General features: G+C 55.2%; 95 protein-coding genes and 7 tRNA genes (2 of these 102 cut by a window edge). 62 read left to right on the top strand and 40 right to left on the bottom strand.

The annotated features are described in order from the left end of the window. Positions 1–864, top strand: partial view of an EmmdR/YeeO family multidrug/toxin efflux MATE transporter gene (locus Q1L34_RS08560; protein WP_064359032.1) — the 3' portion only. 573 nt of this gene lie to the left of the window's left edge; the window shows 864 of its 1,437 coding nt (coding positions 574–1,437); the start codon falls outside the window, past its left edge; it ends in the stop codon at positions 862–864. Between the two features lie 126 nt (positions 865–990). Further along, positions 991–1,066, top strand: a tRNA-Asn gene (locus Q1L34_RS08565). Positions 1,067–1,373: 307 nt separating this feature from the next. Here the strand turns inward: Q1L34_RS08565 and Q1L34_RS08570 are convergent. The 11 genes from Q1L34_RS08570 to ybtA form a co-directional block, all read right to left on the bottom strand. Next, a complete protein-coding gene (locus Q1L34_RS08570) occupies positions 1,374–2,183 on the bottom strand; it encodes an HAD-IIB family hydrolase (protein WP_327204456.1) in 810 nt (269 codons plus the stop codon). A 199-nt stretch (positions 2,184–2,382) separates the two neighbouring features. Next, positions 2,383–3,837: an AMP nucleosidase gene (locus tag Q1L34_RS08575; protein ID WP_004864423.1), complete on the bottom strand. Its 1,455-nt coding sequence runs from the start codon at positions 3,835–3,837 to the stop codon at positions 2,383–2,385. Between the two features lie 134 nt (positions 3,838–3,971). After that, positions 3,972–4,226, bottom strand: a complete 255-nt coding sequence (locus Q1L34_RS08580; protein ID WP_004864420.1) for a histidine kinase — start codon at positions 4,224–4,226, stop codon at positions 3,972–3,974. Positions 4,227–4,331: 105 nt separating this feature from the next. After that, positions 4,332–5,264 carry a nucleoside recognition domain-containing protein gene (locus tag Q1L34_RS08585; protein ID WP_015583967.1) on the bottom strand — a complete coding sequence of 311 codons (933 nt, stop codon included), beginning with the start codon at positions 5,262–5,264 and terminating at the stop codon, positions 4,332–4,334. A gap of 1,162 nt (positions 5,265–6,426) precedes the next feature. Further along, a complete protein-coding gene (locus tag Q1L34_RS08590; protein WP_327204457.1) occupies positions 6,427–8,448 on the bottom strand; it encodes a TonB-dependent receptor in 2,022 nt (673 codons plus the stop codon). 129 nt (positions 8,449–8,577) lie between these two features. Further along, positions 8,578–10,155, bottom strand: a complete 1,578-nt coding sequence (gene ybtE, locus Q1L34_RS08595) for a yersiniabactin biosynthesis salycil-AMP ligase YbtE (protein ID WP_327204458.1) — start codon at positions 10,153–10,155, stop codon at positions 8,578–8,580. A gap of 3 nt (positions 10,156–10,158) precedes the next feature. Next, entirely contained in the window at positions 10,159–10,962 is an 804-nt protein-coding gene (ybtT, locus tag Q1L34_RS08600) for a yersiniabactin biosynthesis thioesterase YbtT (RefSeq protein WP_032724263.1), read from the bottom strand. Continuing rightward, positions 10,959–12,056 (bottom strand): yersiniabactin biosynthesis oxidoreductase YbtU, encoded by a 1,098-nt coding sequence (gene ybtU, locus Q1L34_RS08605; RefSeq protein WP_015583971.1) that lies wholly within the window; start codon positions 12,054–12,056, stop codon positions 10,959–10,961. Before ybtU ends, ybtT begins: the two co-directional genes overlap by 4 nt. After that, positions 12,053–21,544 carry a yersiniabactin polyketide synthase HMWP1 gene (gene irp1, locus Q1L34_RS08610; protein ID WP_327204459.1) on the bottom strand — a complete coding sequence of 3,164 codons (9,492 nt, stop codon included), beginning with the start codon at positions 21,542–21,544 and terminating at the stop codon, positions 12,053–12,055. Before irp1 ends, ybtU begins: the two co-directional genes overlap by 4 nt. Positions 21,545–21,631: 87 nt before the next feature. Beyond that, positions 21,632–27,739, bottom strand: coding sequence for a yersiniabactin non-ribosomal peptide synthetase HMWP2 (irp2, locus tag Q1L34_RS08615; protein ID WP_327204460.1), 6,108 nt, complete (start codon positions 27,737–27,739; stop codon positions 21,632–21,634). 190 nt (positions 27,740–27,929) lie between these two features. Then, the gene (gene ybtA / locus Q1L34_RS08620) at positions 27,930–28,889 is read right to left on the bottom strand and encodes a yersiniabactin transcriptional regulator YbtA (protein ID WP_004864402.1); all 960 of its coding nucleotides are present in this window, start codon (positions 28,887–28,889) and stop codon (positions 27,930–27,932) included. Positions 28,890–29,344: 455 nt separating this feature from the next. Here ybtA and ybtP point away from each other — a divergent pair, with 455 nt between their 5' ends. The 4 genes from ybtP to ybtS are packed head-to-tail and all read left to right on the top strand — an operon-like array spanning position 29,345 to position 35,457. Further along, positions 29,345–31,057 carry a yersiniabactin ABC transporter ATP-binding/permease protein YbtP gene (ybtP, locus tag Q1L34_RS08625; RefSeq protein ID WP_165458774.1) on the top strand — a complete coding sequence of 571 codons (1,713 nt, stop codon included), beginning with the start codon at positions 29,345–29,347 and terminating at the stop codon, positions 31,055–31,057. Beyond that, positions 31,044–32,846: a yersiniabactin ABC transporter ATP-binding/permease protein YbtQ gene (gene ybtQ, locus Q1L34_RS08630; RefSeq protein WP_065906754.1), complete on the top strand. Its 1,803-nt coding sequence runs from the start codon at positions 31,044–31,046 to the stop codon at positions 32,844–32,846. Before ybtP ends, ybtQ begins: the two co-directional genes overlap by 14 nt. Then, positions 32,839–34,119 carry a yersiniabactin-associated zinc MFS transporter YbtX gene (gene ybtX / locus Q1L34_RS08635; protein WP_192226526.1) on the top strand — a complete coding sequence of 427 codons (1,281 nt, stop codon included), beginning with the start codon at positions 32,839–32,841 and terminating at the stop codon, positions 34,117–34,119. Before ybtQ ends, ybtX begins: the two co-directional genes overlap by 8 nt. Before the next feature lie 27 nt (positions 34,120–34,146). Further along, positions 34,147–35,457 (top strand): yersiniabactin biosynthesis salicylate synthase Irp9/YbtS, encoded by a 1,311-nt coding sequence (gene ybtS / locus Q1L34_RS08640; protein ID WP_015583977.1) that lies wholly within the window; start codon positions 34,147–34,149, stop codon positions 35,455–35,457. Positions 35,458–35,852: 395 nt separating this feature from the next. Here the strand turns inward: ybtS and Q1L34_RS08650 are convergent. Together Q1L34_RS08650 and Q1L34_RS08655 are read right to left on the bottom strand one after the other, a co-directional pair. Next, positions 35,853–35,928 (bottom strand) — tRNA-Asn (locus Q1L34_RS08650). A gap of 21 nt (positions 35,929–35,949) precedes the next feature. Continuing rightward, entirely contained in the window at positions 35,950–36,072 is a 123-nt protein-coding gene (locus tag Q1L34_RS08655; protein WP_255555508.1) for a hypothetical protein, read from the bottom strand. A gap of 185 nt (positions 36,073–36,257) precedes the next feature. Here Q1L34_RS08655 and nac point away from each other — a divergent pair, with 185 nt between their 5' ends. The 9 genes from nac (at position 36,258) to Q1L34_RS08700 (ending at position 46,063) form a co-directional block, all read left to right on the top strand. Further along, positions 36,258–37,175, top strand: coding sequence for a nitrogen assimilation transcriptional regulator NAC (gene nac, locus Q1L34_RS08660; RefSeq protein WP_004864391.1), 918 nt, complete (start codon positions 36,258–36,260; stop codon positions 37,173–37,175). Positions 37,176–37,281: 106 nt separating this feature from the next. Continuing rightward, a complete protein-coding gene (gene cbl / locus Q1L34_RS08665) occupies positions 37,282–38,232 on the top strand; it encodes an HTH-type transcriptional regulator Cbl (RefSeq protein ID WP_015583978.1) in 951 nt (316 codons plus the stop codon). Positions 38,233–38,338: 106 nt separating this feature from the next. Then, the gene (gene ldtA, locus Q1L34_RS08670; protein ID WP_004864386.1) at positions 38,339–39,283 is read left to right on the top strand and encodes a L,D-transpeptidase; all 945 of its coding nucleotides are present in this window, start codon (positions 38,339–38,341) and stop codon (positions 39,281–39,283) included. Positions 39,284–39,734: 451 nt separating this feature from the next. Further along, complete coding sequence (locus tag Q1L34_RS08675) at positions 39,735–40,715, top strand: TIM barrel protein (RefSeq protein WP_004864385.1); 981 nt, start codon at positions 39,735–39,737, stop codon at positions 40,713–40,715. Positions 40,716–40,773: 58 nt separating this feature from the next. After that, positions 40,774–41,814, top strand: a complete 1,041-nt coding sequence (locus tag Q1L34_RS08680; RefSeq protein WP_004864381.1) for a sugar ABC transporter substrate-binding protein — start codon at positions 40,774–40,776, stop codon at positions 41,812–41,814. Positions 41,815–41,830: 16 nt separating this feature from the next. After that, entirely contained in the window at positions 41,831–43,333 is a 1,503-nt protein-coding gene (locus tag Q1L34_RS08685; protein WP_004864380.1) for a sugar ABC transporter ATP-binding protein, read from the top strand. 35 nt (positions 43,334–43,368) lie between these two features. Further along, complete coding sequence (locus Q1L34_RS08690; protein ID WP_004864377.1) at positions 43,369–44,340, top strand: ABC transporter permease; 972 nt, start codon at positions 43,369–43,371, stop codon at positions 44,338–44,340. Continuing rightward, complete coding sequence (locus Q1L34_RS08695) at positions 44,340–45,197, top strand: MurR/RpiR family transcriptional regulator (RefSeq protein ID WP_004864376.1); 858 nt, start codon at positions 44,340–44,342, stop codon at positions 45,195–45,197. Before Q1L34_RS08690 ends, Q1L34_RS08695 begins: the two co-directional genes overlap by 1 nt. A gap of 2 nt (positions 45,198–45,199) precedes the next feature. Next, positions 45,200–46,063: a ribokinase gene (locus Q1L34_RS08700; protein WP_004864374.1), complete on the top strand. Its 864-nt coding sequence runs from the start codon at positions 45,200–45,202 to the stop codon at positions 46,061–46,063. Positions 46,064–46,181: 118 nt separating this feature from the next. On the opposite strand, the gene Q1L34_RS08705 is transcribed toward Q1L34_RS08700, so the two are convergent. After that, positions 46,182–46,257 (bottom strand) — tRNA-Asn (locus tag Q1L34_RS08705). A gap of 100 nt (positions 46,258–46,357) precedes the next feature. After that, entirely contained in the window at positions 46,358–47,158 is an 801-nt protein-coding gene (gene mtfA, locus Q1L34_RS08710; protein WP_160873414.1) for a DgsA anti-repressor MtfA, read from the bottom strand. A gap of 87 nt (positions 47,159–47,245) precedes the next feature. Here mtfA and Q1L34_RS08715 point away from each other — a divergent pair. Continuing rightward, positions 47,246–47,335: transfer RNA gene (locus tag Q1L34_RS08715), tRNA-Ser, on the top strand. Between the two features lie 292 nt (positions 47,336–47,627). On the opposite strand, the gene Q1L34_RS08720 is transcribed toward Q1L34_RS08715, so the two are convergent. Then, the gene (locus Q1L34_RS08720) at positions 47,628–48,698 is read right to left on the bottom strand and encodes a porin (RefSeq protein ID WP_004864210.1); all 1,071 of its coding nucleotides are present in this window, start codon (positions 48,696–48,698) and stop codon (positions 47,628–47,630) included. Positions 48,699–49,312: 614 nt separating this feature from the next. Between Q1L34_RS08720 and drpB the strand changes: the two genes are divergently transcribed. From drpB to Q1L34_RS08740, 4 genes are read left to right on the top strand one after another with little or no spacing between them, the layout of a single operon-like run. Next, positions 49,313–49,594 carry a cell division protein DrpB gene (drpB, locus tag Q1L34_RS08725; RefSeq protein WP_004864207.1) on the top strand — a complete coding sequence of 94 codons (282 nt, stop codon included), beginning with the start codon at positions 49,313–49,315 and terminating at the stop codon, positions 49,592–49,594. A 41-nt stretch (positions 49,595–49,635) separates the two neighbouring features. Further along, positions 49,636–50,331, top strand: coding sequence for a phosphohydrolase (locus tag Q1L34_RS08730; RefSeq protein WP_015583983.1), 696 nt, complete (start codon positions 49,636–49,638; stop codon positions 50,329–50,331). 56 nt (positions 50,332–50,387) lie between these two features. Next, the gene (locus Q1L34_RS08735) at positions 50,388–51,821 is read left to right on the top strand and encodes a DNA cytosine methyltransferase (protein ID WP_044349841.1); all 1,434 of its coding nucleotides are present in this window, start codon (positions 50,388–50,390) and stop codon (positions 51,819–51,821) included. Further along, a complete protein-coding gene (locus tag Q1L34_RS08740; RefSeq protein ID WP_032717077.1) occupies positions 51,796–52,296 on the top strand; it encodes a very short patch repair endonuclease in 501 nt (166 codons plus the stop codon). The genes Q1L34_RS08735 and Q1L34_RS08740 overlap by 26 nt, the downstream gene beginning before the upstream one ends. Here the strand turns inward: Q1L34_RS08740 and yedA are convergent. After that, a complete protein-coding gene (yedA, locus tag Q1L34_RS08745; RefSeq protein ID WP_015583985.1) occupies positions 52,271–53,182 on the bottom strand; it encodes a drug/metabolite exporter YedA in 912 nt (303 codons plus the stop codon). The two genes, Q1L34_RS08740 and yedA, sit on opposite strands and share 26 nt — an antisense overlap. Positions 53,183–53,410: 228 nt before the next feature. On the opposite strand from yedA, the gene Q1L34_RS08750 reads away from it, so the two are divergent. The 3 genes from Q1L34_RS08750 to dgcQ all read left to right on the top strand — a co-directional run bounded on the left by Q1L34_RS08750 (position 53,411) and on the right by dgcQ (position 56,380). Continuing rightward, a complete protein-coding gene (locus Q1L34_RS08750; protein WP_064367716.1) occupies positions 53,411–54,322 on the top strand; it encodes a DUF808 domain-containing protein in 912 nt (303 codons plus the stop codon). A 76-nt stretch (positions 54,323–54,398) separates the two neighbouring features. Continuing rightward, positions 54,399–54,578 (top strand): YodC family protein, encoded by a 180-nt coding sequence (locus Q1L34_RS08755; RefSeq protein WP_015583987.1) that lies wholly within the window; start codon positions 54,399–54,401, stop codon positions 54,576–54,578. Positions 54,579–54,685: 107 nt separating this feature from the next. Beyond that, entirely contained in the window at positions 54,686–56,380 is a 1,695-nt protein-coding gene (dgcQ, locus tag Q1L34_RS08760; RefSeq protein ID WP_327204461.1) for a cellulose biosynthesis regulator diguanylate cyclase DgcQ, read from the top strand. Between the two features lie 268 nt (positions 56,381–56,648). Here dgcQ and yodD read toward each other — a convergent pair whose 3' ends face one another. Beyond that, the gene (gene yodD / locus Q1L34_RS08765; protein ID WP_015583989.1) at positions 56,649–56,876 is read right to left on the bottom strand and encodes a YodD family peroxide/acid resistance protein; all 228 of its coding nucleotides are present in this window, start codon (positions 56,874–56,876) and stop codon (positions 56,649–56,651) included. A 183-nt stretch (positions 56,877–57,059) separates the two neighbouring features. Here yodD and dsrB point away from each other — a divergent pair, with 183 nt between their 5' ends. Continuing rightward, on the top strand, positions 57,060–57,248 hold the full coding sequence (dsrB, locus tag Q1L34_RS08770; RefSeq protein WP_004864183.1) for a protein DsrB: 189 nt from the start codon (positions 57,060–57,062) through the stop codon (positions 57,246–57,248). A 54-nt stretch (positions 57,249–57,302) separates the two neighbouring features. Here dsrB and rcsA read toward each other — a convergent pair whose 3' ends face one another. After that, positions 57,303–57,926, bottom strand: coding sequence for a transcriptional regulator RcsA (gene rcsA, locus Q1L34_RS08775; protein WP_004864179.1), 624 nt, complete (start codon positions 57,924–57,926; stop codon positions 57,303–57,305). Positions 57,927–58,398: 472 nt separating this feature from the next. Here rcsA and yedD point away from each other — a divergent pair, with 472 nt between their 5' ends. Next, positions 58,399–58,815 carry a lipoprotein YedD gene (gene yedD, locus Q1L34_RS08780; RefSeq protein WP_160873412.1) on the top strand — a complete coding sequence of 139 codons (417 nt, stop codon included), beginning with the start codon at positions 58,399–58,401 and terminating at the stop codon, positions 58,813–58,815. Positions 58,816–58,861: 46 nt separating this feature from the next. Here the strand turns inward: yedD and amyA are convergent, their stop codons facing one another. Beyond that, a complete protein-coding gene (amyA, locus tag Q1L34_RS08785; RefSeq protein WP_004864174.1) occupies positions 58,862–60,349 on the bottom strand; it encodes an alpha-amylase in 1,488 nt (495 codons plus the stop codon). A 200-nt stretch (positions 60,350–60,549) separates the two neighbouring features. Here amyA and tcyJ point away from each other — a divergent pair, with 200 nt between their 5' ends. From tcyJ to tcyN, 4 genes are all read left to right on the top strand, one after another. After that, entirely contained in the window at positions 60,550–61,350 is an 801-nt protein-coding gene (gene tcyJ, locus Q1L34_RS08790) for a cystine ABC transporter substrate-binding protein (protein WP_004864171.1), read from the top strand. Positions 61,351–61,444: 94 nt separating this feature from the next. Beyond that, on the top strand, positions 61,445–62,431 hold the full coding sequence (gene dcyD / locus Q1L34_RS08795) for a D-cysteine desulfhydrase (RefSeq protein ID WP_160873411.1): 987 nt from the start codon (positions 61,445–61,447) through the stop codon (positions 62,429–62,431). 15 nt (positions 62,432–62,446) lie between these two features. Beyond that, a complete protein-coding gene (gene tcyL / locus Q1L34_RS08800) occupies positions 62,447–63,115 on the top strand; it encodes a cystine ABC transporter permease (protein WP_004864166.1) in 669 nt (222 codons plus the stop codon). Next, positions 63,112–63,864, top strand: coding sequence for an L-cystine ABC transporter ATP-binding protein TcyN (gene tcyN, locus Q1L34_RS08805; protein WP_004864162.1), 753 nt, complete (start codon positions 63,112–63,114; stop codon positions 63,862–63,864). Before tcyL ends, tcyN begins: the two co-directional genes overlap by 4 nt. A 3-nt stretch (positions 63,865–63,867) precedes the next feature. On the opposite strand, the gene Q1L34_RS08810 is transcribed toward tcyN, so the two are convergent. Then, positions 63,868–65,226 (bottom strand): CoA transferase, encoded by a 1,359-nt coding sequence (locus Q1L34_RS08810; protein ID WP_327204462.1) that lies wholly within the window; start codon positions 65,224–65,226, stop codon positions 63,868–63,870. Positions 65,227–65,371: 145 nt separating this feature from the next. Between Q1L34_RS08810 and sdiA the strand changes: the two genes are divergently transcribed. Continuing rightward, positions 65,372–66,094, top strand: coding sequence for a quorum-sensing transcriptional regulator SdiA (sdiA, locus tag Q1L34_RS08815; RefSeq protein WP_004864155.1), 723 nt, complete (start codon positions 65,372–65,374; stop codon positions 66,092–66,094). 66 nt (positions 66,095–66,160) lie between these two features. Here the strand turns inward: sdiA and Q1L34_RS08820 are convergent, their stop codons facing one another. Further along, positions 66,161–66,385, bottom strand: a complete 225-nt coding sequence (locus tag Q1L34_RS08820) for a DUF2594 family protein (RefSeq protein WP_004864152.1) — start codon at positions 66,383–66,385, stop codon at positions 66,161–66,163. A 465-nt stretch (positions 66,386–66,850) separates the two neighbouring features. On the opposite strand from Q1L34_RS08820, the gene uvrY reads away from it, so the two are divergent. The 9 genes from uvrY (at position 66,851) to Q1L34_RS08865 (ending at position 73,097) form a co-directional block, all read left to right on the top strand. Then, positions 66,851–67,507 (top strand): UvrY/SirA/GacA family response regulator transcription factor, encoded by a 657-nt coding sequence (gene uvrY, locus Q1L34_RS08825; RefSeq protein ID WP_004864149.1) that lies wholly within the window; start codon positions 66,851–66,853, stop codon positions 67,505–67,507. Continuing rightward, on the top strand, positions 67,504–69,336 hold the full coding sequence (gene uvrC / locus Q1L34_RS08830; protein ID WP_004864146.1) for an excinuclease ABC subunit UvrC: 1,833 nt from the start codon (positions 67,504–67,506) through the stop codon (positions 69,334–69,336). The genes uvrY and uvrC overlap by 4 nt, the downstream gene beginning before the upstream one ends. A 57-nt stretch (positions 69,337–69,393) precedes the next feature. After that, on the top strand, positions 69,394–69,942 hold the full coding sequence (pgsA, locus tag Q1L34_RS08835; RefSeq protein WP_004864143.1) for a CDP-diacylglycerol--glycerol-3-phosphate 3-phosphatidyltransferase: 549 nt from the start codon (positions 69,394–69,396) through the stop codon (positions 69,940–69,942). A gap of 151 nt (positions 69,943–70,093) precedes the next feature. Beyond that, positions 70,094–70,169: transfer RNA gene (locus Q1L34_RS08840), tRNA-Gly, on the top strand. A gap of 39 nt (positions 70,170–70,208) precedes the next feature. Continuing rightward, positions 70,209–70,282 (top strand) — tRNA-Cys (locus Q1L34_RS08845). Between the two features lie 13 nt (positions 70,283–70,295). Further along, positions 70,296–70,381 (top strand) — tRNA-Leu (locus Q1L34_RS08850). 275 nt (positions 70,382–70,656) lie between these two features. After that, positions 70,657–71,622: a metallophosphoesterase gene (locus Q1L34_RS08855; protein ID WP_327204463.1), complete on the top strand. Its 966-nt coding sequence runs from the start codon at positions 70,657–70,659 to the stop codon at positions 71,620–71,622. Between the two features lie 145 nt (positions 71,623–71,767). Beyond that, entirely contained in the window at positions 71,768–72,343 is a 576-nt protein-coding gene (locus tag Q1L34_RS08860; RefSeq protein WP_004864134.1) for a DUF805 domain-containing protein, read from the top strand. Positions 72,344–72,428: 85 nt separating this feature from the next. After that, positions 72,429–73,097 carry a YecA/YgfB family protein gene (locus tag Q1L34_RS08865; protein WP_015583992.1) on the top strand — a complete coding sequence of 223 codons (669 nt, stop codon included), beginning with the start codon at positions 72,429–72,431 and terminating at the stop codon, positions 73,095–73,097. Between the two features lie 382 nt (positions 73,098–73,479). Here Q1L34_RS08865 and tyrP read toward each other — a convergent pair whose 3' ends face one another. Then, on the bottom strand, positions 73,480–74,691 hold the full coding sequence (gene tyrP / locus Q1L34_RS08870) for a tyrosine transporter TyrP (RefSeq protein ID WP_032717084.1): 1,212 nt from the start codon (positions 74,689–74,691) through the stop codon (positions 73,480–73,482). 194 nt (positions 74,692–74,885) lie between these two features. Here tyrP and Q1L34_RS08875 point away from each other — a divergent pair, with 194 nt between their 5' ends. After that, positions 74,886–75,125 (top strand): YecH family metal-binding protein, encoded by a 240-nt coding sequence (locus Q1L34_RS08875; protein ID WP_032717085.1) that lies wholly within the window; start codon positions 74,886–74,888, stop codon positions 75,123–75,125. Between the two features lie 36 nt (positions 75,126–75,161). Here Q1L34_RS08875 and ftnA read toward each other — a convergent pair whose 3' ends face one another. Beyond that, complete coding sequence (gene ftnA / locus Q1L34_RS08880) at positions 75,162–75,659, bottom strand: non-heme ferritin (RefSeq protein ID WP_004864122.1); 498 nt, start codon at positions 75,657–75,659, stop codon at positions 75,162–75,164. Positions 75,660–76,093: 434 nt separating this feature from the next. On the opposite strand from ftnA, the gene Q1L34_RS08885 reads away from it, so the two are divergent. Continuing rightward, positions 76,094–76,732 (top strand): RpiB/LacA/LacB family sugar-phosphate isomerase, encoded by a 639-nt coding sequence (locus Q1L34_RS08885; RefSeq protein WP_004864120.1) that lies wholly within the window; start codon positions 76,094–76,096, stop codon positions 76,730–76,732. A 52-nt stretch (positions 76,733–76,784) separates the two neighbouring features. On the opposite strand, the gene Q1L34_RS08890 is transcribed toward Q1L34_RS08885, so the two are convergent. Further along, entirely contained in the window at positions 76,785–78,206 is a 1,422-nt protein-coding gene (locus Q1L34_RS08890; RefSeq protein ID WP_015583994.1) for an MFS transporter, read from the bottom strand. 210 nt (positions 78,207–78,416) lie between these two features. Here Q1L34_RS08890 and azuC point away from each other — a divergent pair, with 210 nt between their 5' ends. Further along, on the top strand, positions 78,417–78,500 hold the full coding sequence (azuC, locus tag Q1L34_RS08895; RefSeq protein WP_015583995.1) for a stress response protein AzuC: 84 nt from the start codon (positions 78,417–78,419) through the stop codon (positions 78,498–78,500). Between the two features lie 79 nt (positions 78,501–78,579). Next, complete coding sequence (locus Q1L34_RS08900) at positions 78,580–78,831, top strand: DUF2766 family protein (RefSeq protein WP_004864113.1); 252 nt, start codon at positions 78,580–78,582, stop codon at positions 78,829–78,831. Between the two features lie 48 nt (positions 78,832–78,879). Here Q1L34_RS08900 and Q1L34_RS08905 read toward each other — a convergent pair whose 3' ends face one another. Both Q1L34_RS08905 and Q1L34_RS08910 read right to left on the bottom strand, forming a co-directional pair. Then, complete coding sequence (locus Q1L34_RS08905; protein WP_064359002.1) at positions 78,880–80,442, bottom strand: MFS transporter; 1,563 nt, start codon at positions 80,440–80,442, stop codon at positions 78,880–78,882. 442 nt (positions 80,443–80,884) lie between these two features. Beyond that, a complete protein-coding gene (locus Q1L34_RS08910; protein WP_004864107.1) occupies positions 80,885–81,388 on the bottom strand; it encodes a non-heme ferritin-like protein in 504 nt (167 codons plus the stop codon). A gap of 894 nt (positions 81,389–82,282) precedes the next feature. Here Q1L34_RS08910 and Q1L34_RS08915 point away from each other — a divergent pair. From Q1L34_RS08915 to otsA, 5 genes are all read left to right on the top strand, one after another. Continuing rightward, positions 82,283–83,263, top strand: coding sequence for an arabinose ABC transporter substrate-binding protein (locus Q1L34_RS08915; protein ID WP_004864103.1), 981 nt, complete (start codon positions 82,283–82,285; stop codon positions 83,261–83,263). A 62-nt stretch (positions 83,264–83,325) separates the two neighbouring features. Beyond that, on the top strand, positions 83,326–84,840 hold the full coding sequence (gene araG / locus Q1L34_RS08920; RefSeq protein WP_004864098.1) for an L-arabinose ABC transporter ATP-binding protein AraG: 1,515 nt from the start codon (positions 83,326–83,328) through the stop codon (positions 84,838–84,840). Positions 84,841–84,854: 14 nt separating this feature from the next. Beyond that, complete coding sequence (araH, locus tag Q1L34_RS08925; RefSeq protein ID WP_004864095.1) at positions 84,855–85,835, top strand: L-arabinose ABC transporter permease AraH; 981 nt, start codon at positions 84,855–84,857, stop codon at positions 85,833–85,835. 161 nt (positions 85,836–85,996) lie between these two features. After that, positions 85,997–86,800, top strand: coding sequence for a trehalose-phosphatase (gene otsB / locus Q1L34_RS08930; RefSeq protein WP_015583997.1), 804 nt, complete (start codon positions 85,997–85,999; stop codon positions 86,798–86,800). Then, positions 86,775–88,199 carry an alpha,alpha-trehalose-phosphate synthase gene (otsA, locus tag Q1L34_RS08935; RefSeq protein ID WP_004864090.1) on the top strand — a complete coding sequence of 475 codons (1,425 nt, stop codon included), beginning with the start codon at positions 86,775–86,777 and terminating at the stop codon, positions 88,197–88,199. Before otsB ends, otsA begins: the two co-directional genes overlap by 26 nt. Before the next feature lie 35 nt (positions 88,200–88,234). Here otsA and uspC read toward each other — a convergent pair whose 3' ends face one another. Beyond that, entirely contained in the window at positions 88,235–88,663 is a 429-nt protein-coding gene (gene uspC / locus Q1L34_RS08940) for a universal stress protein UspC (protein WP_004864087.1), read from the bottom strand. A gap of 360 nt (positions 88,664–89,023) precedes the next feature. On the opposite strand from uspC, the gene Q1L34_RS08945 reads away from it, so the two are divergent. After that, complete coding sequence (locus Q1L34_RS08945; protein WP_064367720.1) at positions 89,024–90,607, top strand: MFS transporter; 1,584 nt, start codon at positions 89,024–89,026, stop codon at positions 90,605–90,607. 4 nt (positions 90,608–90,611) lie between these two features. Further along, positions 90,612–91,751: a beta-galactosidase BglB gene (gene bglB / locus Q1L34_RS08950; RefSeq protein ID WP_015583999.1), complete on the top strand. Its 1,140-nt coding sequence runs from the start codon at positions 90,612–90,614 to the stop codon at positions 91,749–91,751. A gap of 101 nt (positions 91,752–91,852) precedes the next feature. Here the strand turns inward: bglB and argS are convergent, their stop codons facing one another. Further along, complete coding sequence (argS, locus tag Q1L34_RS08955) at positions 91,853–93,586, bottom strand: arginine--tRNA ligase (protein WP_004864079.1); 1,734 nt, start codon at positions 93,584–93,586, stop codon at positions 91,853–91,855. A gap of 230 nt (positions 93,587–93,816) precedes the next feature. On the opposite strand from argS, the gene Q1L34_RS08960 reads away from it, so the two are divergent. Together Q1L34_RS08960 and cutC are read left to right on the top strand one after the other, a co-directional pair. Next, a complete protein-coding gene (locus tag Q1L34_RS08960; protein ID WP_032717090.1) occupies positions 93,817–94,386 on the top strand; it encodes a VOC family protein in 570 nt (189 codons plus the stop codon). Positions 94,387–94,461: 75 nt separating this feature from the next. Then, on the top strand, positions 94,462–95,205 hold the full coding sequence (gene cutC, locus Q1L34_RS08965; protein ID WP_004864073.1) for a copper homeostasis protein CutC: 744 nt from the start codon (positions 94,462–94,464) through the stop codon (positions 95,203–95,205). An 88-nt stretch (positions 95,206–95,293) separates the two neighbouring features. On the opposite strand, the gene cmoB is transcribed toward cutC, so the two are convergent. Genes cmoB through Q1L34_RS08990 form a run of 5 tightly spaced genes read right to left on the bottom strand, consistent with a single transcriptional unit; the run spans position 95,294 to position 98,917 of the window. Next, the gene (cmoB, locus tag Q1L34_RS08970) at positions 95,294–96,307 is read right to left on the bottom strand and encodes a tRNA 5-methoxyuridine(34)/uridine 5-oxyacetic acid(34) synthase CmoB (protein ID WP_088402063.1); all 1,014 of its coding nucleotides are present in this window, start codon (positions 96,305–96,307) and stop codon (positions 95,294–95,296) included. Next, positions 96,304–97,047 (bottom strand): carboxy-S-adenosyl-L-methionine synthase CmoA, encoded by a 744-nt coding sequence (gene cmoA, locus Q1L34_RS08975; RefSeq protein WP_004864067.1) that lies wholly within the window; start codon positions 97,045–97,047, stop codon positions 96,304–96,306. Before cmoA ends, cmoB begins: the two co-directional genes overlap by 4 nt. A 39-nt stretch (positions 97,048–97,086) precedes the next feature. Further along, positions 97,087–97,482 carry an MAPEG family protein gene (locus Q1L34_RS08980; RefSeq protein WP_004864064.1) on the bottom strand — a complete coding sequence of 132 codons (396 nt, stop codon included), beginning with the start codon at positions 97,480–97,482 and terminating at the stop codon, positions 97,087–97,089. Between the two features lie 53 nt (positions 97,483–97,535). Then, on the bottom strand, positions 97,536–98,354 hold the full coding sequence (locus tag Q1L34_RS08985; protein ID WP_004864059.1) for a DUF72 domain-containing protein: 819 nt from the start codon (positions 98,352–98,354) through the stop codon (positions 97,536–97,538). Continuing rightward, on the bottom strand, positions 98,351–98,917 hold the full coding sequence (locus Q1L34_RS08990; RefSeq protein ID WP_004864056.1) for a hydrolase: 567 nt from the start codon (positions 98,915–98,917) through the stop codon (positions 98,351–98,353). Before Q1L34_RS08990 ends, Q1L34_RS08985 begins: the two co-directional genes overlap by 4 nt. Positions 98,918–99,185: 268 nt before the next feature. On the opposite strand from Q1L34_RS08990, the gene aspS reads away from it, so the two are divergent. The 6 genes from aspS to ruvB all read left to right on the top strand — a co-directional run bounded on the left by aspS (position 99,186) and on the right by ruvB (position 104,489). After that, entirely contained in the window at positions 99,186–100,973 is a 1,788-nt protein-coding gene (gene aspS, locus Q1L34_RS08995) for an aspartate--tRNA ligase (protein WP_044347114.1), read from the top strand. Position 100,974: 1 nt separating this feature from the next. Continuing rightward, positions 100,975–101,418, top strand: a complete 444-nt coding sequence (gene nudB / locus Q1L34_RS09000; protein ID WP_004864050.1) for a dihydroneopterin triphosphate diphosphatase — start codon at positions 100,975–100,977, stop codon at positions 101,416–101,418. A gap of 61 nt (positions 101,419–101,479) precedes the next feature. Beyond that, positions 101,480–102,220: a YebC/PmpR family DNA-binding transcriptional regulator gene (locus tag Q1L34_RS09005; protein ID WP_004864047.1), complete on the top strand. Its 741-nt coding sequence runs from the start codon at positions 101,480–101,482 to the stop codon at positions 102,218–102,220. Between the two features lie 37 nt (positions 102,221–102,257). After that, positions 102,258–102,779: a crossover junction endodeoxyribonuclease RuvC gene (ruvC, locus tag Q1L34_RS09010; protein WP_004864044.1), complete on the top strand. Its 522-nt coding sequence runs from the start codon at positions 102,258–102,260 to the stop codon at positions 102,777–102,779. Between the two features lie 79 nt (positions 102,780–102,858). Further along, a complete protein-coding gene (gene ruvA, locus Q1L34_RS09015) occupies positions 102,859–103,470 on the top strand; it encodes a Holliday junction branch migration protein RuvA (protein WP_327204464.1) in 612 nt (203 codons plus the stop codon). A gap of 8 nt (positions 103,471–103,478) precedes the next feature. Beyond that, on the top strand, positions 103,479–104,489 hold the full coding sequence (ruvB, locus tag Q1L34_RS09020; protein ID WP_004864035.1) for a Holliday junction branch migration DNA helicase RuvB: 1,011 nt from the start codon (positions 103,479–103,481) through the stop codon (positions 104,487–104,489). A gap of 93 nt (positions 104,490–104,582) precedes the next feature. Here the strand turns inward: ruvB and znuB are convergent, their stop codons facing one another. Continuing rightward, a complete protein-coding gene (gene znuB, locus Q1L34_RS09025) occupies positions 104,583–105,368 on the bottom strand; it encodes a zinc ABC transporter permease subunit ZnuB (protein WP_004864032.1) in 786 nt (261 codons plus the stop codon). Further along, a complete protein-coding gene (znuC, locus tag Q1L34_RS09030; RefSeq protein WP_004864029.1) occupies positions 105,368–106,120 on the bottom strand; it encodes a zinc ABC transporter ATP-binding protein ZnuC in 753 nt (250 codons plus the stop codon). Before znuC ends, znuB begins: the two co-directional genes overlap by 1 nt. A gap of 78 nt (positions 106,121–106,198) precedes the next feature. Between znuC and znuA the strand changes: the two genes are divergently transcribed. The 3 genes from znuA to lpxM all read left to right on the top strand — a co-directional run bounded on the left by znuA (position 106,199) and on the right by lpxM (position 109,629). Beyond that, positions 106,199–107,143, top strand: coding sequence for a zinc ABC transporter substrate-binding protein ZnuA (gene znuA, locus Q1L34_RS09035; protein ID WP_032717095.1), 945 nt, complete (start codon positions 106,199–106,201; stop codon positions 107,141–107,143). Between the two features lie 15 nt (positions 107,144–107,158). Continuing rightward, positions 107,159–108,478, top strand: coding sequence for a murein DD-endopeptidase MepM (gene mepM, locus Q1L34_RS09040; protein ID WP_004864022.1), 1,320 nt, complete (start codon positions 107,159–107,161; stop codon positions 108,476–108,478). A 176-nt stretch (positions 108,479–108,654) separates the two neighbouring features. After that, positions 108,655–109,629 carry a lauroyl-Kdo(2)-lipid IV(A) myristoyltransferase gene (lpxM, locus tag Q1L34_RS09045; RefSeq protein ID WP_004864019.1) on the top strand — a complete coding sequence of 325 codons (975 nt, stop codon included), beginning with the start codon at positions 108,655–108,657 and terminating at the stop codon, positions 109,627–109,629. A gap of 55 nt (positions 109,630–109,684) precedes the next feature. Here the strand turns inward: lpxM and dcuR are convergent, their stop codons facing one another. The 3 genes from dcuR to Q1L34_RS09060 form a co-directional block, all read right to left on the bottom strand. Beyond that, positions 109,685–110,401 (bottom strand): two-component system response regulator DcuR, encoded by a 717-nt coding sequence (gene dcuR / locus Q1L34_RS09050; protein WP_099843842.1) that lies wholly within the window; start codon positions 110,399–110,401, stop codon positions 109,685–109,687. A gap of 79 nt (positions 110,402–110,480) precedes the next feature. Continuing rightward, positions 110,481–112,166: an NAD-dependent malic enzyme gene (locus tag Q1L34_RS09055; protein ID WP_327204465.1), complete on the bottom strand. Its 1,686-nt coding sequence runs from the start codon at positions 112,164–112,166 to the stop codon at positions 110,481–110,483. Between the two features lie 72 nt (positions 112,167–112,238). After that, positions 112,239–113,186 carry an AEC family transporter gene (locus Q1L34_RS09060; RefSeq protein ID WP_004864011.1) on the bottom strand — a complete coding sequence of 316 codons (948 nt, stop codon included), beginning with the start codon at positions 113,184–113,186 and terminating at the stop codon, positions 112,239–112,241. Between the two features lie 427 nt (positions 113,187–113,613). On the opposite strand from Q1L34_RS09060, the gene Q1L34_RS09065 reads away from it, so the two are divergent. Beyond that, a complete protein-coding gene (locus Q1L34_RS09065) occupies positions 113,614–114,948 on the top strand; it encodes a 2-hydroxycarboxylate transporter family protein (RefSeq protein WP_004864007.1) in 1,335 nt (444 codons plus the stop codon). A 64-nt stretch (positions 114,949–115,012) separates the two neighbouring features. On the opposite strand, the gene pyk is transcribed toward Q1L34_RS09065, so the two are convergent. Further along, positions 115,013–115,343 carry the end of a pyruvate kinase gene (gene pyk, locus Q1L34_RS09070; protein WP_004864005.1) on the bottom strand. It continues 1,112 nt past the right edge of the window, so only the last 331 of its 1,443 coding nucleotides appear in the window; the start codon falls outside the window, past its right edge; its stop codon occupies positions 115,013–115,015.

Genomic DNA, 115,343 nt, shown 5'->3' on the forward strand with positions numbered 1-115,343 from the left:
CTCAACATCATTATCAGCAGCATCCTGATCTACGGCATTTTTTCCTGGCCGGGTCTGGGGTTTGTCGGCGCCGGTCTCGGGCTGACCATCGCCCGCTATATTGGCGCCGTGGCGATAGTCTGGGTGCTGGCAATTGGTTTTAACCCGGCGCTGCGCATCTCGCTGAAGAGCTACTTCCAGCCGTTCAATCTGGCGATTATCTGGGAAGTGATGGGCATTGGCATCCCGGCGAGTATTGAGTCGGTCCTGTTCAATGGTGGCAAGCTGCTGACGCAGATGTTTGTTGCGGGGATGGGGACCAACGTTATCGCCGGCAACTTTATTGCTTTTTCCTTCGCCGCGTTGATTAACCTGCCGGGGAACGCGCTGGGTTCCGCTTCGACGATTATTACCGGTAAACGGCTGGGGAAAGGGCAAATCGGACAGGCAGAGCGCCAGGCGTGGCATGTTTTTTGGTTATCCACCATCGTTCTGACGGTGATTGCCTGGGGGACGGCGCCGTTTGCCAATCTTATTGCCTCTTTCTACACCAGCGAAGAAGATGTCAAAGTAGTGGTTAAAGAGCTTCTGTGGCTCAACGCCTTCTTTATGCCTATCTGGGCGACTTCGTGGATCCTGCCCTGCGCCTTTAAAGGCGCGCGCGATGTGCGCTACACCATGTGGGTATCGATGCTGGGAATGTGGGGCTGCCGTGTCGTGGCGGGTTATACCCTGGGCATTGTGCTGGGAATGGGGGTGATTGGCGTCTGGCTGGGAATGGTGCTCGACTGGGCGGTGCGCGGCGTGCTGTTCTATAGTCGAATGGTCAGCGGGCGCTGGCTATGGAAATATCCGCGTAGCAAGATTCAAGTGGACGAAACATAACCATTTTTCGGGCGTAACGGTACTTTTTGCGCAAAGTGGAGAATAAATCGGCAAACGATTTAAATTGTGAAAACAGCCTTTGACAAGGCCCGGCGGCGCCGTTAATATTCGCCCCGTTCACACGATTCCTCTGTAGTTCAGTCGGTAGAACGGCGGACTGTTAATCCGTATGTCACTGGTTCGAGTCCAGTCAGAGGAGCCATATTTAAGAAGCCCGCTTAAGAAAACTTAAGCGGGCTTTTTGCTTTCAACGCTATCCCCGATAGCCGACCACAATCCCGCGTCGTCCTACCCACGCGACTGCTGGGCCCTGAGGGGGGGCGCTGCTATCGCCGTCAGGCATTCGCTTTCATCTACTGACTTCGCCGTTCCCGCAAGATGTGCTCCGGATGCCGGGCGGTGAAAAGAGAGTGCCGATACCCGCCCCCAAAGCGACCGCCCGGGATAAAACGATTTCCGCCTGGCGGGAAGGTCAACTCTCTCTATGCCTGCTGACGGCTACCGGCGGATTAAAGCCCGGCCTTAAGCCGCGATGCCGGCGCTGTTTTGTGCTCCAGTATTTTATCCACCCCTTCGATAAAACCGTCTCCCCCGGGGCCCACGCTTATCCACGCAGGCAGCGCCGGGATGGTCGCCAGGTGATGGCGTAGGGTACTCATACCGAGGGTATGTCTGAATCCGGCAAACATCGGGGCGTCATTTTCAGAGTCTCCGCTATAAAAGACGCTCTCCAGTCCGGCCCGTTCATCCAGGTGGTAAAAGGTCCTGAGGACGTGACGGCTCATGATTAACTTATCGTATTCCCCGGACCAGGCCAGCACCCATAGATTATTCACCGTGGTCTTTAACCCGGCCTCGTGCAACGACTCACGCAGCGTGTCAGTGTGCGCGGTATGAGCGGGCAGGTCAAAGGCCAGGCCGGACAGGCGGAAGGGCTGGTCTGCCGCAAGGGTTGCCCACCGGTATTGTTCGGTGATTTTCCGCGCAATCGCGGCGAATTTTTCCTGCACGTCGGCCTGCTTGTCCGCATGCCAAAAATAGCGGTTTACCCCATGGCCATCGGCGGCACGCTGAAAGAAAAAGCCGCCATTCTCGCCGATGACGCCATCGACAGGCCACATTCTGACCATCTGATCGCACCATCCTGCCGGGGCGCCGGTAACGGGTATCACCCGGATACCGGCAGACTGCAGCCGCTCTAACGCCGCATAGGTGGCGGCGGAAAGCCGTCCGCGAAAGGTGAGCGTTTCATCCATATCGGTCAGAACATATTGCACCGAAGAGAAGAGTCCCTGTGATGCCAGCGCAAGCGGTCGCATATCCACTCCCAATATAAAGAAACGATGTTATCGCGCTTTGGGTCGCAGGCGTTATAACGGAAGGCGATGAGTTATACCGTGGCTGAAGTCCGGCGCTGGGAGAAAGCCCGCCGGTGGGCGGGCCGATGGTGGTCGGTCGCGAGACCGCTTTGTCGCTTTCTTTTTACCCGTAATGGCGTCGGATAAAGAGGGTGAAAGGTTAGCGGAACGGCGGTTCGTTGAAGGTACGCAGCTTGCGCGAATGCATGTGGTCACCCTCGGCGCGCAGCAGATCAATAGCTTTAATACCTATCTGCAGATGCTCGGAGATTGCCCCTTCATAAAAGCGGTTGGCCTGGCCCGGCAGCTTAATTTCGCCGTGCAGCGGTTTATCGGAGACGCATAGCAATGTGCCGTACGGGACGCGGAAGCGGTAGCCCTGGGCCGCGATGGTGGCGCTCTCCATGTCGATGGCCACGGCACGGCTGAGGTTGAAACGCAGCGCCGAGGCGGAATAGCGCAGCTCCCAGTTGCGGTCATCCGTGGTCACCACCGTACCGGTACGCAGCCGCTGTTTAACCTCTTCGCCAGGCATACCGCTGATTTGCTTGGTAGCGTCGTACAGCGCGCGCTGTACTTCGGCAATGCTTGGAATCGGGATATCCGGCGGCAGCACGGCATCCAGAACGTGGTCATCACGCAGGTAGGCGTGGGCCAGCACGTAGTCGCCGATGGTCTGGCTTTCACGCAGACCGCCGCAGTGGCCAATCATCAGCCAGACGTCAGGGCGCAGCACCGCCAGATGATCGCAGATGTTCTTGGCGTTCGCCGGGCCGACGCCAATATTAATGAGCGTAATACCCTGGCCATCTTTGGTGATCAGATGCCAGGCGGGCATCTGATGCTTTTTCCACGCCAGATCGGAAATGGCCTGCTCCGGCGCTTCCGTATCGGCGGTTATCCAGATCCCGCCGGCGCAGGAAAGCGCGATATAAGGGCTGTCAGGATCGAGAATCTGACTGCACCCCCAGCTCACGAACTCATCAACATAACGGGTATAGTTGGTAAACAGAACGTACGGCTGAAAATGATCGACCGGTGTCCCGGTATAGTGCCGCAGGCGCGCGAGAGAGAAATCGACGCGGCGGGCGTCAAAATGAGAAAGCGGGTGGTGTTCGGTGGGATGGAACAGCCCGTCTGCGGTTTCATCGCCAATTTGCGACAGCTCGGTGGTCGGGAAATGGCGGGTCAGGCCCGCGCTCATCGAACGATCGAGCGTTAAGGCGGAGCCGTCGATGACATACGGATAAGGGATTTCATGCTGCGATAGCCCGACGCTGATATGCGCGCCGTAATCCTGATACAACGACGTGAGCTGCTCCAGCAGATAGGCGCGAAACAGCTTAGGATTGGTAATGGTGGTGGTGTAGCAACCGGCATGGGTGAAGCGGCCCCAGGCCCGGGTTTTTAGCGCTTTATGGTCTGCGCCGTCCCACGAAACGGACAGCTGCGGATAGACAAACAAGCCGTTAGCTCGATCGTCGTCATCCGGGAGAACGCTGTGGTTGATATATTCGCCGATGGCTTTACGTAATGCATTGACCGAACGCTCATACTGCAGTTCAAGCTGATTCAGCGCTTGTTCCGGGGTCAGACTGGCGGCCTTGTGGTTCATCTTCGCTCCTTTTTTCAGGTCTGCTGACATGCTTGATAGTATGTCACAGACGGAAAAGAGCGAAGGGGAATTTCAGCCGTTCCACGGTGAAAGTGATTGAATTAAATATTGTTGCTGCAGGGTCGGGTGCTGATTTATTGCCCAGGCTGGGTGATTTCCGCCCAACGTTCGCTGCTGAAGTGCGTGGCTTTTATCACTTTTAATGTCATAGCAGGATTGTCATTGAGGCAATACAGGGCATTTGCCAGCGGCGTGAGTTTATCCCCGCACTGCAAAGCGCATTGCCGGGTGGTGATTTCGGCAATCACCAATAAATGCGCGCTTTGTAATACTGCGTAATAGTCTTGTGCGTTCTTAGATGATTGTACTTTTTTTATCCGCCATTCCATAAGACATTCCCTGATCTGCGCTATTCCTGGCGATAATTGCCCGTTACCTCTTTTCTTACAATAAGAATAGCCTAATGGTTTAGGATGCGTTTAATCTGAAAAGATTCAGAATATCGTCACATGCATAATGGTCCGAATAAGAATACCAATGATCGCGCCAGGGGCGGCAAAGCGGAACAGTCGAACAAAGCGCGAGCTCACGCCAAGGAATATACCAATGCCGGGCAGATCGAAGGTCTGAATTAATAGTCCGGCTGAGGCGTTGAGTTGGCTGACGGTGACTTTGCCTTGCTGCAGCAGTTCAGAGACCACGCCAAAATAGGCGGTACCGCCTGCGATACATTTGACCAGCGCAGGAAGGACAAAGTTGACTGGAATATGCAGCCACTGCAGCAGCGGCATCAGCAGATGCTGAAGCATGCCGATGATGCCGGCCGCTTGCATCACCCCGACGATGGTTAATGACAGGATCAGCATCGGCACCGCGCCGAGCGCAAGACGAATGGCATCTGATCCCGCATTGTTAATGACCGCAATCACCCCCTGGCTGTTTTGTTCGGCGTTGGGTAGCGCCTCCGCCCGGGCATTCTCCATCACTGACAGACGGCGCCCGATGACGTGCCAGGTGACCGCCCCCGCACACAGACCGCCGATAATCGAAATGCAAATCGAGGCCATCCAGTGCAGTCCGAAAGGAGTGAGAGGGTAAAAGACGTTGCCCTGGCCCATGGCAAAGACCATAGCGAGCGTGGCGGCCATCTGGCGATCTGAGACGCCACGCTTATCCATAATGGCCAGCGTCGCCAACGGGGCGGCGAAACTCACGAAGTTAATCTGAATCAACGCGAAGGCGCTCATCCCGCCAAGGCCAAAAGGTTTGAGCAGCGGCGCGACCCAGCGGACGATAACGTCCAGGACTCCGCGGACTTCCAGATATTTCATGATCATCAGCATGACGACCATAATGGGCAATAGCGTATAAAGCGCGACATCAACGGAAGATTTTCCCGCCGACATAATAATGCCGATAAGATCCATTTAACTCTCAATCATCGAATAGCGAAATGATAATGGTCATCATCATAATCCTCGTCAGACGGAAATGATACGGCTACCCGTTATCAGCCGTCCAGCAATGAAATGAAAGAATAAGCTAACGATATGACTTCATAATATGACGGCTTGCGGTTTATATGTCGTGTTTCGGTTTTGAATGAGGAGGGCTGTTGGTGAGATATTTTTTCATTCCCTGTGTTAACACCGGGGGGAGTTCGCGAATCAAAGATGTTAAGCGCTACGGTGATAAACTGGAAATAGTGAGTATGTAAAGGCCGGGGAGGTAATGAGGCTATTACGCGGCGAGGTCTTTCCGAATCAGATGGAAGGCTGTGGCACTCACGATCTGAATCGTTCGCAGAACCAAAGAGTAGGGAACTGGCGTAGTGAGAGAAAGTAAAAAGGCCGCTTAAGTTTCTTTAAGCAACCTTGTTAAATATGGCCCCGGTGACTGGAACCGCCTTTACTAAAGGCTGGCTAATAAATGAGCTAAAACTGACCGCTGTTTCTGTCAAGACCACCATAATGCCCACCAGTTTTTTTCTTTTGTCTTTTAAATTGTAGATAAGGTTGATTTCAACCTCGGGCGAAGGGGCGCAAATTATTTCGGCTGAAGTAGGTCATATTTCATGTGAGTAAATGATTTCATGCCTTCAATATAGTGGGTGGCTTTAACCGCGAGGCCTTCGTGATAGAAATCTATCTGAAGACCCCGGCGCAGCGGGGGCAGAGGACTAGAGAGGAACGTGGCTATCCGCTGAAACTGCGGATGGAATATGACCCGGTGCTGGCCCTGACGCAACAGGTTGAAAGGGATGGTGCCATGTTGGTATTTATCAAACCCGGTCGGACAGCACCGAATACCTTTATCGAACGGTGCAACCGGATGCACCGGACAGAATACTGAATTTTTAACTGGTCAGAACGCTAAATAAGTTAACCGGAGAGGTGACTTTTTACTTCGGGAAATATTGCAGATATTGCGGTGAGAGGTAATTTGGGCATCCAGGTACGGGTTGTTCTACGAGAGGTTTAAATTTCCGCGGCTTCCCGAGGATGGGTAAATAAGGTTTTTAGTCTGTGATGATCACAATACCAATTCAGTTGTGAGAGGGGTGCGGTGACAGCACCCCTTTATACACTTTTAGAAGAAATCAATGCGCGTATTGATACCGACGGTGCGCCCCATATTGACCTGCGCTACGGCGCTGCTGCCGTTCATATAGCCATAGGTACGGTAACGACGATCGAACAGGTTATCGACATAAACGGAAATATTCATCCGTTCAGTCGCCTGCCAGCCCAGGCTGCTGTCCAGAGTGGCGTAAGCGCCTTGCCGCAGCTGGTTGTCGCCATCGAAATAATGCGGCCCGACAAGATTGACCGCCAGTCGGGGCATCAGCGCCCCATAGCGGGTATCGATCAGGCCGTTTACGCTGCTTCCTGCGCCATAACGCGGCACGAACGGCACCCGGTTACCGCGATACAGCTCACTGTCATTGGTGAATTCGGAACGGATCGCGTTGCCATTGATATCCCATGACCAGCCCGGTGCGAACCGCCATTTTGCTTCAAGCTCAACGCCGGTGGCGTCGGCTTTCCCCGCATTGCTTAAAGTTTGCATCCCGACCGGACCAGAGTAGAGCTGCATGTCTTTGGTATGGGTATAAAACGCTGCGGCTTGTAGCGTAACATCGGCGGTTTCGTAGCGAGTGCCAAGCTCATAGTTAATAGATTTCTCTGCCATGAACGGTTTGGCATCAAGACCCGCCGTAGGCACAATATTATATCCGGAAGGTTTATATCCCTGGGCTACGCGGGTATACACTCTCCAGTCGTCGGCCAGCATATAACCTGCGGAGAGTTGCCCGAGCACCCGATCGTCATTGCTCTTACCCTGGTCGCCAAATGGGCTACCGAGCACGCTGCCGTGATATTGCGTGCTGGCCTTATCATGTGAGAAGCGAACGCCGCCACCGATATCAAAACGATCGCTTAAATGCCAGGTCAGGTCACCGTAGGCGGCCAGAGTTTCAGCGCTGGTATAGCCGGTGCTGCTTAAATAAGGCATTGTCGGCATGTCGTAGGTCGAATTTATCTTCTCGCGGGTGTTCTGCCGATACAACCCGAACACCATATCAACAGTACGCGTATCGCCGAGGGTGGCGGCGCGCAGCTCCTGCACATCCTGATTCCAGCGCTGGGGCATATTGACGATTAACGAGCCAGAAGGGAAGGTTCGCGAATAATCCTGCTGCTGCCAGGCGCCGATCAGATTGTAAACCCAGTCAGCGGTGGTGTACTTCGCGCTCAGGGTCTGGCTATCAGTGCAGCGCCGCATGTACGGGTCTGGTGAACCCTCGCCGAGCGACAGCTTACGGCTCTTAATATCATTCCATGCCACATAGGCATCCTGGGTGGCGCGAGTACATTCGCGTGAGGCGGAAAAACCCATCTCCCAGGGCCGATCGTCCGGCGCCAGACGCAGTTTCACATTCCCTATGCTGGCGCGGGTGCCGCCTAGATCATCGCTTCCCGTCGCGGGGTTAATCATCTCACCATCATCAACCTGGCGTAACAGAGTGACGCTACCGTACAGCAGGCCATCCTCAATGGGGCCGCTCAGGTTGAATTTGCTACGATAACTGTCGCGACTGCTGACGCCACCTTCAATATAGCCGCGAAGCGTGCTGTCCGGCTGCTGGGTGACGATGTTGATAATCCCGCCCTGAGCGCTTTTGCCGTATAACGTTCCCTGCGGGCCACGCAGCAACTCTACGCTTTGCACATCGGTTAGCGCCTGGATGGTGTTAGTGGAAAGCTGAGGGACGCCATCGACATACAGGGTGACGGCAGGGTTATAAAAGTCCTGGGCTGAAGAGATGCCGCGTAGCGAGATCGTTGAAAAAAGCATGTTGCCGCTATTTTCAATATTGAGCCCGGGCAAGACTCTGGGGAGTTTGTCGCTGGCGGTCACGCCGGCGTCGCTTAACTCCGGCGCGCTGACAACGATAGAAGAGACATTGTTGGCTGAGGCCGAACGAGAAGATTGTTTACTGGCGGTTACCACCATCGTGCTTTCGTCCGGCTGGGAAGTTTGGGCATGGGCAATGGCAGGAAGCAAAAAACCTCCCAGAACCAGAGGATAAAACCGTGTCATTTTCATTGTTATGAGTCCCTGTAAAACGGCGAAGCGCCAAAATACCGACAATATTGAGTTGAAAATGATAACCATTTCTAATTGCGCTGCTACCCGAAACGGGTTTATTTCAACCTGTTTCGGGTAGGGTTACGCTTATTGGGCAGAAGGGTGATAGCGGTCGATGGCGAGAGCCGTCAGGCGCTTTTTGTCTATCTTGCCGACGGCAGTGAGCGGCCAGTGGTTCAGGAACTCGATTTGGTCAGGGATTTTCCACGCGCTGAGCCCCATACTGGTCAACTGTTGACGTAGCTGCTGATAGTCAGATGGTGTTTGTTGCGCGATGATAAATGCGCAAATCCGCTCGCCAAGTAGCGTGTCCGGCGCGGCGACCACGGCGCAATCCTTCACCTCTTCTAAACGCATCAATGCCGATTCGACTTCCGCCGCGGCGATTTTTTCTCCGGCACGATTGATCTGCTCTTTTAGGCGCCCCTCAACGCACAGGTTTCCCGCCTCATCCAGCCTGACATTGTCACCAGTGCGGTAAAACCCCTGCGCATTAAAGGCGTGCGCGTTGTGAGCAGGAGCGCGGTAATAGCCCGAAATGGTGTAAGGGCCGCGTGTTAACAACTGCCCGATCTCGCCCGGGGCGACGTCGTTCTCGTTTTCATCAACGATTCGGATTTGATCCTCGGGAGACAACGGACGTCCCTGGCTGTGGAGAACGGTGGTTCGCGGATCGTCCAGCCGGGTAAAACAGAGCAGCCCTTCCGCCATACCGAAGACCTGTTGCAAGGTGCAGTCAAAGGTGGCGATAACCTGCTCAGCAAGCGTCGGGTCGAGCCGGGCGCCGCCCACCTGAATGACGCGCAGAGAGGAGAGATCGCTCTCTTCCCACTCTCTGGCCTGGATCCACAATTGCGCCAACGCCGGAACCAGAGCAACGTGGGTGACTCCTTCATTAGCGATTAAGGGCATCACCTCATCGCAACTGGGGCTGTCGGTCAGCACCACTTTTCCGCCGCAGGCCAGCGTTCCCAGAATGCCGGGGCAGGCTAGCGGAAAGTTATGCGCCACGGGGAGGACGGCGAGATACACGCTCTGTTGACTGATGCCGCACAGTTCGGCAGACGCGCTGAAGTTATAGCTATAGTCGGCATGCCGGCGCGGGATAAGCTTTGGCGTCCCGGTTGTGCCGCCTGAGAGCAGCAGCAGCGCGGTGGCGGAAACATCAGGCTGCGGCCACTCCTGCCGTTCACCGCGCAGCGAGAAGAGAGGCGTAAAATCGTCGCCTGCGCGCTCTTCTATAACCAGAACATGACGTAAGCAGGCGTGTTTATGCGCCATCTGGCGGGCCAGCTCTGCGTGGTTTTCCCCGTGAATAACGTAAGCGACGGGTTGCGCCAGCGCCATCAGCGCGTCGATATCCAGCGCCCGTTGGGAGGGCATCGCCAGAACCGGGATAACGCCCAGTCTTAACAAGGCAAACAGCAGGATCACAAACGCGTTGCCGTTAGGAAGCTGCACAATCACCTGCTCCCCCGGGTGCAAACCCAGTGAGGACAGACCTGCGGCAAGTTCGTCGACCCGTGCATCAAGCGCGCTGTAGGTAAGTGAACCCTGTGCATCAACGACGGCAATTCGCGAGGCATAGCGGACCGCCCAGTGGCGCAACTGCTCGGCAATGGGGAAGGGATACGGTTTAATCAGAGATTCAAAAGAAGAATGCATACATCACCTTTCTAAAATGCTGGGCCGTTTTTGCAAAGCGGTCATCGCAGAAAATGCGTGGGGAAAATGGCGGACAATCTGCGTAAAAAAAGACCGGGATTGTTGAAGGGGATAGAAATGGTCGCCGTCAATCACGACCGGGCCTGTAACGTGGCGCAGCCACTGATGCCAGGCATCGACCTGTTGCCAGGAGGCTTCGCGATCGTGGCTGCCGCACAATAGCAGCGCGGGAGTGCGCAAGGGGGGACAGACATCGGGCGAGTCGTAGTGATAGCTCTCGGTGGCGTAAAAGTCAGCGCGCAGGAGAGGAAGAAACAGCGACATTAACTCCTTGTTTTGCCGCAGTTCAGGAGAACATCCGCCAATGTCTATCAGCTCAGCGATAAAGTCGGCATCATCGCGGTGACTGAGCTGGCGTTCAGAACGCAGATGCGGGGCATGGCACCCGGAAATAATCAGTCCTTGCGGCGCATGCCCCCGCTGTTCCAGAAGTCGGCAGGTTTCAAACGCCACCTGAGCGCCCATGCTGTGCCCGGCGAGTAAAAGCGGTGTATCAGGCGATAGCGTCTCTTCCAGTTCGTTGGCCAGCAGCTCCGCCAGTTGCGTAATGCTTCTGACCGGCGCCAGATGGCGAAGGCGATCGCGCCCCGGCCAGATCACCAGGGAAAGCGCGCAGTTCGCCATTTGAGCATCTCGCCAGTGGCGAAACGCGCTACTGCTGCCACCAGCGAAAGGGCACATGACCAGATGCGCAGTATTGGCGCCCCGGGCGGGCCACAGCGGGATACACATTGTAGATTGCATCACAGCGCCTCCTTATCATCGGTGTAGAAACCGACTAAGCGGTCGTGGTGCGGCGGCGTAAGGCGTCTGATCTCTGCGCTGCCAGCCTTACGTAATATCTGCTGCCATAAACGGGATAGCGCTATCTGATGAGCACTGTGGCAGGCCGCTGGCGGATGTTCGCCCGCCAGATGGCCGCACAGCTGTTGCAGCAGCCAACTGACGCCCTCCGGCCCGGCGCTTTCGCAACAGTCACGCCAGTTCAGAGGGGCTACGCTGCGCGTCAGACCGGGTGGGTCGCGCAGGATCTCCGGCCTGCGATAGAGGCTGTGGGCGTTCTCCTGATGGTCTGCGACAAACAGGCTGGATGACCAGATGACGGGGCCGTAGCTCGCCTCCAGCGAAAGGTGGCCTTCCGGCCAGCCCAACAGCAGGCGGTGCATAATAAGACTATGCATATCCGGATCCTCAGGGTCGAGATAGCGCTGAAGCAGCAGGCAGGCTTCTCCTTCCGGCCAGCGGAGTTTCAGGCAGTGAAAATCATTAAAGCTGCCGACCACGTCGCACTCTACGGTGGCGGCATCCACGCCCAGCGCCAGCAGCAACAAATCCAGGGTCGAGTAGAGCAACTGTCGGCTGGTGGTGGCGTGGACTACCGGCGGCGCCTTCGCCAGGCAGCGCCGCAGCTGCTGCGCATCGCTAAGCCATGTGCGTCCTGCAGGCGTATGCGGATAAAACGTGTTGACCCAATAGCAGCAGCCCTGTTCCTGCGCCAGCGTTTGTAATGAACTGATGTCATCCGGATGGAGGGGATGCTCCTGAATGACGTGCACACCGCGCGTCAGAAAGTGTCTGGCAAGCTGCGTACCGGTGCCACCGGCGACGGTCGAACGCACGACAATACAGGCAATATCCGGCATCTCGGTTATCTGCTCCGGCGAGGTATACAGCGGAATACCAAAGGCATGAGCCAGCTCCCTCGATCGCGCGCTTCCCTGGGCCAGCAGGCCAACCAGTTCCAGCCCTTTCCCGGGCCGCATAAAGGCATTAAGGTACATTTCGCCAAATTTGGCGCCCACAATCAGTACGCGTTGTTTTGGGATGGCAGACTGCATCATAACGTGTTCTCCGGTTGCGTTGAGGTGGCGCCAAGCCAGCGCTTAATGTGTCGTGCGCAGGCCTGAACGTGGGGAGGCTCCAGCATGATTTGCCAGTGGCTGGCTTCAATCACATAGTCGTCAGCGTTGTTTATCCAGTCCTGCCATTCGGTTTCTGCCGGCGTCCAGCGCGCGGGTCTCCCGGCGGCATAGACCATGAGACAGGGGATCGGAACGCTTTCGCCTGGCGTATGCTCAACCAGCAAACGCAGCAGATGCGCGATGTTGTCGAGCCACGCTTCTGCCGCTTGCTGCGTCAGGTTTGGCGACACCATACCGGCCGTTTTAGCGAGGCTGATAAAGTCGGCCAGCTGGCTGTCGGGCGCCTGTTGGTCGAAATGTTCCGCCAGCGCCAGAGGCGTTTGTCCTGCAGCTAACAGGCGCAGCAGGGCTGTCCGGTTTTGGCAACAGAAATCCTGTCGACACACGGGATCGATTAACGCGATCCGAACCGGCTCGCCCCTGGCGTACAGGCGCTGTGCGGCGCCCGCCGCAAGAAAAGCGCCGTACGACCAACCCGCCAGCACGTACGGGCCGTGAGGCTGCTGGCGGCGGATGCACTCGACATATTCGTCGATCATCTGGTCAAGCGTTGCAAAGCGCTGCGGTGATTTTGCCTGCAGGCCGAAAACGCGCATATTCAGCGTACTGGCGAGCGGGAGCCAGGCGCTGACATCGCCGTCCGAGGCGTGGAAGACGAACAGGGTTTCGTCGCCATCGCCCTGGCAAATGGGGATCGGGTTGTCCTCTCCCGCCGAACAGGCCTGCAGGTGGGCGCAGAAGTCGCTCAGCGTTGAATGGGTGAACAGATCCTGAAGGTTGGCCCTCGCAATCCCTCTTTGGTTCAACTGCGCCACCATCCTTGTCGCCATCAGACTGTCGCCTCCCGACTCGAAAAAGTCGTGATGTCTTGCCACAGGGCGAGACAGCAGCGATTGCCAGAGTTCAGCCACCTGTTTTTCCAGCGCCGGGTTCCCCCCGGCAGCTGGCATGGGTTCAGCAGGTTCAACCAGCGCATCAGATGGAGCATGCAGCGGCGCAAACAGCGTTTCTCTTTGCCGGATCTGTAAAACGGGCAGACCGCTGCCGAAACGCTGCTGTAAATCGCGGCGCACGGCTTCTTTGTCCGGGCGATTTACACCGGGTGAACGGGCCACCAGCAGATGCTGGCGCAGCGGTGACGACTCCTGCGCGGGCCACGCCAGCTCGTTGGCAAACCCGGCCTGAACAAGAACCTCCTGCCACGCCGAAAGGGTGAGCATCGGCTTCTCATCCCGGCGGCGGAAATCGCGGTATCCGCTTAATCCCTCAATAAAGCCCACGCTCGCCAGCTGGAATACACTGTTTCGCTCCGTCGCCTCAACGATCAGCAAGCGTCCGCCGGCGTTCAGCAACAGTTTTAATCGGCGCAACGTCTGGACGACATGGCTGGCGTCGTGGAGTACGTTGACGGCAATGATCAGGTCGTAACCCGCCTCCGGGTGGGCGCTGAAATCCAGCGGCTGGTTGATATCGAACAATGCGTAAGTGACGCGTGATTGATCGTGGAAACGGCCTCTGGCATCGTTGAGGAATTGCGCAGAGACGTCGGTAAAGTGGTATGACTGCCGCGTGTTCCGCGTGGCTTCCAGCACCGGTGCGGCAGTGGCCGCGGTTCCGGCGCCAACCTCCAGAATCCGTTCTGCGCCGCACAAGGCGGCAATCTGCGCGGTGTAGCGATTCAGACAGGCGCTGGCAGGGTTGTCCCGATACAGTGCGTCAGTGACGCGCAGCGACTCGTTGAACAGCAATTCCAGCGGAGAACAGCGTCCGGAGAAGAGATCGTCGTGCCGGGCGATGCAGGTGTCCAGATACTGCGCCAGCGCCTGGCTCCATTGGCTTTGCGGGCATGCCTGCTGAGGTTCAGGAATCTCGCTGAGCGGAATACGGCAGCGCCAGCTTTCACCTCCGCGGATTAACCATTCTCTTTCCGTCAGACACTGTAGCCATTGGCGCAGCAGGCGCTGGTGAGACGCTTGCGCGGACAGCGCCTCTGCTATCCCGGTAAAGCGATGAGCGATCTCCGGCGTGGTGAACAGGCCGTGGCGATTTAGCGTAGCCGCAATACCCTGCAGCGCACGCGCTTCCAGCCAGCGCCAGGTCGCCTCCAGCTCATCAAGTTGCGCCTGCTCAGGCAACGGCAGCGCCAGCCGGGCGAGATCGTGCCCGTCAGAAGCGGCGGTTAAGCGCGGCGGAACGTCGGCCATCACAATATCCAGCGTTAACGCGCCTGTATCGCTTATTTCCGCCCTGGCCTGTTGGATGTGCGGATGTTCGAGCGTCGCCTGCTCAATATCCCGCAGATCGTAGTCGGCCTGCGCGCTCAGCGGCCAGCGTCGGCGGGGAATATGCCCGGCGATGCCACTGGTGCTAGTCTTCAGGCTTTCAGGGCTGGTCATGACGGCCTGCAGAATGGCGCAGTAGTCATTGAACATCGCTTCAGCAGCGCCTGGCTCCAGTACGTTGTCCATGCAGTACCAGCTAAACATCAACTCGTCGTCGCTCTCCATGACCTGATGATCCAGCCAGACCTGCGGCGTTTGGGTGAACACATAGCAGGGTTCGCCAAACAGATGGCTCATTGCCCGATCGATAGTCATCCCTTCCAGCGTCATCCCCAGCATGCTGGTAAAGACTATCGGCATGAGCGGTTGACGTTGTGACCCGCGCAGGCGACCCAGCTCACGGATCACCTCAACACCGTTCATTTCACTGTGTGCCATGTTTTGCCAGAGGCGCCGTTGGGTCTGTTGCATTTGCTCCTGCAGCGTCACCGGTGTTGAGAAGTTAAAATCGACCAGCGTGACGGAGGTAAAATCACCAATCAACTGGTTGATTTGCGGATGGATCGGCTGGCGATTGAAGAAGGTCAGGTTTAGCGTAAAGGCCGGGGTGCGACTCCAGCGTTCAAGGGCGGTGGCAAACAGCGTGAGCAGCGCGGCAGACGGCGTGACGCCTTGCTGCTGCCAGCGCTGTTTTACTGCCTGCCATTCTTTCTTGCCGATCGTCGATTTGAAGGTGGTGAAGCGTGGCGTTTCCGCGGCTGTTTCAACCACCGGGAGCTCGGGCGCTAAGGGCAATTGCGGCAGTTTTTCCTGCCAGTAGTCCCAGGCATCGTGCCATGCCGGGGTCTGTCGACGCGCCTGTTCAGCCATCACATAATCACGGAAGGTAATATCGAGCGGCGCCAGCGTTTCACCGCGCCAGGCCTGCGCCAGGTCGTCCATCATGACTTTAAAACTCTGCACATCGAACTGCAAAAGGTCGAGGTTCATGTGCAGGCGGTAGTGGCAATCGTCGATTTCGCTGACCGCCAGCTCAAAGAGAGGCCACTGGTCGGCAGGCAAAACGCGATAGCTAAGTTCATGCCGCCGTTTTTCCAGCGCTATGCGCTGTTCTGTCGGGGAAAGCGTGCGCAGATCATCACGGGCGATGCGATATTCCGGCGTTGTCGCCAGGATTCGCTGCTGCCCGTCGGCATCCACCACCATGCGCAACATATCGTGACGGGCAATGAGCTGGTTCCAGGCTTTCTCCAGCACGGTGAGATCGAACTCATCGTGGCGTTTATCCCACTCAAACAGGACGTGGCAGGCAACGCCACCATAGCCAATGAGATGTGTGCGCCCCAGCCAGTAGGCGTGCTGAATGGGTGTCAGCGGGAAGGGCATATAACGCTCACCGGCGTCGTGCCGCAATACTTCCGGCTGCGAAGCGCCAGGCGTCGCCTCGGGCTTACCGCAGATAAGCTGCGCGAGGCCATGAGGCGACAGATCCTGCCATGCCCGTTCCGCATTGATGCGTACGCCCAGGTAGTGCTGAATATCGCTACTGAGTTCAAGGAAGAGCAGCGAGTCCATGCCAAGTTGCAACAGATCCTGGTTAGGGAGCAATGACGCCGGATCGTTTAGTCGTAGCTGAACCGCAATCCGCTTTTTCAGCCATGCCATCACCGCCGTTTCATCGCTCAGGCTGCCGTTAAAGGCGTTGTCATCAGCAGGAGGGATGACGGGCGTTGCGGTTTTTCCGGCAGCACCGACGTTAAACAGAGCCTGTTGTAACGGGGGCATTTTGTCGATGAAAACGCGCATCGCCAGCCGCCACGGAGTACCGCGCATCACCGCCTGTTCCAGGTGCCAGCAGCCTTCAGCATCGCTTAACGCACCCATGCCACGGCTGGCGAGCGCCGCCAACATTTCCGGCGTGGCCGCCCGACCGCTTTCCCCCCATGCGCCCCAGGCGACAGAGAGCGTTTTCGGCGCATCAAGGGTGGAAAACTGTTGGGCCAGCCCGTCGAGATAACCGCAGGCCAGCGCATGGGCGCTTTGACCCGAGGCGCCGAGGGTGGCGGCAGCGGAGGAGTAGAGAATAAGATAACGTCCGCCGTGGTTGCGCAGGGTTTGCAATAGCTGGGTTGCCGCCTGCGCTTTTACCGCGAAAACGGCGGCCAGCGGGGGGTGATCAAGCTCCTGCAAGGGGGCATCAGCCAATACGCCAGCGGCATGAATCGCCCCGGCAATGCCGCCGTTGGCCGCCAGTTCATCAAGAACCGTGGCCAGTTGTCCGGCATCGCCCACATCACAACGGCAGACGCGGGTCTGCTCACCCTCGATGTCGCGTAGCCATGATTCATCCACGCGCGGCGCCAGCAGGGCGATGCGTCGCGCCCCTTTTTCTCTGAGCCAGTTCACGGCAAGACGGCCTAATCCGCCAAACGCTCCCGTTACCAGATGCCAGCGGTTATCGCCAGCAAACACGTTTGCCGGTAATTCGGCGGCGCATCCCGTATTGGGCGCCAGTGAAGGGAGCCTGAGGGTGTTACCCCGCGCGGCGAGCCAGCGCTGAGAGAGGGAGACGGCGCTCAACCCTCGATGCAGCGTTTCTCCCGGGGTGTTTTCGGCGAGATCGATGGCGGCAATCAACCGTTCTGGCTGTTCGTTGGCCGCGACACGAAGCAAGGCCCATAGAGCATGATGGGAGGCAGAAAGCGCCTCATTTTCCTCGATTCGCCACGCGCGGTGAGTGACCACAATCAAACCGGCTGTGCTGGCGGTAAGTGCCTCCATCACTTTCTCCGCTAAGGCCAGAGTATCCTCGCTCTCCTCAATAACCATCAGGAGCAAAGAGGCCTGCGGATCGTGGATGATGCCGTATTGCGCCAGCTTGTCGCCGCGCGCAAGCGTATTGGCGCTGAAGCTGAAGGTAAGAGGATGGTCAACGCTGGCGACGTTGCAGGGCGTCCAGCGCCATTGATAATGCGTTTGCGGGGCAGGAAGAGGCGCGGCGGGCGAAAGCGGCAGCCACTCGCCATCAGGACGACGGGCTTCAACGCGCATCTGACCGCGGGAAAACGCGTTGTTTTGCCAGCTTAAACGAACGTCCCCCAGCCATTCCGGGGCGGTGACGAGGGGCGGCTCCCCGGGAAAATCATCGCCATGACGCTGTGAAAGCAGGCGCCAGGCCTCCTGCCAGCGGGCGTTAAACCGCTCAGGCTGACCAGCACAATCAGACCAGTCGGCGAGGTAGTCAGCGCTATCCGTCAACGCCTGTCCCAACACCGGGTCTGATGGCGCGCCGCCTGATGTTGCACAAACCGCCTGACCGGGCAGCGTGGCAAGAATGATATGTTCGCTCATCCCGGCGGTTGGGCTGCCATCCTGCGGTAGCCACTCCACTTTGCTGAATCCGGCCCGGCGACACTGTTGTTGCCACTGATCGGTGGTGAGGAATAACTCACCTCCGCGGGCGCCGATATCCTGTAGCGGGAGGACCAGCGGACCGAAAACGAAATCAAACAGACGCATTGGCTGGGTGATTTCGCGCATCAGCAGGCGTCCGCCCGGTTTGAGCAGGGGGCGCAGATTGTCGAGCGTGTGGCCAATATGGCGCGTGGCATGAATCACGTTCGCCGCCACGATAAGATCGTAAGACTGCGCCTGGAAACCCTGAGATTGGGCCTCTTTTTCGAGATCCAGCTCGTTGTAATGCACAAACTCATAGTCGGCGAATTTCTGCTGCGCGCGGCGGGTGAACAGCGCGGAGATATCGGTGAAATGGTACTCCAGCGCTGGAACGCCTCTGAGTTCCGGCAGTAGCCACGCGGTGGTCCCGCCGGTTCCGCCGCCGACTTCAAGAATGCGCAATGGCTGGCGGGGCTGACGCGTCTGGAGGATACCGCGTAATACCCCAGCGGCGATTTGGTTGAAATAGCGGCCAAAGCTGAACTCCTGGTACAACACCTCCACGCCGTCGGAGGCGCTTTGCGGGAAGATAATCGCCACCGGTTCTTCCGCGCCGCTCATCATTTCATATAACCGATCGCCGGCACGGGCGATAGTATCGGGAATGGCCTGAAAACCTTCACAATAACTGGCAAGTTCCGTCAGCAGTGATTCCCGCTGTTGATGATCTATGGGACGGGCGCGGGTGTAACGTCCGTCGGCGCAGCGGTAATCGCCGTCGACCACGCAGTTATTGAGCAGGCGCTGGAGCAGCTGCTGGTAGCGGGGCAGCAGACGGCCACGGCGCATGATGGTTATGGCGTCCACGCCGTGCTCAATGGCATCGCCGGTACAGCGTTGAACCAGCCGATCGACATAGATGGCGTGCAGTCGCGTGGCGCACTGTTTAAGCGCTTCCAGACGGGGGAGATCGAGCGCTGTCGCGGCGCGACTCGCCACCGCCAGCCCGGCGGACAGCGCTGCGTCGGCAGGCTCGTTGGCGCGGGAGGCGCGATCTTTCCAGTAACGCTCGGTATCAAACGGATAGCAGGGGGCAGCGATACGTTGTCCATCGCCCGCCAGCAGGTCGGCCCACGGTAAGGCGACGCCGGCCGCGTAAAGCTGGAGCAGGGCCTGATTGAGGACATCGCTCGCCTCTTTGCTACGTCGGGCGCTGGCTATCCAGTATGCGTTATCGCGATATTCGCGCTGCCCGCAAGCAACCAGCTGAGCATCAGGCCCTGTCTCAAGAAAAATGCGGGCGCCGAGTTCATGCGCCACCTGAATACTCTGGATAAAACGTACCGGCTGGCGCATGTGTCGGCGCCAGTAGTCCGCCTGATTGAGCGTTGACTCATCGATGACGTCGGCGATGAGCGTGGAGATAAGCGGTATTTGTCCCGGCTCAGCGTGCAGCCCCGCGCAGGCTTCCTGAAAGCGGTCGAGTATGGGTTCCAGTAAAGCGGAGTGCGCGGCGCCGGTTACGCTCAGACGACGATAGTTGATGTCATGCTGAGAAAGTGCGGCGCAAAATTCCGCGAGACGGGCCTCCGGCCCGGAAAATACCGTATGTTGCGTGCCATTGTTGGCGGCGAGATCCAGCTCAAAGCGGCGGGCCAGCGGCATTAGCGTGTCTTCGTTTGCAAATACTGCCACCATGGCGCCGCTCGCGCACTGCTGCATGAGCGCGCCGCGCCGACAAACCAGTGGCATGACCTGTTCAATCGTATAGTGTCCGCAGACGACGGCAGCGGCAAATTCACCGACGGAATGACCCATAGCGAAGTCTGGTTTTAGCCCTTCAGCGCGCCAGTGCGCCGCCATTGCGATTTCAAACGCGACAATCGCCGGCTGGGCCCAGGCCATATTGTCCAGCTGCGTCGAGTCGGGGTTAAACATCGCTTCCCGCAGTGATGGCGTGAGCATTTCGCTACAGGCGGAAAAACAGCGATCCAGCGTGTCGGCAAACGCCGTCGAATGTCGGTACATTGCCTGGCCCATCGTGCGCCAGTGCGAACCCTGCCCGGTAAACAGCCATGTCTGCTTGCCGCTGGCGCCGTGGCCGCTGTAAACAGGCGGCCCCGATTTATCAGTAGCCCAGGCACTGAGCGCAGCGGCGGTTTCACGGTTTAATGGCACCGCCAGGCGGAAGGGAAGATCGAGACGGCGCGCGTGCATGGCCGTAAAGGCCAGATTGTTGGCATCTGCATTCTGCGCCAGCGCCCCGGCATAATTGGTCGCCAGTTGCCGCAGCGCGCTGTCGCTGGCGGCGCTGAGTAGTAGCGCGGTGCTCTCTCTGTCGCCATCGGCATTGGGGAGGCGCGTTTTGAGCGCATCGGGCAGCGAGGCGACGATCATATGGCAGTTGGTGCCACCAATACCAAAGGAGGAGACGCCCGCATAGCGTATTTCGTCCTGCCACGCCTGTGCCGACACCGGTATGGTAAAAGGGCTCTCTTCAAGCTTAAGCGCCGGGTTGGGCGAGTGAAAATGCAGCATTGGCGGAATTTGGCCGCGGCTTACCGCCAGAACGGTTTTCAGCAATCCGGCAATACCCGCTGCGGTATCCAGGTGGCCCATGTTACTTTTCACGGAACCCAGCGCACAGCGTTGCTCCTGCGGACGTGGCGCGTAGACGTTGCGTAGCGCTTCAATTTCAATCGCGTCGCCCAGCGGTGTGCCGGTGCCGTGCGTTTCAATGTAACCGATCTGCCTGTCGTCGATGGCCGCCAGCATTAACGCCTCTTCGATGACCGCCTGCTGTCCTGCGACGGAAGGGGCGGTATAACCGACCTTTCTGTTGCCGTCGTTGTTGACCGCGCTGGAGAGGATCACCGAGATAATCGGATCGCCTGACAGCAGCGCATCTCTCAGGCGACGCAAAACCACGCAACCCAGACCGTTACCGGCCCAGGTACCTTCCGCTGAGGCGTCAAAAGGACGACAGTGACCATCGGGAGAAAAAATCATCCCGGGCTGGTAGCGGTAGCCCGCCTGCTGGGGGAAAGAGAGCGCCACGCCGCCGGCAACCGCCATATCGGATTCACCTGCGCGCAGGCTTTCGCAAGCCAGATGCACGGCAACCAGCGAACTGGAGCAGGCGGTCTGTACTGAGAGTGCCGGACCGTGCAAATTGAGTTTGTAGGCGGCGCGGGTGGCAATATAGTCCTTGTCATTGCCCATCAGAGATTGCAGGCCCTTTACCTGCGCGACCTCAGTCACGTTCAGCGCCTCACGACCGGGATAGGTACTCATCCGGGAAGAGGCGAAAACGCCGGTCTTATGCGGGACGGCGCCGGGGGCATAACCGGCATGCTCCAGCGCATGCCAGACCGCCTGTAAAAACAGGCGCTGCTGCGGGTCCATCGATTCCGCTTCCTGTCGTGAATAGCCAAACAGAGTGGCGTCGAAGCAATCGGCATTTTCTAAAACCGTACCGATATTGACGTAATGAGGATCGTCAACGGTGGCGGCTTCCAGACCGACGGCCAGAAGCTCTTCGCGCGCAAAGCGTCGGCTGCATTCACGACCTTCCAGCAGGTTTTTCCAGAACGTTTCACCATCCGGCGATTCAGGAAAATGGCAGGCATAGCCGATAACCGCGACAGGTTCGCAGTCCGGGAAGTGTTGAGCGATCGATGCATCAATGGAATCTGCTGTCGGCGCAGAAGAGAAGCGCAAGTTATCCATAATCGGTCCCGTTTCCTAAGATTCACAAAGTCAATGGAACGCCATGCATGCACAATAGCGTTCCGGGGAAAATCAGTTTGCTTCGCGCTATATCCGTCGCTGACGACGGCGAACAGGGCGAGGGCGTTGGGTTTTCTCCACCGAGGCGATGCCGGTCAGATAATCAGCCAGGGCGGCAGGAGAAGGGTGGGTGAAGAGATCCAGCAACGTCAGGGTGGAAAATTCGTGACGCTGTAATAAAACGTGCAGTTGCACCAGATTCAGCGACGTTGCGCCCGCCTCAAAGAAGTTTTCAGCTGGGGTGACTGGCACGCCAGCCACTTCGCGGAAGGCGTCGCAAATCAGGCTGACCGTGCGTTCGTCCGCCGCACCGTGTGGCTGAGCGTGCTCAGGGCATACGCGCTGTGGGCGCTCTGCGCGTTGCCCCGCGTGCTCAGCGGGGGGTACCAGCACGGCAAGCGGCCGTTGCCAGGCGCTTTCATCCTCGGCCATTCGGTTGAGCAATGCGCAATACTGTTCAAACTGGCGTTCCACCTGGCCCGAAGGAAACAGGGCAGCGACAAAATCCCAGTTGAAGCGCAGTTCGCCTTCGGACTCATAAACCTGGTGATCGAGCCAGACCTGCGGCGTCTGGGAAATGCCCCAGACCGGCTTGAGCAGATTGCGCCGGGCAAGGAAGTTATCCTGTTCAAAGCCCAGCGCGCTGGTAAAGACGACGGGCATCGAAACGGCGGGCACGTTTTGCCGCTGTGCCAGTTGACGCATCACGCGGATTGCCGACACATCGCGGTGGCTGAGGTTTTGGCTCAGTCGCTGCTGCAGTAACTGCGCGCTGTGCAACCAGCTCTCCCCGGGATGCCAGCTCAGCAGCATCAGCGAGGTGAAATCGCCGAGGATCTGGTTGATTTGCGGGTGCAGTGGCCGTCTGTCGAAAAGCGTAAGGTTAAGCGTGAAGTCAGGCTGCGCACTCCATGCAGAGAGAACCGTTGACCATACGGACAACAGCACGGCCGATGGGGTGAGGTGTGCGTCAGCCGCCCGTTTTTTCAGACGACGCCAGCGCGCACTGTCCATTGCACCGTTCAGGCGAGCGAAGCGCGGCGCCTCAACCTCCTGAGCCAAGCAGCGCAGCGGCAACGCAGGCGCTGGCGGAATATCATCAAGTCGCGCCTGCCACCAGGCCAGAGAGTCTGCATTGGGCGACTGGAGCGAGGATTGCTGTAGATAGTCCCTGAAGGTGACGGGAAGCGGCGGAGGGAGCTGTTGCGGATAGCGATAGCCGTGTTCCAGCTCCGCCAACAGGATCTGCATGCTCAGCCCGTCCAGCAGCAGATTATCCAGACACAGCCACAAGCGGGCGGGCATCCCGTCCACAAATCCGGCCTGGAGATCGAATACCGGCCAGACTTCGGGATTGAGTACCTGATGCGCCAGTTTTTCCCGTACCCGCAACGCCTCTTCAGGCGTATGGAAGGTGTGCGTGGGTATCACCCAAGGGGGCGTCTGTGCGAGAACCTGCTGTTGACCATCACGCACAACGGCGCGCAGCATATCGTGGCGGGCGATTAATCGGTTCCAGACCGTCTCCAGCCGGGTGATGTCCAGTTCGGCAATTTCAAATTCAACAAAGAAGTGAGAGCCGACGCCGCCCAGGGCAAAGCCCGGCTGACGCCCCACCAGGTAAGCCTGCTGCACGTCGGTAAGCGCAAAGGGCTGGTAGCGTTCTTCAGGGGAGTGGACAAATTGTTGTTCGACAGGAACGTCGATTTTACGCAGCGTGGCGGCAAAATCTGCCAGCCGGGGCTGATTAAACAGGTCGCTTAATTGCGCTTCGTAACCTGCCTGACGGAGTTGCCCGGTCAGACGGGTAGCCAGCAAACTATCGCCGCCTTGTTGGAAGAAGTCGGTCTCTCTGGTGACGGGGCCCGTCGATAAGAGTTGTTGCCAGAGGGTGGCAACCTGTTTTTCAATGTCGCCCCGAGGTAAATCCGCCTCGGCCCGGTTTTCCGCTTCCGGGGTATGACGCTGCTTCAGCGCCTGATAGTCAATTTTCCCGTTAGCCGTCAGCGGTAGGGCATCTAGGAAGACAATTCGTTGCGGCACCATCCACCCCGGCAAGCGTTCGGCGAGGGCGGCCTGAAGTTTACGAGGATCGCGACGCACCTGGCTATCAGGACATTGTACGAGGAAGCGTTGTAACCCCGCGACCTCATCGCCATGCTGGCAGTTGAAGGCGGCGGCGGTAAATAATGCCGCCCAGTCTGCGCTGTTATGGAGCAAAGCCTCCGGCTGCCCATCGGTTAACAGGAGCGTGCTGAGCAGGGCAGACGGCGTTAACTGACGAAACTCCATCACGTAGAGCAGTGCGCCGGGGGCGGCAAGCTGTTGTAATGTTGCCAGGAGAGCGGGGTCTTCTGGCAACAGACGATGCAGAGCGTTGTTAAGCCAGATAATGTCCGCCGAGCGGGCGTGCGCCGCCAGCGTGTCTGCATGCCAGGGGAGCAGCCGGGCGTCGGACCAGGGAGAAAGCCTCTGCCGGGCGTTCAGCAGCATCTCCTGGCTATGCTCAAGCCCGACATACTCAATCTGTTCAGCATTAAGCTGTGTTAACAGCGATTCTGCGGCGCGGCCAGTGCGGGTTCCCACCTCAAGCAGGCGTACCGGGCGCTGTAAACGTGGCGCAAGCCGTTGGCAAATTGTCGCCAGTTCCTGAATATACCAGGCGCTGGCCGGATGGTCGAAGGCCAGATTTTCCGGCGACCACCGGGCATCGTTCAGTAATGACAGTTCGTCGCGGGTGCCGCGAAGAATTTGCGCTAAGGTGACATCATGCCCGCTGAAATGCGGGTGTTCATCCTCGCGTTCTTCATGAGCGCAGACTTGATACCCTTCAGCTACGGGCTTCAGGCGCTGTTGCGTAACGAGAAATGCTAACCAGCGCTCCACCACGGCCTGCCAGCGTGGCTGGATAGCGAGTGCGTTCATCAGGGAGAGCGGATCGGCGCCAGGGGTTTGACCCGGTTTCAGTTTTAACAGCCGATGCTGAAGGAAATCGGCGACCTGTTCGGCGGATATCTCTGGCGAGAGCGTGCAGCAGGGCAATGCGCCCGCAAGCGCGTGCCATGCCTGCGGTAGTGCCGGGTCTCGATGATGGGTAACGCAAAAATCCTCGCCTTGAGGAACAACATATGCCACCAGCGTCTTTTCTTTTTCGCCAACCGCCACCACGGTTGATTGTTTCACGCCCGTCAGCTGGCTGAGCGCGTTTTCTATTTCGCCCAGCTCGATGCGATATCCTCCGACTTTGACCTGCTTGTCACGACGACCGAGGAACTCTACTGTGCCGTCTGGCCAGTAGCAGCCGAGATCGCCGGTGCGATACCAGCGCTCGCCGGAGAGCGTCAAAAATTGCTGCTCGCTGCGCAGGGGATCGTTGAAATAGCCTTCCGCGACCCCGATGCCGCCAATCCATAATTCGCCTGACACCCAGTCAGGGCAGTCCCGGTTCTGTTCATCCACCACCCGGTAGCGTTGGTTGGTTAGAGGAAAACCGTAAGGGATGGCACGCCAGTGGTCATGGACCTGCTTAACCTCGCAGACGTTAGACCAGATCGACGCCTCGGTGGCGCCGCCCATGGCGATAAATTGTCCTTGCGGCCGGAAGGCCCGATAACGGGCGGGGAGCGCAAGACCGATCCAGTCGCCGGAAAGCATCACCGCGCGCAGATTTTCCGGCGTGGCGTCGGCGAAACCTTCACACCAGGTCAGCAGCATATCGAACAGCGCCGGGACGCTGTTCCAGAGCGTGACATGATGGCGTTGGATCAGCTCACACCATGCGTGAGGATCGCGCCGTTGATTTTCCATCACCATAACCAGCGCGCCGCCGGCGCTCAGCACGCCAAAAATGTCGTAAACCGATAAGTCAAAATGCAGGGCGGACAGCGCCAGCATCCTGTCTCCGGCGCCAACCTGATAGCGGCTGTTGATGTCGCAACAGGTGTTGAGCGCTCCCCGGTGCGAAATGACTACGCCTTTCGGCGTGCCGGTAGAACCGGAGGTGTAGATAATGTAGGCCGGTTGCGTGGAGGCGCGTGCCACCGGGTTGGCGATCGGCTTCGCCTCAATGGCCTGCTGCCAGGCAAGGACGGGTATGGCGTCTGACCAGACGCCGGCGTCGTGCTGGCAAATGAGCACCAGCCGGACGCTGGCGTCAGCGTAGATTTTCTCGCGCCGTGCGGCGGGCTGGTCCAGCGAAACCGGAACGTAAACCGCGCCGGCCAGCAGGACGGCCAGAACGGCAACAAGTTGTCCCGCGCCTTTCGACATCGTGATAGCCACATTGTCGCCGGGCTGAACCCCGCACTCAATTAACCTGCCCGCGCAACGGTGGGCGTAGTCTGTCAGCTCACGATAACTCCACTGATAACGCATGTCCGTCACCGCCAGCGCCTGCGGCTGTTGCAGAGCGATACGGAAAATGCCTTCATGCAGCAAGCCTTTGGGAATGGGGCCGTCGGTGGCGTTGGCCCGTTCGCGTATCGCGCGCTGGCTGGCGGGCATCATATCGGCGAACGGCTTTTGCCAGGCGGTTTCGTCATCGCAGAGTTGGTTAATCAGCTGGCAGTAGGCGTCGAACAACGTCTCGACTAAGGCCGGAGGGAACAGCGCGTCGTTGCTGTCCCATTGCAGCCAGACCTCGCCTTGATGCTCGAACGCCAGATGATCTATCCAGACCTGCGGCGTTTGCGAGATGCCCCATTCAGGCTCGCCCAACGGTGACTCTGCGCGACTGCTGTAGAGGGAACGCCCCAGATTGCTGGTAAATACCACCGGGGCGCCGTGGGGGTAGCGCTGCTGGCGTTTGAGTTCACGGAGCAGTTCGACGCCGGACCAGTGGCGATGCTCCCAGTCTTCAGTAAACGTCAGCTGGTTTTTCCGCGCCAGGTTGCTGACGGTATCGCCGTCGCAGGCGGTATCCAGCAAAAGAATATTGGTGAAGTCGGCAAGCATTGCGTCAACCGCCGGGTGCAGCGGCTGGCGGTCGAATAAGGTGATGTTAAGCAGCAGACGCGTCAGGCCGCCCCAGCGAGCCAGAACGGCGGAAAAACAGGTCGCCAGTGCCATTGTCGGCGTGACGCCATATTCGCCAGCCCGTTGGCTAAAGACGTGCCAACGTGTTGCCGGGACAATCATGCGGCGCCGGGTATTACGGACTTCACGTAGCGTGGCGGGCTCGCAGTCCAGCGGCAAGACAGGCGCGGGAGGAAGCGTCGGTGCTTTCGCCAGCCAGTAGGCGCGCGCTTCGTCTCTCAGCGGTTGATTAATCTTCTGCTGGTGCAGTAAATACGAGCGGAAATCATAGCCGGTGTCGATAGCCGATAGCGATTCTCCGGCCAGCAGTGCGTTGAGTTCATCGAAGAAAAGCGTAAAGCTGGAGGCATCCATAATCAACAGGTCAATATTGACATGGAGGCGGTGGCGATTGTCCGGTAAGAGCGTTAGCTGAAAATCAAACGTTTCGCCGATCTCCACGCGTAAAAGACGGTGGCTCAGGCGCTGGCGCAGCGCTTGCAGATAGGCCTCGCGGCTTTCAGCATCATTATGGCGTAAATCATGAAGGGTGACGCCGTTCCAGTAAGGTTGCGGCAACCAGACCTGCTGCCCGTCGGGGCGAAAGGCGATATGCAGCATCGGGTGGCGTTGCAGCAAGGTCGTGATGGCCTGCTCCAGCTGCGACGCCGTCAGACAATGGCCTGCAAACTCCTGATACAGGTGGCACCCCACGCCGCCAAGCGTCTGTCCCGGCATACGGCCCGTCAGGTAGGCGTGCTGTACCGGCGTCAGAGGGAAGGGGGTACTTTCAGCCATTTTCGGCCAGGCGGTTTCGTCCGGCGGTGTTTCGTCGTCCGGTTTTTCAACACTACGGCTGCGCATCAACTGGCGCCATGCGGCCAGCGTGGGGGCGGCATACAGTTCGCGAAGGGTAAGGCGATAGCCTTTTTTACGGAACCAGTGTAACCATCTCATCAACCTGATTGAATCCAGGCCTGCCTGGATCAGATTGCTCTCTTCATGTAACTGCTGCGGCGTTAAATTCAGCTCCTGCATGAGCCGCTCGCGTAATTGTTGGTAATCAGCCGTGTGGCGGTTGCCCGGTAACAGCGAATCCTGAGAGGGTGCGCCAGAAATCATTCTTCCTCCTGATGGCACGTCTTACCAAAAAGCATTGTCTACATGAGAATAATAATTATTAACAATTGAGTGCTACCCGAAACGGGTTTATTTATGCCCGTTTCGGGTTGGCGGCAGGCAGAAAGCGCAGAGGCCCGGATGGGATATCCGGGCCTCTGTCAGGGAGGAATTGATGAGGAGACAACCCCGATTACATCACGCGTTTAAAGGTCGAAGGAGTAACACCAAACTGTTTCTGGAAGGCGGCAGAGAAATGGCTGGCGTTGGCATAGCCCAGATCGGCTGCCACCGTCATGACCGAGGTATTGCCATTGGCCAGGCGTCTTCTGGCTTCCTGCATGCGTTCTGCCTGAAACAGACCATAGACGCTGTTGTTGAACAGAACGCGGAACCCCCGCTTAATTTTGAGCACGCTCAGACCGGACTCTCTGGCCAGCTCTGCGACGCCCGGTGCTTGCGTCAGGTCTGCCAGCAGCAGATCCTTCGCCCGCAGCAGTTTCTGGCGTTCCATTGGGTTGAAGTGGCAGGAGAGGCAACCGGTGTCTTCGCGATGTTCATCCAGCACCAGACTGAGCATCACCAGACTTTGTCCCTGTAGCCAAAGCGTCGATGGCTTTTGCTCATGACTGAAGCCGCTGTGCATCCGCATCAGCGCGTGACGCAAGGCTTGAGCCGTTAAGTGGGTTTCAGCATTACAACGCTGCTGCTGACAGCAGCAGTGGGAGTCGATCTTCTTCTTAATGACCGCGCTAATATCCGGCACCCACAGCGCGAGGGTTTCAGGGCTGAAGGAGAGCGTAATGCTCTCGAAGCGGCCACAATAGGAGGCGCTGCCGCGGCAGCCGGGCGTATGGGTAATGTAATGGCGATTACGCGCAAGCTCCCAGTCGGTATGGCGTCTGAGTCCCTGGATAGCAAAGTGAGATGTGCCTTCCAGAATGCACGAGAAGTTAATCCTGCCCAGATCGTCATGTAGTTGCAACGTCTCAGGCCGCGCAAAATTCCCCCTCCAGAGCAAAATATCCATCCCTTCCTGCAACGAACAGCGTAGCAGTTCACACTGGGCAGGAATATTGCCATCCTTTACGGGTTTCCCGGCTACCAACTGATGAATAGAGATTTCAGATTGCGTTTGTGGTGACTCCGTCATGACCTGGTTATCTCCCTGTGGCTTAGTCCAATGCGGGTATATACCCGTCATACTTCAAGCTGCATGTGCGTTGATTGGGTTACTCGGCTCATTCATGAGCTTTACCCTGGCGGGCCGCCGCGACACGGCATTCAACTCTGTTCCAGACAGATTTGTCCCCCCCCCCCGTCAATGATTGCTATAAATTTCTGGGATTCCCTCGCTTGCCGCCTTCCTGCAACTCGAACTATTTAGGGTAAAAATAGAACCGAATGGGGTAGATGAGTAATTGATAATGGTTATTATTCACATTAATTATCAGAACGCCACTCTGAATTGTCGTTTTTGGTGTGCGTAAAAATTCATCAGGAAATTCAGCCATTCCCATGTCATCTCAATCATCAAATACTGAATCGCTATCCCGATTTCCGCTCTGGCAGGTGATTACACCGGTTCGCCGGAAGGTTATTTTAGCGATGGCGCTGGCGGGGCTGGCGGCATTAACCAGCCTGGGAGCGCTCCTTTTTCTGGCGTGGAGTCTGCGCGACATCCGCGCGACGCCTGACGCGATTCCTGCCTGGCCGCTGAGTGGCCTGATTAGCTGCGTGGTATTGACTTTTGTCCTGCGCCTGCAGGCATTCAATATCTCTCATTACGCGGCTTTTCATCTGGAGAACATTCTGCGCAGCAGGTTAGCCCGTAAAGCATTGCAGCTTTCGCCTGGCGCGTTACAGCAAATGGGCAGCGGATCAGTGGCGAAAGTGATGCTGGATGATGTGAAGTCGTTACATATTTTTGTGGCTGACAGCACGCCGCTCTACGCCCGCGCGGTCATCATGCCGCTGGCGACTATCGTTATCTTGTTCTGGCTGGATTGGCGACTGGCTATCGCGACGCTGGGGGTACTGGCGTTTGGCTCGGTTGTTCTCGTGCTCGCCCGCCAGCGTTCGGAAGATTTGGCCCAGCGTTATCATCAGGCACGCGAGCAAGTCAGCGCGGCGGTTATTGAGTTCGTGCAGGCCATGCCCGTAGTGAGAACGTTTGACAGCGGCAGCAGCAGTTTTTTGCGCTACCAACATGCCCTTGAAGAGTGGGTTGGCGTGCTCAAAACCTGGTATCGCAAAGCCGGTTTTTCAGCACGTTTTTCATTCTCGATTCTGAATCCTCTCCCGACCTTATTTGTCCTGATCTGGTCGGGATACGGCCTGTTGCACTATGGCGGTTTCGACTTTATCGCGTGGGTGGCCGTTTTACTGCTCGGCAGCGGAATGGCCGAAGCCGTGATGCCAATGATGATGCTCAATAACCTGGTCGCGCAAACGCGTTTAAGCATTCAGCGTATTTATCAGGTTCTCGCAATGCCGGAGTTATCGCTGCCGCTATCTGACCAACAGCCGAAAGAGGCGAGTATTACCTTTGAGCAGGTGAGCTTCCATTATCCGCAAGCGCGGGCTGATGCCGCGTTGCAGGAGGTGAGCTTTCATGTACCTGCCGGGCAAATTGTGGCGCTGGTCGGGCCAAGCGGCGCCGGGAAAAGCACCGTGGCACGCTTGCTGCTGCGTTACGCCGATCCCGACAAAGGCCACATCCGTATTGGCGGCGTGGATCTTCGCGATATGCAGACGAACACCTTGATGAAGCAACTCTCTTTTGTGTTTCAGGACAACTTCCTTTTTGCCGACACAATCGCCAATAACATTCGTCTGGGCGCGCCGGATACGCCGCTGGAGGCGGTAGTCGCGGCGGCCAGGGTGGCGCAGGCCCATGAATTTATTAGCGCACTGCCAGAGGGGTACAACACGCGAGTCGGGGAACGCGGGGTATTTCTCTCCGGCGGTCAGCGACAGCGCATCACCATCGCCCGGGCGCTTTTGCAGGACCGCCCCATCCTGGTGCTCGATGAGGCGACGGCGTTTGCTGACCCGGAAAACGAAGCCGCGCTTATCAAGGCGCTGGCGGCGGCGATGCGCGGCCGGACGGTCATCATGGTCGCGCATCGCCTCTCAATGGTGACTCAGGCTGATGTGATATTGCTGTTTTCCGACGGGCGGCTCAGGGAAATGGGCAACCATGCGCAACTTCTGGAACAGTGCGGCTTGTATCAACGGCTCTGGCAACACTATCAGCAGGCGCAGCGTTGGGTACCGGGTGGCGTACAGGAAGAGGGAGTGGAAAATGGAAGACAATAATCCTGCGGATAACCTGGCCTGGCGCGTCATCTGGCGTCAGCTTATCTCCAGCGTTGGCAGCCAGGCCGGGATGCTGCGGCGCAGTATGCTGGCGCTATTGCTGGCGGCATTCATGCAGGGGATCGCCTTTGCCTGTCTTTATCCGATCATTGATGCGCTGTTACGGGGGGATGCATCGTCACTTCTCAACTGGGCAGTGGCCTTCAGCATTGCCGCGATTGTGACGCTGGCGCTACGTTGGTATGGCCTGGGCTTTGAATACCGCGGCCATCTGGCGCAGGCTACCCATGAGTTACGTCTGCGCCTGGGCGAGCAATTACGCCGCGTGCCGCTGGAGAAACTCCAGCGCGGACGGGCAGGGGAAATGAACGCTTTGCTGCTGGGCAGCGTGGATGAAAACCTTAATTATGTTATTGCGATAGCCAATATTTTATTACTCACCCTTGTTACGCCATTGACGGCGTCGCTGGCGACTTTGTGGATAGACTGGCGGCTGGGGCTGGTGATGCTACTGGTCTTCCCTCTGCTGGTGCCGTTTTATTACTGGCGCCGTCCGGCGATGCGGCGACAGATGCAGATGCTGGGGAAAGCGCATCAGCAGCTGAGCGGTGATATCGTTGAATTTGCTCAGGGGATGATGGTATTGCGTACCTGCGGTAGCGATGCCGATAAAAGCCGGGCGCTGCTGGCGCATTTCGATGCGCTGGAAAACTTACAGACCCGCACTCACCGTCAGAGCGCTGGCGCGACGATGTTGATCGCCAGCGTCGTAGAGCTGGGTCTGCAGGTGGTGGTGTTATCCGGGATCGTCTGGGTGGTGACGGGGACCCTGAACCTCGCCTTCCTGATTGCCGCCGTCGCGATGATTATGCGCTTCGCAGAACCGATGGCGATGTTTATCAGCTACACCTCGGTCGTGGAACTGATCGCCAGCGCCCTCCAGCGGATTGAGCAGTTTATGGCGATTGCGCCGCTTGCCGTCACAGAACAAAGCGAGCTGCCGGAACGTTACGATATCCGTTTTGATCATGTCAGCTATCGCTACGAAGAAGGAGACGGGCAGGCACTCAATAACGTTTCTTTGACGTTCCCCGCAGCCAGTATGAGCGCGCTGGTGGGCGCCTCTGGGGCAGGCAAAACCACGGTCACAAAACTGTTAATGCGCTACGCCGATCCGCAGCAAGGACAGATTTCTATTGGCGGCGTCGATATTCGCCGCCTGAGGCCAGAACAGCTCAATAGCCTGATTTCTGTTGTTTTCCAGGATGTCTGGCTGTTTGATGACACGCTGCTGGCGAATATCCGTATCGCGCGCCCACAGGCGACGCAGCAGGAGGTGGAGGAAGCCGCCCGCGCGGCGCAGTGCCTTGAGTTTATTTCCCGTCTTCCGCAAGGCTGGTTGACGCCAATGGGTGAGATGGGTGGGCAGTTATCGGGCGGCGAGCGCCAGCGGATTTCCATTGCCCGAGCGTTATTGAAAAATGCGCCGGTCGTCATTCTTGATGAACCGACCGCCGCGCTGGATATTGAAAGCGAACTGGCGGTGCAGAAAGCTATCGATAACCTGGTTCACAATCGGACGGTGATTATTATCGCCCACCGTTTATCAACCATCGCCGGAGCGGGAAACATCCTGGTGATGGAAGAGGGACGCGTGGTTGAGCAGGGCACTCACGCGCAATTGCTCTCCCGTCATGGACGTTATCAGGCGCTGTGGCAAGCGCAAATGGCCGCGCGCGCGTGGCGCGACGAAGGGGCTTCTGCGCCTGGAGAATGGGCTCATGAGTGACCTTCAGTCGAATGTGAAACCGCTGACGTTAACAACCGGGCGGGTGATTTTTGCTATTGCCGGCGTTTATGTGACGCAGAGTCTGGTATCGGCGCTGTCTATGCAGTCCTTACCCGCGCTGGTGCGCGCTGCCGGCGGATCGCTGGCGCTTGCTGGGGCGACAACGCTGTTTATGTTGCCCTGGGCGCTGAAGTTTATTTGGGCGCCGTGGATCGAGCGCTGGCGGCTCCCGCCCGATAGCCCGGAGCGCCGTTCCCGCATGTTAATCCTGCGTGGACAGGTCGCGTTAGCGGCGCTCCTGATGATGGCCGCTGCGATCGGCTGGTTCGGGCGAGAAGGGGGATTTCCCGATACGCAAATCGTGGCGTTATTTGTTCTGTTCATGGTGGCAGGCACGGTCGCCTCCACCATTGATATCGCCAGCGACGGTTTTTGCGTCGATCAGCTGACCCGCGCGGGTTATGGCTGGGGAAACAGCGTGCAGGTTGGCGGTAGCTATCTGGGGATGATGTGCGGTGGCGGGGTGTTCCTGATGCTGTCGGCGGCATCCGGCTGGCCTGTCGCCATGCTGATCATGGCGCTGCTGATTATGGTGTTATCACTCCCGCTGTGGCGCATTACGGAGCCGACGCGAACGGTGACGGTCCCGCATGTTCCGGCGTTAGGTTATGCGCTAAGGCGAAGACAGGCGCGTCTGGGCTTACTGCTGGTATTGATGCTGAATTCCGGTATGCGGTTTGTGCTGCCTCTTCTGGCGCCGCTGTTGTTGGATCATGGGCTGAGTATGTCAGCGCTGGGTGCGCTGTTTAGCGGCGGTAATATTGCGGCGGGCATAGCAGGAACGCTGGCCGGCGGATTACTGATGAAGTACACCTCACCCGGCAGAGCGCTGTTGACGGCTTATGGCGTCCAGGGGATCGCACTGCTGGCGGTGGTGGTGACGCTGAAGATGGCGCCGGGTCATCTGCTGCTGCCCGTTCTCCAGTGTCTGGTCATTATCCAGTCCATTTCGCTGGCCTGCGCGCTGGTCTGTCTTTATGCCACGCTGATGTCGCTTTCATCACCCTTACAGGCCGGCGTCGACTTCACCCTCTTTCAATGTACTGACGCGGCAATCGCCATTCTGGCTGGCGTTGTCGGCGGCATTGTGGCCCAACATTTTGGCTATGCGGCCTGCTTCCTGTTTGCCGGGATATTCACGTTACTGGCGGCGTGGGTTGCCCATATCCGGCTGCATTCGGCAAGCAAACTGATGACCAGCTCAATTGATTGAACCGGGAATAACACAGAGAGGTAAGGGATGAAAATCAGTGAATTTTTACACCTGGCGCTACCAGAGGAACAATGGCTGCCGACGATTTCTGGCGTCTTACGCCAGTTCGGAGATGAAGAGTGCTATGTCTACGAGCGTCAACCCTGTTGGTATTTAGGTAAAGGATGCCTGGCACGGTTGCACATTAATGCCGACGGAACGCAGGCGACATTCATTGATGATGCCGGGGAGCAAAAATGGGCGGTGGATTCCATTGTCGACTGCGCGCGTCGTTTTATGGCGCATCCGCAGGTGCAAGGGCGTCGGGTATATGGGCAGGTTGGGTTCAACTTTGCGGCGCATGCGCGGGGGATTGCCTTCGACGCCGGCGAGTGGCCGCTGCTGACATTAACCGTTCCCCGGGAAGAGCTTGTGTTTGAAAAGGGAAATGTCACCGTTTATACGGACTCCGCTGAGGGATGTCGACGTCTGTGCGAGTGGGTAAAAGAGGCCAGTACAACCACGCGAGGGGACTCCATGGCTGTGGATACCGCCCTCAATGGTGAGGTGTATAAACAACAGGTGGCGCGCGCCGTTGCGGAGATCAGCCGGGGCGAATATGTCAAAGTGATTATCTCGCGCGCCATTCCGCTGCCATCCCGGATTGATATGCCCGCCACCCTGTTATACGGGCGGCAGGCAAACACGCCCACGCGGTCGTTTATGTTCCGCCAGCAAGGACGCGAAGCGCTAGGGTTTAGCCCGGAGCTGGTGATGTCGGTAACGGGCAATAAAGTGGTCACTGAACCGCTTGCGGGCACCCGCGATCGCATGGGAAGCCCGGAGCAAAATAAGGCGAAAGAGACAGAGCTGCTGCACGACAGTAAAGAGGTGCTTGAGCATATCCTTTCTGTCAAAGAAGCGCTTGCTGAACTGGCGGTGGTTTGTCGGCCGGGCAGCGTGGTGGTTGAAGATTTAATGTCGGTCCGCAAGCGTGGCAGCGTTCAGCATCTGGGCTCTGGCGTGAGCGGTCAGCTTGCGGAAAACAAAGATGCCTGGGATGCATTTACCGTGCTGTTCCCGTCGATTACCGCCTCGGGTATCCCTAAAAATGCTGCTCTGAACGCCATTATGCGAATTGAGAAGACCCCGCGAGAGCTCTATTCCGGCGCAATCCTGCTACTGGAAGATGCGCGCTTCGATGCGGCGTTAGTCCTGCGTTCCGTATTTCAGGACAGTCAACGGTGCTGGATACAGGCGGGAGCAGGGATCATTGCCCAATCTACGCCGGAACGTGAACTGACGGAAACCCGGGAGAAATTAGCGAGCATTGCGCCCTATCTCATGGTATCGGAGTGATGGCTAAGCCGTTCCGGTCGTCCCTCCGGGACAAGGGCGGAAGAGTGGCGCCGATGGGCGATGTCATCGCGACTGGTCACCGGGCTGCTGTCGATTAATCCCTGATGGATAGCCTGGCGCTTGTTATTACCGTGGTACTGCCGTCTGCAGGAAGCCACTTCCCGCAGAACTTTTCTTCAATTCCTTTCAGTCGGTCAATGAGATGACGAGTTTTATTGGCGGTCGAACTGACCTGTCCGGATTTGACGACGCATTTTTCCGATGCTGAGGATGACATCAAAACGCAGCGGGAAAATTTTCACGCTAGCTTATTGAATCAACGCGATATAAGGATTCATAAGGATACGCCAAAGCAAAAAGCCCGCTTAAGTTTCCTTAAGCGGGCTTCTTAAATATGGCTCCTCTGACTGGACTCGAACCAGTGACATACGGATTAACAGTCCGCCGTTCTACCGACTGAACTACAGAGGAATCGTGTGAACGGGGCGCATATTAACGGCGGCGCATGACCTTGTCAAAGACAGAATCACCCGAATCTGTTTGATTGCTGACAATTTCAGCAATGGCGATGCGTTTGCGCTGTTTTCCATCAATGCGCACCGTTGTGGTGCACATATACCCCTAATGGAGCATAGCGTAATCCGCTTACCGGGCAAATAAATGCTCTGTTGCTATCAGAATCGCTTATCACGCCGCCTGGCGCGGCCTTTGCACCGTTGCGAAAAAACTGGCAAGCAAATTGCAAAACCTCTGTAACTCAATAGCCAGCGTTGGTACTGGCTTTCCTTACAGGAGGCAAAATGAACTTAAGACGACTGAAGTATTTTGTGAAAATCGTCGATATCGGCAGTCTGACTCAGGCTGCTGAAGTCTTGCACATCGCACAACCGGCGCTGAGCCAGCAGGTGGCGACCCTGGAAGGCGAACTGGACCAGCAGCTGCTGATTCGGACAAAGCGCGGCGTGACGCCGACCGAAGCCGGGAAGATTCTCTACACCCATGCGCGTACAATCCTGCGTCAGTGCGAGCAGGCGCAGCTGGCGGTGAATAACGTGGGTCATACGCTCAGCGGCCAGGTCTCGATTGGCCTTGCGCCGGGGACCGCGGCTTCTGCCATTACCATGCCGCTGCTGCAGACGGTCCGCAATGAGCTGCCTGAAGTGATGGTCTACCTGCAGGAAAGTAGCGGGACAATCCTGAACGACAAATTGCTCAGCGGCCAGCTGGATATGGCCGTGCTCTACGAGCGCTCGCCGGTCGCTGGCATCATCAGCCAGCCTTTGTTGAAAGAAGATCTTTATCTGGTGGGAACCCGCGATTGCCCGGGCCAGAGCGTCGATCTGACCGCAGTGGCGGAGATGAACCTGTTCCTGCCGCGCGATTACAGCGCAGTACGTGCGCGAGTGACGGAAGCGTTCACCCTGCGTCGTCTGTCGGCGAAAATTATCGGCGAAATCGAATCCATTACGACGCTAACCGCGGCGATTGCCAGCGGAATGGGCGTCACCGTGCTGCCTGAGTCCGCGGCGCGATCGCTGTGCGGTGCGGCAAACGGCTGGATGGCGCGGATCAGTACCCCATCGATGAGTCTGTCGTTATCGCTGAACATGTCGGCGAAGGGCAGCCTGTCGCCGCAGGCACAGGCGGTGAAAGAGATTCTGCTTTCGCTGGTGAGTCGTCCTTCGCTGGAGAATCGTGAATTGTTGTTGGTAAGTTAATCTATATTCCCGAAAGGAATAAGTTGCTGGTTTTTATTATTTGTTAGTAAGGACAACAGACTTTAACAATAGAGCATATGTTATGTCTGATAGCCCGGAGGAAAGGGTGAATTTCCAGCAACTAAAAATTATTCGTGAGGCTGCCCGTCAGGACTACAACCTGACGGAAGTCGCAAATATGCTGTATACATCGCAATCGGGCGTGAGCCGTCATATTCGTGAACTGGAAGAAGAGCTGGGGATCGAGATCTTCATCCGACGCGGTAAGCGTCTGCTGGGGATGACGGAGCCGGGTAAAGCGCTCTTATCCATTGCCGAACGCATTCTCAATGAAGCCAGCAATGTCCGCCGTCTTGCCGACCTGTTTACCAACGATGCCTCCGGCGTGCTCACGATTGCGACGACTCATACCCAGGCGCGCTACAGCCTGCCGCCGGTGATTAAAGCTTTCCGGGAGCTCTTTTCCGATGTGCGGCTGGAGCTGATTCAGGGTACCCCTCAGGAGATTGAAGCGCTATTGCATAACGGTGGCGCAGATATCGGTATCGCCAGTGAACGTCTGAGTAACGATCCGACGCTGGTGGCTTTTCCCTGGTTCCGCTGGCATCACAGCCTGCTGGTGCCGAAAGATCACCCGCTGGTGCAAACCACCCCTTTAACCCTGGAAGCTATTTCCCGCTGGCCGTTAATTACCTACCGCCAGGGCATCACCGGGCGCTCGCGTATTGATGAAGCCTTTAACCGTAAAGGGCTGATGCCGGATATTGTCCTTAGCGCACAGGACTCCGATGTCATTAAAACCTATGTTGAGCTCGGACTCGGCGTCGGGCTGGTGGCGGAACAATCGGGCGATGCCCGGGAGTCAGACACCTTCACCCGCCTGGAAACCCGGCACCTTTTCGATGCCAATACCGTCTGGTTAGGGCTTAAACGCGGGCAGCTGCAGCGTAATTACGTCTGGCGGTTTATCGAGCTGTGCAACGCCGGGCTGTCGCTGGATGAAATTAAACGCCAGGCAATGGAGCCGGAAGAAGCGGCCATTGATTATCAGATTTAAAATGCCATCGCGGTGGCGGATAAAGGAACAGCGGTCCGCTGCCACGAGGAGGTGAGAAAAACGCTATAATTCATTCACGATTGTCGCGACTGAGGAAGGGAAATAAATGGTGCGGCGTGTGAAATGGTTTTGCTCTCTTTTAGTTATTCTCTCAAGCCAGTGTGCGCTGGCCGTCAGTTATCCGCTGCCGCCGGAAGGAAGCCGCCTGGTGGGAAGCCCGCAGCGGGTTACCGTACCGCACAACAATACGCAACCGTTGGAGGCCTTTGCGGCGCAATATGGCCAGGGGCTGAGCAACATGCTGGAGGCCAACCCCGGCGTTGATGTCTTTCTCCCGAAGTCGGGGACGACGCTGGTGATCCCGCAGCAGTTGATTTTACCTGACACGGTTCGCGAAGGTATTGTGGTCAACGTTGCGGAAATGCGCCTCTATTACTATCCGCCGGAAGGCAACACCGTTGAAGTTTTGCCGATTGGCATCGGCCAGGCGGGGCGCGAAACGCCGCGCAACTGGGTGACGACCGTAGAACGTAAGCAGGAAGCGCCGACCTGGACGCCAACGGCTAATACACGGCGTGAATATGCCCGCCGAGGTGAGAGCCTGCCAGCATTCGTTCCGGCGGGGCCGGATAATCCAATGGGACTGTACGCAATTTATATCGGCAGGTTGTACGCGATTCATGGCACCAATGCCAATTTTGGTATCGGGCTGCGCGTCAGTCAGGGATGCATTCGCTTACGTAATGACGATATCAAATATCTGTTCGATAACGTCCCGGTTGGCACTCGCGTGCAGATTATCGATCGGCCGGTGAAGTTTACCGCAGAGCCGGACGGTAGCCGCTGGGTGGAAGTTCATGAGCCGCTATCGCGTAACCGCGCAGAATACGAATCTGACAGGAAAGTGCCGTTACCCACGACCACAGGCATCCAGGCGTTTGTGAAGGGGGAAGGCGTCAATGTGATTCGGGCGGAGCAGGCTCTCGAACGACGCTCCGGAATGCCGGTCAATATCAGCGAGGCCGGCACGCAAAGTCATATCGGGAGCTAGCGAGCCCGCTTCTTTTGGGTCCTTTGTTGCATAAGGCATGACTGACCTGCGGTTTTTTCAGATCAAAATTTAGTCTCCGGTATTATTTATGACAGGCCAGGGCCAGAAGATCGCTCTGGCCTGTCATTTTCAATAAATTATCTATTTTATCAATGTAATACAGATCATTTTACAACCACTCATACCCACCCCAAAGCATGAAACCCGTCTCTGTCAGCCGGGAATGTCTTCATTTGTCATGCCTCTTATGAAGCCACTTTCTTTCGCGCCTTAGCGGGATCATTTCCACGAATACCCCCCTGTTCATTTCGTGACCCGACTCCCATTTTATCCATTTTTCAAATGGTCACTCTTGCTAACTATGTGGCGAAGTGTATTTTAGCATATAACTTCACAAATAATTGTGAAGATGGAAAGTACATCACAAACCTGTTTTGAAGGATCCACCCTTATGTCCGAACTGAAATTTGCCACGCGTTTAAACTCTTTTGCCTCAGGAGCTAACCTCTACTGGCCGGATCTTCAGGGAAAACCCTCTGTACTGCAGATGATTGCTCGTGCCGGTACGGTTAAGGGGTTAACCCACCTTGATCTGAACTACCCGCAACACATCACGACGGATATTCAAATGCTGCGCCAGGCCATTGAAGATGCGGGGCTGGCGGTCAACGGAATGCAAATGCGCTGGGATGCACCGCAATTTAAAATCGGGGCATTTACAAACCCTAATCCGCAGATCCGCCGCGAGGCCATTGAACTGACAAAACGCGGGATTGATGCCGGACGGGAATTTGGTTCCCGCCTGATGACGCTCTGGATGGGGCAGGATGGCTATGACTATTGCTTCCAGGCCGATTACAAAAAAATCTGGGACGATGCGGTGAGTGCGGTCCGCGAAATTGCCGAATATGCGCCGGACGTTGATATCAGTATTGAATACAAACCGAATGAACCGCGGGCTTACAGTATTTTCCCCAATGCCACGACCTGTTTGCTGGCGGTAGAAGAGGCGGGTTGCCCGAACCTGGGTATCACGCTCGATTTTGCTCATGTGCTGTTTGCTAATGAGATCCCGGCCTACGCAGCCGCGATGGTCGCTCGGCGTTCACGCCTGCTGGGGCTTGATCTCAATGATGGCTGGGGGAAACGTGACGATGGCTTGATGGTGGGGTCGGTAAATCCGCGTGCCACGCTGGAATTCCTCTGGCAGATGCAGAGAGATGGTTATCAGGGCGCCTATTACTTTGACACCTTCCCGGATGCCAGCGGTCTTGATCCGGTTCGTGAAGCTGAAATCAACATTGCTACCGTTACTCGATTGCTCAAACTGTGTGCCCGGCTTAATGATAATGATGAACTGACCTCAGCCATCAGCCGTCAGGATGCGGTGGCCTCTCAACGAATCGTCAATGACATCATGCTAGCCAGATAGTGGCAAGCATTAGCAAAAATAAGAAAGCGTTCCCTACGTGACAATAGAAGGCTGAAAAATGAAAAAACTCATACTCTCTGTACTCGCCTCTTCTTTACTGTGCTCGATGGCTTATGCCGCCGATTTAGCCCCGCTGAAATCGGATACTGAGCCCGATCGCACGGACTGGACCCAGCTCAGCAGCAAATATGGTCCAATGCCGAAAGTCGACAGCAAACTAAAAATAGGCGGCGTATCAAAAACGCTGACCAATGAATACTGGCGTTCACTTGGCGAAGGTTACCAAAACGTCGGTAAAAAATATGGTTTCACCGTGGCTTATCAGGCAGCTGCAAATGAGGACGATCAGCTGGGCCAGTTATCAATTGCGGAAACGCTTATCTCCCAAGGGTTTAATGGTCTTCTGGTATCACCCCAGACCGATATTAACCTTGAGCCCGCTCTCGAAAGTGCCACCAGTAAAAGAATTCCCGTGGTCAACGTTAACGATGCCGTGATGCCAAATGCTCCGTATTACGTGGGTAATGTGCAGAAGGATAACGGTGTACGGGTGGCGAAATGGTTCATTGAACATCATCCGCAGGGCGGCAAGGTCGCGGTGATCGAGGGCCAGCCAGGAGTCTATGCTGCCGGTCAGCGTACCAGTGGCTTCAAAGAGACGCTGCAGGCCAATGGCAAATTCAATATTGTCGCCAGCGTGCCGGCGAACTGGAGTCGCGAACAGGCGTTTAATGCCGCCTCAACCATTTTACAGCAGCATCCCGATCTGATTGGCTTTTACGCGAATAACGACACCATGGCGCTGGGGGTCGTGGAAGCGGTTCGTTCGTTGAATAAAGCCGGGCAGGTGGCCGTCTTCGGTACCGATGGTATTTCAGATGCTTATGCCTCGATTAAACGCGGTGAGCTGACAGGAACGGTGGATAGCTTCCCGGTGCTGACGGGGGAAGTTGCAATGGAAGTTATGCTGCGTCTGATTGATGGTCAGAAAATCTCCCGCGTGGTCTCGACGCCCCAGGCTTTAATCACCAAAGAGAATGCGGACGCCTTCTCAACCAAAGATAACGACAAGCTGCGTCAACTGCTGGCTCAGCAGTAAGCCAGGCGGAGGGTGTATGGAACAGTATCGCTTAATGATGCGTGGAATTAGTAAAACATACGGTAATGCGGCGGCATTGCAGGACGTGGACTTTGCGGTCAAACCTGGAGAGGTACATGCTCTGATTGGTGAGAATGGCGCGGGAAAATCCACGCTGTTAAATATTCTTTCAGGTGTACGAGAGGCCGATAGCGGTGAGATTAGCGTCAACGGGCAAACCGTTCAGATGAAGAATCCGTTGAGTGCGCGCCATGCCGGCATTGCCATGATTCATCAAGAATTACAGCATGTTCCGGAACTCTCCGTCGCGCAGAATATGTTTCTTGGCCGACCGCTAACCAAAGCAAAAGGTCTATGGGTGGATAAACAGGCTCAGCTGGAAAGAGCTGAGCTGATCCTCAAGCAACTGGATCCGACAATCGATCCCAATGAGCCGATCAAGAACCTGAAAGTCTCACAGCAGCAGATTGTGGAAATAGCTCGCGCCATGCTCGACGATGCAAAAATTATCGCGATGGACGAGCCGACATCCAGTCTGACTCCGAGAGAGTTCGACCGGTTGGCCGAGCTGATTTCGGATCTGAAAGCTATGGGGGTATCGCTTATCTATGTTTCTCATAAGATGAACGAAATTTTCAAAGTCTGCGACCGGGCCACCATTATGCGGGATGGCAGGCAGGTTGGGGTGGTGAATATTTGTGATGAGGATGAAGAGAGCATCGTCTCAAAGATGGTCGGGCGCAAGATTGAGAAACTTGAGCACAACTCATATGTGACCGAGCGCGAAGTGCTTCGCGTAGAGAATCTCTCTCGGGGTGGCGCTGTGAGCGATGCCAGTTTTACCGTCCGTGCGGGTGAGGTGCTCGGTATTGCGGGTCTGGTCGGAGCCGGGCGTACGGAACTGATGAAACTGATTGCCGGTATTGATAAGCGCAGCAGCGGCAACGTGTTTGTTAACGGTAAGGCAGTACGCAATCACAACGTCACTGCTGCCATCAGGTCCGGTATCGGCCTGGTGCCTGAAGACCGCAAGAAAGAAGGGATTATTAAAGAACGTGCGGTGAAGATGAACATGGCGCTGCCTTCAATGCGTAACTTCACCATTTCGGGAATGATCAGTAAAGTTAAGCTTAATCGGGTGGCGCATGAAGTGATGAGCGATTTGAAGCTACGACCACTGAACATTGATAAAACGATTGGCACATTAAGTGGAGGTAATCAGCAGAAAGTTATTATTGGACGCTGGGTCGCCGCAGATGCTCAGGTTTTTCTGTTTGACGAGCCAACCCGGGGAATTGATATTGGGGCAAAATCAGAAATTTATAATCTGATAGAAAAACTGGCCCGTGCAGGCAAAGCGATTGTTGTTGTCTCTTCAGAGATGACAGAGATTATTCGTATTTCTGACCGCGTACTGGTTATGCGTGAAGGGAAGATTACTAAAGAACTGAAAGGTGATGCCATCACGGAAGATAATATTGCACGCTCTGCCATTAAAGATGTCGAAGAGACCATTTAAACTTCTTACCCGTATTAATTTGAAAGGCCATAATCATGATTTCACAAAGTAATTCCCGGCCCGAAAAGCTTCGTGCACTGCCGTTTAAATTTAACCTTCGCGATGCCGGAACATTAATTGGTTTGCTTATTATCATTATTACGTTTTCTTTTCTATCACCGGTGTTTTTCACCATCCCTAATTTGTTGAATATTTTACAGCAATCATCCATTAACGCATTAATTGCGCTCGGGATGACTCTGGTCATTATCTCCGGAGGGATCGATCTTTCGGTTGGTCCGACCGCAGCATTATCGGCGGTTTTAGGGGCAACCATGATGGTAGCTGGCGTCCCCGTGCCGCTGGCCATTCTGGCAACGCTGGGAATTGGGGCTATCTGCGGCGTCTTTAGCGGTTCGCTGGTTGCCTATGCCGGATTGCAACCCTTCATTGTTACCCTCGGGGGGCTGTCGTTGTTCCGTGCTGTCGCGCTGATTTATACCGGCGGCAATCCGGTATTTGGCATCCCGACGGAATTCCGTAGCCTGATTAACAGTGAAATCTTTGGCATTCCAACGCCTATCGTTATTGTCGCCGTTATTGCTTTAGTGCTGTGGACCGTCATGAATAAAACGCCGTTAGGAGAATATATTCTGGCTGTTGGCGGCAATGAAGAAGCCGCTCGCGTTGCCGGCGTGCCGGTGAAAAGAACCAAGGTCACGGTATTTGTTATCTCAGGAACCCTGGCCTCTCTGGCCTCTCTGATCTTGATTGGCCGGTTAGGCGCTGCGGAACCAACGATTGGCAATCTGTGGGAACTGGATGCCATTGCCGCCGCGGCCATCGGTGGGGCTTCACTGATGGGAGGGAAAGGCAGCGTTGTAGGCACAATTATTGGCGCGATCATTCTCGGCGCATTACGCAATGGTTTGACGTTACTAAATATTCAGGCCTTTTACCAATTGCTTGCTACTGGTCTTATTATTATCATAGCTATGTTGATTGACAGAGCGACCAGAGGCAAGTAATGAAGCAAGATCCACGAGCCATTGGTGCTCAAATCCGTATGCGACTGCCCCAGCTGACACCCTTAGAGCGACGTGTGGTTGAGGCGATCATCGCCCGAACCGATATTACTGAGCAAACCTCTCTAAAAGAAATTGCCCAGGAGAATAATGTTTCAGAAGCGATGATTGTCAAAATAGCCAAGAAGCTTAACTTTTCAGGTTTTAGAAACTTCAGAACTGGCTTGATTTATTATAACCAGTCTGAAGTGGCAAGTTTACACGCGGAAATTGAGCCTGATGATTCATCGGAACAACTGTTGTCAAAAGTATTCAGAACATCGATTCAGGCTATTGAAGAAACAATGTCTATTCTGGATATTGCAGAGTTTGACCGCGCTGCGGACATTATATTCAAGGCTCGACATATTGACTTATATGCTGTCGGTGGTTCTGCCACGGTAGCACGTGACTTATCCCACAAGCTTTTAAAGATTGGTATTAAGTCGACGGTCTATGACGACGCCCATATTATGTTGATGTCCGCTGCGGTGCTATCTGACGACGATGCTGTACTTGCAATCAGTCACTCTGGCGCAACGCGTGCCGTTAACGATCCGGTAAAACTGGCGGCACGCAATGGCGCTAAAGTGATTGCGATTACGAATTATGCCGAATCGCCTATTGCGCGTAATGCGCATGTGGTACTCAATTCAACGTCTCAGGGATCGCATTTGCTAGGGGAAAACGCCGCGTCACGCATTGCTCAGCTCAACATTCTGGATGCATTGTTTGTGGCCATTGCGAAGAAGGATCTGAAGCAGGCGGAGAAGAATTTGATGAAAACCCAGCATGCGGTTCAGGACCTGCGAGAATATTAACTATGGGTAAAATTGTTGTGGCGGGCAGCCTCCATTACGACATCATGCTGGATGCGCATCATCGCCCGGAAAAAGGTGAAACGGTAATGGGCACGGGCTGTGCTTACAAGTTTGGCGGTAAAGGGGGCAATCAAGCCATATCCGCTGCTCGTGCGGGAGGGGACGTCATTTTTATTGGTGCGGTAGGGGCTGATGCGCAAGGGGCGTTTCTTCTGCAGACGCTTCGTGATGCCGGAGTCAATATCGAGTCAGTCGCCAAAATAGATGAGATACCTTCCGGGATGAGCGTGGCTATTTCTGATGTCGATGGTGATTATGGTGCGGTTGTCGTCTCAAATGCGAATCAGCATATTCCGGCAAAACTCTTTCAACGGGGTGACATCTGGCAAGATGCCGGAATGCTGGTTCTACAAAATGAAGTTCCGGAAACGATAAATCTATGTGCGGCCATCGAAGCCAGCAAGCGGGGGATTCCGGTCTGTATCAATGCGGCGCCGGCCAGAGAACTGAGTCCGCAGCTGGAAAGCTGCATCACTTTGCTGGTGGTTAATGCCATAGAGGCGCGTGATATGAGTGGCGTGACGGTGAACGACCTTTCTTCAGCTCTGGAGGCCGCTGAATCATTGGCTAAACGTTTCTCTCAGGTTGTTGTCACTGCCGGCGAACATGGTGTCGCGTTTTGTGAAGCGGGCATTGCAGGCTCGACGTTAGCCGCCAGGCGGATAACGCTGGTGAGTACTCATGGCGCTGGTGATTGTTTTATGGGGGTTTTATGCACCAGCCTGATGCATGGAGAGGCGCTTCGCGATGCGGTATTTCGTGCGAATGAAGCTGCCGCCCGCCATGTCTCTCAACCCCGGGCATAAACAGGTCTTCCGCCATCCAGAGCCTTTTGTATGGCAAAACTAACAGCTGATTTGTCTTCAGAAGAAGGCTGAAAAGCAAAAAGCCCGCTTAAGTTTCCTTAAGCGGGCTTCTTAAATATGGCTCCTCTGACTGGACTCGAACCAGTGACATACGGATTAACAGTCCGCCGTTCTACCGACTGAACTACAGAGGAATCGTGTGAACGAGGCGCATACTACTGGCCTGGCATTTTTGTGTCAACACTAAAATTAACTCACTGATTCAAATGGCTAAATTTAAGTCAACTCGTTGTTTTAGTGCACAAGGTGTTCGTCATCTGTATCTAGCCGGCCATTCTCACGTAATCTTTGTAAGGGATCCTGGCGATAGAAATGGCAAAAACGCTGCCAAAGAGCCGGAAAGCGCGGGGCAAACAGCTCTGGTGCGCTAAAGAAATATTCGGATAACACGGCAAAACACTCGGCCGGGTCGGTCGCCGCATAGGCGTCAATACTGGCGGCGCTCTCGCCAACCAGATCGATCTCATCCTGAATGTTGTTCATCGCTGCGTGGAGGTCGTGCTCCCAGCCGGCGACTTCACGTAACGGAATCAGCGGCACGCCGCTGGCGCGATCGCCATTGCGCATATCCAGCTTATGTGCAACTTCGTGCACGATAAGGTTGAAACCAGATGCATCGAAAGAGTCCTGAATATCCAGCCAGTTCAGGATGATTGGCCCTTGTTGCCAGCTCTGGCCGGACTGGACAATCCGTTGATTGTGGACCAGACCAATATCGTCTTCCCATTCATCATCAACCACGAATGGGGCAGGGTAGATTAGCACCTCGTGGAAGCCATCCAGCCACTCAATGCCAAGCTCAAGAACCGGCAAACAGAACAGCAGGGCAATGCGGGCGTTTTGCAGCGGAGTGAGTTCAAGCCCTTGCAGGGCAACCAGGCGTTTTTGTTGCAGAAAGCGTGCCGCCATCTGCACCAGTTCCTGCTGCTCTTGCGCAGAAAGATTGGCTAAAACAGGAATGGCAAGCGCGTGTTCCCAGGGCATTTCTGCGTTGCCGGACTCTTCATCTACTTTCCAGGGCCATTTAAACATCATATTGCTCGCAAAGTCGTCACTTGAACATAATTAAAGAGACAGGAACTATTAAAGTGCCAAAGAACCTGGCATTATAGCAACCTCAGCGGAGAGATGCCGGAGCGGCTGAACGGACCGGTCTCGAAAACCGGAGTAGGGGCAACTCTACCGGGGGTTCAAATCCCCCTCTCTCCGCCACTATTCAAACACTTACGTCAATTCCTTTCAACGACCCGCGTCACACACTTCTATTGTGTTGGTATAACGGAGCGTCGCAAGTCCATCAATCATCATCCTCTGATTTCTCGTCGACGGGAAGGGCTTACCTCGAGGATATCCGAATGCTTCCTGCTGGCAGAAGATTTCTCTCCTCGTCGCTATAGATGAGAGAAGGGGTTTGCTGACGTTAAGGCAAGAACGGGTGGGCAGGGCAGAAGTCGAATCTGAAAAACAAAGCCCGCACGCGGCGGGCTTTAAAACGTAAATTGCATCAGAACTGATAGGTAATACCGACAGCAAACTGATTGTCTTCGGCGGCACCAGTTATGATGCTGTCTTTGTGATCGATCAGGTTAAATTTGTAAGCACTGTAGACATTGAAGTTTTTGTTGAAGTAGTACCAGGTACCCAGCTCGATATAATTCTTCATTTCGGCAGTCTTGTCGCCATTAGTGCCGAGATCTTTGCCTTTTGCATAAACATAGCCGAGAGAAGGGCGCAGACCAAAATCAAACTGGTACTGAACAACGGCCTCGATATTCTGCGTTTTGTTGGCGAAAACGCCATTTTCCATTGGCGTCATATTATGCGATTCGGCATACATCACCGCCGTGTAAAGGCTATTGGCATCATACTTGGCGGCTAAACTCCAGACTTCTGCGGTTTCACCTTTACGATCTGCCGCCTGCTCGTCGGTACGGTCTGAATTGCTGTATGCGGCGGCAAAACCAAATCCATCGATGTTGTAATCGACTGACGTGCTATACCCGTCACCGTTAGCTTTCAAACGATCGCGGTTATTATTTTTACCCTGATATTGCAGTGCGATTGTCAGGCCATCAACCAGGCCGAAAAAGTCGCTGTTACGATAAGTGGCGACGCCGTTGGTGCGAGCCGTCATAAAGTTGTCGGTTGCTACCAGGCCATCGCCACCCCATTCGACCAGCATATCGGTGTAACCCGCCGCGTCATAAACCAGACCATAGTTACGACCATAATCAAATGAGCCGTAGTTGGCGAATCTTAAACCAGCAAACGCCAGACGCGTTGCGCTACCCTGTTCGCCTTCTGGTTTATCGGCTTTGATGTTGTATTCAAACTGTCCATAGCCGGTCAGATCGCTGTTAATCTGCGTTTCACCTTTTACGCCGAAACGGGCATAAGTGGTATCTTTGGAGTTATTGTCACTGTTGTTGCGATCGGTGTTGGTGAAAATGTGTTCACCCACCATTTTGCCGTAGAAATCCAGCTTGTTTCCGTTCTTATTGTAGATTTCTGCTGCATTGACGGTTCCGGCCACTAATAATGCCGGAATCAAAAGTGCCAGTGTTTTTCTTTTCATTATATATTCCCTTTTAATCATCATTAATATGAATAGGTGTGCGTGTTGCAAAAAGCAATTTCATAGTATCGGCAAGGTTCAATTTTATTTAAAATAAAAATGTAAATAAATTATATCCAATATTACAAAATGTTTCATTTTGAATTTTTATATTAAAAATTTATCATTTTGAAATGATGTATTTTTGTGGTTTATTGTTTTTAATAACAATATGTTAGGTGTTTGTGGTGATGTATTCATGTCATTAATTTAATTATCATAAATTATGAGTGTCATTTAAATGATTTGGGTGGGTTATTTAATTCTCGGATAATGCGTGATGCTGCAATGTGCGTGCGGATTTATACGGGCTTTGAGGATGGAGAAATATCTCTCCGCTATACGAACGGTAGTGAGCCAGCGTGCTGGTTATTATTATCCGCCACAGATTTATGGCGATGGATAATAAATCCTGTGCTGCTGTGGCACGTAAGTATCACTATCTCGCGATGGTTAAAAGCGCTTGTTCACCGGAGGAAGGTGCTGTTTCGTTATCTTTTTCACAGTATAATGTGACGTGCGTCACCTTTTTGCCGGGTGCCGCGGTTTCGTTGTCAGTTAAAGGAGAGGAGTTAATGGAGCAGAAAGCGAAACGAAGTCCGGGTGGGAAACTTGCCCTGTGGGTCTTTTATGCCTTTTGTGGTTACTTTCTGTGGGCAATGGCGCGCTACTGGTGGGTCGTTGGCAAAATTGAAAGTGTCCCCGGTGCGACAATTGACGGCGATCTGGGATCGACGTCAGGTAAGTGGCTTGGCGCTCTGCTCGGGTTCCTTGTGCTGAGCGTGGTTGGCGCTATTCTGGGGGCGATAGCCTGGTACACCCGCCCTGACCCCAGGATGCATGAACAACACGATTAAAGTTGCTATGCTCAACGCTGACTTCTCTCAGAGGAACGCGTATGCAACAACTAGACTGGCAGCAACGCTTTGAAGCCTGGCTTGCGGGACATCTCACCCAGGGCGACTCCGCCCACGACATTTCGCACTTTCGTCGCGTGTGGGGAACCGCGCAGCGGCTGGCTGAAGAGAGTCAGGCCGATCGCCTGGTTATTCTGACCGCCTGTTATTTTCATGACATTGTTAGCCTGCCGAAAAACCATCCCGAGCGCAGCCGCTCCTCGGTGATGGCGGCAGAAAAAACGCTGGCTATTCTCCAGTCGTCATTCCCCGATTTTCCGCGCGACCGCTATCCAGCCGTTTATCATGCGATTGAAGCGCACAGTTTCAGTGCCGGTATTTCCCCACAAAGCGCGGAGGCGAAAATTGTCCAGGACGCCGATCGGCTGGAGGCGCTTGGCGCAATTGGTCTGGCCCGCGTCTTCGCGGTCTCCGGGGCGCTGAACAACATCCTGTTTGATGCTGACGATCCCTTTGCTGACCAGCGTAAACTGGATGACAAAAAATATGCGCTGGACCATTTTCAGTGCAAGCTGTTGCGTTTACCCGACACGATGCAAACGGACAAAGGCAAAGAGATGGCGATACACAATGCGCGCTTCCTCGTGCAATTTATGGCCAAGCTTAGCGCTGAACTTCGCGGCGACCCGCTGTCGGTCGATGAGGCGGTTTTAAGGCGCTTTGAGCCACTGGCCTGAAACTGCCCGCATGATTTATGGTAATCTCTGCAAAATTGTCCGGGCTGGTTGAGGGTATGCCGCAAAATTTATCGAAGGAAAAGAGCCTGTTGTTGCCTCCGGAACCTGCCGGGGAAGAGGCTCAGGCGCTGTTACGCCAGCTGATGGCAATATACGATGTGAAAACGCTGGTGGCATTTCTGCTGGCAGTTGGCGATCGCCACTGGAGCCCGGCGATCTTAAAACGCGTGGCGTCGGTTGAGCGGGCGGCTAGCCGTATTACGGCCAATGAGTATGCCCGTCTGGCAACGCTGCTGCCGCCACCGCCGGCCCACCATCCCCGTTATGCTTTTCGGTTCGTCGATCTCTTTGCGGGAATCGGCGGGATCCGCAGCGGCTTTGAGGCGATCCGCGGGCAGTGTGTTTTCACCAGCGAATGGAATAAGCACGCGGTGCGCACCTACAAAGCCAACTGGTATTGTGACCCGAATCAGCACCGCTTCAACGAAGACATTCGTGATATTACCCTCAGCCATCGCCCGGATGTCAGCGATGAACAAGCCGCGCAGCATATTCGCGAGACCATTCCTCCCCACGATGTTCTGCTGGCGGGCTTTCCTTGCCAGCCTTTTTCGCTCGCCGGGGTATCGAAGAAAAATGCGCTGGGCCGGGCCCACGGTTTCGCGTGTGAAACCCAGGGAACGCTGTTCTTTGATGTGGTCAGAATTATCGCCGCCCGCAGGCCTGCCATCTTTGTACTGGAGAACGTTAAAAACCTGAAAAGCCATGATAAAGGACGGACATTCCGCATTATCATGCAGACGCTGGATGAACTGGGTTATGAAGTCTCCGATGCCGACCACAGCGGCGCCGACGATCCGAAAGTGATCGATGGACGTCATTTCTTACCCCAGCACCGCGAACGTATTGTACTGGTGGGCTTCCGTCGCGATCTCCAGCTGCACGACGGTTTTACCTTGCGCGATATCTCAAAATATTACCCGACCGCGCGGCCGACCTTTGGCGATCTGCTGGAACCGACGGTGGATGCTAAATTTATTCTGACGCCGGTGCTGTGGAAGTATCTGTATCACTATGCGCGCAAGCACCAGGCGCTGGGCAACGGGTTCGGTTACGGCCTGGTTGATCCGCGCAATCCTCAGAGCGTGGCGCGCACGCTATCCGCACGCTATTACAAAGACGGAGCCGAGATTCTGGTCGATCGCGGCTGGGACCGCCCGTTGGGGGAACAACACTTCGACGATGCGCAAAATCAGCTTCGTCGTCCGCGCCGGCTGACGCCGCGCGAATGTGCGCGGTTGATGGGGTTTGAAAGCCCGCAGGGCTATCGCTTCCGTATTCCGGTTTCCGATACCCAGGCCTATCGTCAGTTCGGCAATTCGGTGGTGGTGCCGGTGTTTGCGGCCGTCGCGAAATTACTTGCGCCGCGAATCGCGCAGGCCGTGGCGCAGCGTGAATCCGAGGATGAAGCCGGTGGACGTCCACGATAAAGCCACGCGCAGTAAAAACATGCGGGCGATTGGCCAGCGCGATACGGCGATCGAAAAACGCCTTGCCGCGCTGCTCGCTCAGGCCGGATTTACGTTTACCGTTCAGGATGCGACCCTGCCGGGGCGGCCGGACTTTGTCGTGCCAGAGTACCGCTGCGCTATCTTTGCCCACGGCTGTTTCTGGCATCACCATCGTTGCTATCTGTTTAAAGTGCCCGCAACGCGCACGGCGTTCTGGCTGGAGAAAATTGGCAAGAACGTCGCGCGCGATAGCCGCGATATCATGCGCTTGCAAGAGCAGGGGTGGCGGGTGCTGATCGTCTGGGAATGTGCGCTGCGCGGGCGACTGAAGCTGAGCGATGAGGCGCTGACTGAGCGTCTGGAAGAGTGGATCTGCGGCGGCGGTCACCGCGCGCAGATCGACACGCAGGGCATTGGCGAGCCAGAGCTTACTTCTCCACCTCACAAGGCGTAACTTCAGCTCGGGCGGGGAACAGGTATTTCCCCAGCGTGACCAGCACCACGGCAAAAATAATGACGCCCAGCGCCAGCCACTCGATGGACGAAAGGCTCTCTCCGGCAAATCCGGTCCCCAGCAGGACCGCCACCACGGGATTCACGTAAGCGTAGCTGGTGGCGACGGCGGGGGTAACGTTACGAATTAAATACATGTAGGCGTTAATGGCGATAAGAGAACCAAAAATCGCCAGATAGGCAACGGCAAAAATACTGGACCATGACGGCATTTGACTCAGGGTTTCGCCGGTCGCCCAGGAGGCGACCGCCAGGACCACGCCCGCGGCGAGCATTTCAATCGCCCCAGCCATCATGCCCGTCGGAAGCTCAATTCGGGAGCCGTAAACCGAACCAAATGCCCAGCTCATTGAACCGATAAGGATCAACAGCGCCCCCCACGGATTACCGCTCAGATTCCCGCCGCTGTTAAGCAGAATGATGCCCGCCAGACCAATAGCAATCCCCAACCACTCAATCTTGCGGGTGGTGATACCAAAAAAACGGCTAAAGCAGAGCGTGAAGAGCGGCACGGTCGCCACCATGACCGCCGCAATGCCAGAAGGCACATGCTGGTGCTCGGCCAGGGTGACAAAACCATTGCCGACGGCCAGCAGCAGGATGCCGATCAGCGCCGCATTGAGCAGAGGCCTGAGCGGTGGAAGCGAGTGGCCGGTTGCCAGCAAATAAGCGAGCAGTAGCCCGCCGGCGGAGAGAAAACGGATACCGGCCATCATCAACGGCGGCCAGCTGGCAACGCCAATGGCAATGGCAAAATAGGTCGATCCCCAGATGATATAAAGCGCAAACAGGGCGCCGATAAGGGGCAGAAGCTGGCGGGTAGACATACGTCCTCACGACGGTACAGAGATAGAAAGGAGACATATAGTAAACGTGAAAACTACTGCGCTGGCGAGCGCTTTAATTGATCGATAATTGTTAAATTTATATTGACTCCGCGCATCTCTGGGCGAAAAAGCACTTTTACCTCATACTTATGCGGACATGGCCGCTAAGCGTTCAGGCTGCGGCTGGACGCCAGGGGATTAACCCTCAATAAATGAAGGAATACAATTTTGGCAGGAAGTAGTCTTTTAACGCTGTTGGATGATATCGCCACCTTGCTTGACGATATCTCCGTGATGGGGAAACTGGCAGCGAAAAAAACGGCCGGCGTACTGGGAGACGATCTCTCTCTCAATGCTCAGCAGGTGACGGGCGTACGGGCCAATCGTGAGCTCCCCGTTGTCTGGGGCGTTGCAAAGGGATCGTTGGTCAATAAAGTGATTTTAGTGCCGTTGGCCTTACTGATCAGCGCGTTTATTCCCTGGGCGATTACGCCATTGCTGATGCTGGGCGGCGCATTCCTGTGCTACGAAGGCGTTGAGAAAGTGCTGCACAGTCTGCAGGCGCGCAAACACAAGGAAGATCCGCAGGCCCGTCAGCAGCGTCTGGAAGCGCTGGCGCAGCAAGATCCGCAGGCCTTTGAACGCGATAAAGTGAAAGGGGCGATACGCACAGACTTTATTCTGTCCGCTGAAATCGTGGCCATTACGCTGGGAATCGTGGCCGACGCGCCGCTGCTCAATCAGATTCTGATTCTCTCCGGGATTGCCATCCTGGTGACCGTTGGCGTGTACGGCCTGGTCGGCATTATCGTGAAGCTGGATGATATGGGCTACTGGCTGGTGAAGAAGAGCAGCGCGCTGGCGCGCTGGGTCGGTAACGGGTTACTGGCGGTTGCGCCGCGCCTGATGAAGCTGCTCTCCATCGTCGGGACACTGGCGATGTTTCTGGTCGGCGGCGGCATTATCGTACACGGCATCGCGCCGCTTCATCATGCGGTTGAACAGTGGGCAGGTGAACAGTCCGCCCTCATCGCCTCACTGCTGCCGACCGGCGTCAACCTGGTGCTGGGCTTTATCGTCGGTGCGGTAGTGCTGGCGGGCGTGAAGGTTATCAGCGGCTTTCGCGCTACGGCAGAGTAAAATCGCCCGGCGATTATGCAAAATTGCTCAGCTTCGTCTATGGTGAAACGGTTTCTCCCAGATGACGGACTAAAAAATGGTATTGTTGGTCAGTGATGAAGTGAGGCGAAAAAGCGGAGGGCCGCGCATGGTTGTGACGGGCTTCGCCAGCGGAATGGTCGAGTGTCGTTGGTACGACGGTTATGTCGTTAAACGCGAGGCGTTCCGTGAAGATGAGTTAGTGCGTGGGGAAGGGCAGCGACAGAAGAGTGCCTGACCCCTATAGCGCCCGGCAAAAGCCGGGCGCTTTGTCGTTATGCTGCTTATTTAACCAACAGGGAGCGTTGATGACGTTTGTTGCTTTGATTGTACTGCGAGAGAACAATGGATAAACCACTGTGGGTAAGAAAACTTCGCCGCGTTTCTCGCCCGGGACATGTGGTTAATTATTGTTTTGTCGCAGTACTCTTTTTTTCTACGCTCCTGATCTGGCGCGAAGTGATGGTGTTGGAAGGGGCCTACGTCACCAACCAGCGCAACAATCTTGAAAACGTCGCCGATGAACTGGACAGTCTGCTGCTGTTCAACATCGACAGAATGGTGTTTTTTCGCAACGGGATGCAGTCGGCGCTGGAAACGCCGCTGGATTTTGAGATTTTGCGTAATGCAGAACAGGAATACATGAGCAAACGCCATGAACCGATCTGGTCCGTGGCGTTACATAACCGGCGTACTCTGCCGGTGTATGGCGTTTCCGATGACTTTGTCGACAGTCAGAGCTCGCTCTCGCGCAACGATGCCCTGACCGGTAATGAGCTGATGGCGGTTCTGGAGCTGGGGTATCTCCTGCGTCTGGTCGAGAATAACCGCGGATTTAACGAACGCATGCTGTACATTTCGCGCAGCGGTTTTTTTACCAGCACCACGTTGCCAAAAAACGCGGTACAGGCCCAGACGTTATATACCCATGCGATCGCCGCCCCGTGGTTTACCCGGCAATCGCAGCGCAATAATCCCGGTCGCGGCGTGTTCTGGCAGACCGTTCTCGATGAGCATGCGCAAAACGACGATCAGGTAGTAACGGCCTCCATTCCCCTTGATTTCCGACATGACTGGCTCGGGGTGCTGTCGATGGATTTTTCGGTGCGAGAGATGAAAGCGTTTCTGGTCAGCGCCATTAAGGGGGGCCAGGAGGGGGAATATCAGCTGTATGATAGTCGGCTTAACCTGATTGCTTCCTCGGCGTCGGGGAATGTACTGACCCTGTTATCCGCCCGTGAACAGGCGATGCTTAGCTACGCGTTTTTGCATCAAAACCAGGGGGGGATTCGTTTATTAACGCGCTATATCAGCTGGCAGAAATTAAACAACTTTGATGGCGTGCTGCTGAGGATCCATACGCTGCAGGAAGGCGTGCGCGGTGCTTTCGGGACCATTACTATTGCGCTGACGCTGATGTGGCTACTCTTTACGCTGATGCTGATCATCTCCTGGCTGGTGATTCTGCGGATGGTGCGTAATATGAGTGTTTTGCAAAAGTCGCTGGAGTGGCAGGCCTGGCATGACGCGTTAACCCGCCTGTTGAATCGCGGGGCCTTATTTGAAAGGGCAATCGCTACCACCAGAATGTGCGAGCGGACGGGGCGGCCGATCTCGGTGATCCAGCTCGATCTCGATTACTTTAAGAAGGTGAATGACCAGCACGGGCACCAGGCGGGCGACCGGGTACTGTCGCTGGTTGCCAGTACCATCGCGAGCAATATCCGTGAAGGCGATCTGGCTGGCCGCGTCGGTGGTGAAGAGTTCTGTGTTGTGATGCCTGACACCACCTTACAGGTGGCAACAGCCATCGCCGAACGTATCCGCATCCGCATTTACAGCCGTGAAATTCTGCTCTGCAACGACACCAGTTTGCGGATCAGTGCTTCACTGGGGGTCAGCAGCAGCGATGATTGTGCCGGATTTAATTTTGAAAACCTGCAGTCAACGGCCGATCACCGGCTCTACCTCGCCAAACAAAATGGACGCAACCAGGTCTGCTTTAACGATTTGCCGTCGTGCGCTGGTTTGCGGAAATGAGATTTATCTTAAAAAAACACCCGTGACCAATGCGCAATTGGAGAAAAAAGAACGCAACAAACCCTTGCGCCATCAGCATTCTGGCAGAGTGACAGAAAGTTCATCCCATTTCTCAATTATTTTCTTCATGAATAGCTCTTGTCATGCAAAATAATTGAGGATAATGTTTTCCCGCAACGGATATCCCGGTGTAACGAATTTTCAAGTGCTTCTTGCATTAGCAAGTTTCATCCCGACTCCTGCGAGTCGGGATTTTTTTCACCTGTACCTAGCGGTTGATCTCCGTGACGCTAAAGTCATGAATATCGAGTTCAAACGCTTCCGCTAGTTCGCACCAGGTGTGATAGTCGCGGCCATCAACGCTGACGTGATGCGGATCGTCGCGCGAACGCCGTATCTCGCTCTCGCTGATTTCATTAATCGCCGCCAGCAGGGCATCAACATCGACATTCACCCCGCGACTTCCCGCATATCCACTATCTTTGGCGGTTTTCATCATGGCTACCTCGCTTGGCTCAGATCGTGCCTGTTTAAGTATAGGCAAAAAATCACCGGATGGTCGGCGCGGCATAGGGGCCGTCGTAATGGCGGATGGTCGATAAAAACGCACTCACCGGGCAGGGCGCTGCACAGCGGGCAGTTTTGTTCTACACTGGCTCAAAAATAGAGGAGATAAGTTATGCAGGTGAACGATCGTGTCACGGTGAAGACCGACGGTGGCCCACGTCGATCGGGTGTAGTTCTGGCAATAGAGTCGTTTAGTGAAGGGACAATGTATCTGGTTTCGCTGGAAGACTACCCGCTGGGGATCTGGTTTTTTAACGAAGCAGGGCACCCGGACGGGATCTTTGTTGAGAGAGAAGATTAGTTCGTAAGGCATCTGAACTGGCGGAGAGCACCGCCAGTTTTGCCTGCGCCTGGTTCAGCGCAGGTTAACGTGTATTCCGCTGGTAATGTTTTCCGCCAGGCGTACGATATGGTAAATCACCTGTTTATTGTGGGTCTGAATTTTCTTTTTAATATTTCCTTTATGCGACGAAACCGTCTTTGCCTTGATGTTCATCTGGCTTGAAATCTGCGCTGTACCATAGCCCGCCATCCACATTTGCAACATATTCGATTCGGTACGACTAAGCGACAGTGTCGGTATATTGATACGGGCGCTGCTGTAGTTATCGTATTTAAGACGATTACCCAGAATTTCATCAAGGTCTTTTGGCGTCAGCGATTTGGAGCTAATAAGTAAATTCTTGCGCACCAGCAGATAGCGATCGAAATGAATGTTAGCTAACGACATAAAGATAACAAATAACGTCCCAGGGTGCTGGGTAATGATATGCCGGATAAGCTGATTGCTGTCCGGATGATGAATAAAGCAATCTTCATTGATAAATACCACTGCCGGATGCATGAATTCACAGGCCTCTTTCAGGCATTCCACAGAATGTACTTCACTAATGTCGCGCTTTTTTATTCCCCGGCTTGTCAGATACCCGGACAATCCCAGCCGGGTATAGCTACACAAATCCATGATAATCGTTGACATGACCCATCCTCAATCAACACGTAACGATAATTTATCCCTCGCCGACAAGCGCGATGAAATCCATTTAAGTGGGTAATAAAAACCCGGTTCAGCACAGGAACCATCAGAGAGTCTAAACTATTCCGTAATATTGCCCATAATTTGCCAGGAATACTCCCAAAGTAATGTGTGGCCCGGGTTATGTGAGGGAATTAAAAGCAAAATTGCCTCTTTTCCAGAGAGCGTGGGCCACAAATAATAAATATTTTTAGGATTTTCCTTATGTTGATTGCGTAAATAGCCAGCGCTTTGTCATCGGCCCTTCATGATCGTTATTAATTAATAATGCGGCAGCGGCCGGCTGCATTTTTTCCTGGAGCGACGGTGGCGTTTTGCGTACGGTCATGTTGGCAAGTTTGACGCCGGTCAACGGCAGGGGTGGCGGGCTTAACGCTTTAATGCCACAATACTTTTTTATCGGTTTGTGGGATGGATGATGAAAAAGTTAGTGATTGTCGGTGCGCTGTTGATGCTGGCCGGGTGTGTCCAGGTTGATAATTACGATACCGTCGTTAAAGCGCCAGCGCCCGCCGGGTTAGAGGGATACTGGCAGTCAAAAGGCCCGCAGAGCGAAATGATGAGCCCGGACGCGATTGCCAGCCTGATTGTGACGAAAAATGGCGACACCCTGGATTGTCGTCAGTGGCAGCGCGTCATCGCCACGCCGGGTAAATTAATGCTGCGTGACGAGCAGGTCTATAACGTCACCTCCAGACTCGATGTTTATCCTGTTGAGCGCTCTGGTAATACGCTGCAATACGATCGCATGACCCTGACTCGCGTTGACCGCCTGACCGCCGAGTGCGAGCAGGCGTGGAAAAAAGCCGCGGCAGGGAAAAGCGTGAACTAATGCAGGTGCGGGCTGAGGCAACGTTCAGCCCGCGAGCTTCCAACGACTACAGCACCTCCTCAATGACCCAAACGCTGACGCTTCCGCCGTTGCAGGTAAAAGTGCCGCAGCCTTCGTCGTCGGTTTCTACCACCTCCTGGCGATTGCCCAGAAAATCTTTCCAGCGCTTATTGCCATAGTTGGCGCCCAGCGGCAGCTGCTTCTCTCCCTCATCGCCGTTAGACAATACAACGACGCATCCCGGATCTTCATCGGTGCCGCTGCGGCTGAACGCAATGCAGTTGGGATGATCGAACCACAGCGTCTGGACGCCGTGGGCAAAACGCTGGCGGGCATCAATCAGTTCATGCAGTTGCTCAATAACCGGCATCTCAATGGCATAGGTCTGGCCATCACCACCGGTATCTTCATAGCTGGCGCCGAAGAGGTCGGCATAAAAAACCGAGGGGACGCCGTTTTCGCGCAGCAGAATGAGCGCATAGGCCAGCGGTTTGAACCACGGTTCGACGGGAGCCTCCAGCGCCTGCAAGGGTTGAGTGTCATGGTTGGTCACCAGCGTAACGGCATGAAACGGGTCGCTTTCAACCAGCGTGCCGCTAAAAATCTGGCTCATATCGTAGTCGCGCCCCTGACGTGACGCCTCGTGAAACTTCATCTGCAAAGGGGCGTCAAACAGCATCGTTTTACCGTCGACGCGCTCAATATATTGCTGGAGCTTATCAACTTCATGCGACCAGTACTCCGCCACGATAAACAACGGCTTTGTCGCCACTTCCTGGACGTGGTCAATCCACGCTTTATAAAACCATGCGGGAATATGTTTAACCGCATCGAGACGAAAACCGTCGCAGCCGGTTTGCTCCATAACCCAGCGGGCCCAGTACTTCAGCTCTTCGGCGACCGCATGATTGCGGAAATCAATATTCTCGCCCATCAGGTAATCGAAATTACCCATCTCATCATCGACCTGATCGCTCCAGCCTTCGCCGGTATAATCGTTAACAATTTTAAAAACGCCGTCCTCGTCGGGATTCTCGATGTGATCGACGCCGCTGAAACATTTGTAGTCCCAGATAAACTGAGAGTACTGCCCGTCCCGGACCGGGAAGGTGTAGCGTGTCCAGGCTTCGCACTCGATAATCTCCTCCGCGATTTGCGTCCGGTCCTGCTCATCGACGCGCTGCACGCGAATATGCTCTTTCTCATCTGCGCCCATCTTGTGGTTGACCACCACATCAAGCAGCACCGCAATATCGTGCTGGTGAAGGGCCGCAATGGCGGCAAGGAGCTGGGCTTTATCACCATATTTCGTGGCAATGGAGCCTTTTTGGTCGAACTCGCCGAGGTCAAACAGATCGTAGCTGTCGTAGCCGACGGAGTAACCGCCGGACGCCCCTTTGTAAGCCGGCGGTAGCCAAATCATGTTAATGCCAATTTCATTCAGGTTCGGGGCCAGGGCTTCGACTTCGCGCCACAACTCGCCGCCGGCGGGGTAATACCAGTGAAAGCACTGCAGTAACGTGGGGTTTTTCATCTTCCATGCTCCAGACGTCATCAAGCTGACCTTTGCAGTATGAGATATCTCCAGCAAATCCGATCAATTTTGGCTCTCTTTTCGCTATGTCTTAAATCGCTGCATATATAATATTTCGGAATAAGATGTAGCGTATAGGTGTTGGTGAGCGAAACTAAACGCCTTACACTACTGGAAAATATCACTTATCAGGGGCATCTATGAAATTAGCACTTCTGGGTCGTCAGGCGCTGATGGGCGCGATGGCTGTAGTTTTAATGGCCGGCGTCAGCGCAAAATCGTTTGCTGCGGAAAATCTGCTCGGGCAGATTAAAGAGCGCGGGACGCTGCGCGTAGGACTGGAAGGGACCTATCCGCCGTTCAGCTATCAGGGCGACGACGGAAAGCTGACTGGTTTCGAGGTTGATTTTGCTAATGAACTGGCGAAACATCTGGGCGTGAAGGCCGATCTGAAACCGACCAAATGGGACGGCATGCTGGCTTCCCTCGATTCTAAACGTATTGACGTGGTGATTAACCAGGTCACCATTTCCGACCAGCGCAAGCAAAAGTATGACTTCTCTACCCCCTATACGGTGTCGGGTATCCAGGCGCTGGTGAAAAAAGGCAATGAAGGCATTATCAAAACCGCAGCGGACCTGAAAGGTAAAAAAGTCGGCGTCGGTCTGGGGACCAACTACGAAGAGTGGCTGCGCCAGAACGTCCAGGGCGTAGATATTCGTACCTATGATGATGACCCGACTAAATATCAGGATCTGCGCGTGGGCCGTATTGACGCGATTCTGGTCGATCGCCTGGCGGCGCTGGATCTGGTGAAGAAAACCGGCAATACCCTGGCGGTGACCGGCGAAGCGTTCTCCCGTCAGGAGTCTGGCGTGGCGTTGCGTAAAGGCAACGAAGACCTGCTGAAAGCGGTTGATGGCGCGATTGCAGATATGCAGAAAGATGGCAGCCTGAAAGCGCTGTCGGAAAAATGGTTTGGCGCTGACGTGACGATGTAACGGCGGGCGGTGAAAAAAGGCGCTATTGATAGCGCCTTTTTTTATTTCGTACGCCAGTGTGTGCATAATAAAGATAACTCAGTCAGGAGGTACCATGTCACTGCAAAATTTAACGCGCTTCCCGCGCCTGGAATTGATTGGCGCGCCGACGCCGCTGGAATATCTACCGCGCTTGTCCGATCATCTGGGCCGCGAGATTTTTATAAAACGTGACGACGTGACCCCGCTGGCGATGGGCGGCAATAAGCTGCGTAAGCTGGAGTTCCTGGCGGCAGATGCGCTGCGTGAAGGTGCGGATACGTTAATCACCGCCGGCGCGATTCAGTCGAACCACGTTCGTCAAACGGCGGCGGTGGCCGCGAAACTGGGTCTGCACTGTGTGGCGCTGTTGGAGAACCCTATTGGCACTCGCGCCGAGAACTACCTGACCAACGGTAACCGCCTGCTGCTGGATCTGTTTAATACTCAGGTTGAGATGTGCGATGCGCTGATCCAACCCGATGTTCAGCTGGAGGAGCTGGCAACCCGCATTGAAGCGCAGGGCTATCGGCCCTATGTCATTCCGGTGGGGGGCTCAAATGCGCTTGGCGCGCTGGGCTATGTGGAAAGCGCCCTCGAAATCGCTCAGCAGTGCGAAGGCGCCGTGGAACTCTCTTCCGTGGTGGTCGCCTCCGGGAGCGCGGGTACTCATGCCGGACTGGCCGTAGGACTGGAACAGCTGATGCCAGGGGCTGAGCTGATTGGCGTCACCGTATCACGCAAGGTGGCGGATCAGTTGCCGAAAGTCGTTGCGCTTCAGCAGGCGGTGGCGAACAGTCTGGAGCTCCAGGCCAATGCGGAGATTAAGCTGTGGGATGACTATTTTGCGCCGGGATATGGCACGCCGAACGACGAAGGAATGGAAGCCGTGAAGCTGCTGGCGCAGCTGGAAGGCATTCTGTTGGATCCGGTTTATACCGGCAAAGCGATGGCCGGGTTGATTGACGGCATTAATCAGAAGCGCTTTAAGGATGAAGGGCCGATTTTATTTATCCACACGGGTGGAGCGCCGGCGCTGTTTGCCTATCATCCCCATATCTAAAGCAGAACATACAGAATGCAAGAGAGTATCCAACTGGTTATCGATTCCGCGCCTTATCTGCTGAAAGGCGCGGTGTTTACTTTACAGCTGAGCATCGGCGGTATGTTCTTTGGCCTGGTGCTGGGCTTTATCCTCGCTTTGATGCGGATGTCGCCTCTGTGGCCGGTGAAATGGCTGGCGAGAATGTATATCTCCATCTTCCGCGGTACCCCGCTGATTGCCCAGCTGTTTATGATCTATTATGGTCTGCCGCAGTTTGGTATTGAGCTCGACCCGATCCCGGCGGCTATGATTGGCCTGTCGCTTAACACCGCGGCCTACGCGGCGGAAACGCTGCGGGCGGCGATCGCCTCGATTGACAAAGGGCAGTGGGAAGCGGCGGCCAGTATCGGTATGACGCCGTGGCAAACCCTGCGCCGGGCGATTTTGCCGCAGGCTGCGCGCGTGGCGCTGCCACCGCTCTCCAATAGTTTTATCAGCCTGGTAAAAGATACCTCGCTGGCGGCCACCATTCAGGTTCCGGAACTGTTCCGTCAGGCGCAGCTGATTACCTCGCGCACCCTGGAGGTATTTACTATGTATCTGGCCGCATCGCTGATTTACTGGGTGATGGCGACGGTGCTGTCCTCGTTGCAGAACTATTTTGAAAACCAGCTGAATCGCCAGGAGCGTGATCCAAAATGAGTGCCATTGAAGTCAAAAACCTGGTGAAAAAATTCCACGGCCAGACGGTACTGCACGGTATCGACCTCAATGTCCAGGAGGGGGAAGTGGTGGCGATCATCGGCCCCAGCGGCTCCGGTAAAACGACGCTGCTGCGCAGTATTAACCTGCTGGAACAGCCGGAAAGCGGGACCATCCGGGTGGGCGATGTGACCATTGATACCGCGCGCAGTTTCAGCCAGCAAAAAGGGTTGATTCGCCGCCTGCGCCAGCATGTGGGTTTCGTGTTCCAGAGCTTTAACCTGTTCCCGCATCGTACGGTACTGGAAAACATCATTGAGGGGCCGGTTATCGTCAAGGGTGAGGATAAAAACGAATCCATTGTTCGCGCCCGGGAACTGCTGGCAAAAGTGGGGCTGAACGGTAAAGAAAACAGCTATCCCCGCCGTCTGTCCGGCGGCCAGCAGCAGCGTGTGGCCATCGCGCGTGCGCTGGCGATGCGCCCGGATGTGATTCTGTTTGATGAGCCGACATCGGCTCTCGATCCTGAGCTGGTTGGCGAGGTGCTGAACACCATTCGCCAGCTGGCGCAGGAGAAGCGCACGATGGTGATTGTGACTCATGAAATGAGCTTTGCCCGCGATGTCGCGGACCGCGCTATTTTTATGGACCAGGGGCGTATCGTCGAACAGGGGGAGGCGAAAGCGCTGTTTGCTAACCCGCAACAGCCGCGCACCCGCCAGTTCCTTGAAAAATTTCTGATGCAGTAATTTTTACCAGCTCGCGGCGGCCGTCCCCAGCGGCGAGGGCGGCCGCGACCAGACCACCGGTGTTCCCGCCAGCTGTAACGGAAAGCGCAGACGCTCAGCCAGGCCGAAAGCTGACCACTCCAGCGCCGGCTGGAAATCGCTCCGCTGCGGTTCACGAAAAGAGAGGGGGCTTTCTGGCGTGGGATATTGCATTAAGCATGCCGCCACCCGAGCCAGCGACAGGCGCGCGCGGTAACCCTCACCGCAGGTCGCACGACGATAAAGACCTTTGAGTACCGCGGCAGCCATTAAATAACCGGTGGCATGATCCAGGGCCTGAACCGGCAGAGGCACCGGTTTATCCGCCAGGCGCCACTGTTGACCGGCTGCGGCAATGCCGCAGGCCATCTGCACCAGACTGTCAAAACCGCGGCGGTTACGCCACGGACCGCTCCATCCCCAGGCATTCAGCGACACATCGACCAGCCCTGGTCTGAGTCGAGCCCGGGTTTCGCTATCGAATCCCAGGGTGTCCAGCGCATCGGCACGGTAGCCGTGTACGATAACATCAGCCTGAGAGAGCAAATCTATTAAACGTTGCTTATCGATTGCTGTTTTAATATTCAGTCGTGCGCAGCGCTTGCCGGGCGTGATTTCCTCTTCGAGCGTCGGCTCATACCAGTCTGGCGGATCGATCCGCAGCACCTGCGCACCGAGGCCGGCGAGCAGACGGGTGGCCACCGGTCCGGCAATAATCCGCGTCAGATCGAGAACCCGAATGCCGAGCAGCGGCCTGCTGCGAGATAAACGCCAGTCGACGGGGGAGCCAGACGGTAACGGTGTTTCGATCAGCAGCGGTTCCTGAATGACCGCCACGCCCTGCGGGTGCGCCTGCCATTGTCGGGCGCTGCGCATTGCCGCCGCACAACCGCCTGCTTCGACGACCGCTTGTTCAAGCGCCTCAGCCTGCCACTGACTAACCGCGGACGCCAGAGAAGCCCGGGAGTCATGTTCACCTAAAACGCGCGCCATGGCACGACGGTGGTGATGTGCGTTGGTATGCAAACGGATCCAGCCTTCCTCAGTCGGGTAGTCGCCGGCCAGGGGATCCCAAAGCGACTGGGGCGGCCGGTTTACAGGATACAGGCTATGATTAAACCAGTAAGACGCGAGGCGTCGGTCGACCCGGATGGGCGAGGGAGAGCCTGAGAGTTGTGCCAGTTGACCGCCCGCGACGGCAATAGAAGCTGAGGCAAAATCGGTGACGGCAAAGCAGGAACGCAACGCCCCCGTCTGGGTAAATTCGACTTCCGGGGCCGGGTGGGAACTAAAGGCCTGCCATAGCCGGGAATATATCGTGTTTAGCGATAATGGATCCGACATACTTTTCTCCGGTAACGGGTGAGGAGCGCCAGTCATGGCCTAATAAGTGCGATGCATACGATATTTTATACATATAAATAAGATTTATGTGTTAGTTTTCTGTATTTCTAATAATGATTATTACTCAGGAGTTATTTGGTCGGTTATGAGGGACATTGATTTTTTCAGCTGGCGGCGGGAAATGCTGCAACAATTTCAGTCAATCGCGACGGGAGGGGAAGTTTATAATCTCCTGCAACAACAAACGGAAGGGCTGGAATATGACTATTTTGCGCTTTGCGTACGCCACCCCGTGCCTTTTACCCGGCCCAGGATTACGCTGCAATCGACCTACCCGCAGGCGTGGATGACACACTACCAGGCGGAGAATTATTTTGCTATCGATCCGGTATTGCGTCCCGAAAACTTTCTCCGTGGCCATCTGCCGTGGGATGACAGACTCTTCCGCGATACGCCGGAATTGTGGGATGGCGCGCGGGATCACGGGTTGAACAAGGGGGTTACCCAGTGTCTGACCTTGCCTAATCATGCTCAGGGGTTTTTGTCCGTTTCCGGCCGCAGCCGCAGCGCAGGGCCGTTTCATGAAGACGAGCAGGAGATGCGCTTAAGAACGCTGACCGAGCTGAGCCTGCTGACGTTACTGCGGCTGGAAGATGCGATGGTCATGCCGCCGGAAATGAAGTTTAGTCGTCGTGAACTGGAAATATTGAAATGGACTGCGGAGGGAAAAACATCGGCTGAAGTGGCGATTATTCTCTCTATCTCAGAAAATACCGTTAATTTCCATCAAAAAAATATGCAACGAAAATTCAATGCGCCAAATAAAACGCAAATCGCCTGTTATGCGGTGGCGACCGGTTTAATTTGAGCAGGTAGGGTGTTCTGCGTGTCAGACGTGGGGACCGGCTGTGCTGAACTCACAGCCGGTTGACTGTTACTGGCGGTAAGCTTGTTTAATTTGCTTAACGGTGCTGGAGAATACGGCAGCCTGAGCCTCATCTTCCATCTGCGTGATCTGTTTTTCCATTTTAATAATCACCCGACCCGCATCCGCCTGGCCCATTGCCTGGAGCATCAGCGTCAGCAGCGTTTTCAGGCAGGTCACTTCCTGCGCCAGTTCTTGATTATTTTCTGCAGTGGAAAAATCTGGAGTGCTCATCGATATCCTCGTTTGCTATCGGCGCTTTTGCGCAATACTAAATGTTAAGGCGGCGCAGTATACCACAAGCGACGGGAAAAAAAGGAGCGCGTAATTTGTGTCCTCTCATCAGAGGTGTAGGCGCATTAATTGCCTGAATAATACGTAATCTGCCCGCGCATCGCAGGTTAATTTTTGCGGTAGTGTGTTTTCATCGTTAATTATTGTTACATATTTTGTTTCGTATTTTGCCCTGCGGTATCGCGGCGCCCTGCGGGTGTTTTTGTAGGGCAAATGTTAAAAATGAAGCGTAATACAACTTACTGTTATCTATAAGTTTCCACTTGCTGTGCAGACAAATTGACATATCCGGGGAAGAAACTTTCCGTAGGGCATTTTTTTGCCTTTTAAAGTGACGAGAAAACCCGGTAATATGTATGAGATAAGCTATCCGTAGCGTTATCCCTAATTCTGGAGATTATTCCTTTGATCAACGTCCTTCTTGTTGATGACCACGAGCTAGTGCGCGCAGGGATACGACGCATTCTGGAAGATATAAAAGGGATTAAAGTTGTCGGTGAGTCCTGCTGCGGCGAGGATGCGGTGAAATGGTGCCGCGCCAATTCCGTTGATGTTGTTCTGATGGACATGAACATGCCTGGAATGGGTGGCCTGGAAGCCACGCGCAAGATTGCGCGTTCCATTGTCGATACCAAAGTGATTATGCTCACCGTGCATACCGAAAATCCGCTGCCGGCAAAAGTGATGCAGGCTGGTGCCGCAGGTTATCTGAGTAAAGGTGCTGCGCCTCAGGAAGTGGTGAATGCCATTCGCTGCGTAGCGTCCGGCCAGCGTTATATTGCTTCCGATATCGCCCAGCAAATGGCGCTTAGCCAGATTGAGCCGGAAAAGACAGAATCGCCTTTTGCCAGTTTGTCTGAACGCGAATTGCAGATTATGCTGATGATCACCAAGGGTCAGAAGGTGAATGAGATCTCAGAGCAGCTAAATCTGAGTCCCAAAACCGTGAACAGCTATCGCTACCGGATGTTCAGTAAATTAAACATCCACGGTGACGTCGAGTTGACCCACCTGGCCATTCGACATGGTCTGTGCAATGCGGAGTCGTTAGCAAGTCAGTGAGTGATGTTTTTGACGCAAAAGCTTTCCTGAAAACGGTAACCAGCCAGCCGGGCGTCTATCGCATGTATGATGCTGGCGGCACCGTCATCTATGTTGGCAAAGCAAAAGATCTGAAAAAAAGGCTGAGCAGCTATTTTCGGAGCAACCTGGCTTCGCGTAAAACCGAAGCGCTGGTGGCGCTGATTGCGCAAATCGACGTGACCGTTACCCATACGGAAACGGAAGCGCTGCTGCTGGAGCACAACTACATCAAGCTGTATCAGCCGCGTTATAACGTGCTGCTGCGTGATGACAAATCCTACCCCTTCATTTTCCTTAGCGGTGATACCCACCCGCGCCTGGCAATGCACCGCGGGGCGAAACACGCCAGGGGCGAGTATTTCGGTCCTTTCCCGAATGGTTATGCGGTTCGCGAGACGCTTGCACTGCTACAAAAAATTTTCCCTGTGCGTCAGTGCGAGAACAGCGTGTACCGTAACCGGTCGCGTCCGTGCCTGCAGTATCAAATTGGCCGCTGCCTGGGGCCCTGTGTGTCAGGCCTGGTGAGTGAAGAGGAGTACGCGCAGCAGGTTGAATATGTGCGGCTGTTCCTCGCAGGTAAAGATGATCAGGTGCTGACGCAGCTCATTGCCCGGATGGAGAAAGCCAGCCAGGCGCTGGAGTTTGAAGAAGCGGCGCGCATTCGCGATCAGATTCAGGCCGTACGCCGGGTGACCGAGAAACAGTTCGTCTCGAATACCGGGGATGACCTCGACGTTATTGGCGTCGCCTTTGATGCGGGCATGGCCTGCGTCCACGTTCTGTTTATTCGTCAGGGCAAGGTTCTCGGTAGCCGCAGCTATTTTCCGAAAGTGCCCGGCGGTACGGAGCTTGGCGAAGTGGTGGAGACGTTTGTCGGCCAGTTCTATCTGCAGGGCAGCCAGATGCGTACCCTGCCGGGAGAGATTCTGCTCGATTTTAATCTTGGCGATAAAACCTTGCTGGCGGATTCCCTCTCTGAACTGGCGGGGCGCCGGGTGAACGTCCAGACGAAACCGCGCGGCGACCGGGCCCGCTATCTGAAGCTGGCACGTACCAATGCGGCCACGGCGCTCACCACGAAACTTTCCCAACAGTCGACGATCCATCAACGTCTGCAGGCCCTGGCTACCGTACTGAAACTGCCGGCCGTTAAACGTATGGAATGCTTTGATATCAGCCATACTATGGGTGAACAGACGGTGGCTTCCTGCGTGGTGTTCGACAGTAACGGGCCACTGCGTGCCGAGTATCGACGTTACAATATTACCGGCATTACCCCGGGCGATGATTATGCGGCGATGAACCAGGTTCTGCGCCGCCGCTATGGTAAGGCAATAGAAGAGAACAAGATTCCTGACGTTATCCTGATAGACGGCGGTAAAGGGCAGCTTGGGCAGGCGAAAAGCGTCTTTGCCGGGCTGGATGTGCCCTGGGATAAACAGCATCCTCTCTTATTGGGGGTGGCAAAAGGTAGCGATCGTAAAGCCGGGCTGGAAACGTTATTCTTCGAACCAGAAGGCGAAGGGTTTAACCTGCCGCCTGATTCGCCTGCGCTGCACGTTATTCAGCACATTCGCGATGAATCCCACGATCATGCCATTGCCGGGCATCGTAAAAAACGGGCAAAAGTGAAAAGCACCAGTTCACTGGAGACTATCGAAGGGGTAGGGCCGAAACGCCGCCAGATGCTGCTGAAGTATATGGGCGGATTGCAAGGGTTACAGCAAGCCAGCGTCGAGGAGATAGCCAAAGTACCGGGTATATCTCACGGTCTGGCAGAAAAGATCTTCTACTCGTTGAAACATTAGGGGCTCTGTAGCAACATAGGGCTAATTTTTACTTCTAACAGATAGTTACCTGTCACTATGCAATTTAATATCCCTACATTGCTTACTCTGTTTCGCGTCATCCTGATACCGTTCTTTGTGCTGGCGTTTTATCTGCCTTTCGTCTGGGCCCCTTTTGCCTGCGCCCTGATCTTTTTTGTCGCTGCCGTTACCGACTGGTTTGATGGTTATCTGGCCCGCCGCTGGAATCAGAGCACCCGTTTCGGCGCTTTTCTTGACCCGGTTGCCGATAAGGTGATGGTGGCGATTGCGATGGTGCTGGTGGTTGAGCACTATCACACCTGGTGGGTAACCCTGCCGGCCGCGACCATGATTGCCCGTGAAATTATTATTTCTGCGCTGCGTGAGTGGATGGCCGAACTGGGCAAACGCAGCAGCGTGGCGGTCTCCTGGATCGGGAAAGTGAAAACAACCGCGCAGATGACGGCACTGGTGTGGATGCTGTGGCGACCAAACGCCTGGGTAGAGTGGGCCGGAATCGCCCTGTTCCTCGTGGCAGCGGTGCTGACGCTGTGGTCTATGCTGCAGTATTTGAACGCCGCACGCGGAGATTTGCTTGATCAGTGATCGTTTCGCCGCAAATTTCAGCAAACGACACAAGGATTTAAAAAATATCGTTGACTCATTTCGCCAGGTAAGTAGAATGCAACGCATCGAACGGCAGCACAGCTTGCCAGACGATAACAAAATCAAGTGATTAGCAAATTTGCTTGATAATGCGGGAATAGCTCAGTTGGTAGAGCACGACCTTGCCAAGGTCGGGGTCGCGAGTTCGAGTCTCGTTTCCCGCTCCAGATTAAAAACATCGGCAGATGCGGGTGTTTAAGTATTAAGGCGCGTTAGCAAAGCGGTTATGTAGCGGATTGCAAATCCGTCTAGTCCGGTTCGACTCCGGAACGCGCCTCCAATTTACATCCCGAGCCCGGATGGTGGAATCGGTAGACACAAGGGATTTAAAATCCCTCGGCCATAGGCTGTACGAGTTCAAGTCTCGTTCCGGGTACCATTGGGATTATAGAATAAAATCAATGATAAGCAGTGTCGTGAAACCACCTACGGGTGGTTTTTTCATTTCTGAAATCCCTCCATTCCTGATATCACGGCGTAACATCTTTCTTGTCGCACGGTCCGCCGACTGACGGAGCAACCGCAATTATTCTGCCATACCGACCGTTTCCCGAAGATCTCATGACGGGGTAATTTACGCCGGGTGAAATCCCGCCAGGCCAGCCGCTTAAACTGATATCATCAATGTCTCTGTTCTTCGGAAAAGGTGTTCATATGCTGCATTCTGGCCAGCCGGCGAGGCGTAGAATTTTCATCGGCGATATCCACGGTCAGTACCACAAGCTCGCCGCTTTGCTGGAACACCTTGATGCTCTGTACCAACCGGATGAGCGTTTACTGATCTTCGTCGGCGATCTGATTGATAATCAGCCAGGGGCGCAGATCGACCACCTGGCGGTGCTGGAGCGGGTGAGGGCGGAAGTGGAATCGGGACAGGCGATATGTCTGATGGGCAATCATGAATTTAACGCCGTTGGCTGGGCACTGCGCCATCCGCATCGCGCTCAGCCGCTGCGGCCGCACTCCCCGAATAATCGACGTCAGCATCAGGCCTTTCTGGCCGATGTCGTCGAAGACACTCCGCGGCATGATTTCTGGATCGACTGGTTTAAAACGCTGCCGCTGTTTGTTGATTATGGCGATATTCGGGCGGTACATGCCTGTTGGCAGGACAAGACGATTGCCCGACTGCGACCGTGGCTGGATGAACAGAATCGGTTGAAACCCGAAAGCTGGGTCGCTGCTTTTGATCAACAGCATCCTCTGTTCCGGATGATCGAGACCGTGCTTAAAGGACCAGAACTGAAACTACCTGCAGGCTTTAGCTTCGTGGATAAGACGGGCGTCGAGCGCCGCCATATTCGTCTGCGCTGGTGGCGGGATGATGCGAAAACCTATCGCCAGATAGCCCAGGTTCAGCCGGAAATGATCGGCCGGATCCCGGATATTCCTCTGGAGCAGACCCATCTGGACACAACAGATGTCCCGGTGGTGATCGGTCACTACACTTTATCCGGTGAACCTTGCTCCTTGAGCGAGCGTGTTGTCTGCGTCGATTACAACGCGGCGAAAGCCGATAACCCGCTTTACGCCTGGATTCAGGAACCCGGTTCGCAGCGCGCGATAACGGGGACGTTTGTCCGCCAGCCCACAACCCTCTCCCGCCATCCTGCCGGGTAGTACCGGTATTCAGCGTTTCCCCCCCATTTTTCTCAGGCGCGGTATGGCCAAACTGCGGTAAAATAGCGCTCCGGTTCGCCGGACTATTATCCTTTGGGAACGGAACGCCGTTATGGCAATAAAAACAAATTAAATGAGGGATCTTATGGCTACATTGCTTGAAAGCTACGGTGATTGCTTCCGCAAATATGCCACCTTTCGCGGGCGTTCGGCTCGCAAGGAGTATGTGGTTTTTACCGTCGCCAACTTTGTGCTTTCGGCCGTACTGGGGTTGATTCCGATCGTGGGAGGCCTGTTTGGCCTGATCATCATTATCCCCGGCATCGCGGTTGCGGTGCGCCGTCTGCACGATTTGAACAAATCAGGCTGGTGGCTGCTGTCACCCTATGCTGTTCTGCTGGTTGGCTTTATCGGCATTATCGCCACCGTTGATAACGGCGAGGCGGCCGTCTGGGTATGGATAACGGCGGCGGGAGGCATGGCGGCGCTGGCGTTGTCTATCTGGCTGCTGTTTGCCCGCGGCACCGATGGTGTCAACCGCTATGGCGACATTCAGCAAGAGAGTGAATACAGCCCGTCAGCAGCCCGGCAGAGCGCGCCGCTCTCATCCGCCGATGATGTGCGGGAACGCCTCGCGCAGGCGAAAAAAATGTTCGATGACGGAACCATTACCGAGAGCGAATACGAAACGATGCGCGCCAGCATCATTAAAGACATTTAACGCTTGCTGAGTGCGCTGCCGGGTGGTTTTCTCCCGGCATTTCCGCTACTGTATGCGCCATTTTTCTACCACGACGAGCCTGTTTATGAAAACCGGACCCCTGAACGAAAGCGAACTTGAATGGCTGGACGATATCCTGTCGAAATACGCCACCGAGGGCGCCATCCTTGATGTCTCAGAGCTTGACGGCCTGCTGACGGCCATTCTCTCCGGCCCGAAAGAGATTGAACCGGCTCAGTGGCTGCTGGCTATCTGGGGCGGAGCGGACAATGTGCCGCGCTGGGCGAATGACCGCGAGCGCGACCACTTTGTTAACCTGACTCTGCAGCACATGAGCGACATTGCCGAGCGTCTGGACGAGTATCCCGATCAGTTTGAACCGCTGTTTGGGACCCGCGAAGAGGAAGGTCAGGAGCTGACGATTGTTGAGGAGTGGTGCTTCGGCTATATGCGCGGCGTCGCTCTCGGAAACTGGCCCGCTCTGCCGGAAGAGCCGCAGTCGGCGCTGGACAGCATTGCTTTGCACGGCACGGAAGCGCAGTTTACAGCGGTTGAGGCGCTCTCTGTCGATGAGTTTATCGCCAGCGTGGATCATATCCGCCCGGCAGCGCTCTCGTTGTACCAATACTGGACTGAGCATGCTGAGCCGGAAGTCGTGCAGCAACCGATCCGCAATGAAGTCAAGGTCGGGCGTAACGATCCCTGTCCCTGTGGCAGCGGTAAAAAATATAAGCAGTGTTGCTTAGCGAAATAAATAACGGGTCTGCTGGTCTGATGCCGATCGTTTAAGGATCGGCTGACCGCTCCGGCAGAGGGGGAACTATCCGTCATCTCAAAGAGATTGCCGATTTTTATCCGGCGCTGTCAGGTTTTCAACACGCCTTCGGATAAGTCTGTCCTGGAGGTCGCTGTTAAGCCAGGGATGTCGGTTTTACGCTGGTTTGCGCGAAAAGGGGTCTGTCGCGTGGGTTCCGTGGAATATTCCGTCCGCGTATTTCTGTTTCCTGCGCGACAGATGAACTTCCCAGGGCCGGTTTCGCCCGGCCCTGGGAACCCGGCATCGCTCTGGCCGGCGATAAACCAAAAAAATGCGGGTCGCCTTTAAGTGACCCGCATTAGGCCAGAGGCCGTTTTTTTTATCCTACCGCCGGGAGCAAACCCGCGACGATGCAAAACTGAATAGCGACAATCGCAATACCACACAACAGCACCAGCCACAGCGCCGGTGTTCCCCCGGCGACCCGCCAGGGAGCGTCAGGGTGCTGTTTCCGACTCTTCATCACCAGCAGCGAAGGCAGCATGAGCGCCAGCACCGCCAGCGCGACGCCGGCATAGCCCAGCGCCATCACGAAGCCGCGCGGATAAAACAGGGCAAACGCCAGCGGCGGGAGGAAGGTGATTGCACCGCTTTGCAGACGACCGCCGGGGCTGTTTTTACGCTGGAACAGATCGGCCAGATAATCAAACAGTCCAAGCGCCACGCCAAGGAACGAGGTGGCCAGCGCGAGGTCGGCGAACAGATGCACTGCCAGTTCAACGTGCGGCGACGCCACGACTTCGCGCAGTGCTTCCAGCAGTCCGTTCAGGCCGGCATTTTGCGCCAGCAGCGCGGTAAACGCCGGGGAGTCAATACTGCCGAGCGTCGCCAGCTGCCAGAAAATATAGGCGACCAGCGGGATAAAGCTACCGATGATAAAGACCCGACGCAGCTTACGAATATCGCCGTTAAGATAGCTGACGATGCTCGGCACGCTACCGTGAAAACCGAAAGAGGTAAAAATCACCGGGATCGCCGATAGCGCCAGGCCCTGCTGGAGCGGGAGCGTCAGCAGATTGATGCGATGGATATGCGGCAACAGCAGCGCCAGCATAATGGCGAGAAAAATGATCTTGGCGCTAAACAGGAAGCGGTTAAACAGATCAACCAGCGATGTGCCGAGGCAGACTACCGCGCCACCAATGGCGGTAAACAGCAACACGCCGCCCGCAGGAGGAAGCGACCAGCCCAGCCACTGGTTGAGGCTGGAGGCCAGCAGTTCGCCCGCGCCGCTAATGTAGGCTGCGGTTAGCGCATACATCAGGAATAACATGCAGAAGCCGGTCACCCACTGCCCGTAACGTCCGAGATAACGTGCCGCCAGCGAACCGAGCCCCATATCGGCGGGCACGTGCTGATAGACCTCCAGCAGTAATAACGCGGTGTAGCACATCAGCGCCCACAGCGCGATCAGTAAGCAGAAGGTGACGCCAAAACCCACGCCCGCGGAAGCCAGCGGCATTGCCAACATCCCTGCGCCGATTGTGGTCCCGGCCACGATTAAAATACTACCCAGAGTGCGGTTCTTCACGTTTCTCTCTATCCATGAAGGAATTAACAATAAAATATGTCGCGCAGAGTATGTGAAATTATCATTCTCGTCAAATGAGGGTTACAGTGGTTGTAATTAAATATTTACACTCCGCGAAGGCCGCCTGAAGGCTGCGCTGGCGCAAAGCTTCCAGCCGTTCGCCGGGCTATGCTGGGCGTTTTACAGGAGGAGCTATGCAATCGATTCATGGTCATGAAGTGCTGCAGATGATGATCGCCTCGGGCGAACCTTACTCAACGGCCACTCTTGAGGCGGCAATCATCGCCCGCTTCGGCGCAGATGCACGTTTTCATACCTGCTCGGCAGAAAATTTAAGCGCGGCGGAGCTGGTGGCATTTCTACAGAAAAAGGGGAAGTTTGTTGCCGTAGAGGCGGGGTTTAATACGCGTGAGAGTAAGATCTGCCGGCATTAATTTAGCGGCGAAGCCGAAACTTCGCCGCCGGGATAATTAATTCTGCGTGTCGAGCGTCGCCAGCTCTTTATCAATAAAGTACAGGCCTTCGCCGCTTTTACCGGCGAGGGTCAGCTTATCAATAACAGATTTAAATAATTTCTCTTCTTCGTGCTGTTCAGCCACATACCACTGCAGGAAATTAAACGTCGGATAATCCTGATTAGTCATGGCGGCGTGGGCCAGCTCATTAATTTTCTGGGTAATCAGCTGTTCGTGTTCGTAGGTGACGCGGAACAGCTCATCCAGCGATGCGTACTCGGCAAACGGTGAGGAGATAGCGTTGATGCAGGGCAGGCTGCCGGTATCGGTCAAATAATCAAACAGGCGCTGCATATGGGTCATCTCTTCCTGCGCATGACGGCGGAGGAATGCGGCGGCGCCTTCAAAGCTGTGGTAGCTGCACCATGCGCTCATTTGCTGATAAAGCAGAGAAGAATAAAGTTCAAGATTCATCTGCTCATTCAGTTTATCGATCATTTCTGTTTTCAGCATCGCGTGTGCTCCGAAAATAAAGGGTCAACGTAATTGTGCGGTTACTATAATTTGTTATTAATTTATTTGCAAAAAGTAAATTAAAAAACTTATTTATTAAAAATGAAAATGGGAATAAAACGCATTGGCAATTTAATAAGTAATGAGAATGGTTTCGGTTTAATATTTTAGTCAGTTCGTATTATCAAAATAAAAAACAGAAATAAGGTGTCTGGCGTTGGCAGGAAGATGGACTGCCAGGGAGCTGACTGCGTCTCTGCCTGTGGCGGCTGGTACCGGGAGGGCGGGGGCGAAGGCGAAAAATGTGAAGCGCTACGTAATTTATAAAACAACTTTTCATAAAATTTGAAAGTGCGTTTGTTAAGTAGTAGAGTCCATCATAACGCTAACGAACTATCGCGGGAGTGCCCGCACAGCATTCAGGAGAGTAAAGCATGAAAATTGCACTGATGATGGAAAACAGCCAGGCCAGCAAAAACGCCATCATCCTCAACGAGCTAAACGCCGTTGCCGATGAAAAAGGGTTCCCGGTATACAACGTCGGGATGAGCGATGAGCACGACCATCATCTGACCTATATTCATCTGGGCATCATGGCCAGCATTCTGTTGAATTCGAAAGCGGTTGATTTCGTGGTAACCGGCTGCGGAACCGGACAGGGCGCGCTGATGTCGCTGAACATCCACCCAGGCGTAGTGTGCGGCTACTGTATTGATCCGGCTGATGCCTTCCTGTTTGCGCAGATTAATAACGGTAATGCGCTGTCCCTGCCGTTTGCCAAAGGTTTTGGCTGGGGTGCCGAGCTGAACGTGCGCTTTATTTTTGAAAAAGCCTTCACCGGTCGCAATGGCGAAGGTTACCCACCGGAGCGCAAAGAGCCGCAGGTGCGTAACGCCGGGATCCTGAATACGGTGAAAGCTGCCGTGGTGAAAGATAACTATCTGGATACTCTGCGCGCTATCGATCCGGAACTGGTCAAAACGGCTGTCTCCGGCCCGCGTTTCCAGCAGTGCTTCTTCGAGAACTGCCAGGATAAAGAGATCGAAGCTTTTGTCCGCCAGATAGTCGGCTAAGCAAGCTCTCGTTTTTTTCGAATAAGGCCAGCCTCCGCTGGCCTTTTTGCTGCTATTTTTTGCTCTGCGAGACGCTGCTACCGGCATCTTTGCTCAATCGCAGACTATCTACCATTCCCACCAGACAAATTAAGGCAATAAAGACAAAGGAGAGCCGGAAGCTGATCCCCGGTAGGGTCGTCAGACTTAACCACTCACTGGCTTTTTCACCCATGCGAATGCCGATCGCGCCGAGGGTGATCCCCAGACCCACGGCCAGCTGTGACGCGGTACTGAACAACGTATTGGCGTAGCTCATCTGCGCAGGCGGAACATCGGCAAAAGCAAGCGTGCTCACACCGGTAAACTGAATCGAGCGGAATACGCCGCCGAGATACAGGATCATACAAATAAGCCAGACCGGGGTCTGCGGCGTTAAAAAAGCACAGGCGAGCAGCGAGATGACGTTTAGCGTCCCGTTTATCAATAGCAGCCGACGGAAGCCGAGCCAACGGATGAGCGGGGTGGTGGCGGGTTTAATGGTGAAGTTGCCGACAAACACCGCCAGCACCAGCAGCCCGGAATGGAACGGATCCATACCAAAGCCAACCTGAAACAGCAGCGGTAACAGAAAGGGGACGGCGCTGATGGAAGCACGGAAAAGCGATCCTCCGTACATCGTAACCCGAAAGGTGGGCACCTGTAGCGCATCGAGACGTACCATCGGCCACTCTGCCCGGCGGAAATGGCGCAGAGCGAACAGCATGCATCCCGTACCGATCCCCAGCAGGACCAGGGTTGTCCAGCCTTGTGGTCGGCTATCGCCAAGCAACTCCATGGCGCTCACCAGGCTCACCATAGCAACCGATGTCGCAAAGAAGCCGGGAAGGTCAAAGGGACGTCGCTGCGCTTCGCGGATATCGGGAATAATTCGCAGCGACAGCGCGATGGCGATCAATCCCAGAGGAACATTAATAAAGAAAATCCAGTGCCAGCTGGCATAGCGGGTAATAAAGCCACCCAGCGGTGGACCGATGATCGGCGCAACCAGCGCCGGCCATGTCAGTGTGGCAATGGCTTTGATGAGCTGATCTTTTGGCGTGGTACGCAGTACCGCCAGGCGGCCGACGGGCACCATCAGCGCGCCACCAATACCCTGAAGGATTCGCATGGCGACAAAGGTGTCCACGTTGCCGGCAAAGCCGCAAAAAACGGAGGCAAGCGTAAAAATGGCCAACGCCAGCGTGAAGATCTTACGCGCGCCGAAGCGATCGGCAATCCAGCCGCTGGCCGGGATCAATACCGCCAACGTAATCAGGTAGGCGCTGATGCCGATATTGAGGTCAACCGCCGCAACGCCAAAATCTTTTGCCATGTCCGGCAGCGCGGTAGCGATTACCGTCCCGTCAAGAAACTCCATGAAAAATGCGCCGGCGACCAGCAGCGCAGGAGCAGAGAAGGCGCGGCCTTCTCGTGAAGAGATATCTGTACTCATTGTGTGTTTGCCATCGCCTGGTGAGGTGCCTATCGCGGGAAAAACGTGCAGGCTCTTAACTCTGCGATTTCCCTCACTTTTGTTTAATTTATAAATTATTCTTGTAAATAAATTGTGATTTAGCGCATGTTTCTATTGATTTATGTGATGCAAGTCATATTATAGACCCCATCAATGGTAACACCTGCATAACAAAACCGGAGTCGCTTCATGAAACTGCGCAAAATTCTGAAGAGCATGTTCGAGCAGTACTGCAAAACATTCAAAGATGTACCGCCTGCCGGTATGTTCTGATAAAAAAACCTGCTGCGGCAGGTTTTTTTATCTCTCGGGATTTAGGTTACTATTACGCTCCTCGAAAAAGGAGTAATAAATGTCTCAACATCTCACCGAACAAGACGAACTGGTTTCTGACGTTGTCGCCTGCCAGTTGGTTATCAAACAGATTCTCGACGTCATTGATGTCATCGCCCCTGTTGAAGTCCGCGAAAAAATGACCACGCAGCTGAAAGCCATCGATTTTGCCAGCCATCCGGCTTCGGCCGATCCGGTGACGCTGCGCGCGGTCCAAAAAGCGATTGCGCTGATTGAGCTTAAGTTTACGCCGCAGGGTGAAGCACACTAAGTTGTTTCGCCCCGCTATCGCTGTCGATGGCGGGGCGAAAACCAGACGTTAATGAGAGATAGCGGCCCTTGCCGACGCCGGCTGTTCATCTTTAAATAGCTTACTGTTGCCCCAGCACTCTTCATAACGATGGCCGACTAAATCCTCCACGATAATACGCACATCGGACGGGATATCGCTAACCTTACCCCCTGCTTTAATCCGCGCCACTTCCTGCAATACGACCAGGTGCGCTTTGCGATCCAGTTTCATCTGCTTGCTGAAGACAATGGCCGCCAGCGCCAGCAGGATCACGCCGCTACAGAACACCACCGCAATGGCGGTCACGGCGCTTTCTGGTTGCGTATGCGCTTTAGACTGGAACCCGTAAAAGCTGAGAATAGCTCCCATCGTGAAGACAATAATCGAACGCAGGATTTTTCCGGAGAAGGTCATGGCGCCCGCGTAGATCCCTTCGCGGCGGCGGCCGGTATAGATCTCATCAACATCGGCGAGGAAGGTGTAAACGGTCCATGGAATGTAGTACACGCCGCCGGTACCCAGGCCAAACAGCACCGTGATCCCAAACATCAGGATGGTTGCCAGATGAGCGGGCAGATGGAAAAACCACAGCGAGGTGTACAGCAATACGGAGAAAATCACGATGCTCAGCGCCAGAATATAGGGCTTGCTGAATCCCTTTTTCACACACAGGCCGATAAACAACGCCGTAGAGAGCAGCTGCAGAATCGAGTTCAGGCTGTTCAGCCCGGCGACCATCGCCGGATCGTGCTGCAGGACAAAGATAACGAAGTAGGTAAAGATCGAGGCAAACAGCCATTCTGCGCCGAAACCGCAGAGATACATCCCAAGATGTTTGCGGAACACGCGTAGATAGAAGGTTGAACGCATATCCTTCGCCAGCATCAGCAGGGTCGTGAGCAGGCCTTTTTTCTCATTCACGCGAACTTCTTCTTCACGCGGGCGCTCCCAGCTGCAAAACCACAGGCAGGAGATGGCGATAATCAGAATAACCCCGTAGGTCAGCCCGGTCAGGAAGAACGGTGTGGCGGAGTCTTTGCCGTACAACAGGATAAACTGACCTGGGATGAACGCCGCCAGGAAGTTGGCAAGCTTGCCGAAAATGGCTTTATAGCCGGTCAGTTTAGAGCGTAATGAGAAGTCGTCGGTCATTTCGGTGGCTAAGGTTTCATAAGGCACCATGACTGAGGTATAAATAATCTCAAAGACGACGTAGGTGCAGAGGTAGTACCAGAAACCCAGCCCCTCAACCCACAGCAGCGGGTAAAACATCATCAGCGGGATACCGATCAATAAAAAGAAACGTCGGCGTCCGAAGCGTTTGCCGAGCCGCGTTTTACCGAAGTTATCGGTCAGGTAGCCCATTAACGGATTGCTGATCGCATCGATGATGCTGGCGACGGAGAAAATGAACGACGCCTCAATCAGCGTCAGTCCGCAGAACGTGGTGTAGAAATAAAGTAGCCAGGCGCCGCTGATTGCCAGCGCGCCGCTCCCCAGTAAATTACCGCCGCCGTAGGCTAGCTGATGGCGTAACAAAATCGGTCTTCCCTGCAACCCTTGTGAGGTTGAAGCCGCGTATCCTGCCATTAATATAAACCTCATGTTTTAAATTTTTGAAACGCTGTTTTTATATTCTTAAAGTCGATGGCGAAAAGTGATCGCCGTCACTAATCACCCGCTGCGCCATTTCCCAGAGCAGGAATGCGATCGGCTTAAAAGTTTTTAATGCTTTTCAGGAATAAGAACGGCGCCTGAACGGCGGAAATGATGTGTCAGAAACAGCGATCGCTGGAACGTTATCCGCGATGGACGGAGGCGTGAAGCGGAGGGATTGATGATCCGGTGTCGTTTATTCGCGCAGCGGAACGGTGGCCATACGGCGGTCTGCAGGGCATCGTCCGGCGGGTTTTAGTGCCAACGCTGCGCGGTTGCGCCGGCCAGGGCGAGCGCTATGCTGCGATGCGAAAGCCGTTCTCTCGGGATCCATACTCGCTGAGAGAACGGTTGATGTGATGCCGGCGCGATGGCCTTAATCCTGGCGGCGTGTCACCAGACTGAGCAGGCGGCGATCGGTCTGAAGCATACCCAGGCCGGCTTTATCCGCGTTACGAACCTCTTCAAGCACGCTTTGCAACAGCACGCCGTCCTGCTGCTGCTCTTTCTCCAACAGCGTCAGGAAGCGCCAGGTGGTGTCGTCGCGTTGCGCTTTAGCCTCTTCGGTCAATCCGGACAGCATGCTGCTACGCTGTTCATAATCGGCCAGGGTGGTGGTAAACAGATCTTCGAGGGAGTGACAGTTATAGCTGTAGCTGCCTTCATTTTTGACGATCGGCCAGTTTCCGCCGGTCTTCATGAAATCGAATACGCGCATCATCTGCGTCACGTGGGATTGTGCCCGGGAGCGCAAAAAGATGGCGGTGCCGTTCAGACGGTGCTGTTCGCACCATTCGCTGAGATGCAGATATAAATTTGAGGCATGAAACTCAAGGTTCATCTGATTATTGAGTTTTTGAGCCATTCCTGAAACGACCATAAAAAATATCCTTATTAAGCTGGAGGTATCATTCACGCGTCGGGAATCTTCGCCGGTGAACGATAAAATGCGAGACTCTTTACGCGTAACATTGTGGGCAAAATAATGAATTTGCACTTTCCCTATGTGTATCGGTAATTAATTAGCGCCTGCCGATATATATAGAATACCCTCAATAATAGACTAAGAAAACTCTCAAGTGCATCTGTTTACGTTTCGTTACAACATCCTTATAAAGCGTGTTGTTTTTGTCTTTTACTTGATTTTAATATCCATATCTTGATGATTTTATTGAATTTATTTTTATGGCTTTTTTTATGATATGGATGATGCCTACGACATATTAATTAAATATGAATTTAATCCTGAGGTCATAATTCGGTCATGTCGCATCAACCATTCGGTAAAAAAGAAATCACGAGAAATGATTGAGTGACGTCATTTTTACAGGACTAGATAAGCGGGGTGATGAGGTGTATTCTGTTATTAACGGTAATAAAATTCTCCTGTGCGATATTTCATCTTGTGAGAAGTCGTATCGGTAAGGGAAACGGCTGAAAAAGGGGGCACAGCACTTTCGGGACATCTCCTGAGAGCAGGCGGCGGTAGCGACAAGGATAAGTCTGCTGATGATATGGATAATATTGCTATGTGCAGGGCTAATTGTCTGACAATTAGCTCTTTTTTTATGTCATTTTTCGCTAAATCTATGCACGCAATTACTGTAATTCCGCGATGTGATAATGCTCTCGTATGGAGAATTGATTTCCAGTTATTACTTAATGAACAACGGCAGTTCGGTGTGCAATTTTTCTAATGCCTTGTTTTACGTCCGATAAAAAAATTAAGTCCGATACTTCCCTACAGAAAAGCGAAATAAAGCTGGAGTTTACCATGCACAAATTTACTAAAGCGCTGGCGGCGATCGGTCTCGCTGCGGTTATGTCACAATCAGCTATGGCTGAAACGCTTAAACTCGGATTTCTGGTCAAACAACCGGAAGAACCCTGGTTTCAAACCGAGTGGAAATTTGCCGATAAGGCCGGCAAAGATTTGGGCTTTGAGGTAATTAAAATTGCGGTCCCGGATGGTGAGAAAACCCTGAATGCCATCGACAGCCTGGCGGCCAGCGGGGCAAAGGGCTTCGTTATTTGTACACCTGACCCGAAACTCGGGGCGGCGATTGTCGCTAAAGCGCGCGGATACGATATGAAAGTCATCACCGTCGATGACCAGTTCGTGAATGCGAAAGGTAAACCGATGGAGAGCGTACCGTTGGTGATGATGGCCGCCAGTGAAATTGGCGCCCGTCAGGGGCAGGAGCTGTACAAAGAGATGCAAAAACGCGGCTGGGATGTGAAGGATACCGGCGTGATGGCGATTACCGCTGATGAACTCGATACCGCCCGTCGTCGTACCACGGGTTCCATCGACGCGCTGAAAGCGGCCGGTTTCCCTGACCAACAGATCTACCGCGTGCCGACTAAATCCAACGATATCCCGGGCGCCTTCGACGCCGGTAACTCGATGCTGGTACAGCATCCTCAGGTGAAGCACTGGCTGATCGTGGGGATGAATGACAACACTGTACTGGGCGGCGTGCGCGCCACCGAAGGTCAGGGCTTTAAAGCCGGGGATGTGATTGGCATTGGCATTAATGGTGTGGATGCGGTTAACGAACTCTCCAAAGCGCAGGCGACCGGTTTCTACGGTTCTCTGCTGCCTAGCCCGGATATCCACGGATATAAAACCAGCGAGATGCTCTACAACTGGGTCACAAAAGACGCAGAACCGCCGAAATTCACTGCGGTCACCGATGTGGTGCTGATCACGCGCGACAACTTCAAAGAAGAGCTGGCGAAAAAAGGGCTGTAAGGCCTGGTTGACCCTGCCTCCCGCAGCCTGCGGGAGGCTGAGCATAGAAGAGCGGAGTTGTTATGCAACAGTCTACCCCTTATCTCTCATTTCGCGGCATTACCATGACCTTTCCCGGCGTTAAGGCGCTCTCCGATATTAGCTTTGACTGCTATAGCGGACAGATCCACGCCCTGATGGGGGAAAATGGAGCCGGAAAATCGACGCTGCTGAAAATTCTCAGCGGCAACTATATTCCTACCGCCGGCGACCTGCAGATAGACGGCCAACCGCGCGTATTCAGCAACACTACCGAAGCGCTGAACGCCGGAGTGGCAATCATTTATCAGGAGCTGCACCTGATTCCGGAAATGACCGTCGCGGAGAATATCTACCTCGGCCAAATCCCGCATAAGTACGGCTTAGTGAACCGCTCGCTGCTCAACTACGAAGCGCGGCTGCAGCTGGAACATCTGGGGCTGGATATCGACCCGGAAACGCCGTTGAAATACCTCTCCATCGGCCAGTGGCAGATGGTTGAGATTGCCAAGGCGCTCACCCGTAACGCAAAGGTTATCGCATTTGATGAACCGACCAGCTCTCTTTCGGCGCGCGAGATCGACCATCTGTTTCGCGTCATCCGCGAATTGCGTGAGGAAGGGCGCGTGATTATTTATGTTTCGCACCGCATGGAGGAGATTTTTGCGCTCAGCGATGCGATCACCGTGTTTAAAGATGGCCGCTACGTACGCACCTTCGATGATATGCAGACCGTGAGTCATGACGCGCTGGTGCAGGCGATGGTCGGGCGCGAGCTGGGCGATGTTTACGGCTGGAAACCGCGTGAGTATGGCAAAGAGCGTCTGCGCCTGGAGCAGGTCAAAGCGCCCGGCGTCCGCAGGCCGGTAGATCTGTCGGTGCGCAGCGGGGAAATCGTCGGCCTGTTTGGGCTGGTCGGGGCCGGGCGCAGCGAGCTGATGAAAGGGTTGTTTGGCGGAACCCGTATCACCGGCGGTCAGGTGTATATCGACGGGCAGGCGATCGATATTCGCAAACCGGCACAGGCTATCGAGGCCGGAATGATGCTGTGCCCGGAAGACCGCAAAGCGGAGGGCATTATTCCGGTCCATTCCGTACGCGACAATATCAATATCAGCGCGCGTCGCCGGCATATTCACGCGGGCTGCATCATTAACAACGGCTGGGAAGCGCACAACGCCGATCGGCATATTAAGTCGCTTAATATCAAAACCCCGGGCCCCGAACAGCTGATTATGAATCTCTCCGGCGGCAACCAGCAGAAGGCGATTCTGGGACGCTGGCTGTCGGAAGAGATGAAAGTGATCCTGCTGGATGAGCCGACCCGCGGCATTGATGTGGGCGCTAAGCATGAAATTTATAACGTTATCTATGCCCTGGCGGCCTCCGGTGTCGCCGTCGTTTTCGCCTCCAGCGATTTGCCCGAAGTGCTCGGCGTGGCCGATCGTATCGTGGTGATGCGCGAAGGTGAGGTGGCGGGCGAACTGCTGCATGATGATGCCAATGAACAGCAGGCGTTAAGCCTTGCGATGCCAAAAGTGAGCCAGGCGGTCGCCTGAGTAAGGAGTCAATAATGTCCTCTGTTACTACCCCTAATGCCCGCCAGAGTTCGTTTAGCTTTGCCCGAATCTGGGATCAGTTTGGCATGCTGGTTGTTTTTGCCGTGTTGTTTATCGGCTGCGTGATTTTTGTACCCAATTTTGCCTCGTTTATCAATATGAAAGGGCTGGGGCTGGCGATTTCAATGTCCGGTATGGTGGCCTGCGGCATGCTGTTTTGCCTGGCGTCCGGGGATTTTGATCTGTCGGTGGCATCGGTCATCGCCTGCGCTGGCGTAACGACGGCAGTGGTGATTAATCTGACGGAAAGCATGTGGATAGGGATTGCCGCCGGTCTGCTGCTGGGGGCAATCAGCGGGCTGGTTAACGGCTTCGTGATTGCCCGGCTGAAAATTAACGCCCTGATCACGACGCTGGCCACAATGCAGATTGTGCGCGGCCTGGCTTATATTATCTCCGACGGAAAGGCGGTCGGCATTGAAGATGAGCGCTTCTTTACCTTAGGCTATGCCAACTGGTTTGGCCTGCCGGCCCCGATCTGGCTGACCGTCGCCTGCCTGATTGTTTTTGGTTTACTGCTCAACAAAACTACCTTTGGCCGCAATACGCTGGCTATCGGTGGCAATGAAGAGGCGGCCCGTCTGGCGGGGGTGCCGGTGGTGCGGACCAAAATTATTATCTTCGTGATCTCAGGCGTGGTTTCTGCGGCCGCGGGGATTATCCTCGCCTCGCGCATGACCAGCGGCCAGCCGATGACCTCGATTGGCTATGAGCTGATCGTTATCTCAGCTTGCGTGCTGGGTGGCGTGTCGCTGAAAGGCGGGATCGGTAAGATCTCTTATGTGGTTGCCGGGATCCTGATCCTCGGCACCGTAGAGAACGCCATGAACCTGCTCAATATCTCGCCGTTCTCTCAGTACGTGGTGCGCGGGGTGATTCTGCTGGCGGCGGTTATCTTCGACCGTTATAAACAAAAAGCAAAACGAGCTGCTTAATAATCCCCCAACCTTTTAGTCTAATCCCTGATTATCGCCAGCGCCCGCTACGCTGGCGATAGCTATCAAAAATGGCGATCCCGGTCACACTGTCTATACTTACATGGCTAACAATCCGTTAACAACCAGCGTTGTGCTGGCCATGAAAGGAGGAGAACAGGGTGGCTGACAAGATATCTGTACCGCCTGTGCCAACCGAACATCATGCATTTTTCTTTGACCTCGACGGCACGCTTGCCGATATCAAACCTCATCCCGATCAGGTTGTTATCCCCACACAGGCGCTTCAGGCGCTGCGGCAGCTTGCGCAGCAGCACGGTGGGGCGGTGGCATTGATTTCAGGGCGCTCAATGGTTGAGCTTGATGCGCTTACCCATCCATACCGGCTGCCGCTGGCCGGTGTTCACGGGGCAGAACGCCGCGATATCAATGGTAAAACGCACATCGTCACGCTTCCTGATGCGCTGCTCCGGGAACTGGATGAGCAGCTGCGGGCGGCGCTGGAGACGATGCCGGGATGTGAGCTGGAACACAAAGGCATGGCGTTTGCGCTGCATTATCGCCAGGCGCCGACGTACCAGAGCGCGGCGCTATCGCTGGCGCAGGGGATTGTCAAACGTTACCCCATCCTCGCATTGCAGTTGGGTAAGTGCGTGGTGGAGATTAAGCCGCGTGGGGTCAATAAAGGGGAAGCGATTGCGACGTTTATGCAGGAGGCGCCGTTTCAGGGGCGTAAACCGGTATTCGTTGGCGACGATTTGACGGACGAAGCCGGGTTCAACGTCGTGAATCAGCTCGGCGGCATGTCGGTAAAAGTTGGCAAGGGCGACACCCAGGCGCAGTGGCGTCTGCCGGATGTCGCGGCCGTTCAGCATTGGTTAATCAGCATCGCAAATAATAAGCAACAACCTGATGCGCAAAATGACAGGAGGGAGGGTTATGGGGCGCTTAGTCGTAATATCTAATCGTATTGCGCCACCGGATGATAAAAAGGCCAGCGCGGGTGGCCTGGCCGTGGGCATTTTGGGCGCGCTGAAGGCCGCCGGTGGATTATGGTTTGGCTGGAGCGGAGAGATTGGCGATGACCAGAAACCGCTAAACACGGTGACGCGAGGCAATATCACCTGGGCCTCGTTTACGCTCAATGAACGGGATCATGACGAATACTACAACCAGTTTTCCAACGCCGTGCTGTGGCCGGCATTTCACTATCGCCTGGATCTGGTGGACTTCCAGCGTCCGTCATGGGACGGCTATCTGCGGGTTAATGCCAACCTGGCGAAGAAGCTTCTCCCGCTGATTGAGCCCGATGATATTTTGTGGATTCATGATTATCATCTGCTGCCTTTTGCCAGCGAGCTGCGCAAGCTCGGGGTCAATAACCGTATCGGTTTCTTTTTGCACATTCCGTTCCCGACGCCAGAGATTTTTAACGCGCTGCCTCCGCATGCCGAGCTTCTTGAGCAGCTCTGTGACTACGATCTGCTTGGCTTCCAGACCGATAACGACAGAGTGGCGTTTCTTGATAGCGTCTCGCTGCAGACCCGGGTGGTGACGCGAGATGGCCGACGCCATGAGGCATGGGGCAAACATTTCCGCACCGAGGTTTACCCGATAGGCATCGATCCTGACGAGATTGCGCGCAGTGCGAAGGGGCCGCTGCCGCCCAAACTGGCACAGCTGAAAAGCGAGCTTAAGGGAGTAAAAAATATCTTCTCCGTTGAGCGACTGGATTACTCTAAAGGCCTGCCGGAGCGCTTTCTCGCCTATGAAGCCCTGCTGGAGAAATACCCGCAGCACCATGGCAAGATTCGCTATACGCAGATTGCGCCAACCTCCCGCGGCGAAGTACAGGCCTATCAGGATATTCGCCATCAGCTGGAGACCGCCAGCGGCAGAATCAATGGCCAGTACGGACAGCTGGGCTGGACGCCGCTGTACTACCTGAATCAACATTTTGAACGCAAACTGTTGATGAAGATCTTCCGCTATTCCGATGTCGGGTTAGTGACGCCTCTACGCGACGGGATGAATCTGGTGGCGAAAGAGTTTATTGCTGCCCAGGATCCGCAGAACCCGGGCGTGCTGGTCCTGTCGCAGTTTGCCGGGGCGGCGAATGAGCTGACCAGTGCGCTGATCGTCAATCCCTACGATCGCGACGAGGTGGCCGCGGCGCTGGATCGTGGTCTGACGATGCCGCTGGCGGAACGCATTGCGCGTCATGCGGAGATGCTGGCGGTCATCAAGGATAACGATATCCATCATTGGCAGGAGCGGTTCATCAGCGATTTGCAGCAGATCGAACCGCGTAGTGAGGAGAGCCGATTGCAACGCAAAGTCTCAACTTTCCCCAAACTGGCGTAGCGCGGTAAGCGGGATACAGGCTGACGCCTTTGGCGTCAGCCTTTTTCCAGAGAGACCAGTAAAACGTCCACGCCGCTGCTGCCGACGATGCTTTTCGCCGAGCAGGTGGCGCGAGAAAACAGGCTGTGGTTGTGATTGCCACATATCACCAGGTCCACGTGATGCTGCTGGCAAAAATCTTTGATGTGGTGGCTGAGTTCGCCGCTGGCAATCGTCACGTTGTCGATAGGGTAATTGGCTTCTTTCGCCAGTCCGGAGAGAAAATCTCGCGTTTCTTCATGCATCAAGTCCCGCAGGTTTTCCAGCATCGGCGCAGCAAACTGGTTATATAACTCCGGATCGGTGGCCAGCGTGATCAGGCTGACTTTGGCATCCAGCGGACGTGCGATAGAGACCGCTTTATTGATAAGCACGCGGCTTTCCGGCGTTGGGGCGACGGCAACGAGCAGATGAGAATAGGACATCAGGCCTCCTTCAGATACGCGAAATAACCCTTCATACTTTCTTTACTCTCATTTTTTATCTCCCGCAATCCCTGTTCATCACACATTAAGCGACTGATTTCTGGTGGAGATAAATCACGTTTTCATCGACCAAATTTTAGTTTTGGACATGCGTTTTGTTATAAATGAAGTGCTGTTTTATAAATAGGTGATGCGTGTCCGTCGACTCTTTGTATTTTTGCCATGGACGGGGGCGGGCTGGCAAAAACGAAAAGGTAACCCTGTTCTCATACTTCTACTGTAGCCATGTATCCACTCCCTTTTGGCTAAGCCAGAAAGCTTGTCGGAGTTCACTAAAAAAAAGACACAGGATTTACGGCGATGAAAACACGTAAAATCGGTTTAGTTAATTATCTGGCCTATGGCTCGGGCGACTTCCTCGGCGCCGGGACCACCGCGCTGACCGCGGCCTGGCTCCTCTACTTCTACACCACCTTCTGCGGCCTTTCCCCTATTGAAGCAACATTGATTTTTGCCACGGCGAGAGTGCTGGATGCGGTGATCAGCCCGCTGATGGGCTTTCTGACCGATAACTTTGGGACCACGTGGCTCGGCAAACGCTTTGGCCGACGTAAGTTCTTTATTCTGCTCGGCATCCCCTGCGTGTTCAGCTACTCCATCATGTGGGTTGGCGATATGGGATTCTGGTATTACCTGCTCACCTATCTGCTGTTCGATATCGTCTACACCATGATTCTGGTGCCGTATGAAACGCTGGTACCGGAAATGACGGATGATTTTAAACAAAAAACCAAATTCTCCGGCGCGCGTATTTCGATGGCGCAGATGTCGGCCATTCTGGCGTCATTCCTGCCGGGCATTCTGCTGACCCAGTTTGGTAAGGACAATGCGGTTTCCTTTTTCTACGCAAGTCTCGTCTTCTCCGTGCTGTGCGCGCTGATGCTGACCTTCGTCTGGTTCTTTACCTGGGAACGTCCGCGGGAAGAGTGGTCGGAAGCCGCGCTGCGGGCGGAAGAAGAGAAGCGCAATTTGTCTTTGGTTCAGAGCCTCAATCGCCTGTTTATTGAGCTGAGTTCGACGCTGCGGATTAAGATTTTCCGCCAGCACCTGGGGATGTACCTTGGCGGCTATATCGCTCAGGACGTCTTTAATGCCGTGTTTACCTACTATGTGGTGTTTGTGCTGATGCAGGAGGCCTCAATGGCGTCCAACCTGCTGGGCACCATGGCTATCTTCCAGTTTATTGCCGTCATCGCCATGATTCCGCTCTGTATTCGCTTCGGGCCCGCCCCTTCGTATCGTATGGTGGTCGTGCTGTTTGGCCTGAGCTCGCTGTCCTACGCGATTCTCTATTACGCCGGACTGAGCGATGTCTACTCGCTGCTGCTGTTGATCTCTGCCGTCGCGGGACTTGGGCGTGGCGGAATCAACTATGTGCCATGGAATACCTACACCTATATCGCGGATGTGGATGAGGTCATCACCGGGCAGCGTCGTGAAGGGATTTTTGCCGGCATTATGACGCTGACGCGCAAAGCCTCTCAGGCCGGCGCGGTGATGCTGGTGGGTATCATTATGCAGCTCTCGGGGTTTGTTTCCGGGCAGAAGACCCAGCCCTATGAAGTGAGCCATACCATCCTGTTGATCCTGAGCGTCGGCACGCTGGTGGTGCTGGCCTGCGGTTTCCTCGTCTCCCTGCGCTTCAGGCTCAATCTTGCCACGCATAGCGTGCTGCGGGCGGAGACGCTCAAAATGCGTCGCTCGGGCCGCGCACAGCCAGAGCTGGCGACAGCGGAAGATCGCGCGGTGGTTGAGATGCTGGCCGGCATGCCGTTCGACGCGCTGTGGGGAAATAACAATATTGGTTATCTGAACCGCAATAAACCTGCCGCGCCATCGCTGAAGCAGGGTGCTGAAATGAAATCGACATACAACAGAGGGTAAAGAGATGAAGGTGTGGCCTGTCAAACATAGCCCGTTACTGCGTCAGCCGGCGCATTTTATTAGCCGCCATGAACTGCAGTCGCTGATCCAAAAAGTGACCCATAATCTGGTCAATATTCGCGATGAAGCGGGGACGTTTCTGCTGCGGCTGGACGACGGGCGGGTCATTGATACCAAAGGGTGGGCCGGTTGGGAGTGGACGCATGGCGTAGGTTTGTACGGTATTCATCAGTACTACCAGCAGACTGGGGACACGGCGATGCGCGATATTATCGACAGCTGGTTTGCCGATCGCTTCGCCGAAGGGGCGACCACGAAGAACGTTAATACCATGGCCCCATTCCTGACCCTGGCCTGGCGCTACGAAGAGACCGGGAGACCGGAGTATCTGCCCTGGCTCGATAGCTGGGCGGAGTGGGCGATGCATGAGATGCCGCGCACGGAGCATGGGGGAATGCAGCACATCACGCTGGCGGAAGAGAACCATCAGCAGATGTGGGACGATACGCTGATGATGACCGTACTGCCGCTGGCTAAAATCGGTAAATTGCTCAATCGTCCGCAGTATGTGGAAGAGGCGGTGTATCAGTTTTTACTTCACGTTCAGAACCTGATGGATCGGGAAACCGGGCTGTGGTTTCACGGCTGGAGCTATGACGGTCAGCATAACTTCGCCCGCGCTCGCTGGGCGCGGGGTAACAGCTGGCTGACGATGGTGATCCCCGATTTCCTTGAACTGGTTGATTTACCTGAGCACAGCGCCGTCAGACGCTATTTGATCCAGGTGCTGAATGCGCAAATTGCCGCGCTGGCAAAATGTCAGGATGACAGCGGCCTGTGGCATACGCTGCTGGACGATCCGCACTCGTACCTGGAAGCATCGGCCACCGCCGGATTTGCCTATGGCATTCTGAAAGCGGTGCGTAAGCGCTATGTCGCGGCGGAGTACGCCGAGGTGGCGGAGAAGGCGATTCGCGGGGTGGTGAAAAATATCTCCCCGGAAGGCGAGCTGTTACAGACCTCGTTTGGGACCGGGATGGGCGGCAATCTCGACTTTTACCGCGAGATCCCGCTGACTTCGATGCCGTATGGTCAGGCAATGGCGATATTGTGTCTGACGGAGTATTTGCGCAAATACTTCTAAGGCAGGATTTGATCGCCCTGACAGACGCTGACAAGCACCGCGCCATCAGGCATTTCCCCGGCAGCGCGCGGCTAGCCGGGGCGACAAAATCCCCCGCCGACTTACATCCGCTCGACGGTTTCAATACCCAGCGTATCCAGACCCTGTTTCAGGGTTCTGGCCGTCAGCTGCGCCAGCTTCAGACGGCTGTTGCGTGCGGCTTCGCTCTCGGCGGTGATAATCGGGCAATGCTCGTAGAAACCGGAGAACAGGCCCGCCAGATCGTAGAGATAGGCGCACATGACGTGCGGCGTGCCTTCGCGGGCCACAACGGTCAGCGTCTCTTCGAACTGCAGCAGGCGCGCGGCCAGCTGCGCTTCGCGCGCTTCGGTAATGATCACCGGTGCCGCAGCCAGCGCCTGCTCGTCAACTTCCGCTTTACGGAAGACGGAGAGCACGCGGGTATAGGCATACTGCATATACGGCGCGGTGTTGCCTTCGAAGGCCAGCATGTTATCCCAGTCAAATACGTAATCGGTGGTCCGGTTTTTGGACAGATCGGCATACTTCACTGCGCCAATACCGACCGCATTGGCCAGCTGTTCCAGCTCATCGGCAGGCATGTCCGGATTTTTCTCGGCCACCAGGCGGCGCGCGCGTTCCAGCGCTTCATCCAGCAGATCCGCCAGCTTCACGGTACCGCCGGCGCGAGTTTTGAACGGCTTCCCGTCTTTGCCCAGCATCATGCCGAACATGTGATGTTCCAGCGGCACGGATTCCGGTACATAGCCCGCTTTACGCACGATCGTCCACGCCTGCATCAGGTGCTGGTGCTGACGGGAATCGATGTAGTAGAGCACCCGGTCGGCGTGCAGCGTTTCATAACGATACTTCGCACAGGCGATATCGGTAGTGGTATAGAGGTAGCCGCCATCCTTTTTCTGGATGATGACGCCCATCGGTTCGCCTTCCTTGTTTTTGTACTCATCAAGGAACACCACGGTCGCGCCTTCGCTCTCGACGGCCAGACCTTTGGCTTTCAGATCGGCAACAATGCCCGGCAGCATCGGGTTGTAGAGACTTTCACCCATGACGTCATCGCGGGTCAGGGTGACGTTCAGACGATCGTAGGTAATCTGGTTTTGGGTCATGGTGATGTCAACCAGCTTGCGCCACATCTCCAGGAAGTAAGCATCGCCACCCTGGAGTTTTACTACGTAGTTACGGGCGCGTTCGGCAAAGACTTCATCTTCGTCATAATGCTTTTTCGCATCGCGGTAGAAGCCTTCGAGGTCGGACAGCGCCATTTCACCGGCGTTTTCCTGCTGCTGTTTTTCCAGCCAGGCGATCAGCATGCCGAACTGAGTGCCCCAGTCGCCGACGTGGTTCGCACGGATCACCTTATGACCGAGGAATTCAAGCGTACGGACGGCAGCGTCACCGATGATGGTGGAACGCAGATGGCCGACGTGCATCTCTTTGGCGACGTTCGGGGCGGAGTAGTCAACGACGATAGTTTGCGCCTGCGGCCGGGCGACGCCCAGACGCTCAGACGCCAGCGCGCTGTTCACATTTTCCGCTAAAAAGGCCGGATCGAGGAAAATATTGATAAAGCCGGGCCCGGCGATTTCAACCTTGTTAGCAATCCCGTTAAGGTCGAGATGAGACAGTACCTGCTCTGCGAGTTGTCGCGGCGCCATACCCAGTTTTTTCGCTACTGCCATCACGCCGTTGGCCTGATAGTCGCCGAACTGGATTTTTGCTGACTGGCGGACCTGAGGTTCGCAATCGGCAGGCGCACCTGCCGCGATCAGGGCCTGGCTGACTTTTTCTGAGAGAAGAGCCTGAATATTCACCGGAATACCTTACGTTTAAGGCGCTATAACCCCTGTGGGGCAGCGCCGGAATGTGGACAAATTAGGGCAGGAGTATACTGCATTTGCGCCCATGCGTCAGCACCGTGCGCGCGTTGCCGGGCAGCACGCTTAATGAATAGCCACTCGGCGAACCCCACAGAAGATTCCCGGTTGGTCGCCGCCGGGAAACACGCTAAATTACCCCCCTTTGACGTGCATTGAGGTGCAGTATGGCAAACTGGCAGCAAATTGATGAGCTTAACGATATTTCCGCGGATCTGCCGCGTTTCACCGACGCGCTAAGCGGGCTGGCCGACCGACTTGGGTTGGATATCGCGCCGCTGGATGCCGACCATATTTCCCTGCGCTGCCACCAAAACGCCACGGCAGAGCGCTGGCGTCGCGGTTTTGAACAATGCGGCACGCTGCTGTCGGAAAACACGATCAACGGTCGACCTATCTGCCTGTTCAAACTGGATGAGCCGGTTTCGGTGGCCCACTGGCGTTTCAGCGTGGTTGAGCTGCCGTGGCCGGGCGAGAAACGCTATCCGCATGAAGGATGGGAGCACGTTGAGATTGTGCTGCCGGGCGAGCCGGATGCGCTCAATGCTCGCGCGCTGGCGCTGCTGTCTGATGAGGGATTGAGTCAGCCGGGGATTTTTGTCAAAACCAGCTCGCCGAAAGGAGAGCGCGAACGGCTGCCAAACCCGACCCTGGCGGTGACGGATGGCCGCGTCACGATTAAATTTCACCCGTGGTCAATTGAGCAAATTGTCGCCAGCGAACAATCTGATGCGTAACAGTGTGAAGCGACGCGGTTTTTGAACGGATAAATCATGACATGCTGTGTTGCCCGCAGCGTAAAGGAGAAGGAAATGACGCTACTGGAAGTCTGCTGTTATAGCATGGCCTGTGCGCAAGAGGCGCAGCGCTGTGGAGCCGATCGCATTGAGCTCTGCGCCGCGCCGCATGAAGGGGGATTAACCCCGTCGCTGGGCGTGCTGAAAACAGTACGCGAAACGGTGACCATTCCGGTGCATCCGATTATTCGCCCGCGCGGCGGTGATTTTTGCTACACCGAAAGCGAGTTTGCGGCGATGCTCGACGATGTGGCGACGGTCAGGGAGCTGGGTTTTCCCGGCGTGGTCATCGGGGTGTTAGATGTGGATGGTCGGGTCGATACCGCGCGCATGCAAAAAATTATGGCGGCGGCCGGTTCGCTGGCGGTCACGTTCCACCGGGCTTTTGATATGTGTGCGGATCCGTATCAGGCTTATCGCACGCTGGCCGATTTCGGCGTTGCCCGTATCCTGACATCGGGTCAGCAGGCCAGCGCTGAAAAAGGTCTTTCATTAATTACGGAACTTATTGCCCTGGGGGATACTCCAACCATTATGGCTGGTGCAGGTGTTCGAGCGGCCAACCTGGCGAAGTTTCTTCAGGCAGGTGTCAAAGAGGTCCACAGCTCGGCCGGACACTGGGTGCCATCGCCAATGCGCTTCCGTCATTCCGGATTATCGATGTCCGCCGATGCCGACGCAGATGAATATTCACGCTATGCCGTTAATGGCGTAGCGGTGGCAGAAATGAAGCAAATCATTTCTGCGCAGAGAAGTTAAACCGTTTTTTGCTGCACATCATGTCGCCCAATATGATGATTGCCCGTACCAGGCCCCTGCAATTTCAACAGGGGTCTTTTTTTCACCTTTATTTGCCCCCGGCTGACTTTTTCGCCAGCGATTGCTGGGTCTCAGGTTTGTTGGCAATGATCACCGCGCGCACCGGCGCCGGGTAACCTTCAAGCGTTTTACTGCTGTCTTCGGGGTCGAGGAAGTCAGCCAGCGACTCCGTAATCATCCATTCGGTACGGCGCTGCTCTTCGGTGGTGGTGGCGCAGACATCGACAATCCGCACATCGACAAATCCGCACTTCTCCAGCCACATTTTCAACGCCGCGGCCGACGGAATAAAGTAGACGTTGCGCATCTGCGCATAGCGGTCGCCTGGTACCAGAACGCTATTCTCATCCCCTTCGACCACCAGCGTCTCCAGCACCAGTTCGCCACCGTCGACCAGCTGATCTTTGAGCTGCCATAAATGGTCGAGCGGCGAGCGGCGATGGTACAGCACGCCCATTGAAAAGACGGTATCGAAGGCGTTGAGCGCCGGAAGCTGCTCAATGCCCAGCGGCAGCAGGTGGGCGCGCTGATCGTTACCCAGCAGCTTACGCACCGCTTCAAACTGGCATAAAAACAGCTGCGTCGGGTCAATCCCGACCGCCAGATGCGCGCCGGCGCCGATCATGCGCCACATGTGGTAGCCGCTGCCGCAGCCAACGTCGAGAATCGTGCGCCCGGTCAGATCGGACAGATGCGGCAGCACGCGCTCCCATTTCCAGTCAGAACGCCATTCGGTATCGATATTCACGCCGTAAAGCGAGTAGGGCCCTTTGCGCCAGGGCATCAGGTTTTTCAGCAGGTTCTCTACGCGCAGCCGATGGCCTTCGCTTAGCGGCGCTTCGCTTTCGGCGGTGACGCTATGCAGCAGGTCCAGACGATACGGGGCCAGCTCCGGCAGAAACTCTACGGCCCGTTCCCACTCGCGGAATTTGCCGTGCAGAGCTTCCCGTTGCCACGCCGCGACCTGGGCAGGGAGCGTCTCCAGCCAGTGAGATAGCGGGCTGAGAGCGATGCGTTGATAAAAATGATTGAAATCGATCATGCTTTTTCCTCTGATTTCACCGCCACCAGTGAACCAAAGTTAAAGCACTGGAACCACAATTCGGCATGTTCAAACCCGGCTTTATGCAGGCGGGCTTTGTGCGTTTCGACCGAATCGGTCAACATGACGTTTTCCAGCATGCTGCGCTTCTGGCTGATTTCCAGTTCGCTGTAGCCGTTGGCACGCTTAAAGTCGTGATGCATGTTGAACAGCAGTTCGCCAACATGCGCATCTTCGAAACTGAATTTTTCGGACAGCACCAGCGCGCCCCCGGGATTCAGCCCCTGGTAAACCTTATCCAGAATAGCCTGGCGTTCATCGGGGGCCAGAAACTGAATGGTAAAGTTCAGTACCACCATGGAGGCGTTGTCGATGGTGATATCACGAATATCGCCTTCCACAACCTCGACGGGCGTCGGCGCTTTATAGGCATCGATGTGGCGACGGCAGCGTTCGACCATTGCCGAAGAGTTATCCACCGCCACAATTTTGCAGCCAGGGTGGGCAATGTTACGCCGGATAGAGAGCGTTGCCGCTCCAAGCGAGCAGCCGAGGTCATAAACCTGGGTATCGGGCTGAACGAAGCGTTCAGCCAGCATGCCGATCATAGAAATGATATTGGAATAGCCGGGCACGGAGCGCTGGATCATATCCGGGAAGACTTCAGCAACCCGTTCATCAAAGGTCCAGTCGCCGAGGCTGGCAATCGGCGCGGAAAAAAGCGTATCGCGGTGAGACATAACGTTAAACCCGAAAAAACGAAAACGGCGTATTGTGCGCTAATGTAAGGAGAAAACCAACTCCCAGGGCATATACCACAGATTCGCGAGCACCATCAGCAACAGGGCGCACCAGGTGGCGCTCATTCCGGAGCGACGCCAGCTGAAGAGCCGGTGGTGAAAACCGTAAGAGTGCATCAGTCGTCCGGCAATCAGCAAAATACCGCAGACGTGCACCATCCAGTTCTGCGCGCCATTCATCTCCATAAACAGCAGCAGGATGATGCCAATGGGGACATACTCAACGGCGTTGCCGTGCACGCGGATAGCAACCTGCAGCTCGCTAAACCCTCCGTCACCATACCCGACGTGGTATTGCGTGCGCAGACGTACAACATCAAAAGAAAACTTAATTAGCAATAACGCACCCAACACCGCGTACAGCGCGCTGACCATACAAAAAACTCCCTTTCACTCTTTCAGATGGCTCCGATTAGCATAGCAGGATATCAGAAAAGCGCGGTTTGCTGCGGAATTGACGGTGCGGTCCCGACCTCTGGCATCACCCGGCGCAAATCTTCCCACAGCGTGCTGACCAGCTCCGGGGCCTGCGCGATGTCCGGGGTGTGGAGAAATAAATAGGGCGTTGTCGACTGGCTCCATTGGGGTAAGGTCTGCAGCCAGACGCCAAACAGCCGGTGATTGTGGGCCATGTCGTCGCTGCCGATAAAGCGAACCAGCGGATTCCCCGCCGTGACCACGGCATGAACCGGAAGTTTGGGTTTTTTACGCTGGGCGTCGATCATGGCCGGATTTCGCGCGATGGCGCTATGCACCGGGCGGCTGTCGAGGATGGCGCGATTCACGTGACGTTGATGCAGCCCGCGATTGAGCGCCTTTTCGGCGTCCCCTTTGGCGAAAAACTCTGGATGCCGTACTTCGACGCCATAGGTGAATTGGGTCGGCAGCGTATCGAGAAAGTGCCACAGGGCAGGGAGGTCTCCGGGGCCAAAGGTGGCGGGCAGCTGCAGCCAGTACTGGCCAATACGCGTTTCCAGCGGCGCCAGACGAGTAAAAAACTCGTGGCTCAGGTCGTCGCAATGGCGCAGAGCGGCCTGATGCGAAATGGTGGCCGGAAATTTAAAGCAGAAGCGAAAATTATCGTGAGTTTGCTCATACCAGCGGGCGACAATCTCCGCCTTCGGCAGGGCGTAAAGGGTCGTATTACCCTCCACGCAGTTAAAGTGGCGAGCATAGTCTGCAAGGCTGGTGATGCCCAGACGCACCCACTTCGGGTGCGACCATTGCGGGAGCCCGATATAAATCATAAGGCGGCGAGGACGTCCTCGGTGCTGCGCACGCGGGCGATGCGCGGGAAAATATGCGTCATGCTGCCCTGGTGCTGCTCGGCAGAGGCGGCGCTGCAGGCGTCTTCGACGATAACCAGGTTGAAGCCCAGCTCCCAGGCATTACGCGCGGTGGATTCAACGCCGATGTTGGTGGAGATGCCGCAGAGAATAAGGGTATCAACACCGCGACGACGTAGCTGCAGCTCGAGGTCGGTACCATAGAAGGCGCCCCACTGGCGTTTGGTGACTTCGATATCGCCGTCCTGTTTGCCCAGCGCCTGCGGGTAGGTCCACCAGTTATCCGGCAGCGCGTGCCCGCCGGCCTGCGCGTCAACCGGTTGCTTTAGCGCTTCGGCAAAATCAGCGGACCAGCCAACGCGGACCATGATGACCGGCGAGCCTTGCTGACGGCACTTTTCAGCCAGACGGGCCGCGCGCGTTACCACGTCATCGGCACGATGCGGCCCACCGGCGAAGGGCAAAATACCCTCTTGCAGATCGATGACAACGAGCGCAGTTTTTTTCGCATTGAGTTCTAACATGGTATCCCCGTATCTTCTTCTGTGGTTTGACCGTTACAATACCGTTGCCGATCCGGCTCATGGGTAACAATTTTTGTTAATTTTTGTGAGCACAGGCAATAAGCGTACAGCAAAGCAACGTACAAACTGCATCGGGCTTATCGTGCGGCGGAAATTCTATTATAATGACCGCCTTTTTTCATTCAGTTGTGACATTCAGCTAAAGCTGCGACTCCGTCGCCTGCGAGGCAGGCAACAATCCGCCTGCGGCTAAGTTAAGGGATATCTCATGCGTACAGAATATTGCGGACAGCTACGTCTGTCCCACGTGGGGCAGCAGGTGACTCTGTGTGGTTGGGTCAACCGTCGTCGTGATCTTGGTAGCCTTATCTTCATTGATATGCGTGACCGCGAAGGCATCGTGCAGGTGTTTTTCGATCCGGATCGTGCGGAGGCGTTAAAGCTGGCTTCCGAACTGCGCAATGAGTTTTGCATCCAAATCACCGGTACCGTGCGTGCACGCGACGAAAAAAACGTCAACAGCGAGATGGCTACGGGCGACATCGAAGTGCTGGCCTCTTCGCTGACGATCATCAACCGTGCAGAAGCGCTGCCGCTTGACTCCAATCACGTCAACACCGAAGAAGCGCGTCTGAAATACCGTTACCTGGACCTGCGTCGTCCGGAAATGGCTCAGCGTCTGAAAACCCGTGCGAAAATCACCAGCTTCGTGCGCCGCTTTATGGACGATCACGGTTTCCTCGATATCGAAACCCCGATGCTGACCAAAGCGACCCCGGAAGGCGCGCGCGACTATCTGGTGCCGAGCCGCGTTCACAAAGGCAAATTCTACGCGCTGCCGCAGTCTCCTCAGCTGTTTAAACAGCTGCTGATGATGTCCGGCTTTGACCGTTACTATCAGATAGTGAAATGCTTCCGTGACGAAGACCTGCGTGCAGACCGCCAGCCGGAATTCACCCAGATCGATGTGGAAACCTCCTTTATGACCGCGCCGCAGGTGCGTGAAGTCATGGAAGAGCTGGTTCACCAGCTGTGGCTGGACGTGAAAGGCGTCGACCTGGGCAAATTCCCGGTGATGACCTTTGCGGAAGCCGAGCGCCGCTTCGGTTCCGATAAGCCGGATCTGCGTAACCCGATGGAGCTGGTCGATATTGCCGACCTGGTGAAAGCCGTAGAGTTTGCCGTCTTCTCCGGCCCGGCCAATGATGCCAAAGGGCGCGTCGCTGCGCTGCGCGTACCGGGTGGCGCTGCGCTGACCCGTAAACAAATTGATGAGTATGGCAAGTTCGTCCAGATCTATGGCGCGAAAGGCCTGGCGTACATGAAAGTCAACGAGCGTGCGAAAGGTCTCGAAGGCATCAACAGCCCGGTAGCGAAATTCCTCAACGCAGAGATCGTCGACGCCATTCTTGAGCGCACCGGCGCCCAGGATGGCGACATGATTTTCTTCGGCGCGGACAATAAGAAAGTGGTTGCCGATGCGCTGGGTGCGCTGCGTCTGAAGCTGGGTAAAGACCTGAGCCTGACCGACGAAACCAAATGGGCGCCGCTGTGGGTTATCGACTTCCCGATGTTCGAAGATGATGGTGAAGGCGGTCTGACCGCGATGCACCACCCGTTCACTTCGCCGAAAGACATGACTGCGGATGAACTGAAAACCGCGCCGGAAACGGCGATCGCTAACGCCTACGATATGGTGATCAACGGGTATGAAGTGGGCGGCGGTTCCGTCCGTATCCACAATGGCGACATGCAGCAGACCGTCTTCGGTATTCTGGGCATCAACGAACAGGAACAGCGTGAAAAATTCGGCTTCCTGCTGGACGCGCTGAAGTACGGTACGCCGCCGCACGCGGGTCTGGCCTTCGGTCTTGACCGTCTGACCATGCTGCTGACCGGTACCGATAATATCCGTGACGTTATTGCCTTCCCGAAAACGACCGCCGCGGCCTGTCTGATGACCGAAGCGCCGAGCTTTGCTAACCCGACATCCCTGGGTGAGTTAGGTATTCAGGTTGTGGCGAAAGAGACAAAAGAGTCTCCGGAGAATAAGTAAGATGTCATTCAAGCTTCCCGTTTCCGTTCTGGTGGTCATTTATGCCGAAGACACGAAGCGGGTGCTGATGTTGCAGCGACGCGACGATCCCGCTTTCTGGCAGTCGGTAACCGGCAGCCTGGAAGCGGGGGAGACTGCAGCGCAAGCCGCCGTGCGTGAAGTAAAGGAAGAGGTCGCGATTGATGTTGCTCATGAGCAGCTGACCTTAATGGACTGTCAGCGCACGGTGGATTTCGAGATTTTTTCTCATTTACGTCATCGCTACGCGCCGGGCGTTGAGCGCAATACGGAATTTTGGTTCTGTCTTGCGCTCCCTCATGAACGCCAGATTGTCTTTACGGAACATCTGGATTACCGCTGGGTCAATGCGGCAGAAGCCGCCGCCCTGACCAAGTCGTGGAGTAACCGGCAGGCGATTGAAGAATTTGTAATTAACGCCGACTAGTCTTCCCAGCCATTTGCAGGTCGAAAGGCTGCGGGAAGCAGGCATTTTTGGAGAGTTTTTTATGGCAGGTCATAGTAAATGGGCCAACACCAAACACCGCAAAGCGGCACAGGATGCCAAGCGCGGTAAGATCTTTACTAAAATCATTCGTGAGCTGGTTACCGCTGCGCGTCTGGGCGGCGGCGATGTCGCTTCTAACCCGCGTTTGCGTGCGGCAGTAGATAAAGCACTGTCCAACAACATGACCCGCGACACCCTGAACCGTGCTATCGCCCGTGGCGTTGGCGGCGATGATGACGCGAACATGGAAACCATCATTTATGAAGGTTACGGCCCTGGCGGCACCGCGGTCATGGTTGAATGCCTGAGCGACAACCGCAACCGTACCGTTGCCGAAGTGCGCCATGCCTTCAGCAAAACCGGCGGCAACCTCGGCACCGATGGCTCCGTAGCCTATCTGTTCAGCAAAAAAGGGGTCATCTCTTTTGAAGCCGGCGACGAAGACGTGATCATGGAAGCCGCGCTGGAAGCTGGCGCGGAAGACGTTGTGACCTATGACGACGGCGCGATTGACGTGTATACCGCGTGGGAAGAGATGGGCGCGGTGCGCGATGCGCTGGAAGCGGCTGGCCTGAAGGCTGATGCGGCTGAAGTCTCCATGATTCCTTCGACCAAGGCGGATATGGATGCGGAAACGGCACCCAAACTGCTGCGTCTGATCGATATGCTGGAAGACTGCGACGACGTGCAGGAAGTGTATCATAACGGCGAGATCTCTGATGAGGTCGCCGCAACGCTCTAATGTTGCTGACCGTTAAATCACTAACCGGAGGTGCGTGATGGCCATTATTCTCGGCATTGACCCGGGGTCACGCATTACCGGTTATGGCGTTATTCGTCAGGTCGGGCGGCAGCTGAGCTATCTTGGCAGCGGCTGTATTCGGACCAAAGTCGACGATTTACCGTCGCGCCTGAAGCTGATTTACGCAGGCGTGACGGAAATTATCACCCAGTTTCAGCCGGACTATTTCGCCATCGAGCAGGTGTTTATGGCGAAAAACGCCGACTCGGCGCTGAAGCTGGGGCAGGCGCGCGGCGTGGCGATTGTCGCGGCGACGAATCAGGACCTGCCGGTGTTCGAGTATGCCGCGAGGCAGGTTAAGCAAACCGTTGTCGGCATCGGCAGCGCGGAAAAAAGCCAGGTGCAGCACATGGTGCGCACGCTGCTTAAGCTTCCCGCCAACCCCCAGGCGGACGCGGCGGATGCGCTGGCTATCGCCATTACCCACTGCCACGTCAGTCAGAACGCGGCTCAGATCAGCGAGACGCGGCTCAATCTGGCGCGTGGGCGCTTACGATAACGTCAAATCAGGCTGGATATTCATCCAGCCTTTTTTTATGATACCGCAGATACTTTAGCCCTTAACGCAGGAGCTCCATGTGATAGGCAGACTCAGAGGCATCGTTCTCGAAAAACAACCCCCGCTTGTATTACTGGAAACGGGAGGCGTGGGCTATGAAGTACATATGCCAATGACCTGTTTTTATGAACTGCCGGATGTGGGCAACGAGGCCATCGTTTTTACCCATTTTGTCGTTCGCGAAGATGCGCAGCTGCTCTATGGTTTTAATAACAAGCAGGAACGCACCCTGTTCAAAGAGCTGATTAAAACCAACGGCGTCGGGCCAAAGCTGGCGCTGGCGATCCTCTCCGGTATGTCGGCGCAGCAGTTTGTTAACGCCATAGAGCGCGAGGAGCTGGCTGCCCTGGTGAAACTGCCGGGTATCGGTAAGAAAACCGCTGAGCGTCTGATTGTTGAAATGAAAGACCGGTTCAAAGGTCTGCACGGCGATCTGTTTACGCCGGCGACGGATCTGGTGCTGACTTCACCGGCGGGTCCGTCTGATGACGATGCGGAGCAGGAAGCGGTTGCTGCGCTGGTGGCGCTGGGCTATAAACCTCAGGAGGCCAGCCGGATGGTGAGTAAAATCGCTCGCCCGGATGCCAACAGTGAAATGCTAATTCGCGAAGCGCTCCGCGCCGCGTTGTGAGGTAAGGGATGATTGAAGCAGACAGGCTGGTATCGGCAGACAGCGCCGGGTTTGAAGAGACGGCCGACCGCGCAATCCGCCCGAAATTGCTGGCAGAGTATGTCGGTCAACCGCAGGTGCGTTCGCAAATGGAGATTTTTATCCAGGCGGCAAAGCTGCGCGGGGACGCGCTCGATCACCTGCTGATCTTTGGTCCACCGGGGCTGGGAAAGACGACGCTGGCAAACATCGTCGCCAATGAGATGGGCGTCAACCTGCGAACCACCTCCGGTCCGGTGCTTGAGAAGGCGGGTGACCTGGCCGCCATGCTCACCAACCTCGAACCCCACGATGTGCTGTTTATTGATGAAATACACCGCCTCTCGCCGGTAGTGGAAGAGGTGCTGTATCCGGCAATGGAAGACTATCAGCTGGATATTATGATCGGCGAAGGGCCTGCGGCGCGGTCGATCAAAATCGATCTGCCGCCGTTTACCCTGATTGGCGCCACGACGCGCGCGGGGTCATTAACTTCGCCGCTGCGTGACCGTTTCGGGATTGTACAGCGCCTCGAGTTTTACCAGGTTCCTGACCTGCAGCATATCGTCAGCCGCAGCGCGCGCTTTATGGGGCTGGAAATGAGCGACGAAGGTGCGCTGGAGGTGGCCCGCCGCGCGCGCGGCACGCCGCGTATCGCCAACCGCCTGCTGCGCCGGGTACGTGACTTTGCCGAAGTGCGCCATGATGGCACCATTTCGCTGGAGATTGCCGCTCAGGCGCTGGACATGCTGAATGTTGATGCGGAAGGGTTCGACTATATGGACCGCAAACTTCTGCTGGCGGTCATCGATAAATTCTTCGGCGGCCCCGTCGGCCTGGATAACCTGGCGGCGGCGATTGGCGAAGAGCGGGAAACTATCGAAGATGTTCTGGAACCGTATCTGATCCAGCAAGGCTTTTTGCAGCGTACGCCGCGTGGGCGTATGGCGACGGTACGCGCCTGGAATCACTTCGGTATTACGCCGCCGGCAATGCCGTAACCTGGCTGCCGGCAGATGAGCGGTGAGCTTGTTCCGGCAGGGCAGGGATGAGGACCCCGGTCAACTCGCCGCGACCGGGGAAGAGGGCGCGGCTCAGGCGGCCGATTTTTTCATCATGCTGAAGATAAACAGCAGCGCGGCGCACAGCACCACGGACGGGCCGGCGGGGGTGTCGTAAAACGCCGAGAAGGTCAGTCCACCGGTCACCGCGATAATCCCCACACCAACGGCAGCGGCGGCCATCTGCTCCGGCGTACGGGCAAAGCGGCGCGCCGTGGCGGCAGGAATGATCAGCAGCGAGGTAATAATCAACGCGCCGACGAACTTCATGGCGACGCCAATGGTCAGCGCGGTGACCAGCATTAACAGCAGTTTCACCCGCTGCAGCTTCACGCCATCGACAAACGCCAGATCGGGGCTGATGGTCATCGACAGCAGGTTGCGCCACTGCCAGAGCAGGATAGCCAGCACAATCACCACGCCAATGGCGATAGAGATCAAATCTTCCGGCGTTACCGCCAGTAAATCGCCAAACAGATAGGCCATCAGGTCGACGCGAATATTCGACATCAGGCTAACCACCACCAGACCAAGCGACAGCGCACTGTGCGCCATAATCCCCAATAAGGTATCGAGCGCCAGATGCGGACGTTTTTCCAGCCACACCAGACCGCCTGCCAGCATTAAGGTCACGGCGATCACCGCATAAAACGGATTGACGTTAAGCAACAGCCCGAAGGCCACGCCAAGCAAAGAGGCATGCGCTAAGGTATCGCCGAAATAGGACATCCGGCGCCAGACCACAAACGACCCGAGCGGGCCTGCCGCACAGGCAAGCATCATCCCGGCCAGCCAGCCGGGTAACAGAAGTTCAATCATCAGCGCTCATTTCCCCTACGCAGTACGATCCGCCCCTGCAGGTCATGGCGGTGATTATGATGGTGACGATAGATTCCCAGCTGTTCCGCCCCACGCTGGCCAAACATCGAGATAAACTGCGGATGCGTGGAGACCACTTCCGGGGTGCCGGAACAGCAAATATGTTGATTCAGGCACAGCACCTCATCGGTTTTTGCCATCACCAGATGCAGGTCGTGGGAGACCATCAGCACCGAGCAATCAAGCTCCTGGCGCAGCTGGTTTATCAGATCGTACAGGGCAACCTGCCCGTTAACGTCGACGCCCTGCGTGGGTTCATCCAGCACCAGCAGCTGCGGCTGGTTCAGCAGGGCCCGGGCCAGCAGCACGCGCTGGGTTTCGCCACCGGAGAGTTTTTGCATCGGCGCTTCAATCAGGTGCCCGGCCTGGACACGTTTCAGCGCCGGCAGGATGTCCTGCTTGCGGGTGCCGGGACGTAAGCGCATGAACCGGCTGACGGTCAGCGGCATCGTGGCATCCAGATGCAGTTTTTGCGGGACGTAGCCAATCCGCAGATTGTTCTCGCGCTTGATAACACCGTCACTCGGTGCTACCAGTCCAAGAACCACCCGCACGAGCGTGGATTTGCCTGCGCCATTAGGGCCGAGTAAGGTCAAAATTTTGCCGGGCTTTAGCGTCAGCGAAATGTCAGACAGTACGCGTCGTTGGCCGAAGGCGACCGAGACGTTTTCGAGAGTTACAAGATTTGTCATGTCAAATTAGGGGTTGCACAAGCGAGTGAATGTTATAATATCACATCTTTCTCATTCATTACGATGACTAGACGCATTATGTTACATAAAAATACGCTTCTTTGCGCTGGACTTAGCGCCGTTTTTTTGTTCGCTCAGACCTCTACGGCGAATGCTGCCGTGGTTACCTCAATGAAACCCTTAGGCTTTATCGCTTCCGCTATCGCGGATGGGGTCACGGAGACCCAGGTGCTCCTGCCTGACGGTGCCTCAGAGCATGATTATTCACTGCGTCCTTCCGATGCAAAACGCTTACAGAACGCAGACTTAGTGGTCTGGATTGGTCCAGAGATGGAAGCGTTCATGGACAAGTCAACGCAAAGCATTGCGTCGAATAAAAAGGTGACCATCGCTGAGCTTGCCGGCGTGAAACCGCTGCTCATGAAAGGGGCGGATGACGACGATGACGATCATGGCCACGAACACGCCGCAGGTGAAAATAGTGACGGCGATCACCATCATGGTGTTTACAATATGCATCTGTGGTTATCCCCAGAGATAGCGCGGCTTTCAGCGGTTGCAATCCACGATAAATTATTGGAACTTATGCCGCAGAGTCGAGCCAAACTTGACGCTAACCTGAAAGAATTTGAGGCAAAATTAGCCTCAACCGATAAGCAGGTGAGTAACGAGCTCGCACCGCTGAAAGGAAAAGGGTATTTCGTTTTTCATGATGCCTATGGCTACTTTGAAAAACACTACGGTCTGACCTCTCTGGGGCATTTTACCGTAAACCCTGAAATACAGCCCGGTGCGCAGCGTTTACACGAAATCAGAACACAGCTGGTTGAGCAAAAAGCAACGTGCGTTTTTGCTGAGCCACAGTTCAGGCCAGCCGTTATAGAAGCTGTTGCCAGGGGCACCTCTGTGCGCATGGGGACTCTGGACCCTCTCGGTACCGGGATTAAGCTGGGTAAAGAAAGTTACCCGCAGTTCCTCGACCAACTGGCGAAACAGTATTCGAGCTGCCTGAAAGGAGATTAACGAGGAAGTGAATACGTGCAACAGATAGCCCGCGCTGTCACTCAGGCATTCAACAATTTGCCACGACCTCACCGCGTCATGCTGGGGTCGTTGAGCGTTCTGACATTAGCGGTCGCCGTCTGGCGACCCTATATCTACCATCCAGAATCCGCCCCTATCGTCAGGACGATTGAGCTGGAAAAAAGCGAAATCCGCTCTCTGCTGCCGGAAGCCTCCGAACCTATCGACCAGGCGCCGCAGGAAGAAGAAGCCATTCCTCAGGATGAACTGGATGATAAAGCCGACAGTGAGTCAGGCGGCCACGAATATGTGGTCTCCACTGGCGATACGCTGAGCAGCATCCTCAACCAGTACGGCATCGATATGGGCGATATCGCCCAGCTCTCCTCAGCCGACAAAGAGTTGCGAAACCTGAAAATTGGTCAACAGCTCTCGTGGACCTTAACGGCAGAGGGGGATTTGCAAAGTCTGACATGGGAAATGTCGCGCCGTGAAACCCGCACCTATACCCGGGTTGCGAACGGCTTTAAAATGAGCAGCGAGCTGCAGAAAGGGGATTGGGTCAACAACGTGTTGAAAGGCACCGTGGGCGCCAGCTTTGTTGCCAGCGCTCGTGAAGCCGGGTTAACCAGTACGGAAGTCAGCGCGGTGATCCGAGCGATGCAGTGGCAGATGGACTTCCGCAAGCTGAAAAAAGGCGATGAGTTCTCGGTACTGATGTCGCGCGAAATGCTTGACGGTAAACGGGAACAGAGCCAGCTGCTGGGCGTGCGTTTGCGTTCAGAAGGCAAGGATTACTACGCGATTCGTGCGGAAGACGGTAAGTTCTACGATCGTAACGGTACCGGTCTGGCGAAGGGCTTTATGCGCTTCCCGACGGCGCGCCAGTTCCGCGTCTCTTCGAACTTTAATCCGCGTCGCCTGAATCCGGTGACCGGGCGCGTGGCGCCGCACCGCGGCGTCGATTTTGCTATGCCGCAGGGGACGCCGGTTCTTGCGGTCGGCGATGGTGAAGTCGTGGTCGCTAAGCGCAGCGGCGCGGCGGGATACTATGTGGCCGTACGCCATGGTCGCACCTATACCACTCGCTATATGCACCTGCGTAAACTGCTGGTGAAACCGGGGCAGAAAGTGAAGCGCGGCGATCGTATTGCGCTGTCGGGTAACACCGGCCGTTCTACCGGTCCGCATCTGCACTACGAAGTGTGGATTAACCAACAGGCCGTGAACCCATTAACGGCGAAACTGCCGCGTACCGAAGGGTTGAGCGGTTCCGATCGCACCGATTATCTGGCGCAGGTCAAAGAGGTCATCCCGCAGCTGCGGTTTGACTAGCAGGATGTCAATGCAAGCCGGTGCCTGTCGCGCGCCGGCTTTTTCTTTTGTAGGTTCCCCGTCGTATCGCTAAACTATACCCACAATAAGTCGTCTTACGGCTTCTGAGGCTGCAACTTGCGGTTTGACGGGATTACCCCATTATCTTTTTTATGCAGTACGGCTGTGGACTGGGCATGGAAACGAAAAAAAATAATATTGAGTTTATTCCAAAGTTTGAAAAATCCTTTTTACTCCCGCGCTACTGGGGCGCCTGGCTGGGGGTTTTTGCGTTTGCCGGTATCGCTCTGACGCCTCCCTCTTTTCGCGATCCGATCCTCGGTAAACTGGGACGGGCGGTGGGTCGTCTGGCGAAAAGCTCGCGCCGGCGTGCGCAGATAAACCTGCTGTACTGCTTCCCGGAAAAGAGCGAGCAGGAGCGCGAGGCAATTATCGATGAAATGTATATGTCGGCACCGCAGGCGATGGTCATGATGGCCGAGCTGGGTCTGCGGGATCCTGCTCATATTCTTTCCCGCGTCGACTGGCAGGGCAAAGAGATCATCGAAGAGATGCAGCGCAATAACGAAAAGGTGATCTTCCTGGTGCCGCACGCCTGGGGGGTGGATATTCCAGCCATGTTGATGGCCTCGGGCGGTCAGAAAATGGCGGCAATGTTCCATAACCAGGGGAATCCGGTCTTCGACTACGTGTGGAATACCGTCAGACGTCGCTTTGGCGGGCGCATGCACGCGCGTAACGATGGCATTAAACCGTTTATCCAGTCGGTCCGCCAGGGCTACTGGGGCTACTATTTGCCCGACCAGGATCACGGCGCCGAGCACAGCGAATTCGTCGATTTCTTCGCGACCTATAAAGCCACCCTGCCGGCGATTGGCCGGCTGATGAAAGTCTGCCGTGCGCGCGTAGTGCCGCTGTTTCCGGTCTATGATGGGAAAACTCATCGTCTGACGGTGCTGGTGCGTCCGCCGATGGATGACCTGCTGGACGCCGATGATCGCACGATCGCGCGGCGGATGAACGAAGAGGTCGAGATTTTCGTCAAGCCGCATACCGAGCAATATACCTGGATCCTCAAGTTGCTGAAGACGCGTAAACCGGGGGAAATCGAGCCTTATAAGCGCAAAGAGCTCTTCCCGAAAAAGAAATAGCGCCCGCCTGTTCCTGCACCGACGTAGCAAAAGAGAGCCAATGAACCTGTCGGGTTCATTGGCTGTATTGTCTGAGTAAAGCGATATGTTCGCTAATCAACCGATAGCGGTATTCCGGTCTGCCGGTGAGACCATAGTGGTTATTGGTGAAGAGAATCCCCGTTTTTTCTAGCCAGATTAAATATTTACGACACGAAACTCTGGAGATTTGCAGCGCGATGGCGATCTCATTTGTCGAGAAGGCACTCTCCTGATGGGTATCGATCCATTGGCATACCAGGCGCAGCGTTTGCGGCGTTAATCCCTTAGGTAAGCGGCGGGCGTTATCCGGGCGCTGAATACCGCTGCGCAGTAAATCGTCAACATCGGACTGCTCGTAGCGGGATTTGGCGCGCTGCAGCTCGCGTCGTTTACGCCATGTCAGCAGCGCCTCTTCAAAGCGCGGGAACTGAAACGGTTTAATTAAATAATCAACCACGCCATAGCGCATTGCCGTCTGGACGGTTGCCGCATCGGCGGCGGAAGTAATCATGATCGCATCGATGCTGCGGGCGCTCGTACGCAGGGTGGGCAGCAGATCCAGCCCGTTCTCTCGCTGCATGTACACATCCAGCAGAACCAAATCGATCGGTGGCAAATGGTTCAGCATCTGCTCAGCTTCCGCCAGCGTTGAGGCGATACCGCAGCAGCGAAAGTCGGCGACCCTGCTGATAAACAGCCGGTTCAGCTCCGCAACCATCGAATCATCATCCACAATAAGCACATTGAACATGCGTGGTTCCTTTGACTATCGGGAAGCAGGGGAGTCGACGCCTCGATGCTTCCCGCAGGATTAATGAAGAGACGTGTCGCTATAGCGATGAACGCTTATAGGAGGTGTAACGCGCGTGCCAGAAGGTTTTATCAATATTCGCGATCAGCTCTTCCTCGCTGAGTTTTGCGGCGACGCCTTCGGCCTGGGCCACCAGAGCGACATCAAGGGCAATGGCCCGGGAAATCATCTCAATCTCTTCTACCGGGGGTAATAATCCGCCTTTTCCGGTTGTGGCTAACGGCGAGTGCGCCGCCAGCGTTTTACTGCAGGTAATCAGCATGGCTTCGGTGACGCGTTCTGCTTTGGTCGCCAGGATGCCTAGCCCCAGTCCCGGGAAAATATAGGCGTTGTTGCACTGAGCGATATCGTAAGTCGCACCTTGACAGAACACCGGTTCAAACGGGCTGCCGGTGGCGATCAGCGCGTTACCCTGAGTCCATTCAAGCAACTCTTTCGGCTGCGCTTCGGCGCGGGAAGTTGGGTTAGAGAGCGGCATCACGATTGGCCGCGGGCAGTGGCGGTGCATCTCTTTGATAATCTCTTCGCTGAACAGACCCGGCTGGCCGGATACGCCAATGAGCACGGTCGGGTGCACATTGCGCACGACATCCATCAACGACAGGTTGGCAGACGTGACATCCCAGTGGGCAGTAGTGTCCCGCGGCGTCACGAGGCGTTGCTGAAAATCGAGCAGATTGGGCATCTCATCGGTCAGTAAACCAAAACGATCGACCATGAAGACTTTGCTGCGGGCCTCTTCCTCCGACAAACCATCATCAACCATCAGCGCAATAATTTTTTCAGCAATACCGCAGCCGGCGGAACCGCCGCCGAGGAAGACAACGCGCTGGTCGCGCATACGGATACCTGCCACCGCGGCGGCGGCAATCAGCGTACCTGTCGTGACGGCAGCGGTTCCCTGGATATCATCGTTGAAACAGCACAGCTGGTTGCGATAGCGATTAAGCAGGCGGCTGGCATTCTTCTGGGCAAAATCTTCGAATTGCAGCAGGACATGCGGCCAGCGACGTTTTACCGCATCGACAAACATATCCATAAACTCCATATACTGATCGTCGTTAATGCGCGGATGACGCCAGCCCATATACAGCGGGTCTTCAAGGAGCTTCGCATTGTTGGTCCCGACGTCCAGCATCACTGGCAGCGTCGCGGCGGGATGAATGCCGCCGCAGGCGGTATACAACGAGAGTTTACCGATCGGAATACCCATCCCGCCGATGCCCTGATCGCCCAGACCAAGAATACGCTCGCCGTCGGTGACGACGATCACCTGAATATCGTTGCGCGAGAAGCCCTGCAGCATCTCGTCAATGTGATGGCGGTTAGGCCAGGAAATAAACAGGCCGCGGCCGCGACGATAAATTTCAGAGAAGTGTTCGCAGGCTTCTCCGACGGTTGGCGTATAAATCACCGGCAGCATCTCTTTCATATGACGGCGCAGTAAATGATAAAATAGTGTCTCGTTAGTATCCTGAATATTCCGCAGATAGATATGCCGGGAAATATCGCGCTTAAATTCACTGAACTGCTTCCACGCGCGCTCCGTTTGTTCTTCGATAGTTTCAACATTATGCGGAAGCAATCCCTGGAGATTAAACGCCGTTCTTTCCCCCTCGGTAAATGCGAGCCCTTTATTTAACAGCGGATTTTCCAGCAGGACTGCGCCATTATAAGGGGTATATAATGTTTCTTTGACTAACATTTGATGACTCCTGAACATTGTTTAAATAAAAACAGGTTTTAACTTGATAGAAATGTTGCCCTGAGACGGTAATTAAGAAATTAAATAAATCATGATCCCTTCGGTGACCACGCCAATGGCGGTGCCGAGTAAAATAGAGGATGAGGCCGGCTCAATATACGTATCGCTGCGCAGTGCAAACATACCGGCGGCGATGGCTGAAGGGGTTGCGCCAATGATAATGACCTGCTGCATCAGCGTGTGGCTAAGACCAAAAGCCAGGCCTGCCGCGGCCATCATGGCGGGCTGAATCAGATTTTTAATACTGATGTTGGTGCAGGTCTGAATATTAACCGTCGGGCGTTCGCCATAAAACAGCAGGCCAAGAGCAAACAGCGACAGGCCGCCGGCAATTTTCCCGACCATTTCAATCGGCATGCTGAGCATATGGGGAAGCTGTACGCCAGCAAGGCTCAGCAGCACCCCTGAGATAGGGATCCAGACGATTGGATTTCTTATGGCTTTCAGCAGGTTTTGCACAATCAGCTTACCAGCATGAATCTCCTCGCTATCGCCAGCGGCATGTTTATCGCCCATCCGAATCAGGATTATCGTCAGGGGAATCATGAACACGCTGGTGATTAAGTTGCCGATAAGCACACCCAGAAAGCCTTCGGGTCCAATCAGGACGGCAAGGACCGGCGCACCGAAATAGGCCATATCAGGAAATGCGCACACCAGGGACTGGATCGCGCTGGTTTTGATGTCATGGCGGAATACGTAGCGCGAGATCAGCAGAGTAAGGAAATAAGACCCCATCAGGCCAATCACTAATACGGCCATAAAGGCGAAGTTTTTAATTTTATCCGGGTTGGTATTTAACGCGCCAATAAAAAGATGGAAGGGCAGAGCAAACCGAATGACCACGGTGGCTAACACCGAAGCATCTTCACGACGGGTATAGCCTAACTTACCGCTGAGCCAACCGAGTAACATGATAAAAACTAATGGGAACAATGATTGCAATAGCAGCGTAGGCATAAATTATCCTGAAAATAGGGTGTAGGGTTGCTTGTGGTTTTTAATCTAACGATCCCCTATGGAATGAAAGGTGATTGAAATCACAATGGCGGGTATTTAAATAATTTCGCCTTGGGAACTTTACTTACAAATAGCGGTGCGGAGATTAACTCCTTGTTTTTCATGGCTGTCGATAAAGCAATGTCGTAACCAATAACTTTAACTACGGCGTAATAATTTAAATTACTTAAAAGGGAGTTTCTAACTCAGTCACAAAGTCGTGAACGGAGAACGTTGTTTTCTTTTTTAGCGAAAATTCCTGTGCTACCGTTTACGTGGTTTTAATTCGAATGCTTCTTCATTTTTTGTTTCTTTTTATTTTTATTTGACTGCGCAATTTTAATATTGCGCCTCGATCCTACGCCATCTATCACAATTCAGGTGAAACATGAAAAATAATTCACTCAACCATCCGGTAGAACAAACGCACTCGAGTGGGCAAACTCCGCGGTTCTTATCCAACGTTGATGTCGGCGCCGTACCTTTAACGCTGTTTGTCGGTATTGCAATGATTGTCGCCGTCTCATCAATGGCGGGACTGTTGCCAAAGAACATGATTGGCGGGCTGGCGGTCATTATGACCCTGGGATTCGCGCTGGCCAAAATCGGGCGAATGGTGCCGGTGCTTAAAGATATCGGCGGCCCGGCCATTTTGTGTCTGATGATGCCGTCGGTACTGGTCTATTTCGGGGTATTTGATCCCCACACTCTGGGCACCGTGCATCTGTTGATGAAAGAGGCCAATTTACTCTATTTTGTCATCGCCTGTCTGGTGGTTGGCAGTATTCTGGGAATGAACAGAACCATTCTTATCCAGGGAATGGTGCGTATGTTCGTTCCGCTGGTTGTGGGGACCGGAGCGGCGATCGCGACGGGGCTGCTGGTGGGAAGCCTGTTTGGCTACAGCATGTACCATACCTTTTTCTTTATTATTGTGCCGATTATCGGCGGCGGTATTGGGGAAGGGATCCTGCCGCTGTCGCTGGCATATTCTGCGATCCTCGGGCAAACGCCGGACGTGTATGTGGCACAGCTGGCGCCAGCTGCGGTGGTGGGGAATATCTTCGCCATTATCTGCGCAGGCTTTCTGGCTCGCCTGGGCGTCCGCCGCCCGGCGCTGTCCGGCGATGGCATGTTAATTCGCAGCCATGATGATAACCACGTTTTCTCGCAGTCTCAGGGAGGGCAGCCCACCGATTTCCAGCTGATGGGGGCCGGGCTGCTAATGATCTGCGCATTTTTCATCGTTGGCGGGCTGCTGGAGAAAGTGCTGCACATCCCGGGACCGGTATTGATGATTCTGGCCGCCGTTCTGTGCAAATACACCAAAATTATCCCCGCAGCGATGGAGCTGGGGGCGCATAGCTGCTACAAATTTGTGTCCGCAGCTCTCGTCTGGCCGCTGATGATCGGCCTTGGGATGCTGTATGTCCCTCTGGAGAGCGTGGTTTCCGTCTTCTCGATTGGCTACGTCGTGGTTTGCGGTTCCATCGTGATTGCCATGGCGTTAAGCGGATTTTTCATCGCTTCCCGGCTGAATATGTATCCTGTTGAAGCGGCGATTGTGACCAGCTGCCACAGTGGGCTGGGCGGCACCGGGGATGTGGCGATACTCTCGGCATCGAATCGCATGTCGCTGATGCCGTTTGCACAGATTGCCACCCGTATTGGCGGCGCCTCAACGGTGATTGCCGCGACGTTGCTGCTGAGCTGGATTGTCTGATTACGGATAAAAAAAACCTGCCAGCATGATGCTGGCAGGTTGGGCGTTCACCACGAGGTCGGTATTACTCGACGGTCAGAATACGCGTGGTGTTAGTGCTGCCGATGGTGCTCATCACGTCACCCTGGGTCACGATAACGAGGTCACCGGAGACCAGATAGCCTTTATCACGCAGCAGATTCACCGCATCGTGCGCCGCAGCGACGCCGTCGTTGGTGCTGTCGAAGTGAACCGGCGTCACGCCGCGATACAAGGCGGTCAGGTTCAGCGTACGTTCATGGCGGGAGAGGGCGAAAATGGGCAGGCCAGAGCTAATGCGTGAAGTCATCAGCGCGGTACGACCGGACTCGGTCATGGTGATGATCGCGGTGACGCCTTTCAGGTGGTTCGCCGCA

Origin of the sequence: Klebsiella ornithinolytica, assembly GCF_030505655.1 — a bacterium.
GTDB lineage: Bacteria > Pseudomonadota > Gammaproteobacteria > Enterobacterales > Enterobacteriaceae > Klebsiella > Klebsiella ornithinolytica.

Bases quoted from the DNA above. Each gene is read 5' to 3' on its own strand.
- araG (WP_004864098.1), top strand. From the start codon at position 83,326: ATGCAACAGTCTACCCCTTATCTCTCATTTCGCGGCATTACCATGACC.
- irp1 (WP_327204459.1), bottom strand. From the start codon at position 21,544: ATGGATAACTTGCGCTTCTCTTCTGCGCCGACAGCAGATTCCATTGAT.
- Q1L34_RS08810 (WP_327204462.1), bottom strand. From the start codon at position 65,226: ATGTCGGATCCATTATCGCTAAACACGATATATTCCCGGCTATGGCAG.
- dcyD (WP_160873411.1), top strand. From the start codon at position 61,445: ATGTCACTGCAAAATTTAACGCGCTTCCCGCGCCTGGAATTGATTGGC.
- Q1L34_RS08960 (WP_032717090.1), top strand. From the start codon at position 93,817: ATGGCAAACTGGCAGCAAATTGATGAGCTTAACGATATTTCCGCGGAT.
- Q1L34_RS08575 (WP_004864423.1), bottom strand. From the start codon at position 3,837: ATGAACCACAAGGCCGCCAGTCTGACCCCGGAACAAGCGCTGAATCAG.
- Q1L34_RS08735 (WP_044349841.1), top strand. From the start codon at position 50,388: ATGCCGCAAAATTTATCGAAGGAAAAGAGCCTGTTGTTGCCTCCGGAA.
- araH (WP_004864095.1), top strand. From the start codon at position 84,855: ATGTCCTCTGTTACTACCCCTAATGCCCGCCAGAGTTCGTTTAGCTTT.
- znuC (WP_004864029.1), bottom strand. From the start codon at position 106,120: ATGACAAATCTTGTAACTCTCGAAAACGTCTCGGTCGCCTTCGGCCAA.
- znuA (WP_032717095.1), top strand. From the start codon at position 106,199: ATGTTACATAAAAATACGCTTCTTTGCGCTGGACTTAGCGCCGTTTTT.
- Q1L34_RS08685 (WP_004864380.1), top strand. From the start codon at position 41,831: ATGGAACAGTATCGCTTAATGATGCGTGGAATTAGTAAAACATACGGT.
- Q1L34_RS08580 (WP_004864420.1), bottom strand. From the start codon at position 4,226: ATGGAATGGCGGATAAAAAAAGTACAATCATCTAAGAACGCACAAGAC.
- ybtA (WP_004864402.1), bottom strand. From the start codon at position 28,889: ATGACGGAGTCACCACAAACGCAATCTGAAATCTCTATTCATCAGTTG.
- azuC (WP_015583995.1), top strand. From the start codon at position 78,417: ATGAAACTGCGCAAAATTCTGAAGAGCATGTTCGAGCAGTACTGCAAA.
- cmoB (WP_088402063.1), bottom strand. From the start codon at position 96,307: ATGATCGATTTCAATCATTTTTATCAACGCATCGCTCTCAGCCCGCTA.
- Q1L34_RS08900 (WP_004864113.1), top strand. From the start codon at position 78,580: ATGTCTCAACATCTCACCGAACAAGACGAACTGGTTTCTGACGTTGTC.
- Q1L34_RS08855 (WP_327204463.1), top strand. From the start codon at position 70,657: ATGCTGCATTCTGGCCAGCCGGCGAGGCGTAGAATTTTCATCGGCGAT.
- Q1L34_RS09055 (WP_327204465.1), bottom strand. From the start codon at position 112,166: ATGTTAGTCAAAGAAACATTATATACCCCTTATAATGGCGCAGTCCTG.
- bglB (WP_015583999.1), top strand. From the start codon at position 90,612: ATGAAGGTGTGGCCTGTCAAACATAGCCCGTTACTGCGTCAGCCGGCG.
- tcyJ (WP_004864171.1), top strand. From the start codon at position 60,550: ATGAAATTAGCACTTCTGGGTCGTCAGGCGCTGATGGGCGCGATGGCT.
- amyA (WP_004864174.1), bottom strand. From the start codon at position 60,349: ATGAAAAACCCCACGTTACTGCAGTGCTTTCACTGGTATTACCCCGCC.
- aspS (WP_044347114.1), top strand. From the start codon at position 99,186: ATGCGTACAGAATATTGCGGACAGCTACGTCTGTCCCACGTGGGGCAG.
- sdiA (WP_004864155.1), top strand. From the start codon at position 65,372: ATGAGGGACATTGATTTTTTCAGCTGGCGGCGGGAAATGCTGCAACAA.
- lpxM (WP_004864019.1), top strand. From the start codon at position 108,655: ATGGAAACGAAAAAAAATAATATTGAGTTTATTCCAAAGTTTGAAAAA.
- irp2 (WP_327204460.1), bottom strand. From the start codon at position 27,739: ATGATTTCTGGCGCACCCTCTCAGGATTCGCTGTTACCGGGCAACCGC.
- Q1L34_RS08590 (WP_327204457.1), bottom strand. From the start codon at position 8,448: ATGAAAATGACACGGTTTTATCCTCTGGTTCTGGGAGGTTTTTTGCTT.
- Q1L34_RS08720 (WP_004864210.1), bottom strand. From the start codon at position 48,698: ATGAAAAGAAAAACACTGGCACTTTTGATTCCGGCATTATTAGTGGCC.
- rcsA (WP_004864179.1), bottom strand. From the start codon at position 57,926: ATGTCAACGATTATCATGGATTTGTGTAGCTATACCCGGCTGGGATTG.
- yedA (WP_015583985.1), bottom strand. From the start codon at position 53,182: ATGTCTACCCGCCAGCTTCTGCCCCTTATCGGCGCCCTGTTTGCGCTT.
- Q1L34_RS08820 (WP_004864152.1), bottom strand. From the start codon at position 66,385: ATGAGCACTCCAGATTTTTCCACTGCAGAAAATAATCAAGAACTGGCG.
- Q1L34_RS08730 (WP_015583983.1), top strand. From the start codon at position 49,636: ATGCAACAACTAGACTGGCAGCAACGCTTTGAAGCCTGGCTTGCGGGA.
- Q1L34_RS08755 (WP_015583987.1), top strand. From the start codon at position 54,399: ATGGTATTGTTGGTCAGTGATGAAGTGAGGCGAAAAAGCGGAGGGCCG.
- Q1L34_RS08985 (WP_004864059.1), bottom strand. From the start codon at position 98,354: ATGATTTATATCGGGCTCCCGCAATGGTCGCACCCGAAGTGGGTGCGT.
- uspC (WP_004864087.1), bottom strand. From the start codon at position 88,663: ATGTCCTATTCTCATCTGCTCGTTGCCGTCGCCCCAACGCCGGAAAGC.
- Q1L34_RS08695 (WP_004864376.1), top strand. From the start codon at position 44,340: ATGAAGCAAGATCCACGAGCCATTGGTGCTCAAATCCGTATGCGACTG.
- tcyL (WP_004864166.1), top strand. From the start codon at position 62,447: ATGCAAGAGAGTATCCAACTGGTTATCGATTCCGCGCCTTATCTGCTG.
- ybtU (WP_015583971.1), bottom strand. From the start codon at position 12,056: ATGATGCAGTCTGCCATCCCAAAACAACGCGTACTGATTGTGGGCGCC.
- ruvC (WP_004864044.1), top strand. From the start codon at position 102,258: ATGGCCATTATTCTCGGCATTGACCCGGGGTCACGCATTACCGGTTAT.
- Q1L34_RS08675 (WP_004864385.1), top strand. From the start codon at position 39,735: ATGTCCGAACTGAAATTTGCCACGCGTTTAAACTCTTTTGCCTCAGGA.
- dcuR (WP_099843842.1), bottom strand. From the start codon at position 110,401: ATGTTCAATGTGCTTATTGTGGATGATGATTCGATGGTTGCGGAGCTG.
- Q1L34_RS08905 (WP_064359002.1), bottom strand. From the start codon at position 80,442: ATGGCAGGATACGCGGCTTCAACCTCACAAGGGTTGCAGGGAAGACCG.
- Q1L34_RS08860 (WP_004864134.1), top strand. From the start codon at position 71,768: ATGGCTACATTGCTTGAAAGCTACGGTGATTGCTTCCGCAAATATGCC.
- ldtA (WP_004864386.1), top strand. From the start codon at position 38,339: ATGGTGCGGCGTGTGAAATGGTTTTGCTCTCTTTTAGTTATTCTCTCA.
- ybtE (WP_327204458.1), bottom strand. From the start codon at position 10,155: ATGCATTCTTCTTTTGAATCTCTGATTAAACCGTATCCCTTCCCCATT.
- Q1L34_RS09060 (WP_004864011.1), bottom strand. From the start codon at position 113,186: ATGCCTACGCTGCTATTGCAATCATTGTTCCCATTAGTTTTTATCATG.
- Q1L34_RS08570 (WP_327204456.1), bottom strand. From the start codon at position 2,183: ATGCGACCGCTTGCGCTGGCATCACAGGGACTCTTCTCTTCGGTGCAA.
- pgsA (WP_004864143.1), top strand. From the start codon at position 69,394: ATGCAATTTAATATCCCTACATTGCTTACTCTGTTTCGCGTCATCCTG.
- ybtS (WP_015583977.1), top strand. From the start codon at position 34,147: ATGAAAATCAGTGAATTTTTACACCTGGCGCTACCAGAGGAACAATGG.
- otsA (WP_004864090.1), top strand. From the start codon at position 86,775: ATGGGGCGCTTAGTCGTAATATCTAATCGTATTGCGCCACCGGATGAT.
- dsrB (WP_004864183.1), top strand. From the start codon at position 57,060: ATGCAGGTGAACGATCGTGTCACGGTGAAGACCGACGGTGGCCCACGT.
- tcyN (WP_004864162.1), top strand. From the start codon at position 63,112: ATGAGTGCCATTGAAGTCAAAAACCTGGTGAAAAAATTCCACGGCCAG.
- yodD (WP_015583989.1), bottom strand. From the start codon at position 56,876: ATGAAAACCGCCAAAGATAGTGGATATGCGGGAAGTCGCGGGGTGAAT.
- Q1L34_RS08655 (WP_255555508.1), bottom strand. From the start codon at position 36,072: ATGTGCACCACAACGGTGCGCATTGATGGAAAACAGCGCAAACGCATC.
- Q1L34_RS09065 (WP_004864007.1), top strand. From the start codon at position 113,614: ATGAAAAATAATTCACTCAACCATCCGGTAGAACAAACGCACTCGAGT.
- mtfA (WP_160873414.1), bottom strand. From the start codon at position 47,158: ATGATGTTTAAATGGCCCTGGAAAGTAGATGAAGAGTCCGGCAACGCA.
- cutC (WP_004864073.1), top strand. From the start codon at position 94,462: ATGACGCTACTGGAAGTCTGCTGTTATAGCATGGCCTGTGCGCAAGAG.
- yedD (WP_160873412.1), top strand. From the start codon at position 58,399: ATGATGAAAAAGTTAGTGATTGTCGGTGCGCTGTTGATGCTGGCCGGG.
- Q1L34_RS08890 (WP_015583994.1), bottom strand. From the start codon at position 78,206: ATGAGTACAGATATCTCTTCACGAGAAGGCCGCGCCTTCTCTGCTCCT.
- nudB (WP_004864050.1), top strand. From the start codon at position 100,975: ATGTCATTCAAGCTTCCCGTTTCCGTTCTGGTGGTCATTTATGCCGAA.
- Q1L34_RS08680 (WP_004864381.1), top strand. From the start codon at position 40,774: ATGAAAAAACTCATACTCTCTGTACTCGCCTCTTCTTTACTGTGCTCG.
- Q1L34_RS08915 (WP_004864103.1), top strand. From the start codon at position 82,283: ATGCACAAATTTACTAAAGCGCTGGCGGCGATCGGTCTCGCTGCGGTT.
- ftnA (WP_004864122.1), bottom strand. From the start codon at position 75,659: ATGCTGAAAACAGAAATGATCGATAAACTGAATGAGCAGATGAATCTT.
- ybtX (WP_192226526.1), top strand. From the start codon at position 32,839: ATGAGTGACCTTCAGTCGAATGTGAAACCGCTGACGTTAACAACCGGG.
- nac (WP_004864391.1), top strand. From the start codon at position 36,258: ATGAACTTAAGACGACTGAAGTATTTTGTGAAAATCGTCGATATCGGC.
- cmoA (WP_004864067.1), bottom strand. From the start codon at position 97,047: ATGTCTCACCGCGATACGCTTTTTTCCGCGCCGATTGCCAGCCTCGGC.
- Q1L34_RS08585 (WP_015583967.1), bottom strand. From the start codon at position 5,264: ATGGATCTTATCGGCATTATTATGTCGGCGGGAAAATCTTCCGTTGAT.
- Q1L34_RS08910 (WP_004864107.1), bottom strand. From the start codon at position 81,388: ATGGTCGTTTCAGGAATGGCTCAAAAACTCAATAATCAGATGAACCTT.
- Q1L34_RS08990 (WP_004864056.1), bottom strand. From the start codon at position 98,917: ATGTTAGAACTCAATGCGAAAAAAACTGCGCTCGTTGTCATCGATCTG.
- Q1L34_RS08740 (WP_032717077.1), top strand. From the start codon at position 51,796: ATGAAGCCGGTGGACGTCCACGATAAAGCCACGCGCAGTAAAAACATG.
- dgcQ (WP_327204461.1), top strand. From the start codon at position 54,686: ATGGATAAACCACTGTGGGTAAGAAAACTTCGCCGCGTTTCTCGCCCG.
- ybtP (WP_165458774.1), top strand. From the start codon at position 29,345: ATGGCGCTGGCGGGGCTGGCGGCATTAACCAGCCTGGGAGCGCTCCTT.
- Q1L34_RS08885 (WP_004864120.1), top strand. From the start codon at position 76,094: ATGAAAATTGCACTGATGATGGAAAACAGCCAGGCCAGCAAAAACGCC.
- ybtQ (WP_065906754.1), top strand. From the start codon at position 31,044: ATGGAAGACAATAATCCTGCGGATAACCTGGCCTGGCGCGTCATCTGG.
- Q1L34_RS08980 (WP_004864064.1), bottom strand. From the start codon at position 97,482: ATGGTCAGCGCGCTGTACGCGGTGTTGGGTGCGTTATTGCTAATTAAG.
- Q1L34_RS09005 (WP_004864047.1), top strand. From the start codon at position 101,480: ATGGCAGGTCATAGTAAATGGGCCAACACCAAACACCGCAAAGCGGCA.
- Q1L34_RS08700 (WP_004864374.1), top strand. From the start codon at position 45,200: ATGGGTAAAATTGTTGTGGCGGGCAGCCTCCATTACGACATCATGCTG.
- ruvB (WP_004864035.1), top strand. From the start codon at position 103,479: ATGATTGAAGCAGACAGGCTGGTATCGGCAGACAGCGCCGGGTTTGAA.
- znuB (WP_004864032.1), bottom strand. From the start codon at position 105,368: ATGATTGAACTTCTGTTACCCGGCTGGCTGGCCGGGATGATGCTTGCC.
- Q1L34_RS08690 (WP_004864377.1), top strand. From the start codon at position 43,369: ATGATTTCACAAAGTAATTCCCGGCCCGAAAAGCTTCGTGCACTGCCG.
- Q1L34_RS08945 (WP_064367720.1), top strand. From the start codon at position 89,024: ATGAAAACACGTAAAATCGGTTTAGTTAATTATCTGGCCTATGGCTCG.
- Q1L34_RS08875 (WP_032717085.1), top strand. From the start codon at position 74,886: ATGCAATCGATTCATGGTCATGAAGTGCTGCAGATGATGATCGCCTCG.
- Q1L34_RS08865 (WP_015583992.1), top strand. From the start codon at position 72,429: ATGAAAACCGGACCCCTGAACGAAAGCGAACTTGAATGGCTGGACGAT.
- drpB (WP_004864207.1), top strand. From the start codon at position 49,313: ATGGAGCAGAAAGCGAAACGAAGTCCGGGTGGGAAACTTGCCCTGTGG.